This is a genomic window from Crossiella sp. NPDC003009, assembly GCF_053591555.1.
In genome coordinates, this window is sequence record NZ_JBSFUA010000001.1 from 333,347 (window position 1) to 427,029 (window position 93,683).

The following is a 93,683-nucleotide window of genomic DNA, read 5'->3' on the forward strand; positions in this document are numbered from 1 at the left end:
CACCACCCAGCGGGACCTGCTCAGAGACGATCACCTGGTGTGGTGCCTGGCGCGGAAGCCGTTCCGCAAGCTGACACACCCGAAGCGATACATCCCAGCGCTGCTGGCAGTGGTGCTGATACCGAAAGAGCCGACCGACTGGCTACCGCTCTCGGAAGAGGGAATGGTCAGCCCCTGCCGCGTGTACTGGGAGCATGCTGCGAACCTGGGCACGATCGAGGACGATATGGCCAGCAGGACAGTGCGCCTGCCCAGAAGTAACCTGCTCACTGTGGACGCCCTCAAGGGCATCATGAAGGCGATCGGCGAAGGGGGTCAGTGGTGAACAGCGCGTCGCTCGACAGCTACCGCGACCTCGCGTCGAGCCTGTCCCCTCCGGCGGTCTCGCAGTACCTGGCCACGCACGACTGGCAGTTGGAGACCCGGGACGGCGAGGTCAGGGAGATCTGGCGGTTGCCAGGTGAGCACGGTCTGCTCGGGCGGATCATGCTGCCGCTGGCCACGGACTACGCCGACTTCCCCGAGCGCTTCCGCGACACCCTGCGAGCTCTTGCCACGATCTACGACTGGGACCCGGCCCACCTGGGCGAGCGGATCGCGGCTGCCCGTGCCGACTTGTTCTTCGTCCGGCTCGACCAGGAGATGGCCGACGGGACCATTCCGTTCCGGCAGGCCGAAGCCACGCTGGACGCGCTGCTCAGGATGATGAAGGCCGCCGCGACGACCGCGGATGACCCCACGCACTCGCACCGGGGACGGCGTTCGGCCAGGGTCACTGAGTTCCTGGAAGAGGACATTCGCCTTGGCCACACCCAGCGTGGCAGCTTTGTCTTCACCGTCGTCTCCCGGCTCGGCGATCCTTCTCCCGCCGGGGGGGCGGCGGTTTCCTTCCCGCGCAAGGCGATGACCACGCTGGCCACCGGCCTGCACTCGGCGCGGCAGCTCGCCGTGCGCTGGGACGAGAGGGTGTTGAGCGATCCCGGACGACGTGGGCTCAGTGCCAGCATGGTGGAGTCGCTGCTGGAGCTGACCCAGCCGGAGGGCTTGCGCGCGCTGGACCTGTCCTTCGGGTGGGCGGCCGCCGAGCCGCCACCGGTGGTGGACAGCTCGCACATCATCCTCGACCGCAACGTGATGGCCGGGCTGCCCCGGGTGCGCGAAGCGCTGGTGCGCAACGAGGAGCCGCCGCGCCGGGAGACGCTCGTCGGCGTCGTGCGCACGCTCAACCGGGACGACTCCGCAGACGACGACCAGGATGCCACCAGCATCGTGCTGGCGGCCCATGTCGGCGGGCGGCTGCGGAAGGTGCACGTCCCGCTGACCGGTGCGGACTACGAGTCGGCGATCCTCGCGCACCGGAACAAGCGGCCGATGGTGGTCACCGGAGATCTCCGGTTCGAGCGCGGCGCGTGGCGGCTCACCGGGCAGATCATCGTGCACGCGAGTTTCGCTCGTTAGCCGACCGGCGATGGCCCGTCTGAACGCGTCAGACGGGCCATCGCGAGCGGCTCAGCTCAACGTCTCCCGGACCCGCCGGGCCGCCGCCACCATCCGCCGCAGCGCCGGATCCACCTCCGCATACCCCCGCGTCTTCAACCCGCAGTCCGGATTGATCCACAACCGCTTCGCCGGCACCGCATCCGCCGCCGCGGCAACCAGGTCAGCGACCTCCTCCTCACTGGGCACCCGCGGCGAGTGGATGTCGTACACCCCCGGCCCAACGCCTCGGCTGAAGCCGGTGGCGCGCAGGTCGGTCAGCACCTCCATCTTCGAGCGGGCCGCTTCGATGGTGGTGACGTCGGCGCCCAGGCCGTCGATGGCGTCGATGACCTCGCTGAACTCGGAGTAGCAGAGGTGGGTGTGGATCTGGGTTCCTGGGGCGGCTCCCGCGACCGCGAGCTGGAAGGAACCGACCGACCAGTCCAGGTACTCGGGCTGGTCGGCCGCGCGCAGGGGGAGGAGCTCGCGGAGGGCGGGTTCGTCGACCTGGATGATCCGGATTCCGGCGGCTTCCAGGTCGGCGATCTCCGCGCGCAGGGCCAGTGCGACCTGGTCGGCGGTGTGTGCCAGTGGCTGGTCGTCGCGGACGAAGGACCAGGCCAGGATGGTGACCGGGCCGGTGAGCATGCCCTTGACCGGCTTGTCGGTCAGCGACTGGGCGTAGGCGGCCCACTCGACCGTGATCGGCGCGGGGCGGGTGACGTCGCCGTGGATGATCGGCGGGCGCACGCACCGGGAACCGTAGGACTGCACCCAGCCCAGGTCGGTGACCGCGCAGCCGTCCAGGTGTTCGGCGAAGTACTGCACCATGTCGTTGCGCTCCGGCTCGCCGTGCACCAGCACGTCCAGGCCGATCTCCTCCTGGAGCTTGATCACCCTGGCGATCTCGGCGCGCATCCGCTCGGTGTACTGCGCCTCGGTCAGCTCACCGGAGCGCAGTCCGGCCCGCGCGGCGCGGATCTCACCGGTCTGCGGGAACGAGCCGATCGTGGTGGTGGCCAGCGGCGGCAGGCCCAGCAGCGCGTCCTGGGCGGCGGCGCGTTCGGCGTAGGGCGCGCGGGTGCGGTCGGCCGGGGTCAGCGCGGCGATCTTGGCGCGGACCGCCTCGTCGTGACGGGGTTCGGCGGCGGGCTGGCCGGCCTGGTCGGCCCAGTCGCCGTCCACGCCCTCGCGCAGCGCCTTGCCGACCAGGACGACCTCGCGCAGCTTCTGCCGGGCGAAGGCCAGCCGGGAGCGGACCTCCGGTGCCAGCGCGGTTTCGGCGTCCAGGTCGTAGGGCACGTGCAGCAGCGTGCAAGAGGTGGAGACCGCGACCTCGCGGGCGGCGCCCAGCAGCGAGGCCGAGGTGGCCACCGCCTGCCGCAGGTCGGCCCGCCACACGTTGCGGCCGTCGATCACCCCGGCGACCAGGGTCTTCTCCCGCAGTGCCGGGATGCCGGCGATGCCCTCGGCGCCACCGGCGACCAGGTCCACCGCGATGGCCTCTACCGCGGTGCCTGCCAGCACCGGCAGGGCTGGGCCGAGTGCGCCGTAGTAGCCGGTGACCAGCAGCTTCGGCCGGTTGGGCACCGCGGTGAGCCGATCGTAGGCGCGGGCCAGCGCGGCGAGCTCGGCCTCGGTGCGGTCGGCGGCGAAGGCGGGCTCATCGAACTGGACCCAGGTGACGCCCTCGGCGGCGAGCAGGCCGAGTAGTTCGGTGTAGACCGCCAGCAGGTCGTCCAGCCGGGCCAGTGGGTCCGCGCCCTTGGCCAGCAGGAGGAAGGTCACCGGGCCGAGCAGCACCGGGCGGGTCTCCACTTCCAGGGCCTTGGCCTCGCGGTACTCCGCGATCGGTTTGCCGCCCGCCAGCCAGAACTGGGTGTCCTGGTCGATCTCCGGGACCAGGTAGTGGTAGTTGGTGTCGAACCACTTGGTCATCTCCAGCGGCGGCACCTCGTCGGTGCCCCGCGCGGCGGCGAAGTAGGTGTCCAGGTCGTGGTCCTGCTGGTACCGGGCCGGGACCGCGCCGACCAGGACGGCGGTGTCGAGCACCTGGTCGTAGAAGGAAAACGTGTTGGAGGGGACCGAGTCCAGGCCCGCCTCGCGCAGCTCCAGCCAGGTGGCCGCGCGCAGCCGCGCGGCGGTGCCGAGCAGGGTGTCGCGGTCGATGCGGCCCGCCCAGTACTGCTCCACCGCGCGTTTGAGCTCCCGGCGTGGACCGATCCGCGGATAACCCAGGACGGTGGCGCCGATACCGCTGGTCACAAGCTCTCTCCTCGCGAGCGTGCTGAGGTCCGGACGACCTGCGGGCACACCGGCGGGAGACGGCACGAAGCCGCGTCCGCGCAAGCCCGCCCGAGAGGCTTCCGGACTCCGCGCACCCGGCGGGCGCGCGGGCCGGTGGCAGGTCTTCGGACTCACGGGCGCAGAGCTCGCTCCTACCGGCCGTCGCTTCCCACGCTCAGCGCGCAGTGCTTGATGACGGCTTTCGTTCCCGTTCACCGCTGCGGGGCAGTCCCGGATTCCCACCGGGTTCCCTCTTGCCTCGATCAGCCGTCACCGGCCGGGCGAACCACCAGCGAGGCGAGCGTATCGCAACGCGCGCAACTGTTTCATGATGCGGGAATCACACCGGATCCGAGGTTTTGCGGCGCAGCAGGTAGCTATCCATGATCCAGCCCTTGGCCGCGCGGGCTCGTTCCCTGGTGGCCACGATGTGCTCGGCGACCTCGGCCAGCGGCCCGGAGACCAGGATCTCGTCCGCGGTGCCCACGTAGGCGCCCCAGTGGATGGTCACCCCTGGCTCGTCCCGGTAGCGCAGGAAGGTGTTGCCGGAGTCCAGCATCACCAGCACGTCGTCGACCTGCTCCGGCCAGCCCGTGGCCAGCCTGCGGCCGGTGGTGATCTGCACCGAACCGGCGATCTGGTTGAAGGTGACCCGGTGCCGGGCGGCCAGCGCGGACAGGCTGCTGATGCCCGGCCGCACCCGCACCTCGAAGTCTGCCTCGCCGCGGGCCAGCACCTCCTCGACCACCGCGATGATGCTGTCGTAGAGGGCGGGATCGCCCCACACCAGGAACGCGCCGGTCTCGTCCTCGCCCAGGTGCTCGGTGATCAGCCGCTGGCACACCTCGGCCCGGCGGGAACGCCAGTCCGCCACGGCGCCGGTGTAGGCATCGGCCTCCCGGTGCCGTGGCGGGTCCTCGGCCCTGGCCACCCGGTACCCGCCCTCGGGCAGGTGGGTGTCCAGGATCAGCTGGCGCAGGTCGGACAGCTCGCGGGCCTGACCGGGCTTGTCCAGGAAGAACACCACGTCGGCCTGCCGCAGCGCGGCCACCGCCTCCACCGTGACCTGCCCGGGATCGCCCGCCCCGATGCCGACCACCTCGACCACCCGTGCCACCTGAACCCCGTTCCGTCGTCCGCTGCGGGGACGATTGTGCGGCATCGGGTGCGGCGGGCCTCAGCCCAGGCTGGCCCGGACGGTGTAGCCGTCGCCGGACTTGGCCACCACCTGGATGCGCACCCCGTTGGCGGAGTCGGTGAAGGTGGCCACCTCACCGGGTCCGAGGTCGTAGGGGGCGTTGTTCAGGCCGAGGCCGCCGCAGCTGGTGTTCGGCTGGGCATCCATCACCCGGACCGGGCCGCTGCCGCTGGCGGTGCGGGAGTCGATCCGGTAGATCAGCACGCCGGTGTCGCAGGCCCTGGTGTCCAGTCCGATCCGTTGCCGCACCTCGGCGATGTACGCGGTGCTCGCGCCGTGCCGCACCACCACCGCCTTGGTGCCGGGCTCGGTCTCCACCGGGGTGACCAACTGCTCGATGGTGCCGCCGCGGGTGGCCAGGCAGGCGATCTGGGTGTCGGCCAGCCAGCCCAGCTTCCACTTGTGCCAGGCGAAGTGGTCGGGGGCCGGGCCCCACATGTGCCCCATCACGTCCCAGCCGCCGGTCCAGCCGAACCCGCCGGGCCCGCCGTAGGTGTCGGGCAGGCTGAGCAGGTGCCCGCCCTCGTGGTTGAGCAGGATGTGCCCGTCCCGGTAGCGGGAGGTGGCCAGGTTGGTCTCGGCCAGGATGGTGTTGCCGTCGGCCTGGATGCGCTCGAAGGTGGCGTAGCCGCGGGTGTAGCCGGAGCGGCGGGAGGGCACCAGCAGCAGCGCGTCGGTCTCGGCGAAGTCGAAGTGCGGGTCGGCCAGCGCGACCGCGTTGCGGAAGATGCTGGCCAGCGCCGGATCGTCGGTGACCACGTCCGGCCGGTTGTCCTCGCCGCGCATCAGCGGGTGCTGGCGAGCCTGGTCGTTGAGCGTGGAGGGCAGTCGCAGCCAGCGCTTGTACGGCAGGATGTCCAGGTCGAACTTGCCGTAGGAGCTGGCCGCGTACCAGTTCTCGCTGACCGGGGAGAACAGGTTCAGCTCCGACTCCACCGAGGTGTCGGCGGGCGCGTTGGCGAAGTCGACGAACAGCATCGCCATCTTCACCTTGCCTGCCGGCCGCGGGAAGTTGCGCCAGTCGGTGGGGCCCTCGGAGAGGAAGCCGCCGGGGGAGACCTGGCAGGAGCGGGCCGGGTCGGGCGCGGCGGCCGCCGGGGTGCTGAAGGACAGGGGCAGGGCGAGCAGGGCCGCCAGCGCGAGTGGCAGGCGGCGGGGGTGGAACCGCATGGTGACCTCCGTCAGGGATGAAGGGCGTCTGCCAGCGTGTCGAGCGGGCCGCGCGGCGTCTTCGGTCAGCTGTCGCGGACCCTGGCCGCGGCTGCGACACCTGTCGCGGGATAGCGCCCGGCCAGCCGCCCGAGCTTGAGCGCGGTGTGCAGGCACAGCCGGTCGCCGCCGTCGCGCAGGTCGGCCCCGGTCAGCTCCTCGATCCGGCGCAGCCGGTAGTACAGCGTGGCCCGGTGCAGGTGCAGCCGGGCCGCCGCGACCGGCACGTTGCCGCCGAGGTCGAGGTAGGTCTCCAGGGTGTGCAGCAGGTGCGGGCCCGCCTCGTCGGTGAACAGCCGCTCCAGTCCCGGATGCACCGAGGCCCGGCTCAGCGCGGTCGCCGACAGCTGGCTCAGCAGCCGGTAGATGCCCAGCTCCGGCCAGCGCAGTACCCGGCCCAGCTCGGGCAGGCGGGCTGCGACCCCGGCCGCGTCCAGGGCCTCCCGGACGGTGTCCGCCGCCTCCGCCAGGCACGGGCGGGGCGCGCCGACGCCGACCGGTGCGCGGAGGCTGTCGGCGAACAGCTCGGCACAGCGGGCCGCGGATGCGGGCAGCAACAGCACCTCGTGGTCCTCGAGCCGCAGGCGCAGGCCCGGCCAGCTGCGGATCGGCCCCGAACGCCGCGGACCGGCCACGGCCAGCACGCCGGTGGCCGGGAAGCGGCCCTGCGCCACCAGCAGGCGGGCGGCCTCGGCCCGGACCGAGTGGTCGGTGGCGAGCAGGTCCCGCACCGGGTCCGCCGGCGCGGTGGGCAGGAGCGCGGCGAGGCGGTCCGCGACCAGTTCGGCCAGCGTGACCTCGGCCTCGGACATCGACTCGGTGGCGTCGAGCAACCACAGGAAGCCGAGCAGCGCGTCCCCGGCCCGCACCGGCACGCAGACCCTGGGCAGCATGTTCAACTCGGGGCAGGCCGGCAGGCGCACCGCGCGGCCGGAGTCGAACACACCCCGGCGGCGCAGCCAGTCGGCCACCTCCGGCGCGGCCCAGCCCCGGCTGAGCGAGGCCCGGCGCACCTCGTCACCGGCCTTGTCGTGCGGGCTGGCGGCGAGCAGTTCCAGGTCGGGGTTCTCGATCACGGCCGGTCGGCCCAGCGCCACGGTGAGGCTGTCCACCGCGCGCTGGACGCATGCACGATCACGCATGGCCGAGCACGTTAGTGCTGGTGGGGCAAGGGAATCCGGTTCGGCGGCCAACTGTCTAGAGCTGTCAAAGCGGGGCCGAGCCGCTCGCGCAGCCCGGCCAGCTCCCGGCTGATCACGGTCATCCCTGCGCGCCGGGCGGCCGGGAGCACCGGCGCGGCGGTGGCCAGTGCGGCCTCCGGCTGCCCGGCGCAGGCCCGGCTGTCGGCCAGCCGCAGGGTCAGCAGCACCAGCGAGGGGTACATCCGCGGCGGCACGCTGGCCAGGGAGTGCCGGGCGAACTCGACCGCCCGGTCGGCGCAGCCCCGCTCGCCGGTGCGCGCGGCCAGGTCGCGCAGCCCACCGGCCAGGAAGGAGCTGACGAAGGTCTGGCCCTCGGCCCCGCACAGCCAGGGCGCTTCCAGCTGGTCCCGCTCGTCCAGTCGTTCGGCCAGGGCCAGCGCCTGCGCGGCCAGCCGGTCGAACTCGGCGCGGTCGCCGAGCAGCGCGTAGCCCCTGGCCGCGTGCAGCTGGGCGTGCAGCCGGACCCAGCCGCGCCGGGGATCGGTGTCCCGCGCGGCCCTGGCGAAGGCGATGGCCGAGCCGCCGTCGCCCTCCAGCCGGGCCACCGAGCTCATCCGGGTGTACAGCCCGCACATCGCGGGCACGTTTCCCGCGGCCTGCCCCCAGTCCACGCCGCGCTGGAACCAGGCCATGCCCAGCCCGTGCTGACCGCGCTCCACCCGCAGCCACCCGGCCAGGTCGGCGAAGTGCGCGGCCAGCCCGGCCAGCGCGGTGACCACCGGTTCCTCGGCGGCGCGCATCGCCTCCGCCATCGCGTGCAGACAGCCCTCCACCGCGACGGTGATACCGGTGGTCACGCACTCCAGGTTGATCTGGCTGTAGCCGGCCAGCAGTGCGGCGAACCCGTGCACCACCGCCGCGCCCGGCCCGTCCGGTGGCGCGTCCGCGACGCAGCCGCGGTAGCCGTGCAGCGGGCAGCCGATGCCGTACACCGGGAGCCGGGCCCGCCAGCTGCGCAGTGTGCCGTCGGCGGAACCCGTTGCCAGGCCCGGCAATGGCGGTGGGATCGCCGGTTCCTTCTCGGCCGGGGGCCTGCTGAGCATGGTCAGCTCGCCGCCGGTGCCGAGCAGCTCGTCGGCCCGGCAGGCGAACTCGGCAGTCGGCCGCCGACTGCCGAGCTCGAGCTTGGAGAGGTAGGAGTGGTGGTAGCCGAGCCGGGTGGCGAGCTGGGCCTGGGTGAACCCGGCCCGCTCGCGCCAGTGCCGCAACCGCGCCCCGAACATCAGCACCCGGCCATGGTGCCGGACTCAGGTCACCAGCGGCAGGGTCAGTGTGCTGTCGGTTGTGGCCAGGCGCAGCCGGGTGCCGCCGAGTGGGCGCAGGGTGAAGTCGTGGTCGGTGGCGATGACCACCAGCCCGATCCGCCTGCCCGCGGCGAACACGTGGTCCTTGGGCTCCAGGTCGAACCGCAACAGGTACTCCTGTCCCCGGACCACCCGCTCACCGGCTGACTGCGAGTTCCGGTTCTGCGGGTCGATCCAGCCGCGGGTGACGATCACCGGTGTGCTGCCGGGCGGGCCGTAGTCGACCACAAGCGCGGTGAGGTTGGCGTCGTCCCGGTTCTCCACCGCGACCCGCAGACCGACCTTGGCGATGCCGGACATCCGCGTGGGCGCGTTCAACGCCGCCGACCGGTAGACCAGGCGGTTGCCGTTGGCGCTGTCCGGGTTGGCGATGAGCGTGTTCGCGGTGATGGTGCGTCCTTGGTCCACAAAGGACTGTGCGGGGCCGCCGACGGGTGTGGTGGTCAGTTGTCCCGGTGCGGTGGGGGAGTCCGCGCCCAGGTGGTAGGTGACCGGGCGGGCGGCCGGATCGGGCCAGTCGGCGAGCTTGCGCCAGCCACCGGCGGCCTCCTGCACCTCGGCCATCGGCTCGCGCATGATGCCGGTGTCCTTGCCCTTGAGCCAGTGCTCGAACCAGCGCAGCAGGGTGGCCTGGTAGTCGGTCCGGGACGGCGGTCCGTGGCCGCCGCGGTGCAGCCAGATCTTGCGCGGCACCCCGTGTGCGCGCAACGCCTCCCACCACTGGGAGTACTGCCTGCCGCGCACGTTCCAGTCGGACTGGCCGTGCATGACGAACACGCTGGCCTTGACGTTGCCGGCCAGCCGGGTGTAGTCGCGCTCGGCCCAGAAGGCGTTGAAGTCACCGGAGATCCGGTCCTGCCGCCGGGTCAGCTCGGCGATCTCGTCGGCGCAGCCCGACCTGGTGAGCACCGCCTTGGCCAGCGCGTCGGCGTCCTCGCCCTGCCAGCCGCCCGGCGCGACCACCAGGCCGTTGGCCCGGTAGTACTCGTACCAGTTGGCCTGCGCGGCGATCGGCACGATGGTGCGCAGGCCGGGCACGCCGGTGGTGGCCACCATGTTCGGCAGCGTGCCGTTGTAGGACACCCCGGTCATGCCGACCGCGCCGGTGCTCCAGCTCGCGCTGACCGCCCGGCCACCGGCGTCGAAGCCGCGAGCCCGGCCGTTGAGCCAGTCGATGACCGCGCGGGTGCTCAGCGCCTCCTGCTGGTCGCCGCTGGTGGGGCAGCCCTCGGAGGCGCCGGTACCGATGCTGTGGCCCAGCACCACGGCGTAGCCGCGCGGCACGAAGTAGTCGTCGAACCAGCCGGGCAGGTCCGGCACGGCCTTGCGCACCAACGGATCCGCGTCCGCCCGCGTGGCCGGGAACAGGCCCTCCTGGGGTAGCCGGTCCACGTTGACCGGGTGGAACGGCACCTTGCCGAGCCCGGACCGGTAGGGGCTGTGCTCGAAGATCACCGGCACCTTCGCTGAACCGGATGGCCGGGCGATGTCGATCGCGATCCGGTCCGGCCGACCGTTCCGGTCACTGTCTACTGTGGTCTCAACGTAGACCCGCTGTTCGATGACGGCTGGCTGGTTCGCGCTCGCCGGGGCCGTGCCGAGCAGCGTGGCCCCCATCGCGAGCACGAGCAGGGACGATCTGGTTCGCATGCGGACCAGGCAAGCACGCGAAACTGGGTCTGGGCTTTGGACAGCTGTCGCGTCTACTATTCGGCAACTGTGAACCGATAGGTGCTCCCTATGGAATTTCGTCAGTTGCGGTCCTTCGTGGTGCTGGCCGAGGAGCTGCACTTCGGCCGGGCGGCGGCCCGGCTCGGCATCGCCCAGCCCTCGCTGAGCCAGCAGCTACAGCAGCTGGAGACCGAGCTGGCCACCACGCTGGTGCACCGGACCAGCAGGCACGTCACCCTCACCGAGGCGGGCGAGCTGCTGCTGCGCGGCGCGCACCGCACGCTGGCCGAGGCCGAGCGCGCGGTGGACGCGGTGCACGACCTGAAGGCGGGACGGCTGGGTCGTCTGGTCATCGGATCACTGGGCGCGGGGCTCAACGGCCCGCTGCCCGGCGTCATCCGGCGGCTGCGGCAGGCCAACGACAAGGTGACCGTGGAGCTGCGCCAGTTCAGCGACAGCGCCTCGCAGGAACGCGGCCTGCTGGACGGCACCCTGGACATCGCGGTGCTGCGTCAGGTCGCCGGGGACCGCGCGATCGTCACCCGGCAGCTGCTGACCGAGCCGTTCCTGGTCTACCTGCCGTCCGACCACCGCTTCGCCGGACGCGCGGAGCTGCGGCTGGCCGAGCTGGCCGAGGAGACCTTCGTCAGCTGGCCCCGCCACCTCGGCCCGTCATTCCACGACCTGGTCACCGACGCCTGCCACCAGCACGGGTTCACCCCTGCGATCGAGGGCCTCGGAGACAGCCTGGTGGCCCAGCTCGCGCTGGTCGCCGCCGGGGTGGGCGTGTGCGTGCAGGCGCTGTCCAATGCCACCCTGCGGCGCGAGGGCACCACGGTGGTTCCGTTGCGCCCCAGCGACATCACCGCCCAGCTGCACCTGGCCTACCGGCACTGGCACCACGACACCCCGGTGGTGGACGCCTTCCTGGCCTGCCTGCCCCGGCTCAGCTGACCCGGTCGCCCGCGCAGCGGAAACCGAGGTGGCCGGAGCTGCTGTCCGGGGTGTTGCGGGTGCGCGCGGCCACCCGATAGCGGTTGCAGTAGCTGCGGTGGCACAGGTGCGAGCCGCCGCGCAGGACCCGGCCGTCCTGCCAGCGGTCCGCGCACCACTCCCAGACGTTGCCGACCGTGTCGTAGAGCCCAAAACCGTTGGGCAGGAAGGCGTGCACGGGCGAGGTGCCGCGGTAGCCGTCCTCGGCGGTGTTGTGCAGCGGGAACTGGCCCTGCCAGATGTTGCAGCGGTGCACGTCGTCCGGGGTCAGCTCGTCGCCCCACGGGTAGCGGCGGCGGTCAAGTCCGCCGCGGGCCGCGTACTCCCATTCGGCCTCGGTGGGCAGGCGTTTGCCGGCCCAGCGGGCATAGGCGTCGGCATCCCGCCAGGACACGTGCACCACGGGGTGGTCGCCGCGCCCGGCCAGTCCGCTGCCCGGTCCTTCGGGTGCGCGCCAGTGCGCCTGCTCGACGGCGTGCCACCACGGGGCGTCCGCGACCCGCGGGGTCTCGGTGTGCGGCAGGAACCCGGCGAAGACGTAGGACCAGCCGAAGCGCTCGGCCTCGGTGACGTGGCCGGTGGCGGCGGCGAACTCGGCGAACTGGTCGTTGGTGACCGGATGCGCGTCGATGGCGAAGGGGGACAGGCGTACCTGGCGGACCGGGTTGCTGTCCTCCTCCTCGGCACCCATCCAGAACAGGCCACCGGGCAGCTGAACCATGGTCATCTCGACCGCTGGCTCCAGTCGATCCGGCCGGTCACCGCGGCCAGGTCCACCGTGACGTGTGCGTGCTCGAAGGTGCGGGTAAAGGTGTAGCCGTCGCGCACCGCAGGCCCCTGTGGCGGGCCAAGCGGTCGCTCCAGCTCCGGGAACGGCTCCAGCGGGCCGTCCCCGGCCTGCCAGCCGCTGCCGTAGCGGAAGTAGCTGTGCGCACCGGCGGCGACCAGGAAACAGGCCAGCGGGAAGGTGATCCCCGCCCGCAACGACAGCGGGTCAGGCCGGCCGGAGTCCGGCCAGCCGCAGAAGGCGATGAACTTCCCGTACTCAGAGTCCACTGTGGACATCAGGTCGAGCTGGGCGGCCAGCTCCGCGGCCGTGTTGAGCTTGGGGCCGGTGATCCCGAAGTGCTCCAGCATGGTGGCGTCGGCGTGCGCGAGGAAGCTCTTCCCGCTGTCCGCCCATGCCTTCGGCTGGTGCTCGACCCCGTTACACAGCAGCACTTTCCCGGCGGGCAGTGCCGCGCGCAGGGCCGGGACCAGCTTGCCGATGCCCGCGGTGACCGCCTGCTGCTTCTCCGCGCCGACGATCTTCGCCAGCCGGGCGGTGCCCATGGCGAACCGCTTGACCCCGTCGACGAAGATCCCGTCATAGCCCCGCTTGAGCTGAGTCACCGCCTGCTCGATCCACCAGTCCCGAACGTCCTGTTTGGACAGGTCGTAGGCGCGCGCGTCGGCATTGCCCTCGATCGGCTGCCAGGGCTGACCGTCGGTCTGCTTGAGGGTCCAGGACGGGGGCAGGTCGGCCAGTGCCGCATAGTGTTCCGGGTAGGCCACCGCGCTGTTCCAGTAGTAGTAGACGTCAGGGGCCGGGTCGCGCTGCTTGAGCTGGTTCAGCGCGCGGGCGCTGGCCCGTTCCGCGGCCTGGCGCTCGCTCGCACCCTGGGTCTTCTCGATGGTGATCACCGAGTACCGCCGCGCCAGGAAGTCGATCTCGCTGGCGGTGAAGTCGGTGCGCTTGCCCAGGTGGCCGTACACCGGCACGGTCTGCCAGTGCGCCGAGGAGGCCGGTGCCAGGCCGGGGAAGGCCACGGCGAACGCGCCGGCCTTGAGCAGGGTGCGACGGCTCAACATGCGGCCGAGACTAACTTTTCCCGGCCGCGCCCAGTCCTATCGTTGGATCGCCGCCGCCTATCGCCGACCGTCCATAGGCGACACCTATCGAACCAGAGCACACGGCCGGTAGCCACCGCCCGGCGTTGTTCCTAGCCTTCCGCCATGCCCGCAGCGCAGCGCCCCAACATCGTCCTGGTCCTGGCCGACGACCTCGGCTACGGCGACCTCGGCCGCTGCAACGGCCACGCCTCCCGCACCACCGCGCTGGACCAGCTGTGCGCCGAGGGCATCGCGCTCACCCAGCACTACTCGGCCGCCCCGGTGTGCGCACCCGCCAGAGCCGCGCTGCTGACCGGCCGGTACCCGCACCGCACCGGCGCGATCGACACCCTCGAACTGCGCGGCCTGGACCGGCTGGCCCTGCGCGAGCGCACCCTGGCCGACTCGCTGGCCGCGGCGGGCTACCGCACCGGCCTGGTCGGCAAGTGGCACAACGGCGCGCTGGACGAGCGCTACCACCCGAACCGGCGCGGTTTCGCCGAGTTCACCGGCTTCCGCGGCGGCTGGCAGGACTACTGGCGGTGGCGACTGGAACGCAACGGCGTGCCCTTCACCGCCGACGGCAGGCACCTCACCGACGTGATCACCGCCGAGGCGGTCAGCTTCCTGCGCCGCCACCGCGGCGAACCGTTCTTCCTGCACGTGGCCTACAACGCCCCGCACTTCCCGTTCCAGGCCCCGCAATACCTCGTCGAGCAGTTCAGCCGGCCCGGCCGCAGCCGCGCGGTGGCCACCATCTACGCGATGATCCACCAGCTCGACCACGGCATCGCCACCCTGCGCGAGGAGCTGAGCACGCTCGGCATCGCGGACAACACGATCTTCCTGTTCTCCAGCGACAACGGCCCGCAGCTCGACGGCGCCGGCGAGGAGTCCACCCGGCGGCACAACTGCGGCCTGGCCGGGGCCAAGGAGTCGGTGCACGAGGGCGGTATCCGGGTGCCCCTGCTGCTCAGCTGGCCGGACGGCCTGCCCGGCGGTGTGCGGTCGGATGTGTTCGCGCACTTCACCGACTGGTTCCCGACCCTGGTCGCGCTGGCCGGGGCACAGCTGCCCGAGGGCGTGCGGCTGGACGGGGTGGACCTCGCCGGCGCGCTGCGCGGGCAGGCCGCGGCCGACCAGCCCGCCCGGTTCTGGCAGTGGAACCGGCTGCGGCCGCTGGGGCACTGCAACGCGGCCATGCGGGACGGGCGCTGGAAACTCGTGCGGCCCGCGCTGGCTGCCGCGATGGGCCTACCCGCCAGCGAGCTCGACCTCGACGCCGACCTCAAACGACATCCGGAGCGGTATCCCCATGCGCTGGAGGCTGCCCTGCCCGAACCGCCCGACTGCGGCGAACCCCCGCGCCCGCAGCTGTTCGACCTGCTCGCCGACCCCGGCGAGGAGCACGACCTGGCCGCCCGGCACCCCGCACTGGTCGCCCGGATGGAAGCCGAGCTCGGCGCCTGGTTCGAGGACGTGGAACAAGACCGGAGGTCCATTCGTGACTGCTGACCCGCCGCCCCGCAACTACACCATCCTGGTGGCCCTGCTCGGCGCGTTCCTGGACGGCTACGACCTGATGATCATCTCGGGTGCGCTGCTGTTCATCAAGGTCGAGCTCCAGCTCTCCGCCGCCCAGATCGGCTGGATCGGCGCGATCGCCTTCGCCGGCATGGTGGCCGGCTCGCTGGTCTTCGGCAGGCTCACCGACCGGATCGGCCGGGCGGGCGCGTTCACCTTCGTGCTGGTGCTGTTCGTGATCGGCTCGCTGGTCTCCGCGCTGGCGGTCACCCCGCTGATGCTCATCGCCGGTCGCGCGATCGTCGGCCTGGGCATCGGCGCCGACCTGCCGGTCAGCACCACGCTGATCGCCGAGTCCGCGCCCGCGCACCGGCGGGGCGCGCTGACCGGGCTGATGCAGGTGTTCTGGTTCGCCGGGGCCGCGGCCTCCGGGCTCGCCGGGATCGGCCTGTACGCCTTGTTCGGCGCGGACTCCTGGCGGTGGATGCTGGGCAGCGCGATCGTGCTCGCGGTGGTGGTGCTGATCATGCGGCGGCGCATCCCGGAGAGCACCTCCTGGGTCGCCGCCCAGCGGCCCGCCGCGGCGACCCGGCCGCTGCGCACCCTGCTTTCGCCCGGCATCCGGGCCGCGCTGGTGTTCTCCTGCCTGTTCTGGTTCCTGGTCACCGTCCGCGGCGCGGGCTACAACCTCTACACACCAACGTTCCTCAACGAGATCGGCCTGTCCGGGGTGACCGTCTCGCTGTGGCTGAGCACCGCGGTGAACGTGGTCAACACGCTGGCCGCGCTGGCCGGGGTGCGCTACCTGGACCGGATCGGCCGGCGCCCGATCATCCTGTGGTGCTGGGCGATCCCCACCGCGCTGACCTTCGCGCTGGCCGCGATCAGCGACGGCCAGGCCACCACCATGTTCGTCATGATCATGGTGTCCGCGCTGCCGCTGCAAGTGCTGGCGATGGCGCTGTTCGCGCTGTCGGTGGAGCCGTTCCCCACCCTGGTGCGCGGCACCGCGCAGAGCCTGTCCTCGGCCAGCGGCAAGGCGGGCGGCTTCCTCGCGGTGCTGGCCTTCCCGCCGCTGCTGGCCGCGCTCGGCTGGCGGGACATGACCCTGCTGCTGGCCGCCGTGATGACCGCGGGCCTGATCCTCGGCCTGCTGCTCAAGATCCCGGAAACCCGCAACCGCAGCCTTGAGTCCATCGAGGCCGAACTGACCAGGAGACAACCATGAGCAGGAGCCCGCACCGGTGGCCGGCGGCCGCGCTCGCCCTCGCCGCCGCCCTCGCCGTGCTCAGCGCCCCCGCGCAGGCCCGCCCGGCCGCACAACCGGGGCCAGGCACCAACTTCGTGGTCGACGACCCGTTCACCTCGCCGCGCGCCCGGTGGTGGCGGACCGACCGCTTCGGCCTGTTCCTGCACCTGGGCGCCTACACCCAGTTCGAGGGCGTGCACACCTTCCCCGACGGCAGCACCTGCGAACCCGACCACGCCGAGCACATCTGGAACAAGTGCGGCCTGTCCACCGAGGTCTACGAGGAACACGCCCGCAAGTTCAACCCGGCCGGTTTTGACGCGGACGCGATCGTGCGGCTGGCCAAGGCGGCGGGGCAGCGCTACGTGGTCTTCACCGCCAAGCACCACGACGGCTACGCGATGTGGCCCACCAAGGTGAACACCTTCAACCTGCGCGACATGTCCGCCTTCGACCGCAACCGCGACCTGATCGCCGAGCTCAAGCAGGCCACCGAGAGGCACGGCCTGGACCTCGCCCTGTACTACGGAGCCTGGGACCTGCACGATCCCGACTACGCCGACCTGGCCACCAGGCCGAAGTACATCGAGCGGATGAAGGCCCAGCTCAAGGAGCTCATCACCGGCTACCGCCCCAAGATGCTCTGGCTGGACGGTTCGGGCCGCAGCAACTCCGGCTGGACCGAACAGGACGGTCTGGTCATCGAACCGTACCTGCGCGAGCTCGACCCTAAGCTGCTCATCAACAACCGCGCCCGCGGCACACAGTCCTATTTGGACGGTGACTTCACCACCCCGGAGAACACCCTGCCGGACCAGCCGGTCACCGGCGTCCCCGCCGAGACCTGCATGTCCATCAACGGAACCTGGGGCTACTCGAAGAACGACACCGACTTCAAGTCAGCGGCCGAGCTGACCCGGCACCTGCTCACCGCGACCAGCCAGGGCGGCAACTACCTGCTCAACGTCGGCCCCGACGCCAACGGCCGCATCCCGGCGGCCGCGGCCGCCCGGCTCACCGAGGTGGGCCAGTGGATCCAGGGCAAGGGCCACAGCAGGGCCATCTACGGCGCGGGCGGCACCGGCCTGGTCGCCAAGCCCGCCTGGGGCACGGTCACCCGTGCGGACAACCTGCTCTACGCCGCCGTCCGGGACTGGCCCACCGAGGGCAGCGCACTCGAACTGACCAAGGTCGCGCCGTTCTCGGTCACCAGCGCCAGGGTCCTCGGCAGCGCCCAGCCGGTCACCGTGGCCGACACCGGCGACCGCGTGCGGATCGCGCCGACCGGCAAGCAGACCAACCCGATCGCCACGGTCGTCGAGCTCACCATCGAACAGCCCCCGACCAGCCAGCCCGGCGACGGCACCGGCCTCACCGCCGAGTTCTGGACCAACCCCAACCTCGAAGGCGTCCCCGCGGTCACCCGGACCGACCCGGCGGTCAACTACGACTGGCGACTGCTCGGCTCACCCGCGCCGGAGATCCCGGCAGGCGCCCACTCCGCCCGCTGGAGCGGCACCATCAGCGTGCCTGCCACCGCGACCTACGAGTTCATCGCCGTCTCCCCGGACGCGGTCCGCCTGACCGTCAACGGCACCGAGCTCATCGGCGCGAACACCAAGTACGAGAAGAGCTACAAGCAGACCGTGCCCAACTCCTACGTCCGCCTGGGCCGCGTCCACCTGGCCGCTGGAGCCGCGCACCAGATCACCTTGGAACACAAGCAGAACAGCGGCATCGCGGCGATGAAACTGTTGTGGGCCAGCCCCTATCTCGGCCAGCAGGTCATCCCGGCGGCCTGGCTCAAGCCGAGGGGATGAGCGGCCACCGTCGCCGGGCGGCACCGCCCGCCCGGCGACGGCCGGACTACAGCCGGATCGACTTCTTGTTCATGAACTCCTCGATCCCGGCCGGGCCCAGCTCGCGGCCCATGCCGGACCGCTTGATGCCGCCGAAGGGCAGATCCGCCTGCGACCCACCGGCGCTGTTGAGGTAGACCATGCCAGCCTCGATCCGCGCGGCCACCCGGCGCAGCCGCTCCGGATCGGTGCCCCACACGCTCGCGCCGAGGCCGAACGGCGAGTCGTTGGCGATCGCGATCGCCTCCTCCTCGGTCTGGGCCTTGAACACCAGCACCACCGGGCCGAAGATCTCCTCCCGGTAGGCGTCCATCTCCGGCGTGACATCGGTCAGCACGGTCGCCTCCAGGTAGGCGCCCGGCCCGTTCACCCGGCGGCCGCCGGTGCGCAGCGTGGCGCCCTGCCGGACCGCCCGCTCGACCTGCTCGGCCACCTCGTCCGCCGCGGCCACCGAGGCCAGCGGCGGCAGCTTCGTGGCCGGGTCCGCCGGATCGCCCGGCAGGTAGAACTCGGCCACCCGCTTGGTCATCCGGTCCACGAAGTCGTCGTAGAGGTCGGCCATGACGATCATGCGCTTGGGCGCGTTGCAGGACTGGCCGCAGTTGCGCATCCGGGCCGTGGCGGTGGCCTGCACGGTCGCGTCCAGGTCGTCGGTGTCCAGCACGATCAGCGGGTCGGAGCCACCCAGCTCCAGCACCGCCTTCTTCAGGTTCCGGCCGGCCTCCGCGGCCACCGAGATGCCCGCCGCCTCGCTGCCGGTCAGGGACACGCCCTGGATGCGCGGGTCGGCCAGGATCGAGGGCACCTGCCTGCTGGCGGCCAGGGTGTTGACGTACACGTCGTCCGGGACGCCCGCGTCCCGCAGGACCTGCTCGATGGCCCGTGCCGAGCGGGGGCAGATGGAGGCGTGCTTGAGCAGGATGGTGTTGCCCAGCACCAGGTTCGGCGCGACGAACCGGGCCACCTGGTAGCAGGGGAAGTTCCACGGCATGACACCCAGCAGCGCGCCCAGCGGCTCCTTGGTGATGACCGCCTGGCCGCCCCGGATGGTCAGCGGCTCATCGGCGACGAGCGCCGGACCCTGCTCGCCGTAGTAGGTGAAGATGTCGGCGACCACGCCGATCTCGCCGCGGCCCTCGCTGATCCGCTTGCCCATCTCCAGCGTCATGATCTCGGCCAGTTCGCCTGCCCGCTCGGCGAACAGCTCCGCCGCCCGCAGCACGATCGCGGCTCGCTCCTGCACCGGCCGGAGCCGCCAGTGCGCGAAGCCGCGGTGAACCCGCTCGATGTCGGCGCGCACCTCCTCGTCCGTCGCGTTCGGGACCTGCTCGAGCACTTCGCCCGTAGCCGGGTTGGTGACCGTGTACATGCGACGCCAGCCTCCGTTCGCCACGCGATAGGGAGACCTAACGTATACCGTATGCAGACGGCTGTATACCACTGCTGCCGGTTGTGTCCGCCACACCGGCCGGGTGGCAGGATCACCCGGTGACCACCGTCCCGCAGCCCTCAGCCCGGTTCGAGCAGGTGCGCACCGCCGCCGGGCTCAGGCCGGCCGAGCCGCCCCGGCGCATCCGCAGCCACTCCAACGACACCTGGGCGGTCCAGGACGAACGGCTCGGCGCGGTGGTGCTGCGGGTGTCCTGGCGCGGCGACACCGCCCGGATCGGCCGCGAGGTCGCCGTGGCCGCTCAGCTGCCTGCCGAGGTCAGATACCCGGAGGTCCTCGGCCACGGCGTGACCGGCGAGCTGGCCTACTCCCTGACCCGCCTGACGCCCGGACGGCCACTTGACGAGTGCTGGCCCTACCTGCCGGTCGGTCAGCGCCGCGCCGCGGTGTCCCAGCTGGCCACCATGCTGCGAGCGCTGCACCAGTGGACCACACCGCCCGAGCTCACCGGCCTGCTGCTGGCCCGGCCCTACCAGCCACCGGACCGGGTCACCGCCCTGCTCGGCGCGGACCTCACCCCACTGCCGGCCGACCGGGCGGTAGAACTGGCCCAGCACGCCGCTGACCAGCCCGGACAAGACCCCGGCCTGCTGCGCGCCGCCGCTGAACTGCTGATCCAGCTGGCCCCTGCCGACCGGTCGGCAGACGACCCGGCCGCCCACGGCCTGATCCACGGCGACCTCCAGCTGGGCAACCTGCTCTGGTCCGAACAGGGCGAACTGACCGTGCTGGACTTCGAGTGGACCCGCTTCGGCCCACCCCTGCTGGACCTCCAGCGACTCTGCGACCACGCCGACACCGACGCGCTGACCGGCGTCGACACCCACCCGACCGTGCTGCGCTGGCTGGAGCCGGACTACCCGGCGGCCTTCACCGGCCCGCACCCCGCGACCCGGCTGCGGCTCTACGGCCTGGCCTACACCGTCCGCGACCTGCTGGTGAACCCACCGGACCACGCCCGGCAGTCCCGGCTCCGGCGCTTGGTCGAGGACGCCTGGCCCGCGCCGGGTGCGCTGCCCGACTCGCTGACCCGCTGACGCACCGGCCGGTCATGAATCGAGGAGCAGCAAGCGAATCCGGCAGTTCCACCGCCGGCGCAGCAGGAACCTGCCATCTGGCTGAGCTACCTGCCGCTGTTCCCGTTGGCGCTGCTGCTGTTCAGCGGGCTGTACCTGTTCGCATTGCCCTGCACCGCCAAGTCCCGCGCCGCTGGTCGTACCGCGCAGGCCGAATGACACGTCGCGGATGGTGACTAAGCTGTCCCTGTGCGTATCGGGGACATCATCGCCGGCCGGTACCAGCTCGAGGAAGCGGTCGGAGCGGGTGGCATGGGCCAAGTGTGGCGAGCCACCGACCTGGAACTACGCCGGGTGGTGGCGGTCAAGCTGACCAGCACCGGCGACAGCGAGGAGACGCGCCGGGAGGCCAGGATCGGCGCGGGTGTGCACCACCCCAACGTGATCTCGGTCTTCGACGTGGTCACCGAGGACGAGCGGCGCTGGCTGGTGATGGAGTACCTGCCCTCGCGCAGCCTGGCCGAGCTCTGCCAGGAAGAGGGTCCGCTGGCGCCGGACCGGGTGGCCCGGATCGGCGCGCAGATCGCCACCGCCCTCTCCGCCATGCACGCCAAGGGCATGGTGCATCGGGACATCAAACCGGCCAACATCCTGGTGGCCGAGGACGGCACCGCGAAGCTGACCGACCTCGGCATCGCCAGCTGGCACCACGTCACGCTGACCGGGACCGCGCGCAGCGCCGGAACCCCCGGCTACCTGGCCCCCGAGGTGCTCGCGGGCCTGCGCGCCACCCCGGCCTCCGACGTCTACGCCCTCGGCGTGGCGCTGTCCGCGGCGGTCGAGGGCCACCCGCAGGCGGACAGCCGGCTGACCGGCGTGCTGGCCGCGCTGACCGAGGAGGACCCGGCCCGCAGGCCCGCCGCGGACAAGGCCGCGCAACAACTCCGGACCTACGACGCGCGGCGGATCTCCCGGCGCGCGCTGGCGGCCACCGCGCTCGGCGTGGTCGCGGTGCTGGGCGCGGCCTTCGCGCTCACCTCGGCCGGACCGGAGCCCGGGAACCCGACCCCGGCGCCGGGCACCGCCGCGCAGCCGCCCGCGGACAGTTCGGGCTCGCTGCTGTTCGGCATCGGCGACCAGCTCAACTCGGTGCTGGCCACCGAGCTGGTCCGGGAGACCCCGGTCCGGATGCTCACCACGAACTACCACAAGCCCGGCGACCTGAACCGGCTGGCGACCTGGCGCGAGACCCTGGTGGCCGACGCCTACGCCCAGGGCTACGCGCTGCACCTGAAGGTTTCCGTCTGGGAGACCGACGATCCCGAGCTGCCGGTGCAGACCAAGTACGGCCCCGCCTGCGGCCGGATGCACCCGCTCTCCGCCGACTTCCCCCGGCACATGCGCGCACTGGCCCGCGCCTTCGCCGGCGCGGCCAACGGGCCGCCGCTGTACGTCACGATGTTCCAGGAGGTCAACAAGTTCGCCTGCGTGGACGGCGCCTACGCCGCCGATCCGGGAACCACGGCGTACTACCGGGCGCTGATGGACCGGTACCTGGAGGTCAAGGAGATCTTCAAGCAGGAAGCGCCCAACGCGAAGGTCGCGATGGGCTGGGACGCCTGGCAGGGCGGGCGGGACGAGCCGAAGACCGGTGGCGGCCGGTCCATGTTCGGCCACTTCGCCGACGTGCTGCGGGTCTCGGACTTCCAGTCGGTGCTGGCCACCGAGCCCGACGGCAACGTGGACGACATCCGGCAGTCGGTGCGCGTGCTCAGCGCCTACGGCCCGGTCATGGTGGCCGCCTACGGCAACAAGCGGACGCCGAGCGAGATCGTCGACCGGGACATGCGGGAACTGCTGTCCCCGCAGTCGATCGCCGATCTCGCCCGGCACCGCGTGTTCGCCTGGAACTTCAACAACGAGCGGGTCCTGCTGGAAGCGGGCAGGCCCACCCTGGACTACGTCAAGGAAGTGGTGCGCCGTGCGGGCCGTGAGCCCAAGTAGGCGTCACTGGTACACCCGCACCCAGTCCACCTCGAACACCGCGGGACGCAGGCCACCGGCGCCGGTGAAGTTGTCCAGCTGGATGTTCAGGTGCCCGGAGGGCATCGCCTGGATGTCGCCCCGGTCGGCGCCCGCGCCGCCGGAGTAGCGGAACCACTCGACCCCGTCCACGTAGCCGACCAGCGCCTGCGAGGTCCACTCGAAGGCGAAGTTGTGCCACTGGGTCATGTCCAGCGGGCACAGGTCCTTGCGTTCCTTCTTGTCGGTCGGGCTCTTCGGGTAGTGCAGGAACGCGGTCAGGCACTGGGCGTCCGGGTTGGAGTACTCGACCCAGTCGTACTCGCCGTTCTCCAGCCGGTTGCCCGCGGTAGGCCAGATCAGGTGCAGCGGGTGGTAGAGCCCGCCGCTGGGGCCGATGTTGCGCGAGCGGGAGCGGATCTCCCACTTGCCGTACTGCTCGTCCCGCTTCTGCCGCAGCCAGCCGGTGTCGCCGTTGGCCTCACCGCGCATGGTCAGCATGCCGTCGGCCACCGTGCTGTTCTTGGCGCAGCGGCGGCCGTTCTTGGCGTGGCCTTCCCAGCAGCCCGCGGTGCCGCCGACGTTGCCGGAGGGCACCGCCCACTTCGCCGGGTCCACCGGGCCGGTGTAGTCGAACTCGTCGGAGATGGGCAGCGGGGTGCCCCAGCCGTTGCGCACCGCGGCCTGGGTCTGGTCGGCGGGCTGGTCCTGGCCGTGGGTGACGCGCAGGCCGTAGATCTTCACCTCGCCGTAGTTGCCGCTGTCGCAGGAGGAGGCGTTGGTGCAGTTGGCCTGGGTGTAGGCGCCTGCCTTGAAGTAGCCGCCGGTGAACTTCTTCGCCAGCGTGGCCTTCAGCTGGCCGTTGTAGTAGGCCTTGATCTTGCCGTCGCTGACCACGAACCTGGCCTGGAACCTGGTGCCCAACTGGTAGCTGTCGGTGATCAGCGTGTGCTTGTTGTCGCCGTCGGTGAGGTAGAGCTTGCTGCCCTCCAGCCGGAAGACCGAGACGTCGTCGGAGCCGTCGTGGATCTGCCCGGCGACCACGTTCGGCCTGCCCTTGGGCGCCGCGGTGATGGCCTGGTCGATCACCATCTCGTGCGTGCCCGAGGTCGAGGACCAGCTGGCCTTGTTCCGGCCGTTCATCTCGCGCAGCTCGGAGCGCGGGTAGTTCGAGCCGCTGGTGGTGACCCCGTTGACCGCGGCCCGGAACTGCACCGCGGTGCAGTCCTCGGTGGCGCGGAACCACGGGTCGATCGAGTAGGTGGCCAGCGCGGGCTGTTCGACGTTCTTCGGCTTCTCGGGTTCGCCGATCGGCAGGCCGATGTACCAGTTGCTCAGGTCCAGCACGTCGGCCGGGTAGCGGCACTCGCCCCCGCTGCCGCCGTCGGCCCCGTTGACCACGGTCTCGGTGATGCTGGTCCAGTTGTTGACCGTGTTGCCGTGCCCGACCACGCGCAGGTACCGGGCCGAGGCGTCGGCGAAGTCGTAGTTCTGTGGCGCGAGAGTGCTGCCACTGCTGGTCTTCCGGGTCAGCACGGTGGTCCAGGACGAGGCGTCCTGGGACAGCTGCACGTCGAAGGTGTCCTGCCGGGTGTCGCCCTTGTGCCAGGCGATCGACACCGATCCCACGGTCTGGGGTGAGCCGAGGTCGTACTCGATCCACACGCCGTCACCCTCGCCGGACCAGCGGGTGGCCGGATCGCGGTCGAGGGTGTTGGCGGCGACGTTGCCGTCGTCGGAGAGGGCCCTGACCCCGCTGACGGGCAACGGAGAACCCGTCGCCGCGGCGGCGGGCAGGTGCACCCCGCAGACCCCGACCGCCAGCGCCCCCACCAGTAATGCGCGGGAAGCACGATGAGTCAACCGCATCGCAACCTCTATTCATGTGAGCGGACTACCGGCGGGCAGAGTGCCAGCACCGCGCCGGGATCGGTCCCAGGCGACATCTTCAGGATTGCGACAGCCACCGCACAGCTCGCCGACAGTCCTGGTCAGCATCGTGGAAGCATGCCGAAGGACAACCGCACCTACCAGGGCCGCCCACTGCCCCGGCCGCAGGACGAGCTGGTCGACCAGGGCCTGGGCTTCGACCTGGGCACCCTGTTCAGCCGCCGCCGCGTGCTGGGTCTGCTCGGCCTTGGCGCCGGCGTGGCGCTGACCGCCTGCACCCCGGCGGCCACCTCCGCCCCGGCCACCACCGGCGCTACGGCGGAGATCCCCGAGGAGACCGCCGGTCCCTACCCCGGTGACGGCTCCAACGGCCCGGATGTCCTCGCGCAGAGCGGGATCGTGCGCGAGGACATCCGCGCCAGCTTCGGCGCCGCCACCGGCACCGCGACCGGCGTGCCGATGACCATGGAGCTGACCGTGCTGGACCTGGCCAACGGCAAGCCGTTCCAGGGCGTGGCGGTCTACGTCTGGCAGTGCGATGCCCAGGGCCGCTACTCGATGTACTCCGCGGGCGCGGAGAACGCCAACTACCTGCGCGGGGTGCAGATCGCCGACGCCGAGGGCCGGGTGCGCTTCCGCAGCGTCTTCCCCGCCTGCTACCCCGGCCGCTGGCCACACGTGCACTTCGAGGTCTATCCCGATGGCGGCAGCATCACCGAGGTGGCGAAGGTGATCGCCACCTCCCAGCTCGCGCTGCCGAAGGAGGTGTCCGAGGCGGTCTACGCCCAGCCCGGCTACGAGTCCTCGGGCCCGAACTTCCAGCGAGTGAGCCTGGCCCGCGACTCGGTGTTCCGCGACGACACAGGTGGAAAGCAGCTGGCCACGGTGACCGGCGACGTGCGCACCGGGTACACGGCGCGGCTCACCATCGGCGTGGACACCAGGACCGCGCCGCGCTGACCGGTAACAATGGGGAGTGCGCGAAGGCAGCGGGACTCGGGTGGCGGTGCTGGGACCGGTCCGCGCCCGGGCTGGTGAGTCGCCGATCGCGATTCCGGGCGCGCGGGTGCGGCTGCTGCTGGCCCGGCTGGCGCTGGCCCGTGGCCGCCCGGTGCCCGCCGAGGTGCTGATCGACGACCTGTGGGGCGCGGACTCGCTGGCCGACGCCACCAACACCTTGCAGGCCTTGGTTTCCCGGCTGCGCAAGGCGGTGGGCGCGGCAGCGGTGGAGTCGGCCAGTGGCGGCTACCGGCTGGTGGCCGAGGTGGACGCGCCGAGGTTCGAGGAGCTGGCCGCGCGCGGCCGCCGGGAGCTCGCCGCGCACGATCCCGCCGCCGCGATCGCCAGCCTGGACGCGGCGCTGGGGCTGTGGACCGGGGCGGCGCTGAGCGACCTGCCCGATGCCGAGTTCGTCCGGGCGGCGGCCGGTCGGCTGGCCGAGGCCCGGCTGGCGGCGGTGGAGGACCGGGCCGAAGCGGCGCTGCGACTGGGCAGGCACGAGGAGGTGCTGGCCGAGTCGGTGGAAGCGCATCCGTTGCGGGAGCGACTGGCCGCACTGCGGATCAGGGCGCTGTATGAGGCGGGGCGGCAGGCGGAGGCGCTGGCGGTCTACGAGCAGGTGCGCCGGGCGCTGGCCGAGCAGCTGGGGGTTGATCCAGGGGCCGAGCTGCGGCAGGTACACCTGGCCGTGTTGCGCGGTGAGCTTGAACCGCTGGCGGCACGGTCACAACCGGCGGCGGGGCGGCTGCCCGCACAGCTGACCAGCTTCACCGGGCGCGAGACGGAACTGGAGTTGCTCACCGGCCAGCTGGCCGCCGCCCGGCTGGTCACCATCGTCGGACCGGGCGGGGTGGGCAAGACCCGGCTGGCCATCGAGGCGGCGGCCCGGAATCCGGTGCCCGCACGGGTGTGGTTCGTGCCGCTGGCCGGGGCGGAGGAGGTCGCCGGGGCGGTGCTGGGGGTGCTCAGCGCCGCCAGGGTGCGGTTGGGCGGGGCGCGGCAGCCGGTGCTGGACCAGCTCGCGGAGCTGATCGGGCCCGAGGACGCGGTGCTGGTGCTGGACAACTGCGAACACCTGGTGGACGCCGCCGCCAAGTTCGCCGAGGAGCTGCTGACCCGCCTGCCCCGACTGCGGATCCTGGCCACCAGCAGGGAACCCCTGGCCATCACCGGCGAGGCGTTGTGCCGCCTGGGGCCGCTGGCCCAGCCCGACGCGGTGCGGTTGTTCCTCGATCGGGCGCGGGCGGTGCGGCCCGGCTTCGCGGTGGACGAGACGGTCGCGGACATCTGCCGACGCCTGGACGGCCTGCCGCTGGCCCTGGAACTGGCCGCGGCCCGGCTGCGCTCGATGACCGCCGAGCAGATCGTGCACCGCCTGGACGACCGGTTCCGGCTGCTCACCTCCGGCAGCCGGACCGCGCTGCCCCGGCACCGCACGCTGCACGCGGTGGTCGAGTGGAGCTGGGACCTGCTCACCGAACCGGAACGGCTGCTGACCGCCCGGCTGTCGATCTTCCCCGGCGGGGCGGGAACGGTTGCGGTGGAAGCGGTCTGCGCCGATGAGACGCTGCCGCCCGAGGACATCGTGTACCTGCTCGGCGCGCTGGTGGAGAAGTCCCTGGTGCAGTGGGACGGGCAGCGGTACCGGATGCTGGCCACGATCCGCGCCTACGCCGCCGAACGGCTGGCCGAGCGGAAACCCCTCGCTGACCGGTTCGTGCGCCATTTCCTGGCCCTGGCCGAGGAACAGGAACCACGGCTGCGCAACCGGGACCAGCTCGCCGCGCTGCGCCTGCTCGACACCGAGCACGACAACCTGGTGCACGCCCTGCGCACCGCCATCGCCGACAACCAGGCCGACCCGGCCGCGCGGCTGGTCGCCGCGCTGACCTGGTACTGGAAGATGTTCCGCCTGGACGCCAGGGCCGAGGGTTTTGTGGCCGAGGTGCTCCGCTTCGGCGACACCCTGCCCAGCCACAGCCGGGCCGGACTGACCGCGCTGCGCGAGCTCACCGCCGAGGTCGCCTTCCCCGGCCCCGCCCGGGTGCGCGCGCTCGTCGAGGACTGCCTGGCCACCGGGGCGCTGACCCGCCACCCGACCCTGCTGGTCGCGACCGCCCCCGCGGCCTACCTCGCCGGGCACCACGACCTGGCCGAGCAGCTGCTGCGCGAGGCCGGAGACCTGTGGGCGGCCGCGGGCGGGAACCTGCTGCGGGCGTTCTTCCGCGAGGACCAGGGCGACTGGCCGGGCGCGGCGGCGCTGCGACGGCAGGCGCTGCGCGGGTTCGAGGAGTCCGGCGACCGGCTCGTGCTGGCGCACACGCTGGCCGCGGTGGCCCAGGACCACGCCATCGCGGGGAAGCAGCAGCAAGCCCTGGACGCGCTGGCGCGGAGCGTGGCGCTCGCGGCCGGGCTCGGCTGGGCGGAGGAGACCGCCTACCGTGCCAAGCTGGGCGTCCAGCGGACCCGCGCGGGCGATCCGGCCGGGGCGCGGCGGGAGCTGGACACCGCACTGCGCCAGGCGGTCGAGCGCGGCGAGCCACACCTGCGGATCGAACCCCTGGTGGCCCTGGCCGACCTGCACCGCCGCACCGGCGACCCGGACCGCGCCCATGAGCTGCTGGACGGCCTGGAAGCCTTGGTGCACGGCCTTCCTGGCGCTGAGCAGGCCGCCGCGATGCTCATCGCCCCGGTCCGGATGGCCACCCGCATCGACACCGGCTCCCCGAACGCGCGGGAACTTCTGCCCCTGGTCGCCGCGGTGGCTCCGGCACGGGCCGCGGAACTGCTGGCCCGGCTGCTGGCACCGGCTGAGGCGGCCTTCGCACTCGGCCTCAGCCAGGCCATTCGCGGCGCTGTCGACCGCGGCGACCCGGAACTGCGCGCGCTGACCAACGAGCTCACCGCCCAACTCGGCCCGGCCTTCGCACAGGCATTCGACCGGGGCGCGGGACTCGCAAGAGACCAAGCGCGGCAACGGCTGCACACCCTCTGACCGAGGTCGTCAGCCCCGTGTCAGATCGCTGTCAGCGCCTCCGGCCAGCGTGCTCACCATGACCAACACGCACCAGAGGGTGCAGGACGCGCTGGACCGGGTGGTGGCCGAACAGAGCGCCCCGGGCGCGGTCGCGGAGATCCGGGACGAGCACGGCACCTGGTTCGGCTCGGCCGGACTGGCCGACGTGACCACCGGCCGCCGCCGCGAACCGGGGGAGCAGTTCCACACCGGCAGCGTCGGCAAGGCCTGCACCGCCACCGCGCTGCTGACCCTGGAAGCCGAGGGACGGCTGAGCCTGGACGACACCGTGGACACCTGGCTGCCCGGCGTGGTCCGCGGCAACGGCAACGACGGCCGCGAGATCACCATCAGGCAGCTGCTCACCCACACCGGCGGCCTGGGCATCACCGGCCTGAGCCCGGAGATCGTGCGCAAGTACCACACCCGGGCCGGCTTCGCCGCACACCGCTACGACGTGTCCACTGTGGACGAACTGATCCGGCTCCAGCTGGCCGTCCCGCCGCGGCACAAGCCGGGGGAGGGTTTCGCCTACGCCAACGGCGGCTACCACCTCGCGGGCGCGATCATCGAGAAGGCAACCGGCCGGAGCTACGAGGAGGAGGTCGCCCGCACGGTGATCGAGCCGCTCGGCCTGACCGGCACCTACGTGCGCGGCCTCGCCGAACAGCGGTTCCGCGGCCCGCACGCCAAGGCCTACAGCAGGATGTTCGTCCGGGACGGCGTCGACCCGGCCAGTCTCACCGTGGACAACTACACCTCGCTGCTGGCAGGCCCGGAAACCGACCCGGCTGACGTCACCGACCGCACCTACTCCGGCTGGGCGGCCGGTGGCCTGGTCTCCACCACCGGCGACCTGCTCCGGCTGCTGTCCGCGCTGATCACCGGCTCCCTGCTGCCGCAGGCACAGCACAACACCATGTGGCACACCGTCCCCACCGCCGACTGGCTGCCCAACGCCCGCTACGGCACCGGCGTCAGCCAGTGGACGCTGGCCGACGGCCAGGTGGTGCACGTGCTCTCCGGCGTGGAAGGCGGCAGCGTCACCCTGGCCATGGGCACCCCCGACGGCGGGCTGCTGGTCGCGATGCACCTCAACGGCGACTGGAACTGGTACCTGGCCTGCCACCAGATCATCGAGGCGGTCTTCGGCTCATGAGCATCCACAACGCGCTGGCCGACCTGATCGCCGAACACCGGGTGCCCGGCGCGGTCCTGGGCGTGTACGCCAACGGCGAGCACCGGGAGCACGCCGCCGGTGTGCTCAACACCCGCACCGGCGTCCCGGCCACCACGGACTCGCTGTTCCAGATCGGCTCGGTCAGCAAGGTCTGGACCGCCACCCTGGCCATGCAGCTGGCGCACAAGGGAAAGCTCGACCTCGACCGCCCGGTCCGCGCCTACCTGCCGGACTTCCGGCTAGCGGACGAGTCAGCCGCCGCGGTGATCACCACCCGCCAACTCCTCTGCCACACCGCGGGTTTCGACGGTGACGAGTACAACCTCAGCGAGGCGCTCCAGCTGTTCGAGCCGGGCGAACTGTTCTCCTACAACAACGCCGGCTACTGCGTGCTCGGCCAGCTCATCGAAGCCCTGCACGGCAAGCCGTTCATCCAGTGCCTCACCGACCACCTCATCCAACCGCTGAACCTCACCCACACCGCCACCGACGCGGACCAGGCCATCCTGCACCGCGCCGCGGTCGGCCACCTTCACCCCAGCCCCGACGACCCACCCCAGCCCACCACGGTCTGGGCCCTGCCCCGCTCGCTCGCGGCGGCGGGCTCGGTGCTCACCATGAGCGCCCGCGACCTGCTTTCCTTCGCCCGCAGCCACTTCACCGGCGAAGTCAGCCAGGCCATGCGGGCCGAACAGGTGCGCATCGCCCCCATCACCGCCCACGGCAACGCCTGGGCACTGGGCTGGGAAGTCTTCCACCTCGGCGAGCACACCATGTACGGCCACAACGGAAACACCATCGGCCAAGCCGCGTTCCTGCGCCTGATCCCGGAACTGGGCCTGGCCATCACCCTGCTCACCAACGGCGGCGAAGCCGAAGCCCTGCACCAGGAACTCCTCACCCACCTGCTCCGCGACCTGGCCGGAATCGACCTACCCGCGCCCCCCATCCCAACCCCAGGCCCGATCGACGCGACCCGCTACCTCGGCACCTACGGCAACTCCCTCTCCACCACCACGATCACCCAGGACCACACCGGCGCGGTCCGGGCCGACGGCGTCCGGCTCCTGCCGCATGGTGAGGACGCCCTGATCACCGCCCACCCGGAGCAGGGCCTGCACCGCATCCACCACTTCCTCGGCGACAACGGCCATGGCCAAGCCCGCTTCCTGCACAACGGCCGCGCGATGCCCCGCCGCTCCGCCTGACGGACTGCGCTGCGGGGCCGCTCAGCCCCGCAGCGCGGTCTCCGGACTGCACCCCGGCCCGCCCTCACCGGCCCTGTTCTCCCGCCAGGACAACCCGAACGTGCGCACGTTCCCGTCCTTGCGCGCCGCCATCACGCAGTTCGTGGACTCCCCGCGCCCGGCCCACACCGCCACCCCGACATCAGCCCCGGCCACCACCACCCGGGCCCCTTCCCACGGCGACTTGTCGACCGGATCCGCCTGCGGCACCCCGACTTCGTTGCGCACCGCGGCCAGCACCTCCTCCTGCACCGGCGCGGAAGGCAAGCCGCGCAACAACGCCACGAGCCGCTCACCCGCGTCGGGCGGGACCTTCCAGTGCACCGGCAGCGGCGGTGGCGTGTAGGGCACGGCATCCTTCGGACAGGCCGTCCGCTGCGGTTTGCCCATGATCCCGTGGTAGTTGAAGTTCATCTCGTAACAGACATCCCGCGCTGGCCTCGACCTGCCAAAAACCCCACTGGGTTCCAAGGCCGGTTGATGAATCCGGATCACCAGCTGGGCCGTCCGCTCCGAAGCGTCGACCCCGTGCGGCACGTCCCGCGCCACCAGCACCGCGAAGCTCTCCGACTTGCCCAGCGTGGTGGCCAGCGCCGCCCGCGCGAACCCCGCCGCGTCCGGCTGCCGCGGATAGCTGATCGCGGTGGCCAGCGTGTCGGCCTGGCGGTCGGTTTCCGAGTCGCCGGGTTGGGCACACGCGGCCAGCGCGAGTACCGCGCAGACCACCGGAACCAGACGAGAAGTACGCACGTCAGCAGCCAACCCGGTCACCGCCGCCTTGTCCTGAGTGTTTCTACCTGTCCGTCGCCGGAAGTCGCATCCGGTAGCACTCGGTCACGTACGGCATCTCCGTCGGCCGCCGGTCCGCCAGCAGCGCGCGCACCCGCCCCAGCAGCTCCGCCCTGGTCGCGGCCGGCAGGGTGATCACGTAGCTGCGGGAGGCGACCATGTCCAGCGCCTCCGCCGTGGTGATCGGCTGCGGCCAGCGGAAGTCCTGCCGCTCGACCGGGCCGAACGGCTCGCCGACCTGGTTCGCCTGCCGCTCCTCGTTGGTGGCCGGGCCGTAGTCGCGCAGGATCCGTTCCAGCTCGGCGACCCAGGGCACCGAGACGTCGCGGACGTTCCACACCAGGCCCAGCCACCCGCCGGGGCGGAGCACCCTGGCGGCCTCCGGGACCGCGAGGGCTGGGTCCACCCAGTGCCAGGCCTGCGCGCAGACCAGGACGTCGACGCTGTTGTCCGGCAACGGGATGGACTCGCCGCTGCCCGCCAGCACCCGGACCTCCGGAAGCACCTGGGCGAACTGCTCGCGCATGCCGTCCGAGGGCTCCACCGCGATGACCTCGCGGTCCGGGGCACGCAGCGCGCGGGTGAGCTTGCCGGTGCCCGCGCCGAGGTCGACCACGGTGCGCGCGTCCCCGGGCACCAGCCAGGCCACGGCTTCCGGTGGGTAGCCGGGGCGGCCGCGTTCGTAGGTGTCCGCGGCCGCGCCGAACGAGCGGGCCTGCCGGTCTCTGTCCTGCTCCATGGTGGTCATCCTGCCTTTCCGCGCAGGGCCAGCCGGGGCCAATGCGCGAGCTCGCTCAGCAGGCCGCGGTCGTGGGTGGCCACGACCACGGCGGCGCTGGTGCCCGCGATCGCCTCGGTCAGCTCGTCGACCAGGGCGGGGGAGAGGTGGTTGGTGGGCTCGTCGAAGATCACCAGATCTGGGCGGGTGGCCAGCTTCATGGCCAGGTCCAGCCGACGCTGCTGGCCAAGGGACAGGCGGGCCACCGGGGTGCGCGCGGCCTCCCGGTCCAGCAGGCCGGAGGCGGTCGGCGAGCCGGGCAGGGCCGTCCGCTCGAACAGCTGGCGCGCGGTCAGCTCGCCCGGCCAGTCCGGCACCTCCTGGGCGATCAACGCGATCCGCGCGCCGGCGAGCCGCCGCACCTCGCCGCTGGTCGGAGTCAGGTCCCCGACCAGCACCGCGAGCAGGGTCGACTTGCCGGTCCCGTTCCCGCCGGTGATCAGCAACCGGTCGCCGCCGTCCACCGTGAGCGTCACCTCCTCCTCAAGACGACCGGTCACCTTCAGGTTGTGGGCGCGCAACAGCCCAGCTCCGGCCCGCGTGCTCGGCTCCGGCCAGCGCAGGGTCAGCGGCGGCGCGGGCACGGTGACCCGGTGCGCCTCCAGTGCCTCCTGCGCCCGGTTGAGCGCCTGCACCACACCCGGCGCGCGGGACTGCCGCTGGTGCTTGCCGCTGCCCTTGTCCGGCCGCCAGCCCGTGCTCAGCCGGGACCTGGCCTGGTCGAGGGCGACGGACAGGCCACGCTGTTCGGCCTGCTGCTCCTCGTACTCCTGCACCCACCGCGCCCGGTCCCGCCGACGGCCTTCCAGCCAGGCCGCGTAACCCCCGACGTACCACCGTGGCCTGCCGTCCTGGCTGGGATCGAGGTCGAGGAACTCGCGGGTCACCTCGCGCAGCAGCGTGCGGTCGTGGCTGACCAGCGCCAGCCCGCCCCGGTGCGCCCGCAGCCGCTCGGTGAGGAAGGTCAGCCCACCGGCGTCGAGGTGGTTGCTGGGCTCGTCCAGCAACAGGATGTCGTGCCCGGCGCTGAGCAGGCAGGCCAGCCGCACCCGGTACCGCTGCCCGACCGACAGCGTGCGCAGCTCCCGCTCCCGGTCGGTGCAGGCGTCCAGTCCGGCCAGGGCGACGTCGAGCCGCCGTTCGGCGTCCCAGGCGTCCAGGCGGGTGGCCGCGTCCAAGGCGCGGGCGTAGCGCTCGTCCGCGCCGTCCTCGCCGCTGGTCAGGCCGTCGGTGGCGGCGTCGAGGGCGCGCAGCGCGGCACGGGCGTTGTGCAGGGCCTCGTCGGTCAGCGAACCGACGGTGGCCCCGGGCTGGGCGGGCAGGACCTGCTGGGACAGGCCGAAGGTGCCCGCGCGGTGCACCGAACCCCGGTCGGGGACGCGCAGCCCGGCGAGCACGTGCAGCAGGGTGGTCTTGCCCCGGCCGTTCTCGCCGACGATGGCCAGCCGGGACCGGGCGGACACGGTGACGGAGACGTCGGTGAGCAGCACGCGCCCGCCCAGGGTGACCGAGACATCGGTGGCGCGCAGATGAGGGGTGATGGACAAGGGAATGCTCCGCAGCTCTGGTGGGAGCCGGGCAGCACGAACACGCCGCCCGGCGATGGCCGGAACGGCGGGCAGGGAGAAAGGTCTCGGTGCGCCGCCGTCAGGCGGCGGAGCTGGGCGGCATGACCGCGCTCATCGCGGCGAAGCCGGCGCTGTAGTGCATGGCGGCCAGGCTAGTCAGGCGACTGGAGGGGGCCAACCGAATTTTCGGCTGTCGGACCCGGTGCTCCGGCCGGGGCCGGGCCGACTGATGCCGGCCCGGCCCCGCCGCGCTGGTGTGCTCAGGCTGGGGTACAGGCCAGTGTCGGTGGCGCTGCCCTCCCGGTGGCCTGGAACCCGAAGGTGGTGCTGCCGCCCGCACCGATCGAGCCGTTCCACCCGGCGTCCGTGGCGACCACGCGGGCGGCGTCCTGCGTCAGGGTGCTGTTCCAGGACTTGGTGACCTGCTGGTTGCCGGGCCACGTCCAGCTGACCCGCCACCCGGTCATCGCCGTGCGGCGGTCGTTGGTGACGGTCACCGTCGCGGCGTGCCCGGTGCCCCAGTCGCCGTTGACGTGCAGGCTCGCCGAGCACCCGGCCGCGGGCAGGACCAGCAGCGTGATGGAGTTCGCCGGGTAAGTCGCGTTGACCTGGCCGTTGCTCACCTGGAGATCGTCGCCGCGCACGATGGCGCCCAGGTTGGCCTCGCCGTAGGTGAACCGCTGCGCCGCACCGGCGCTGTCGAACCCGGCCACCGACAGCGGCGAGGTCAGCTCGCCCCCGGTCTTGTTGACGACCATCACGGTCACCGCCTTGTCCGCGGAGCGCTGCGCCGCGTAGACCGCCAGCCGGCCCTGGTCGGCGGCGGTGGCCGACACGCTGACGTCACCGAACCGGCTGCCGGCGCCGTCGTAGTTGCGGTACATCCGGAACGCGTACGCACCCGGATCGGTCGGCTTGGGCTCGCCCCACATCGTGGCCAGGTCGAGGCCCTCACGTCCGAAGATGCCCAGGATGTCGGCTTGCGCCAGCGCACCGTTGATGTGGTCCAGCGCGCCCCAGTTGTACTCGGTGATGGCGGTCTTGGTGCCGGGGTTGTACTGGGCGATCCACGACTTCATCATGCGGATGAACTGCAGCGGCGGCGCGTTGACCCCGCCGGGACCGATCCAGTTCTCCTCGACGTAGGTCGGGTCCCACAGCGACCGGGTGGACCGCAGCCGCAACGCGTTGGCCGCGGGGTCCTGGTCACCGCTGATCTGCGGGTAGAAGTGCTGGTCGAAGTAGTCCAGGAAGCGTTGCCCGCCATGGGCGTCGCTGTAGTCCTTCATGTTCTTCAGGTACCACTGGGAGAGGTTGAGCCCGCCGTGCGCGGCCGAGTCGGCACCCGGTCCGCAGCCGTCCACCCCGGAGGCGACCCACTCGCAGTACCCCCAGCCGGACGGGCCGAGGACCTTGGCGCTGGGGTCGGCGGCCTTGATCGCCGCGGCGGTCGCGGTGCCCTTGCCGCCAAGTTCGTCGTAGGAGACCGGCTCGGGGTGCACGTCGCGATGCGTCTGGGCCCACAGCACCGGCTCGTTGTCGAGCTGGTAGATCGGCACGCCACCCCGCGCCGCCGGGCCGAACCTGTTCGCCAGGTGCGCCGCCATCTCGCCGGCGAAGGCCGCGTCCGCCTTGATCGAGGTGTCGGTGGGCACGCCGGTGAGGTTCTTCTGGTCCAGCTGGCCGTTGCCGCAGTTGGGATCCCACTCGTCGAACTTGTCCTGCTGCGGGAACCGGGTCGCCGGGAAGCCACAGTTGAACGGGTGCGCGGACGGCGAGTCCTTGGCCACCCAGCCGATCAGGGGCACGGTGACGACCGGCTTGATGCCGCGGTCGAGGTTGGACTTGACCATGCCCTCGACGGAGCGTTCCTGGTCGTTGACGATGTTCTCGAAGAACCAGTCACTGCCGGTGTTGTGGGTGCGGTTCTTGAAGTTGTAGCGGCTGGTCGTGTTGCCGCCCCAGCGCGCCACCGACTGGCCGATCTCGGCGTTGAACGCCGGATCGCCGCCGTTGAGGCCGTAGATGTCGGGGCTGATCGCGTGCCGGGCGGCGGCGACGTCCACTGACAGCGCGGGCCCCGTGTCCGCCGCGGCGGCGCTGGTGGCCGCGTGGCCGGTGAGCATCGCGGTAAGTGTCAGCACCGCGACGGCTGATCCGCCTCGCACCAGACTTCTTGGTCGCATGAAGGTCCTCGCAGCATCGTTGCCGGGACTGGACTGGGAGCGCTCCCAGATAAGGGGACTGTAATTAGCCGGGACGGCGCGAGGAAGAGCCGATCGGCCCACGCTCACGCGTCGCTTGCCCGGCGTTGGAGTGAAATTCCGCGGCGGTGCTCTTTGCGCGGCGTATCCGGCGCACTACAGTCCCACTCTGGGAGCGCTCCCAGTCCAGCCTCTGCACCCCCTGCCCTTGGAGGCTCACATGCACTGGCGCATGTCGAGAGCGGTAATAGCAACCGTCGCCGCGCTGTTCGCCGGCCTGATCAATCCGTTGCCGGCGGTGGCCTCGGCCGCCCCGGCGTTCAACTACGGCGAAGCCCTGCAGAAGTCCGTCTGGTTCTACGACGCGCAGCGTTCCGGGAAACTACCGGCGGGCAACCGCGTGAGCTGGCGCGGTGACTCGGCGCTGCGCGACGGAAGCGACGTGGGCCTGGACCTCTCCGGCGGCTTCTACGACGCGGGCGACCACGTCAAGTTCGGCCTGCCGTTCGCCTTCAGCATGTCGATGCTCGCCTGGGGCGCGGTGGAGAACCGGGGCGCGTACGCGAGCTCCGGGCAGCTCGAACATCTCATGGCGAACCTGCGCTGGGGCACCGACTGGATCATCAAGGCGCATCCGTCCCCGAACGTGGTCTACGGCCAGGTCGGCGCGGGCAACCCCGACCACGCCTGGTGGGGCTCGGCCGAGGTCATGCCGATGGCGCGGCCGTCGTACAAGGTGGACCCGTCCTGCCCCGGCTCGGACCTCGCGGGCGAGTACGCGGCGGCGATGGCCTCCGCGGCGATGGTGTTCCGGCAGACCGATCCGGCCTACGCCGCCACCCTGGTCACCCATGCCAAGCAGCTCTACGCCTTCGCCGACACCTACCGGGGCAAGTACAGCTCCTGCATCACCGACGCGGCCAGCTTCTACAACTCCTGGAGCGGCTACCAGGACGAGCTGGTGTGGGGTGCGATCTGGCTCTACCGCGCCACCGGGGAGGACAACTACCTGGCCAAGGCCAAGGCGGAGTACTCGAAGCTGGGCACCGAGCCGCAGAGCAGCGAGCGCTCGTACCGGTGGACGATCGCCTGGGATGACAAGTCCTACGGCGCCTACGTGCTCATGGCGAAGCTGACCGGTGAACCGGCCTACATCACCGACGCCAACCGGTGGCTGGACTTCTGGACCACCGGCCACAACGGCAACCGGGTGCGCTACTCGCCCGGCGGCCAGGCGGTGCTGGACAGATGGGGCTCGCTGCGTTACGCCGCCAACACGGCGTTCACCGCGCTGGTCTACTCCGACTGGCTGTCCACACGGGACAGTGCGCGGGCCAGGACCTACCACGACTTCGGCGTGCGGCAGATCAACTACGCCCTCGGCGCCAACCCCCGCAACGCCAGCTACGTCGTCGGCTTCGGCGCCAACCCGCCGCGCAACCCGCACCACCGCACCGCGCACGGCTCGTGGGCCGACAACATCCAGGAACCCGCCACGAGCCGGCACGTGCTGCACGGCGCGCTGGTCGGCGGCCCGAGCACGAACGACGACGCCTACACCGACAGCCGCAGCGACTACGTGATGAACGAGGTGGCACTGGACTACAACGCGGCCTTCACCGGCGCACTCGCGCGGCTGTACCGGGAGTACGGCGGGACCCCGCTGGCCGGCTTCCCCTCGGCCGAGACCCCGGACGGCCCCGAGCTGACCGTGCAGGCCTCGGTGAACCAGAGCGCCGCCCAGTTCACCGAGATCAAGGCGTTCGTGCTGAACAAGAGTGCCTGGCCCGCGCGGACCTTCAACGGCACGCTGCGCTACTACTTCACCCTCGACGGCGCGACCACACCCAGCCAGCTCAGCGTGACCATGAACTACAACCAGTGCGGCACGGCGAGCGCGCCGACGCGGCACAGCGGTTCGGTGTACTACGTGGAGATCCCGTGCACCGGCGTCACCCCGGCCGGGCAGTCGCCGCACCGCAAGGAAGTCCAGTTCCGCATCACCAGTTCGGGCACGTGGGATCCGGCCAACGACTGGTCCCGAGCCGGTCTGGGCACTGGCAACACCGTGGTGCAGACGGACCGGATCGTGCTTCGCCAGGATGGCAACGTGGTGTGGGGCAAGGAACCCAGCGCCCAGCCCCGGTGAAACGTCGGCGCGGGACGTCCGCCGTGCGCAGGCGTCCCGCGCCGATTCCACAGCCGCGAAACGGCCGAACCGTCTTTGTCGAACTGAACCGAGTCGATTCGACCACGTAGTTCCCGAACAACCGGATCTGCGCCACGATCGCCCCCCTCGTCGCCGTGCCGGGTCGGTCAGCTCGACCTGACCAAGGAAGCCTTCGCCCGCCTGGCCGACCCGATGGTGGGCGAGATCTCGGTGACCTGGAATCTGCTCAGCCCGGGCACGTCGAGCGGGATCTCCTTCCGGTACGACGGCGCCATCGCGATCACCGACATCTACGGGCAGCGACTGGTCAGCGGCTCGCTGCCAGTTCGCCCAGCACTGAACAGGCCTAACCCAGGTCAAACATAGGAGGACTACGAGGAACGTGCTGACGTCACGTCTAGATCAAGTTGTCGAATTCGATGTCGAATACGGAAAAACAGCTGCTGGGCCGTGATTTCTGCTCGATTGACGGTTCAACAAGATTTGCTGGCCCCTTTCAGGAGATGGGATGTATTGCTAACCTTTTGCTGTCACTGATCATGCGGCTCCTGCGGTGAGACCGGGCCGGGAGAGTGATGTCCCGATCGAAGGCCGCGGTGTGGCGGCGCGAACAGTGGGAGCGTTGATGACGACATCAGGAATGTCCCGCCGCGGCTTTCTGGCGGCAACGAGTGTGGCGGCGGCCGCGACGGTGATGCCGGGCCTCGTGGGGCAGCCGCTCCGGGCTTCCGCGGCGGACGCCCGGACGAACCTGGCCAAGCTGGTCGACCTCCGCTTCGGCATGTTCAACCACTTCAACCTCGGCACCTTCACCGACGAGGAATGGGCGGCGGGTGGCCAGAGCCCTTCGCTGTTCGCACCGTCCTCAGTGGACTGTGCACAGTGGGCGGACGCGGCCGCCGCCGCGAAGATGAGCTACGGCGTGCTGACCACCAAGCACCACGACGGGTTCTCGCTGTGGCCCACGGCGTTCGGCAGGCAGAACGTGGCGTACTCGGGCTACCGGCGGGATGTGGTGCGCCAGTACGTGCACGCCTTCCGCGCCCGAGGGCTCAGGGTCGGGCTGTACTACTCGATCTGGGACCGCACCCACACGATCCAGGCGCTCGGCGGTCACGTCAGCGACCCGGCCCAGTCCATCGAACCGGGTGACATGACCGTGGTGCTCGGCCAGATCCGCGAGCTGCTGACGAACTACGGCGCCATCGACATGCTGGTCACCGACGGCTGGTCCTGGCAGATGGGTCAGCAGCAGATCCCCTACCAGGAGGTCCACCACCTGGTGAAGTCGTTGCAGCCCGACTGCGTGATCATCGACATCGGCGGGCTGTCGCAGCCCTGGCTCAGCGACGCGATCTTCTTCGAGGCGCCGCTTGGCGTCCGGGCACCTGAGGGGAACACCTACGCGGGTGTCCAGGGCGAGACGATCAGCAACGGCTGGTTCTGGCATCCCAGCACACCCACCACGAACCCGCGCGGCCGTGACGCGATCCTGGCCGATCTCAGGGACCTGGAGCCGAAGTACGCCTCGTACCTGCTCAACTGCCCGCCCAACCGCGACGGCAGGCTCGACACCAACATCGTCACCCGGCTCGCGGAGGTCGGCGCCGCCTGGAGCCCGAACCACTCGCGCCCGCCGCTGCCCGCACAGCCCCTGCGCGTCGAGTGGCCGGTGAACGCGGTAGCGGCCTACGCGTCGTCCTTCAACAGCGGCGAGTTCGCCTACCACGCGATCGACAACCGCAGCGACGTCCGGTTCGAGAGCTGCTGGTCCACCTGGGGTGACGGCCGCACCCTGCCGCAGACGATCACGATCGACCTTGGCGGCGTGTGGAGCAACGTGTCCACGCTGGAGTACCTGCCCAAGCAGTGGCACCGGGACAGCACGAACACCAACGGCGACATCACCGCTGCCACGATCTCGACCAGCACCAACGGGGCCGACTTCACCGAGGTGGCCGTCGTCAGCTGGGCGGCGGGCCAGCAGTTCAAGATCGCCGAGTGGGCCGGCCGCAACGTGGGCTTCGTGCGCATCCACGTCACGGCCGCCACCGGTGGCTACGTCAACATCAACGGGGTCCACATCGGCGGGCGGTTCGCGCGCCCCCGGCTAATCTCCCGCTTCCCGCTCGCGCACACCGTCTACCGCGTCCAGGCCCGGCACAGCGGCAAGGTGCTCCACGTGCAGAACCTCGCCACCGCCGACGGCACCCCGGTGCAGCAGTGGAGCCGGCAGCACAACGCGGGGCAGAAGTGGACCTTCATCTCCACCGGCGACGGCTACTTCAAGATCCGGGACCAGAACAGCGGCAAGCTGCTGGAGGTCGGTGGCCTGGCGCGGGGCAACGGCGGAAAGATGAACATCCGAAGTGAGGCGAACCTCCACCAGCAGCACTGGGCGGTCACCCCGGTCGGCGACGGCTACTTCATCCTCACCAACCGGCTCAGCCAGCGCGTGCTCAACGTCCCGGACGCCTCGACCGCGGACGGCACGGTCCTCGACCAGTGGGACTACCACCAGGCGCCTCAGCAGCAGTGGCAGCTCATCCCGTCCTAGTCAGGTCAGCCGGTCCATCGGAAGGAGGCGGTATGAGCAGGCTCCGGCCGGGTATTCGCCTGTTGGCCGTGGCCACCGCTGTGGTGGCGGTCGCCTCGACGGGCATGGCGTTGCGGCACCCCGGTGTCCCGGACGCATCGGCGCAGGCCGTTGCGGACGGCAACACCCTCTGGTACGACGAGCCCGCCACCGACTGGGAGAGCCGCGCGCTGCCCATCGGCAACGGCGCGCTGGGCGCGATGGTGTTCGGCAGTGTGCCCTCGGAACGGTTGCAGTTCAACGAGAAGTCGCTGTGGACCGGCGGTCCCGGCTCGCCGGGGTACAACTTCGGCAACTGGACCTCGCCGCGTCCAGGGGCGCTGCGCGAGGTCGTCGACGCCATCGACCGGGACGGCAAGGCCGCCCCGAGCTGGGTGGCAGGCAAGCTCGGCCAGCGCAAGTCCGGGTTCGGCGCCTATCAGACCTTCGGTGACCTGCGCCTGGACCTGACCGGTCAGTCCAGCGCCGTCACCGGGTACCGCCGCGAGCTGAACATCGGCAACGCCATCGCCAAGGTGGGCTACTCCGAGGGCGGCGTCGTCCACGACCGCGAGTACTTCGCCAGCCACCGCGGCAAGGTGATCGTCGGGCGACTGGGCGCGAACCAGCCGGGCAAGGTGTCGTTCAGCCTGCGGTACACCTCACCGCGTGCCGACTTCACCGCCTCCGCCGCGAACGGCAGGCTGACCATCCGCGGCCAGCTGGCCGACAACGGGATGATCTTCGAATCGCAGATCCGCGTGCTTGCCAACGGCGGAACGGTGACCAGTAGCGGCAGCACGGTGACGGTCTCGGGCGCCAACAGCGCGACTTTCCTGGTCGGCGCCGGAACGAACTACGCCGACTCCTACCCGGACTACCGCGGAGCCGACCCGAAGAACGCGGTCACGGCCGCGGTGGACGCCGCGGCGGCGAAGTCGTACGCGAGGCTGCGGTCGGAGCACATCGCCGACCACAAGGCGTTGTTCGACCGGGTGAAGCTGAACATCGGCCAGGTGATGCCGAACAAGCCCACCGACGACCTGCGCGCCGCCTACACCGGTGGCGCTTCGGCGGCCGACCGCGCGCTGGAGGCCCTGTACTACCAGTACGGCCGGTACCTGCTCATCGCGTCCTCCCGCCCAGGGTCGCTGCCGGCCAACCTGCAAGGGGTGTGGAACCAGTCGACCTCGCCACCGTGGGCGTCGGACTACCACACCAACATCAACGTCCAGATGAACTACTGGCACGCCGCGCAGGCCGGCCTCGGCGAGACAGCGGAACCGTACGTCCGGTTCGTGGCGCAACTCAAGGCCCCCGGTGAGCGGAGCGCGGCCACCATCTTCGGCACCCGAGGGTGGGTGGTGCAGAACGAGACCAACCCGTTCGGCTTCACCGGTGTGCACGACTGGGCGACGGCGTTCTGGTTCCCCGAGGCCAACGGCTGGCTGGCCTGCCAGCTCTACGACCTCTACCGGTTCAGCCTGGATCCCGCGCTGTTGCACAGGGTCTACCCGCTGCTCAAGGGCGCGAGCGAGTTCTGGCTGGCGAACCTGCGCACCGACCCTCGTGACGGCAGGCTCGTCGCCACGCCGTCGTACTCGCCCGAGCACGGCGACTTCACCGCGGGCGACTCGATGGCCCAGCAGATCGTGTGGGGTCTGTTCAAGGACACCATCGCCGCCGCCGGCACACTCGGCGTGGACGCCACGTTCCGCGCACAGGTGCAGGGTGCGCTGGACCGGCTCGACCCCGGCCTGCGGATCGGCTCGTGGGGGCAGTTGCAGGAGTGGAAAGCCGATCTGGACAGCCAGACCAACGACCACCGGCACGTCTCGCACCTGTACGCCCTGCACCCCGGCAGGCAGATCGCGGCAGGCTCCGCTTTCGGCGAGGCGGCCAAGGTGTCGCTGAACGCGCGCGGCGACGGGGGAACCGGGTGGAGCAAGGCATGGAAGATCAACTTCTGGGCCCGGCTGCTCGACGGCGACCACTCCCACAAGATGCTCTCCGAGCTGCTCAAGAACTCCACCCTGGCCAACCTGTTCGACACCCACCCGCCGTTCCAGATCGACGGCAACTTCGGCGCGACCGCGGGAATGACCGAAATGCTGCTGCAGAGCCAGAACGGCGACGTCCACGTCCTGCCAGCCAAGCCCAGCGGATGGACCTCGGGCTCGGTGACCGGCCTGAAGGCTCGCGGCAACGTCACCGTGAGCGCGGCCTGGACCACCGCGGGCGGCCTGGACTTCACCGCGAAACCGGCGGCCCCGGGCAGCCTGACCCTGCGCAGCAAGATCTTCACCGGGCGGTACACGCTCATCGACACCTCGACGGGGCAGTCCGTCGGCGGCACCCGCAACGGCGACCGGGTCACCTTCACCGCCGTGGCGGGCCGCACCTACCGGGCAACCGGCATGGTCACGTAGCCGGCTGCCGGCCCGGTTCGCGGGTGCGCCACCGGGTCACGCGGACTCCCGGCGGACCAGGCTCACCGGGAGCACCTGCCTGCCTGGCGCCGGGCCCGCTCCCTCGATGAGCTGGAACAGGGTGTCGACCATCTGCCGGACCTGTCCGCGCGGATCCTGGTGAATGGTGGTCAGCGGCGGCTGGGTGGCCTCGGCCAGTCCGCGGTGGTCGTCGAAGCCCACCACGGCAACCTCTTCCGGCACCCGCCGTCCCGCGGCCCGCAGCGCGCGCAACGCGCCCGCGGCCATCGGGTCGTTGGCCACGAACACCGCGTCCAGCCTGGGCACCCGTTTCAGCAACCGCGCCATCGCCCGCTCGCCGCTGTCGGCGCTGAAGTCGCCTTCTTCGGACAGGCGGGCGGCGGCGCGGTCGTCCAGGCCGAGGGTGGTGCGCCAGCCTGCGCAGCGGTCGATTGCCGCGCGCTGGTCCTGCGGGCCGGCCACGGTGCCGATCCGCTTGCGCCCCAAGGAAAGCAGGTGCTCGACGGCGAGCTTCGCGCCGCCCTCGTTGTCGAAGTCGACCAGGTGCAGGCCGCGGGTGCCGCTGCCGGGCCGGCCACCGCCGAAGACCATCGGCAACCGGAGCAGGCGCAGCGCGGTGGGCAAGGGGTCGGCCTGGTGGGAGGCGAAGACCAGGGCGCCATCGACGTGTCCGCCCTCCAGGAAGCGCAACGTGCCGGGCACGTCCTCCCTGCTGTCCACCAGCATCATCAGCATCTGGCTGCCGCGTCCGGACAACTCGCGGAAGGCGCCGCGGACTATCTCGGCGAAGTAGGGATCCTCCAGGACTTTCGGCTCCGGCTCGGACAGGACCAGGGCGATGGCGTTGGTGCGGCGGGTGACCAGAGAACGGGCCGCCTGGTTGGGGGAGTAGCCGAGCGCCTGGGCCGCGACCAAGACCTTCGCCCTGGCATCGGGGCTGACGTAGACCTCGGCGTTGAGCGCCCTGGACGCGGTCGAGCGGGAAACACCGGCGTAGGCGGCGACATCCTCCAGCGTCGGCCGCATCTCACCTTGGACCGTCACATCCACCACCTCGTCCGCGTCAGCCCAGCAGTTCCAGGCTAGCGAAATCTGGGAGCGCTTCCAGGTCGCTGACGGTTCCCATCGGGTTTCCGACTGGTTACGGACCTGTGGTCAGCGTCCGGTAGTGGTCGATCTTGTTGTCCAGCGCGTCCAGGCAGTCGGCGAGGTCGGCGATCCGGCGGCGCACGCTGCCCCGGTGGTGGCTCAGCAGCTCCAGGCGGGCTGATGCGGTCACATCGCCGGCCCGGCGCAGTTCGGCGAACTCCTTCATGTCCCGGATGGGCATGCCGGTGACGCGCAGGCGGGTCAGGAAGCTGAGCCAGGCCAGGTCGGCGTCCCGGAAACGGCGGCGGCCGTCCGGGCCGCGGTCGACCGGATCGAGCAGGCCGATCCGTTCGTAGTACCGCAACGTGTGCGCGGTCAGCCCGGTGAGTTCTGCCGTCTCCGCGATGGACCGCGTGCTCGTGTCGTTCATGCCACGACCGTAGGCACCGGCGGCCATTCCGGGTCAGCCCTGCCGTTTCTCGAACACCTCCCTGGCCACGGTGATGGCGTTGAGCACCCGGGGGAAGCCGGCGTAGGACACGACGTGGATCAGGGCTTCGATCACCTGGGCGCGGCTCAGCCCGACGTTGAGTGCGGCGTTGAGATGCACCCGGAGCGGGGATGCGGTGTCACCGAAGGCGGTCAGCGCGCCGACGGTCACCAGCTGTCGCCGCTGCGGGCTCAGCCACGGCCGGTAGTAGATGTCGCCGAAGGCGAACTCGACGATGTAGCGGCCGAGGTCCGGCGCGATGTCCCGCAGCGACTCGATCACGTCCAGCCCGTGCTGTCCGTCGATCTCCACCAGCTTCTCCTCGCCGCGTTCGTAACGGTCGCGCTGGTCCGTCTGCACGGGCGGTCTGAAGGTGATCCCGCGCTTGGCGAAGACCTCCCTGGCGACGGTCACCGCGTTGAGCGCCCTGGGAAAACCCGTGAACGGAACGATCTGGTACAGCGCCTCCATGATCTCCACCGGGCTCACGCCGACCCGCAACGCCGCGTCGAGGTGGAAGTCGAGCTGCGGCTTGGTGTCGCCCTGCGCGGCCAGGGCGCCGATGGTCAGCAGCTGTCGCTGCTGGGCGTCCAGCCCCCGCCGGGGGTAGATGTCGCCGAAGGCGAACTCGACGATGTAGCGGCCGAGGTCCGGCGCGATGTCCCGCAGCGACTCGATGACCTCGGTGCCGCGCTCGCCGGAGATCCGGCGCAGGGCCGCCAGGCCGCGGGCGTAACGGTCGGTCTCCGCGGAGGCCGGCACCGCCGCGCCCACCGTGGCGCCGAGGGCGCCGGCGCCGAGCAGCGCGCCCTTGGCCAGGATGGTCCGGCGGTTGGCGGTCGGACTGTGATCTGAGTTCGTCATGCCGACGACAGTAGGAATTAGAGCGCGCTCGAACGCAAGCCCGAAACCCACGGCCCAGTGAGGATCACCGTCCGGGGATCGATCAGGCCAGCGCCGCGGCCAGCAGCGCGCTCGCCGCGGTCCGGGCCACCGCGCTCGCGCCCGGATCCCGGTCGGTGCGGGTGGCGTGCCCGGTGCCGTCGTAGACCAGGTGCAGCTGGTGCGCGAGTCCGGCGGGATCCTTGGCCCCTGCCTGTTCGGCGAGCTCGGCGAACAGCCCGCGCACCCAGGCCCGGTACTCCCTGGTGGCCTGCTCGACCCGGTCGCCGGGCCGGGACTCGGCGCTGGCGCGGTGGAAAGCGCAGCCCAGATAGCCGCTTTCGGCGTACAGCGCGGCCTGGGCCTCGAAGACCGCGAGCACCTTGGCCTCCGGTGTCGCCGCCGCGTCCACCGCGGCCCGGATGCGCGCGGCCATCAGGTCCTGCCTGCCCTTGAGGTAGGCGTGGATCAGCTCGTCCTTGCTGCCGAAGGTGTTGTACAGCGAGGCTTTGGCCACCCCGGCATGCTCGATCACCCGGTCGATGCCCACCGAGCGCACGCCCTCGCTGTAGAACAGCTCGTCGGCGGCGCTGAGCAAGCGCTCCCGTGCGGACATCCTGGCCGCGGTAGCCATCCTCGCCACACTCCTTCGAACCGGACGAACCCACAGGTTACAGCCGCACCGGCACCGGTTCGGGATCACTGGCCCGCACCGGGGCGAGCAGCCGGACCAAGGCCAGCAGCGCCAGCGCGATCAGCACGCCGCCGTAGATCAGCGTCGCGCCCACCAGGCCAGGACCGTGCACGACGAGCACCCCGGCGACCACCGCGGGCACCCCAAAACCGAGATAGGACACCACGAACAGCAGCGAGAGCACTCCGGCCCGCTCGTGCGGCGCGGCCAGCGGCACCGAGGTGCGGAGGCCGCCCTGGAAGCCCGCGCCGAAGCCGATCCCGGCGATCGCGGTGCCCAGGAAGAACACCGGCAGCGAACCGGCCTCCAGCCCGACCAGGGTGACCGCCACGCCGGTGATCAGCGCGAGCACCCCGGTGCGCATGGTCCGGCCGGGGGACTGCGCGCGCAGCACGACCGTGGTCAGCGCCGCGGTCCCGGCCATGGTGAACAGGCTCAGCCCGCCCAGCACCGGCGATCCGCCGCCGCCGAGCTTGGTCACCAGTGCCGGGCCGAGCGCGCCGTAGAGCCCGGCCAGCGCCCACACCGCGAACAGCACCGGCGCGGCGGTCAGCACCCTGGCCCGCACCGCCCTGGGCAGGGTGATCTCCGGCCGCAGGCTGGCCAGCGCGCCGGGGGCCCGGCTGACCGTCTCCCGCATCAGCGCGATTCCCAGTCCCTGCACCAGGAACACCACCAGCAGGACCAGGTAGACCAGCTCGGTGGGCGCGGGCAGGTAGCTCACCAGCAGGGCGGAGAACAGCGCGCCGACCGCGGTGCCGATGCCGGGCGTGACCGCGTTGGCCAGCTGCCCGCGCTGGGCGTCCAGGTCGAGCATGCCCGCCCCGAGCGCGCCGATCGCGGCCCCGGTGGCGACCCCCTGCACGACCCTGGCGACCAGCAGCGCGGTCACCCCGTCCGCGGTGGCGAAGACCAGCATCGCGGCCGCCTGCACGACCAGCGCGACCAGCAGCACCGGCTTGCGGCCCAGGTGGTCGGAGAGCTTGCCCAGCACCAGCAGGGCGGCCAGCACGGACACCGCGTACACGCCGAACACGATGGTGGTGGTGATCGGCGAGAAGCCCCATTGCTGCTGGTAGAGGGCGTACAGCGGAGTCGGCGCGCTGGAGGAGGCGAGCAGTGAGACGACCAGCGAGGCGAGCAGGTACAGCGCCGCCGAGTCCGGCAGCCGCGGGGTCCGGGCCATCCCGGGCACCTCCAGATTGAGTAGACAGGTCTGTTCAGTCCGGATCGACCATAGACAGGTCTGTCTACTTCGGCAAGTGGTTTCCCGCTGGGTCGCCCCGGACTACCGCCGGCACAGTTCACTCGCCGCCGACGGCCCGGAGGCGCTGCGCGCACTGGTCGCTGGCCTGCCCGCCGACTTCCGCTACGACGGCCAGGAGGTACTGGATCACGCCTCGTCGAGCAGCCGTAGTCCGTCCTGGGCCCAGGCGATCCTGGTTCTGGCCACGGCCGCCTGTCCGGCGAACACGTGCGCCTTCAGCTTGGCCATCCGGTCGTGTTCGCTTGCCGGCCGGTGGCTGATCCTTGCCTTGAGCAGCTCGGTGTCTTTGGCCAGCAGCCGGGCGCTGTGTGCCGCCGCGTGCTCGGCCACCGCCTCCTGCTCGGTCATGAACTCCGTCAGCACCCGCTTGGCCGCCGCAGGCTCCACCAGGTCGAAGTAGAGGGCCTGCACGTCCAGCGCGTCCCGGCTCGGCGGGCTGGCGTGCGGGGTGCCGATCCACTCCCGCAGTTCGCGCAGCCCGGCCTTGGTGAGCGAGTAGACCGTCCTGGTCCGGCCGCCGGTCTGGTGCTGGGCGCCCTCGATCAGGCCCGCGGCCTCCATGGTCTTCAGCGCCGGGTAGATCTGGCTCTGCGGCGCGGACCAGACCCAGCGGGTGGAGGCGCTGAACAGCTGGGTCAGCTGGTAGCCGCTCATCGGCCGGGCTTCGAGCACCCCCAGCACAACGTGCTGAATAGACATGTATCGAGCTTAATATCCTCCTCGGTTGATCCGCATGGTGACGGTCCTGGCCTCGGCGGCGCATGAAAGAGGTCCGTGGCGCTGCGACAGCAGGCGCCACGGACCACAGAAATACAGCACCGACACGGAGTTCGATCGCCGGTGCTCATTCCCGGCTACCGCCAGTGGGTGCAGCGGACCTCGGGGTAATTGCTGACCTTGCCACAAGCTCGCATGAGGTTGCCCTTGTTGTTGAACGCTTCGGTGTGCTGGCTGCCGCCCGTGTTGATCTTCTTGAGACCGAGGTGCGGCTGCCAGGTCTTGCCGCCGTCGAAGCTGCGGTCCACCCAGATCAGATCGCCAGGGGACCCACCCAGGATCCGGCCCCACGCACAGCGCTCGCTGTTGTACCGCAGTTGGATCGTGCGGGATCTGAGCGTCACGGTCCCGACTGTCCTGCCGTTCTGGGTGGTGCAGCCTTCGGCGGCCTGAGCCGCGCTCGGCGTTACCGCGGTGAGCATGGCTCCCGCGAGTCCTGCTGTGGCAAGGGCGCCGAGAAGAACGTTGCGAATACCCATTTCAGATAGCCTTCCGGTTGTCACGTTCATGTGCCTTGGTCCGCCAAAGGCTAGCCAGGCCAGTGTCAGCCGGAATCCAATGACCGGTTCCTGTCAAGACGTGGTCGAAACGCGCGAGTAAAACCGTGGCGTTTGATCGGAAGGTTGGAAAGACTTACATCATTCGGACGGAGCGCCCGCGGTGCACCAGGTGCGCGATGGCCACCACCACGCCGACCGCGATCACGATCCCGGTCACCACCGGGTTCATGAACTTGGTCAGGCTCGGCGCGTCGCTGGACCCCAGTAGCCAGAACGCCAGCGGCGTGGCGTAGGCGACCGCGCTCGCCGCGCTCCACCAGCGCAGGGCGCGCAGCCGGGGGTCGCGCAGGGTGCCGATCAGCAGGACGAGCACGGGGAAGCCGGAGAGCAGGCCGAAGCCGCCGAGCACGAAGACGGGGAAGGCCCAGGCCGCGATGGGCACGGCCAGTGCGGGGCGGTGGGTGCGGGTGCGCTGCGGGGTAGTGGTCATGACTGTGCTCCTCGGGGGTCGGGGCGGTGGGTGTCAGGCGGGGCAGACCGGGGCTTCGGCGGCCTTCTTGAGGTTGGCCAGCCAGATGTCCAGGCCGGGGGCGAGGTCAGCGAGTCCAGGGTGCGCTGGGTCGCGGCCTGGGCCGGTGCGGCCGCGGCGAGGATGCCGGCGGCGGCGAGCGGGACCGCGACCAGGGCGGCGCGCAGCCGGGCGGGTGGTCTGGGTGGCGTTGGTGCTGGTCATGGCGTTGCTCCCGACTGGGGCGTGAGTACTTCCTGCGTTAGTTAGAAGCTATAACTCAGCCAGTCGAGGTGTCAATAGCGAAAGCGAGAGGGTCTAACTAGGCTTCGACGGTGTCAGACCACGATGAGGGAGTGACCGGTGACGGATGCGGCGGAGCAGAGCCCGAGGGAGCGCTACCGGGCCCAGGTGCGCGAGCAGATCAAGGAGCGTGCGTGGGGGCAGATCGCCGCGGCCGGCGTGCCGGCGTTGTCGCTCAACGCGATCGCCAAACAGGTGGGACTGAGCGGCCCCGCCCTGTACCGGTACTTCGCCAGCCGTGACGAGCTGATCACCGCGCTCATCCGGGACGCCTACCGCAGCCTGGCCGACACCGTCCGCGCGGCCTTCGACTCCGGCGCCGACCTGGCCGGGCTGGCCGCCGTGATGCGGGAGTGGGCGCGCGCCGACCCGCAGCGGTACTTCCTCATCTACGGCACGCCGGTGCCCGGCTACCACGCGCCCGCGGACACCACCGCGATCTCCTCGGAGATCATGACGGTGCTGATGGAGGCCTGCGCCGCACTGCCCTCGGATCGGCCGCCAACCCCGTTCGACACCCACCTGGACGGCCACCGCGACTGGGCGGGCGGCCACCCGGCCCCGGCCGCCGCCCTGCACCGCGCGCTGTCCTTCTGGACCCGCCTGCACGGCGTGCTCTCGCTGGAGCTCGCCGGTCACTTCGCCGGGATGGGCTTCGATCCCGACCTGCTCTTCGCCGAGGAGCTGGCCGCGCTGCTGGCGGAATGAGCGTGGTCAGCCCGCCGCCTCGGCGTGCGCCAGCGCGCTGGGGGAGAGGCGGCCGACGATCGCCGGGGCCTCCTGGACCAGCGAGTCGTCGGTGAGCGCGGCCACCATGAACAGCGCGAAGTCCACCCGCCTGGTCCGGTTGCTGGCCAATGCCGGGTCGCCGACGTGGCGGCGCCACACCGGCAGGCCCTGGCTGTCGCCCTCCTCCAGGTCACTGCCCCTGACCAAGGTCCACCGCCGGTCGCTGGCGAAGATCCGCCTGCCCGCCTCCACCTGGTCGTCGATCTCCACCGCGCGGACCAGCCGGGCCAGCCAGGTGACCAACCGGACCGTCGCCCGGAACCGCCAGGTGTAGCGGTCCTGCTCGTCCCTGGCCACGTGCCAGCCGCAGGAGAAGACCAGGCGGGCGGCGGGATCGGCGTGGTCGAGCACCGCCTGCGCCGTGCCCGAGGAGTACTGCCGGACGCCCCAGGGCGCCAGCACGGTCAGCACGCCGTCGCAGCCCGCGACCGCCTGCCTGATCACCTCGGCGTCGTTCGTGGGGCCGGGAACGATGGTGATCCGGTCGGCGAACTCGGCGAGCTTGCCGACGCTGCGCTCCCGGCACACACCGACCACCTGGTAGCCGTGCTGCAGCGCGTGCCGGATGAGGTACTGCCCGAGCTTGCCCGAGGCCCCGACGATGCAGACCTTGCGCATCCGTTCTGAGCTCATCTTCCCGCTCCCACCACTCGTGTCCCGTCGAACTTACGTTGTAAGTCACGCTAGGCTTACTATGTAAGTCCGTCAACCGGCAGGAGGAGCCATGGGTGAACGCGGCGCGAAACCAAAGCGGGCGCCGCTGAGCCGCGAACGGGTGGTTGCCGCCGCCTTGGCACTGGCCGATGAGAAGGGCGCGGCCGGGGTGACCATGCGGGCGATCGCCGGTCAGCTGGGCGTGGAGGCGATGTCGCTGTACAACCACGTGGCCGGGCGTGAGGACATCCTCAACGGCATGGTCGACGCGGTCTTCGCCGAGATCGACCTACCAGCGGCGGACACCGACTGGAAACAGGCCATGCGCGCCCGCGCCACCACCGCCCGCGCGGTACTGCGCCGTCACCCCTGGGCCGTCGGCCTGCTGGACTCCCGCCGCCAGCCCGGCCCAGCCACCCTGCGCCACCACAACGCCGTGCTGGGCGCGCTGCGCGCGGGCGGGTTCTCCGTGGCGCTGGCCGCGCACGCCTTCTCGGTGATCGACAGCTACCTCTACGGGTTTGTGCTCCAGGAGTCGAGCCTGCCGTTCAGCAACCGAGCCGAACTGGACGAGGTCGCGGGCGAGATCCTGAGCGAGCTACCGGCCGACGCCTACCCGCACCTGGCCGAGCTCATCGCCGACCACGCGCTGCGACCGGACTACCAGCACGCCGACGAGTTCGACTTCGGGCTTGAGCTGATCCTGAACGCCCTGCGCCCGGACCTGGCTTAGCCGACCCGGATTCCCTGCTGCCACAAGCGGATCACCGCGGCTGCACCGCGGCGTAGGACTGCTTGGCCAGCTCGGCCGCACGCCCCCGGCACTGCTCGCCCCGCGGCGGATCGTTCTTGCCGGACACGAAGAACACGCTCAGCACCGCGTTCTCGTCGAGGACCTCCAGCCGGCAACCGATCTTGCTGCTGTCGGGATCCAGCCAGCGAGCCTCCGCCCCGACCCCAAGCCCGGTCGCCCGCTCATCCCGTGGCGTCGCACGCCGGGTGAAGTCCGCCCACCGTCACCACGGCCGCCAGGCCGAGAACCGGCCAGTGCCGGGTGCGGAGGGGATTGTTGCCCATGGCTCCTTCTCAACTGGTGCGAGGCCAGATGTCTACCAGGTGGGTCCGCGACGAGCTGACGCAGGAAGTTGGTGGCCATCTCGGCCAGCTTGGTCATGTCCTGGACGGGCTTTGTCGTCGGCGCGGCCGGATCGCTTCCGGCGCATGTGGCACAGTCGTCACCGTGCCGTTGGAAGATCTGCCGGACTGGTTGCCGGCCTGGTGTGGGGACCAGTTGGGGGACGAGCCGGTCGGCGTGCTGTTCGAGGTGCGGTCGATATCGGCGGTGTTCGGGCTGCGGTTGGCCGCTGGGCGGGAGGTCGTGGTGAAGGCGCGGGAGGACGACGGCCGGGCCGCGTCGTGTGTTGCCGCGCAGGCCCAGTTGGCGGAGCGGGGATTTCCCTGTGCCCGGCCGCTCACGCCGGCGGGCAGTGTTGATGGCGCTGCCGGTGCGCTGGCCGTGCACGCTGAGGAGTACCGGCCCGGTGGTGAGCTGCTGCTTGGCGATTCGCCGGAGGTGGCCGTGCGCTACGCGGCGGTGTTCGCCCAGTCGATGGGTGAACTGGTCGACGTGACGCTCGCGCCTCCGCTGCCGAATCCGCGCTGGGTGCGTTGGGACCACACGGATTCCGGCTTGTGGCCGGCGATCGGGTTCCTTGACGAACGGGACCAGAGTGCCGTGCCCGGGTACGTGGTCGACACGGCCAAGCGGGCCCGCGAGCGGATGCTGGCCGCCGACCTGCCGTGCGTGCTTGGCCACGCCGACTTCGAGGCGCAGAACCTCCGCTGGCAGGAGGGCCACGTGTGGGCTGTGCATGACTGGGACAGCCTGGCGTGGCAGCCAGAGGCGGCGCTGGTGGGAGCGGCGAGTGGAGTGTTTCCCAAGACCGGGCCGGCCACCCTGCCGCCGATCGAAAGTTCCGAGGCGTTCTTGTTGGCCTATCAGGATCTCCGGGGGCGCCGGTTCACCGCGGAGGAGCAGGAGGTCGCGTGGGCGGCCAGCCTGTGGCCGGCAGCGCACGACGTCCGTTGGGAAGCACTGCACGGCGATCCCCCGGGGTCCGGTGACGCCCTCCGCGCGCAGGCAGCCGACCGCCTCCGCCGGGCGAACGCCTAGCCACCAACGCCAATGCCGGCGCGGGTTCGAGGCAACTACGGTGCGGTTGCGGGCGAGCTTGTGTCGTAGGGCTGGCTGGCCGCCCGCACTGCACGCCATTCCTCGGCTGCCAGCACCAGGTTGTCGTGCACCCGCTCCAGGAACACGCTGACGTCCCGCAGCCGCTGGCCGGCCGGACTGTCCGTGCCGAACAGCTGTGCGCCTTCCTGCGCGGTGTCGCCCAGTTCCCGGTTGACCTGGGCGCTGGCCAGCATCGCGCGGTACCAGACGTCGTCGCCGATGAAGTAGCGGTCCCGGCGGGCGTTGCCGTCCCGGTCACGGGTGATCAGTTCCTGCTCCTCCAGGAACTTCACTGCTGCGGAGATCGAGGCCGGGCTCACCTGGAGGCGGCGTACCAGGTCCGCTGAGGTGAGGCTGCCGGAGTCGGTGGTGTGCAGGCAGGTCAGGACCCTGGCCATCATTCGCGGCACGCCGTTGCGCACCAGTTGGTCGGTGAAGCGCTCCTCGAACTCCCGCACCAGGTCATGGCCAGGCGCGGGTTTGGTCTCCGGTGGCGTGGTCAGGCGGTGGACGGGGCGGCGGCGGGCGCGGCGGGTGGTGGCCAACTGGGCCGCGTTGGGGCGGTAGCCCGCGGCGCCGCCGTTGCGGGCGACCTCGCGGGTGATGGTGGAGGCCGGACGGTCCAGCCGCTTGGCGATCTCGGCGAAGGTGAGGCCCTCGCGCAGACCCTCGGCGATCTCCTGGCGGTCCTGGTGGGTCAGCCGTGCTCCTGGCATGACACGAGTATGCAATGAGTTCTTCGAACCGCGCTGAAGATCAGCTGACTAGTGTCACGCCCAGCCGTGACAGGCGGCACTGGCGGGGTGACCATCTCGGCGGACATCCTGGCCACATGGTGTTGTCAGGTATGAGAAGAAGGACGCTGACCGCGCTCGGCGTCTGCGCCCTCGCAGTTGGCGCGATCACGCCCACCGCCACCGCCAACCCGTCCCGTCTCGATCCCGCACTGCGCGCGGTCGTCGCGGCGGGGGTGCCTGCCAGTTATGCCGAGGCGGTGACCGGCGGCCGGCCTGAGCGCGGCGTGGCCGGTACCGCGGAGCTGGGCCAGGCGCGGGCGCCGAATCCGAAGGGGCGGTTCCGGGTGGCCAGCGTGACCAAGACCTTCGTCGCCACCGTGGTCCTGCAACTGGTGGGCGAGGGCAAGCTGGGGCTGGACGACCCGGTGGCCCGGCACCTGCCTGGACTACTGCCGTACGCGGAGCCGATCACCGTGCGGCAGCTGCTCGGCCACACCAGCGGTCTGCCCCGCGACATCGCGCACTGGACCACGCCGGCCGAGGTGGACACCTTGCGCTTTCAGCGGTTCAGCCCCGAGCAGCTGGTGCGCGAGTCGACCACCGGCAAACCGCTGCTGTTCGCTCCCGGCACCTCCTTCTCCTACTCCAACACCGGCTACACGGTGCTGGGCCTGCTGGTCGAGAAGCTCACCGGTCACCCGTTCGCGGTCGAGCTGGCCCGCCGGATCACGGTGCCGCTCGGCCTGCGGGACACGGAGTTCCCCGCGCACCAGCCGTTCCTGCTCCGCCCGGCGGCCCGTGGCTACGAGCAGCTCTACCCGGACAAGCCGCCCACCGACGTGACGACCTACGTCATGTCCCGGGTCTGGGCCTCCGGCAACCTGATCAGCTCAGCCCGTGACCTCAACCGCTTCTTCGCCGCCCTGTTCGCCGGCGACCTGCTGCCGGCACCGCAACTGCGCGAGATGATGACCGCTCGTCCCGGCGCACTGGGCCCCTTCGGTTACGGCCTCGGCCTGATGACGGTGGCCGGCCCGTGCGGCGGACCGGACTGGTGGGGCCACGGCGGTGACTTCGCGGGCTTCAACACCTGGAGCATGCACACCAGGGCCGCCGACCGCCAGATCAGCGCGGGCATGAGCATGGACCTCACCGCACCGCCCGCCGCGCGTCTGGCCATGCTCAACCAGGTCCTGACCGCCGCCCTGTGCCCTGGCCCGGTACCCCGCACCGCCACGCCGCTCACCCCGCCCGACCTGCGCTAGCGGGGCTGGTCGTGGGTGGCGCAGTGGATGCCGCCTCCGCCGGTGGCGATCGCGTTGATCACCACCGGCACCATCTCGCGTCCGGGGAAGTGTTCGCGTAACACCTGCTGGGCCCGGTCGTCGGCTTGGCGGTCCCCGAAGCGGGGCAGGAACAGCGCCCCGTTGGCGACGTAGAAGTTGACGTAGGAGATGACGCTGGTGTCCCGGTACCCGGTCACCAGGTCGGGGTCCGGCTGGGGCAGTTCGACCACCTGGAACGGTTTGCCGTCGGCGTCGGTGGCCTCGCGCAGCACCTCCTTGGCCTGGGCGGCGGCCCGGGACCAGGGGTCCGGCGGGCTGCCCGGGGCGGCCTGGTCCAGCAGCACCGTGCCGGACGGGGTGCAGCGGACCATCGAGTCCACATGCGCGTCGGTGATGTCCTCACCGCGCACCCCGGCGAACCAGATCACCTTGCGCACCCCGAGCGCCTGCTTCAGCTCCGCCTCGACCTGGTCCCGGCTCATCCCGGGATTGCGGTTGTCGTTGACCATCGAGCTCTCGGTGACCAGCAGCGTGCCCTGCCCGTCGGTCTCGAACGAGCCGCCCTCGCCGACCAGGGGCGTGGCCACGCCGGGGATCCCGTACCTGGCCAGCACCGCGGCGGCGGCCTTGCCGTCCCGGTCGTGCGGCTGCTTGCCGCCCCACCCGTTGAAGTGGAAGTCCACCCCGGCCACCTTGCCGCCCTCCTCGACGAACACCGGCATGGTGTCCCGCGCCCACAGGTCGTCCACCGGGATCGGCACCACCTCCACCTCCTTGCCGCAGGCCCGCTGCGCCGCCTCGGCCTGCTCCGGCCGGGCCAGCAGCACCACCGGCTCGAAACCGGCGATCGCCTGCGCCAGCCGTGCGATGTCGGCGCGAACCCCGCTGAGGTCCGCGCCCCAGATCGCGGTGGCGGCCGGCCAGGACATGAAGGTCCGGGCGTGCGGTTCCCACTCGGCCCCGAACTGCCGGGTGGGAGCCGCCGCCTGCTCCGGCGACCTGGCGGGAGAGGTCGCCGAAGCAGGGGAGTCCCGGGCTGAGCACGCCGAGGTGAGGGCGAGCGCGCTCAGCCCGGTGAGGCCGTGCAGCACGGTTCGGCGGGACAGCGGGTTGGGCGGCACGCGTTCACTCCACGGTTGGCTGGGCGATGGCCATTTACTGAAATTTCAGTCAGCCTAGCGGAGCGGCGCCGGTTCACGCCACTTCGGTGAGCTTCCGCCAGATCGCCTCCGCCGGGTGCGGCGCCTGGCTGCGGTTGACCACCACGACGATGGTGACCCCGCGAGCCATATCGGTCCCGGCCATCGAGGTGAACCCGACGTAGCTGCCGCCGTGCCCCTGCCAGGTGCGGCCGCCGGACTTCGTGCGGGAGGTGCCCATGCCGTAGGAGCGGTTGCCGTCGGGGTCCACGGACGACTGCGCGGACGGGGTGGTCATGCGGCGCACGGTGTCCGGGCGGAGCAGGTGGCCGCGGGCGAAGACCGCGTCCAGGACCAGGCCCGCGCCCAGTGCGGTGCCGGCCAGCGCGCCGTCGGTGAACGGCAGGCCGTACAGGTCGGTCGGGATGCCCTTGGCGCCGTAGGCGGTGAAGAAGTCCTGCAGCGAGCCGTCTTCCTGGCGGCTGTAGCCGTGCGCGAAGCGGTGCAGGGCCTGCGGGGAGCGGTCCATGGTGACCAGGTGCTCGGTCATCGGCGTCTGCCGGGTGCCCGCGCGCTGGAGGAAGTGCTGGTAGGCGCGGCGGAGTCCGTGGTCGCCGCCGGTGGTCCTGGTCAGCACGTGGCCCAGCACGATGTAGCCGGTGTTGGAGTAGGCGAAGCGCGCCCCTGGCTCGACCGGTTCGCGGATACCGGCCTTGAGCTGCTCGAAGGTGTAGGGCCGGTTCGGGTCGTACCGCGCGCCGGGCGGGAACAGCGGCGCGGTGGCCGGATCCGAGTACAGGTCCGGGTAGCCGGAGGTGTGGGTGAGCAGCATCCGGAGTGTGACCACCCGGGAGCCGGCCACCTCGTCGCCGACGTAGGCCGAGATCGGCTTGTCCAGCTCCAGCACCCGGTTCTCGACCTGGTGCAGCACGAACGTGGTCAGCATCAGCTTGCTGAGGCTGGCGTAGGAGAACATGGTGCGGTCAGTGACCGGCTGCCGCGGCTCGTTGATCGCCGCGCCGCGGGTGCCCGACCACAGCACCCGGCCGTTGCGGAGCGCCACGGCCTGGACGCCGGCGTCACCGAAGGCGGCGGACGCCTGCGCCAGCGCCTCGTTCATCTTCTTGGTGAAGTCCTGGCCCGGCGCCGCGGCCGCGGGCGTGGGCAGGACGCTGGCCATGGCGAGGGCCAGGATGAGCACGCAGTGCCGGAACCAGCCGCTCATGGTGCCTCCTTGAGGTCGATCGCCCGCACCCCGGTGGTGACCGAGTCGAGCGCGTCGTGGTTGATGACGGCGCCGCTGCCCGGTCCCCCCGGGATCTCCAGGCAGCCGTCCACCAGCTCGAAGGACTGGGTGATGTCGTTGGTGTAGTAGCGGCTGGTGGCCGAGATGTCGGCGGGCAGGGTGAAGCCGGGCAGCGCGGCCAGGGCCAGGTTGGCCGCCCGGCCGACGCCGGTTTCCAGTACCCCGCCGCAGAACACGGGGATGTTGTGCGTGCGGCACAGGTCGTGGATGGCCCGTGCTTCGAGGTAGCCGCCGACCCTGGCCGGCTTGATGTTGATGACGTCGGCCGCGCCCAGCGCCAGGGCGGTGGTCGCGCTTTGCAGGCCGGTGATCGACTCGTCCAGGCAGATCGGGGTGACGATCCGCTCGGCCAGCCGGGCGTGCGCGACCAGCTCGTCGGCCGGGAACGGCTGTTCCAGCAGCAGCAGGCCGAACTCGTCCAGTGCGAGCAGCACCGGGGTGTCCGCGCTGCCGTAGGCCTGGTTGGCGTCGACCTGGAGCAGCAGCTCGTCGCCGAAGGCCCGGCGCACCGCGGCCACCGGCTCGACGTCCCAGCCGGGCTCGATCTTCAGCTTGATCCGGCGGTAACCCTCCGCGAGGTAGCCCTCGACCCAGGCCAGCAGCTCGGCGAGGTCAGCGGCGATGCCGACCGAGACGCCGACCTCGATCCGCTCGCGCACGCCGCCCAGGTAGTCCACCAGCGGCATGCCGCTGGCGCGCAGCTCGGCGTCCAGGATGGCGGTCTCCACGGCGGCCTTGGCCAGCACGTTGCCCGGCACCCGGCGCATCAGCTGCTGCGCGCGGGCGGCGGTGACCGGCTCACCGGTGGGCAGCAGCGGCAGCAGCACGTGCTCGATGACGTGCTGCGCGCCGTCGAGGTACTCGGCGAAGAAGACCGGTTCGGGGCCGGCGGCGCACTCGCTCCAGCCTTCCCCTTCCGGTCCGATCCAGCGCAGCAGCAACACTTCCCGCTCGGTCTCCACGCCCTTTGATGTCCTAAAAGGACGGACCAGGGGCATGTGCACGGTGCGCAGCTCGATCCGGGTGCCGGTCATGCCGCCTGCTCCTGGCGCAGCAGGTAGCAGCCGTCGGCGGTGATCCCGGCCGGGCGGTACCCGGCGGTCCAGCCGCGGGCCAGCACCGTGCGCGAGGCCAGCCGCCAGCGCCGCGCCTTGGCGGGATCCTCGCGGCGCATGGTCTCGATGTCCGGTGGCACCCAGGCCAGCAGGACCGGATCGGCCGGTGCGCCGGTGACCAGCGGCTCGCCCTGGGCGTCCTGGTCGAGCACGCGCGGTCCCGAATCGTCAGGTGCGGCAAGGGGTACGGGGTCATTGAGGTGCCAGGTCACGACGAGCCGGTCGGTGTGGTCGGCTCGGTTCACCAGGTCGTTCATGGGCGGGTAGAAGTCCTTCCGGTAGTCGGTGACGCGGGCGCCGAGCCGGTTGAGGTTGAAGTGCGCGTTGCGCCGCACCAGCGGGTCGAAGGTCCACACCATGGTGGCAGCGCCGCGGTCCAGCGCCCACAACCGTTGGGTCTGCTTGAGCGCCAGTCCGATGCCGCGACCGGCGTGCGTGGCGGCGACCGCGGCGACCATCGAGTACAGGCTGTCGGAGCCCGGCGCGCCGCCCACGCCCACGGTGAGCCCCACGACCGCCTCCCCGGCGAAGGCGCCGAGCACGCAGCCGCCGCTGTGCAGCAGGCTGGTCAGCAGGTCGGCCGGGATCGGCGGCGCGTGCGGGGGAGTGCCCCACACCTCGGCGAGCAGGGCCTCGGCCGCCACGCACTCCTCGGTGGTGCGCAGCTCCCGCACGGTCACCCCGGCCAAGCTGGGCTCGGTCTTGCTCGTCATGTCAGGCTCCCGTAGCTCAGCCCGGTCCCGTCGATCCGGACCGTGGCCCGCCGCTGGCCAGGTCCGGCCAGCGGATCGTGCTCGTCGACGGTCAGGGTGAACGCGCGCTCGGTCCCGTTGGCCAGCTTGCCGATTCCGGTCACGCTGAACCACCCGTCGGCGGTCTGCAGCCTGCCGAGCCGGGTCGAGCGCAGCACGCCGAACGGAGCGGCGACCAGCACCGCGCCCGAGGCGGATCGCTCCCCGGCGCGCTGGGCTATAGAGGCCGCCACCACGCTGACGCCACGGCCGTCCAGGGGCCGCAGCAGGCCCGCCGCGCTCGCGGTGAGGTCGCGGTCCGCGTTCTGCGGCCGGGTGGGCATGCTGGCGGCCCGGCGCAGCGCCTGTCCGGCCCCGGCGCGGGTCGGCTCGCCGCCGGTGAGCGCGAGCTTGCCGTTGACAAAAACCTGCCGCACGCCAACGGAATACTGCTTCGGCTGCTCGAAGGTCGCCCGGTCGCCGATGGTCTTGGGGTCGAAGACCGTCACGTCCGCGGCCATGCCCTCGGCCAGGTAGCCGCGGTCGACCATGCCGACCATGGTCGCGGGCAGGCCGGTCATCTTGCGGATCGCTTCCTCCCAGGACAGCAGGCCCCGTTCGCGGACGTAGCGGCCGAGCACGCGTGGGTAGCTGCCGTAGTGCCGGGGATGGGTGTGCGCGGAGTCGGTGACGCCGCCGTCGGAGGAGAAGGCGACGAACGGGTCGGTGATGAAGCCGGCCAGGTCCTGCTCGGAGCCGATGTGCATGACGGCGAGGATGGATCCGTTGTGCGCGGCCAGAATGCGCATGACCGCCTCGCCGATGCTCACCCCGCCATACTCCGCCATGAGGTCGGCGACCGACTTGTTGGCCAGCTCCGGCAGCACCACCTTGTCCGGCGTGCCGACGTCATCGCGCACGAACGCGCTGATCTCGGTGTCGACGCGCGGGCGCAGCGCGGAATCGGCGAAACGGGCCAGCATCGCCGCGGTGCCGCCGTCCTTGGCCCAGCCCGGCACGTAGAACTCCAGCGCGGTCGAGGCGGCGGTGTAGGGGTAGACGTCGCCACCGGCGTGCGTGCCCGCGGCCCGCGCCTCGCGGAGCAGCCGCAGCATGGTCGCCGACTTGCCCCAGTTGCGCGGACCGGCGACCTTCAGGTGGGTGATCTCCGGCATCAGCCCGGCGGCCTTGCCGATCGCGATGTCCTCCGCGGTGGACTCGACCACCAGGTTGGTCTCGTCGCGGATGTGGTCGGTGAACAGGGTCCGCCAGGAGCGCGCGCCGCGCACCACGTCGACGACCTCGTTGGTGCGCGCGTAGGAGGCAGGCGGGTAGCCGAGGCCGCCGGAGACACCCCAGCCGCCCTGGCGCATACCGCTCTCGATCCGGGCGCGCATCTGGGCCGACTGGGCGGCGCTCGGACGGGCGTCCTTCTCGCCCATCGTGGCCTCCCACACGGTGTTGAAGCCGACGTAGGGGGCGAGGTTGATGCCCTTCTCGACCGCGTCCAGCTGCTTGAGCTGCTGGGCGATCTCGTAGGCTCCGCCGCCGTCCGGGCCGAGCAGTTCGGTGGTCACGCCCTGGGTGAGCGAACTCTTCGCCGAGGCCAGCGGCGCGCCGGTGTCGGTGTGCGCGTGCACGTCGATGAAGCCCGGGGTGACGAACTGGCCGGTGGCGTCGTAGCGCGCGCGGGCCCGGACCCGGCTGAGGTCGCCGACGCGGTGCACGCGCCCGTCCCGGATGCCCACGTCGGCGATCCGGCCAGGCGCGCCGCTGCCGTCGAAGACCTTGCCGCCGTGGATGATCGCGTCCAGTTCCGGTGGCGCGGCCACCGCGGGGGCGGGCATGGCCAGCAGGAGCCCGGCGGCCAGCACGGCCGCCACACCCCGCCGTGGTGTGCGCGTCATGGAGTGCGTTCCCTTCCTTCGTCAGCGCCGAGCCGCGAGTGGTGGCGGCTGTAGAGCAGGTACACCGCGAGCGCCAGCAGCAGCCAGCCGCCGAAGAGCAGGTAGGTCCCGGCCGGCAGCTGGTAGACCAGGTAGCCGCAGCAGCCGATGGACAGCAGCGGCACCACCGGGTAGCCGGGCACCGAGAAGCCACGCTTGAGCTCCGGCTCCCGCCGCCGCAGGATGATCACGCTGAGGGAGACCACGCCGAAGGCAACCAGCGCGCCCATGCTGGTCAGGTTCGCCAGCTGGTCCAGCGGCACGACCGCGGCGATCAGCGCGACAAAACCGCCCACCAGCACGGTGCCCGCCACCGGGGTGCCGGTGCGCGGCGCGATCCGGCAGAACACCGGCGGGATGATGCCGTCGCGGCCCATCGAGTACAGGATGCGGGTCTGCCCGTACAGCACGATCAGGATCACGCTGACCACCGAGATCACCACCCCGGCGGAGAACACCGGTCCCGGCCAGCCGCCGCCGGTGACCCGCTCCAGGATCGCGGACAGCCCGGCCTGCTGGCCCTCGAACGCCGTCCACGGCTGCGCGCCGACGCCGACCAGCGCCACCAGCACGTACACCGCGGTGATCACCAGCAGCGCGAACAGGATCGCCAGCGGCAGCGTGCGGCGCGGGTCGCGCACCTCCTCACCGGCGGTGGACACCGCGTCCAAGCCGATGAAGGAGTAGAAGACGGTGGCCGCCGCCGCGCCGACCCCCGCGAAACCCATGGGGGCGAACGGATGCAGGTTCCCGGCGTCGAACCCGGCCGCGCCGACCACCACGAACAGCGCCAGGATGCCGAGCTTGAGCAGCACCATCACCGTGTTGACCACGGCCGACTCCCGCGCACCCCGGACCAGCAGCAGGCAGCACAGCCCCACCAGGACCACCGCGGGCAGGTTGACGTAGCCGCCCTGGCCGGGTGGCGCGGTGATCGCCGCGGGCAGCTGCGCGCCGAAGAGCCGCTCGGTCAGGTCGTTGAGGTACTGGCCCCAGGTGACCGCGATGACCCCGGCGGAGACCGCGTACTCCAGCAGCAGGCACCAGCCGACCGCGACCGCGGCCAGCTCGCCGAGGGTGGCGTAGGCGTAGGAGTAGGAGGACCCGGCGACCGGCACGGCGGAGGCCAGCTCGGCGTAGCACAGCGCGGTCAGCGCCGCGGTGACCGCGCCGAGCACGAAGGAGACGATCACCGCCGGACCCGCCTTGGGCACGGTGGAGCTGAGCGCGAAGAAGATGCCGGTGCCGATGGTGGCGCCGATGCCGATCATCGTCAGCTGGCAGGTCCCGATGGTGCGGCGCAGGCCACCGGTGGTGTCGGCCAGCAGCGCGTGCACCGGTTTTCGCCGCAGTAGCTGCTCCCGCAGCGACACACCGTTCGGCAAGGCGGCCTCATTCCGTTTCCGAGGGGTGCCGCCATTCTGGGTTCCGGCGCGCGCCTGAGTCGTTGGCGGAACTGCCTATACTTCCGCGGTGCGGATGTCGGAATCGCCGAACGTGGGTGGCACCAGCGAGGAGCTCTACGCCCTCGCCGACGCCATGGCCGCGGTCATCGGCGGTTCGGTGTCCATCGAGGACCTGGACAACCGCGTGCTCGCCTACTCCGCCCTGCCCGAGCAGCGCATCGACGAGCTGCGCCGCCGCGGCATCCTGGACCGCCGCGTGCCCGACCAGCCCGAGCAGGTTGGCCAGTACCGGCAGGTCCTGGCGGCCGAGGGAGTCGTTCGGCTGCCCGTGCTCGGCCCGGACGAACTGCCCAGGGTGGCGGTGGCGATCCGGTCCGGCGAGCGGCCGCTGGGCACCATCTGGGCGATCGAGGGGGAGTCGCCGCTGGGGGAGACGGGGGAGTCCGCGCTGCTGGACGGCGCCCGGCTGGCCGCGACCCACCTGCTGCGCCACCGCGGGGCTGCCGAGCTGGACCGGCAGGTCCGGGAGAACGCGCTGCGCAGCGCCTTGGTCGGCGACGACACGGCCGGTGAGGCGCGGGTGCGGCTCGGCCTGCCCGACCCGCCGCAGCTGACCCTGCTCGGCCTGGCACCGGCCCGCCGTGAGTCCCCGCTGGAGGTGCCGCTGAGCGCCGCCGCGGCCCGGCACTGGGCCGCCGTCTCCGCCGAAGCGGCCACCGCCACCATCAACCGCACCGTCTACGTCCTGCTGTTCACCGACCCGCCGGCCACCGCGCGCAGGCTCGCCGAACAGGCGGTCGCCGCCCTGGAATGCACCCTGGACGCGCCGGTGCGCTGCGCGCTGAGCCGCACCACCGGCGAGGCCGCCGAGCTGCCCGCCCTGCGCACCGAGGTCGACGACATCCTCCGGGTGACCACCGCCGACCCCGCGGGCCCGCCGGTCGCCGCGCTCGGCGAGGTGCACGCCAGCGTGCTGCTCACCCATCTCGCCGACGAGCTGGCCCGCCACCCCGGCCTGCGCCACCCCGGCATCGAGGCGATGGTCGAGCACGACCGCACCCGCCGCACCCAGTACGCGGACTCGGTCACCGCCTGGCTGGACGCCGCCGGCAACGTCGGTGAGGCGGCACGGCGGCTGTCCGTGCACCCCAACACGCTGAAGTACCGGCTGCGGCGGGTGCACGACCTGTTCGGCGTGGACCTGCTCGGCCACCCGGACGACCGGTTGTCCTGCTGGCTCCAGCTCCGGTGTGGTTCACGCGGAACCGGTTGACCCGTAGACCGGCCCGAAATGCGAGCAGTCCCGGGCCGATCGCGTTGCCGGGCCAGTCGGGTCCGATGCCCCGGCGCACCGGCAGAACTAGGCCAAAGGCGAGTAGCGCGTCAACTGAACGATTGCTCATAATTGGGCCATGACCAGCAGCGATGCCCGACCGCGGCGGCTCTCCTTCGCGGAGGTGCGGGCCAGGCTCGGGCAGCCGGAGCCGATGGCCAGGGTCAAGGTCAAGGACCGTATCGACCGGCACGTGCACCGCTTCATCGCCCATTCGCCGTTCCTGGCCATGGCCACCTCGGATGCCGCCGGCCTGCCCGACTGCTCACCGCGCGGCGACTACCCGGGCTTTGTCAAGGTGCTCGATGAGCGCACCCTCGCGATCCCGGACCGGCCGGGCAACAAGCTCGCCGACTCCTTCCACAACCTCGCCGAGAACGACGGGATCGGGCTGCTGTTCGTCATCCCGGGGCTGCGGGAGGTGTTGCGCGTCAACGGTCATGCCTATCCCACCGACGAACCGGACGTGCTGGCCCGGATGCGCACCGAGGGCAGGGACGCCGAGCTGGCGCTGATCGTGGAGGTGGCCGAGGTCTACTTCCACTGCGGCCGCGCGCTGATCCGGTCCCGGCTGTGGGATCCGGACAGCCAGGCCCTGGCCGCCGAGATCCCGTCCATGGGTGAGATCGCGGTCGAGCAGCTGGGCATCGACTTCGATCCGGCGGTGCTGACGGCCAGTGTCGAAGCAGGCTACCGGAAGCTGTACTGAGGAGATTCCCTATGCAGCAGACAGTTCTGGACCGCGTGGAGCCGGTCGCCGACGGCGTCGTCTCGCTCGTGCTGCGCGGTGCCGAGGTGCCGCTGGCGCCGTGGGAACCGGGCGCGCACGTCGATCTGACCTTGCCCAACTGGCTGATCCGGCAGTACTCCCTGTGCGGTGACCCGGCCGACCGCGAGACCTACCGCGTCGCCGTCCGGCACGACCGGCTCAGCCGCGGCGGCTCGGAGTACCTGCACCTGTTCCTCCGCGCGGGCCATCGGCTGCCGGTCTCGTTGCCGCGCAACAACTTCCCGCTGCTGCCCGCGCCGGAGTACCTGTTCCTGGCCGGTGGCATCGGCATCACCCCCATCGTGCCCATGCTGGCCGCGGCGGTCGAGTCCGGAGCCGGGGCCACGCTGACCTACGTCGGCAGGTCCTTGTCCACCATGCCCTTCGCCGCCGAGCTCCGCGCCGCGCACGGTGACCGGGTGCGCGTGCACGCCACCGAGGAGCACGGCAGGCCCGACTTCATCGCGCTGGCGGCTGCGCTGAGCCCCGAAGCGCTGGTGTACTGCTGCGGTCCCGCCTCGATGCTGGCCGCGGCCGAGGCGGCGTTTCCCGCTCAGCGGCTGCACATCGAGCGTTTCCGGCCGCAGGCCAAGCAGTTCGCGCCCAACACGCCGTTCGAGGTGCGCTGTGTCCAATCAGGACAGACGATCCAGGTGGGCGCGGATGAGTCGCTGCTGGACGCGTTGAACCACGCCGGAATCCAGGTGCCGTCCGGTTGCCGTGAAGGGGTGTGCGGCAGCTGCGAGATCCCGCTCGTCGAGGGGGAACCGGAGCACCGCGACGACATCGGCGCGCCGCCCGGCCGGATGTACTGCTGCGTCTCCCGCGCGCGGTCCGGCCACCTCGCCGTCGATCTCTGACCCGGGGTCAGCTGGCCGCCGCCCGGAAAGTCGCGCGGTAGGAACGGTTCGTGGCCATCAGCTCGTCCAGTGCGTCCCTGGTGCGGCTGAGCTCGGCGATGTGCTCGGAGAGCCGGTCGCGTTCCCGCTCCATGCGGGCCATCGCGGCGTCGGCGTTCTCCGCGCTTGGTGAGTCCACGCAGGGCAGCACCTCGGCGATGGTGCGGCTGGACAGCCCGGCGGCGAACATCCGCTGGATGAAGTGGACCCGCTCGACCTCCCGGTCCGTGTAGTGCCGCTGCCCGCTGGCGCTGCGGCGGCTGACCAGCAGGCCCTGTTCCCCGTAGTAGCGCAGGGACCGGACGCTGACCCCGGTTCGTGCCGACAACTCCCCGATGCGCACTTCACCCTCCCGGCTGTGACCCGTGGCACACGTCTTTGCCTCTGACATCCATGTGAGGTTCTAGCGTAGCCGCAACGCCCCAGACCGGGCGTCGCGGAACAGAGGAGCCCTGACGTGCCAACACTTTTCGACCGCTACCGCCTCGGCGACCTGGACTTGCCCAACCGGGTGGTGATGGCCCCGATGACCCGGGCCCGGGCCACACCAGGCGGCCTGGCCACGCCGTCGATGGCGAGCTACTACGCCCAGCGCGCGACGGCCGGTCTGATCGTGACCGAGGGCGTGCAGCCAAGCCTGATCGGACAGTCCAACCCGGGCACGCCGGGCCTGCACACCGATGAGCAGGTCGCCTCCTGGCGGCCGGTGACCGAGGCCGTGCACGCCAACGGCGGCCGCCTGTTCGCCCAGCTCATGCACGGCGGCCGGGTCTCGCACCCGGACACCAACGGCCTGCGACCGGTGGGCCCCTCCGCCGTGCCCGCCGTCGGCGAGGTGTTCACCCCGAGCGGACGCCAGCCCGCGCCGGTCCCACGCGCCCTGGACACCGCCGAAGTGCCCGAACACGCCCAGTCCTACGCCGAGGCCGCCCGCCGTGCCGTCGAGGCGGGCTTCGACGGCGTGGAACTGCACGGCGCCAACGGTTACCTGATCTCGCAGTTCCTCTCCGCCAACGCCAACCTGCGCACCGACCACTACGGCGGCTCGGTGACAAACCGGATCCGGTTCGCCGTGGAAGCCGTCGCGGCCACCGTGGACGCCGTCGGCGCGCGCAGGACCGGCATCCGCCTGTCCCCGGGCGCGACCTTCTGGGGCGTCGAGGAAACCGACGTCCCCGAGCTCTACACCGCGCTGCTGCGCGAACTGGCCCGCCTGGAGGTGGCCTACGTCCACCTGGAGGCCACCACCGACGAGGAGGTGCTGCTCGACCTGCGCCGCGCCTGGCCGGGCACCCTGATCATGAACCCGGTCCTGCCGCTGGGTCCCAAGCACACCGGCCGCGACAACGCCGACCACTGGCTGGGCCTTGGCGCGGAGCTCATCAGCTTCGGCCGCGCCTTCATCGCCAACCCCGACCTGGTCGAACGCCTGCGCAACGCGCTGCCGATCGCGCCCGTGGACGAGGCCACCTACTACCAGGGCGGCGACGCGGGCTACCTGACGTACCCGGCGTACCAGTACTCCGCCTGACACCGTAACGCCGAGGTGCGACCCACGTCACCGACCGATTCGGTCAGTTTACCTACCGAATCGGTCGGTGAGCCCGTACTGTCCACCGCATGGCACGAACGCAACGACAACAGGCGAGCGAGAGCATCCTCGAGCACGCCGCGGCTCTGTTCGCCCAGCACGGCTTCGCCCACACCTCGCTGAAGACCGTGGCTGACGCGGCCGGCCTGTCCAAAGCCGGTCTGCTGCACCACTTCCCGAGCAAGGAAGCGCTCTTCGCGGCGACCCGCGGACTCGTCCACGAGCTCGGTCTGCGCATCTTGGACCAGGTGTCGTCGCTGCCACCCGGTCCCGCGCGGGACCGGCGTGCCCTGGAGCTGCTGACCGACGTGGCGCTGGACCGCCCCGGCCTGGTCTCGCTGGCCTTCCGCGCGCTGGACAACCCCGATGCCGACACCGGCCCCGAGGACGTCGTGCACGACCAGTCGCACGTCTTCGGCATCTTCGCTGTGGACCTGACCAGCGGCGACGCCGAGCGGCTCGTCCGGGTCATCGGCGCGCTGAGCGCACTGGCCATGCTCTGCCTCGCCGCGAACCAGCAGGGCGACAAGACCGCCTGGCGACCCCACATCATCACCACCTGCCTTGACGCGATCGGTCACTCCCGAGCGTCCGCACCAGTGGAGGACTGAATCCCGTGGCACGTCTGCTGCACCGCCTAGGCCTGGCTGCCCACCGGCACCGGCTCCCCATCGTCCTGCTGTGGCTGCTCGTCCTGGCCGGCTCGATCCTCGGCGCCACCACCCTGGCCGGTACCACCGCCATCAACTTGTCCATGCCCGGCCAGGAGTCCACCACCGCCCTTGACCGGATCAAGGACGAGTTCGGCATGACCGGCGCGACCGCGCGTGTGGTCGTCAAGGCGCCCGACGGCCAGCAGCTGACCACGCCGGAGAACGCCAAGGCGGTCGGCGGACTGGTCGCGGACCTGGCGAAACTGCCCGGCGTGGCCTCGGCCGGCAACCCGCTCGACCCGGCCGCGCCGACGGTGAACCGCGACCAGGACCTCGCCTACAGCACCGTCACCTACCGCGCCAGGATGGGCGAGGTGAGCGCCGAGGAGCGGACCGCGTTGCTGGACGCGGTGGCAGGCTCCCGGGCGAGCGGGCTGACCGTCGAGGTCACCGGCGAGGCCATGCTGACGACGCCGGAGGTCGGCGGCGTGAGTGAGGCCATCGGCATCATCGTCGCGCTGCTGGTCCTCGCGCTCACCTACGGATCGCTGGTCACGGCGGGCATGAACCTGCTGACCGCGGCCGTCGGCGTCGGCATCGGCGCGCTGGGCATCACCATCGCCACCGGCTTCATGGAACTCCAGTCCACCACGCCGGTCCTGGCCACCATGCTCGGTCTCGCGGTCGGCATCGACTACGCGCTGTTCATCATCAACCGCTACCGGCAGGAACTGCGCGGTGGCGCGGAGGTCGGCACTGCCATCGGCATCGCCGTGGGCACCGCGGGCTCGGCGGTGGTGACCGCCGGTGTCACCGTGGTCATCGCCCTGGTGGGCTTGGCCGTCGCAGGCATCCCGCTGCTGACCCAGATGGGCATCGCCGCCGCGGCCACCATCGTGGTCTCCGTCCTGGTCGCCATCACGCTGGTGCCCGCGGTGCTGAGCTACCTCGGCCGCCGCGCGCTGCCGCGCAAGCAGCGCACCGCTCCGGCCGAGGTTCCCGAACGCGGCTTTTACCGAGGCTGGATCGGCATGGTCCTCCGCCGCCGGGTCTCCGCACTGCTGCTCGGGATCGTGGCGCTGGGCGTGATCGCGTTGCCGGTGCTGTCCATGCGGACCACGCTGGTGCAGATCCCCGCCGCGGACAGCACCCAGGCCAGGGCCGAGGCCCTGCTCGCCGACGGCTTCGGCAAGGGCTTCAACGGTCCGCTGCTGGTCCTGTTCGAGGGCGGCGACTCGGTCGCGAACGCCGGCCGCGCCGCCGAGACGATCAGCCGGCTCGACGACGTCGACTTCCTCGCCCCGCCCCGCCCGAACGCCGATGGCAGCGCCGCGCTGCTCACCGTCTTCCCGAAGTCCGGGCCGACCAGCGAGGCCACCGAGAAGCTGGTGGCCGACCTGCGCGCGCACCTCGGCGGAACGGCCGCGGTGACCGGCCAGACCGCGGTCGGCGTGGACGTCGGCGCCGCCCTCAACGCCGCCCTGCCGTTGTACCTGGCCGTCGTGGTGGGCCTGGCGCTGGTGCTGCTGGTGCTGGTGTTCCGCTCCCTGCTCGTGCCGCTGGTCGGCGTGCTCGGCTTCCTGCTGACCATCGGCGCCTCGCTCGGCGCGACCGTCGCGGTGTTCCAGTGGGGCTGGCTGGCCGGGGCGGTCAACCTGGACACCACCGGACCACTGATCAGCCTCACGCCCATCGTGGTGATCGGCATCCTGTTCGGCCTGGCCATGGACTACCAGGTCTTCCTGGTGTCCCGGATGCACGAGGCGCGCCACCGCGGCGGCTCGGCCAGGGACGCGATCGTCACCGGCTTCCGGCAGGCGGCCCCCGTGGTGGTGGCCGCGGCGCTGATCATGCTCTCGGTGTTCGCCGGCTTCGTCCCCGCGGGCGAGCCCACGGTGAAGTCCATCGCCTTCGCCCTGGCGATCGGCATCCTCTTCGACGCCTTCGTGGTCCGCATGGTCCTGGTCCCCGCGGCCCTGGCCCTGCTCGGCAACGCGGCGTGGTGGCTGCCGAAGTGGCTGCGCTGGCTGCCCGAGCTGGACGTGGAGGGCGCGGCGCTCACCACGGGCAACCGGATCGGGTAGTTCCACCCCGGCCAAGTGTCGGCGATGGCAGGGATGGACAAGGATGCCGATCTGACGACGAGGAGCAAGAATGTCGGCTACACAGCCCGCCGCGATCATCACCGGCGGGACCGGCGGCATGGGACTGGCAACGGCAAGGCTCATGGGCCACGACCATCGAATCGTGCTGGCAGACCTCGACCAGACGCGTCTTGATGACGCGGTGCGCGAGCTGACCACGGCCGGAGTCGACGCGAGCGGCGTGGTGTGCGACATCACCGACAAGGCATCCGTCGAGCAACTGTTCCAGCGCGCGGAGGCCGCGGGAAGTCATGTTCGCGCGGTGGTCCACGCCGCTGGCATCAGTCCGCACATGGGCACGGCCGAACGCATTGCCCGTATCAACGCCACCGGCATCGTCCACATCGCGCGGGCATTCCTCGCGCGGGCCGCGGAGGGTGACGCGCTGGTCAATGTGGCCTCCACCGCCGGGCACAGCATTCCCCAGCTCCTCGCCCCGCTCCGGGCTTTCCGTCTTGCCGAGCAACGACCCGAGGAGTTCGAGCAGGCGATCGTCAGTCGCGCCAGGTTCGTCGGCCGGAAGCTGAAGCCCGGACTGGCCTACGCGATCAGCAAGAAGTTCGTCCACTGGTACAGCCGTGCCCTCGCGGCTGAGTTCGGCCAGCGGGGAGCGCGGGTCGTTTCGGTCTCGCCGGGGAGCTTCGACACCGCGATGGGGCGGCTGGAGGAGAACCACGGCGCCGGCGAGCTGGTGAAGTCGGCGGCGATCAAGCGGTTCGGCAAGCCCGAGGAGGTCGCGGCCGTGCTCGCGTTCTGCGCGAGCGAAGCACCCGGCTATCTGACCGGGGTCGACATCCTGGTCGATGGGGGCACCAAGGCTGGGCGAGAGTTCGGGAAGGCGCGGAAGAGAGTTCGCTGAGCTGGTCAGTTCTCGCCCACCTGGAGTCGCCACAGGGCGGCGTAGAGACCGTTGCGGGACAGCAGCTCGTCGTGGGTGCCCTGCTCGGCCACTACGCCGCCCCGGTCCAGCACCAGGATGTGGTCGGCGTGCCGGATCGTGGACAGCCGGTGCGCGATGACCAGCAGGGTGCGGTCGCGGGCGAACTCGCGCAGGGCGCGCTGGATGGCGGCCTCGGTCTCGTTGTCCACGGCGGAGGTGGCCTCGTCGAGGATGAGGATCGGGGCGTCCTTGAGCATCGCGCGGGCCAGGGACAGACGTTGGCGCTGGCCGGTGGACAGGGTGGCGCCGCGTTCGCCGATCGGGGTGGCGTACTGCTCGGGCAGGGCGTGGATGAACGGGGCGGCCTCGGCCTGTTCGGCGGCGCGGCGGACGGCGGCGGGCGGGGCGGTGAAGGTGCCGTAGGCGATGTTGTCGGTGATGGTGCCGTCGAAGAGGAAGGCGTCCTGGGCGACGAAGCCGATGGCCTGGCGGAGGTCGCGCAGGCGGAGGGTGCTGATGTCCTTGCCGTCCAACAGGATCGTGCCCGCCTCGGGCTGCTGGAAGCGGAGCAGGAGCTTGGCGATGGTGGTCTTGCCCGAGCCGGTGGTGCCCACGATCGCGGTGACCCGGTGCGGGGCCACCCGCAGCGACAGGTTCTCCAGCACCGGGGGACGGCCGGGATAGGCGAAGGTGATGTCCCGCAACAGGATCTCGCCCCGGACCTCGGCGACCGGCAGGGCACGGCCGCTGCCGTTGGGTTCGGTGGGCAGGGCGCGCAGGCGCAGGATGTTGTCCAGCGCGACCACCGAGCGCTGGTAGCGGTCCACCGAGTCGCCCAGCGTGCGCAGCTTCCACAGCACCTGCAGCGGCAGGCTGATCAGGGTGCTGAAGACCTCGAAGCGCAACGGCCCGGCCAGCACCGCCCGGCCGCCCAGCAGCAGGATCCCGGCCAGGGACACGGTGGCGCAGCCGCGCACGGTCTCGGCGTAGGCGCCGACCTCCCGGTCCGAGTGTTCCTCGCCCCGGCGGCACTCCTCGCTGAGCGCGGCGATCCGGCGAATCTCGTAGTCCTCGGCGCAGAAGCTCTTCACCGTCGCGTCGGCCTCGATCGCGTTGACCACCTGGCTGTTCAGCCGGGCCGAGCGTTCCCGCGCGGTGACGAAGTGCGGGGCCACGTCCTCCTGGTAGTGCAGGGAGAGCCCGGCGATGACCGGCACCGGCAGGAAGGCGATCCAGGCGACGCTGGGGGCGAAGACCAGGAAGGCGGGCAGGGTGATCAGGAAGCTGGTCACCAGCTGGGTCATCTCGTGCGCGGAGGTGGCCAGGAAGCGGCCCAGCGCCTCGATGTCCTCGGTGAGCACCTTCGCGATCCGGCTGCCGCGCTCCTTGGTGACGTGCTGGGCGGAGAGGCGTTGCACGTGCGGGTGCAGCTCGGTGCGCCAGTCGTGGCGGACCCGGTGGGCCAGGTTGCGCCACAACAGGCCCGAGCTGAAGGAGAGCACCGCCACCGCGACGCACACCAGCGCGGCCAGCCCGGCCAGCAGCCACAGCTGCGCGGTGGCGGTGACCAGTCCGATGCGCACCAGCAGCGTGCTCTGGCCGCGGATGAGCACCACCGCGACCCAGCCGATGAACACCGCCAGCGTCAGGTCCATCACCTGGCCCAGCGCGGAGACCACCGTGGCCAGGTAGAACCGGCCCCGGTGCCGGCCGACGATGCGCAGCAGCGGGCGGCGCACCCCGGCGGAGGCCCCGCGGATCCGCCTGGCCCGCACCCACGCGCGCCGGATGATCACCGCGGTAGCCAGCAGCACCACGCCGAGGCCCACCACCGGCGAGGGCCGCAGCACCAGGCCGAGCACGGCCGCGCCGCAGGCGATGGCCAGCGCGCGGGCCAGCCGTCCGCGCCTGCGGGTGCGCACCGGCGCCGGGGTGGCAGTCCGTCCGGGGGCGCGCAGCAGTTGCACCGCGCGGGCGACCACCACGCGCACCCGCTGGCCGACCGTCTCGGCGGGGACTCCGGGATCGTGGCGGAGCAGGATCCGGCCGGTCAGCGGACTGGCCCGAATCACCTGAATTCCGGGAGACGTGTCCAGGCTTCTCGCCACGTACTCAGTGAGCCGTGGCCGGCCCCGCAACACGTCGATCTCCCAGCGCTGACGCCCGGGAACGACTGACAGTGGTTGTGCCGCCGTGGTTTCCATGAACAACAGCCACCGGTTTTCCCTAGTGCGTCAAGCCTATGACCGGATCCCCACCCAATGGTGTCAATTGGGCGATGTGATCGTGCTTGGCGACTGTTTCCTGGGCTTCGGCTTGACCGGTTCGGGCTCGGTCAGGTCGGCGGTGGCCTCGGCGGTGAGGTCGGAGATCCCCTCGGCCGCTTTCGTCGCGGCTTTCCGCACCTCCAAGGCCAATCCCACCGAAGCGCGGATCACGCCGCGAACCAGGGGTTTCGCCACCTTGGCCGCCAGTGGAGCGGTGACCAGCCCGATCAGGTACGGGGCGAAGGCAGGCAATGGCATGGCCAGGTCCATCCGTTCTTCTGAGTTTCCGAAATGCGCTGAATTCCAATTCCGACGCTAGCCCCCAGCTGTTGACCGAGTCAATCCCGCCGCTCCACGGTGTGGATCATGACGTCTCTGAGTAAGTGCATTCGCGGAGCTTCGAAATTCGCCGGTTCGGACTAGTCAGGTCCGGGTCGTCCGGGGCTCGGCTGCGCACAGTGGTCTTTTTCTGTCGCTTCCCGTGAAGACACCCCTCAGCCGATTGTCACGAACTGGTGGACTTGCTCTACTTGATTACCCTGCGGGTGTCTCACGAATACGGAGGACGGCAGTGTCCATCCCATCGGTCAACCGGCAGAGCAATGCCGGCGCGCTGGAGAAGATCAGGACCGTCATCGCGGGCGGGGTCAGCAGCGGTATGCGGATCGATGCCATCCCCCAGCCCCTGGTGGTGCGCCGGGCCAAGGACTGCCGGGTCTGGGACGTGGAGGACAACGAGATCATCGACCTCAACATGGGCTACGGCTCGCACCTGTTCGGCTACGCCGACACCGAGGTGCTGGCCGAGGTCGGCGAGCAGTTCGCCCTCGGCCACCTCACCGGCCTGCCGCACGAGCTGGACGCCGAGGCCGGTGCGCTGATCGCCGAGCTGGTGCCGGGCATCGAGCAGGTGCGCTTCGCCAACTCCGGCACCGAGGCCGTCACCTCCGCGCTGCGCCTGGCCAGGGTGAGCACCGGCCGCTCCCTGGTGGTGACCTTCGAGGGCCACTACCACGGCTGGAGCGAGACCGTGCTGCGCGCGGGCAAGGCCGTGGGGCACCTGCGGGAGGGCTCGCCGGAACAGGTGCGGCCGGGCGCCCCCGGCATGATCCCGGAGGCCCTGGCGCACACCGCGCAGCTGCCCTGGAACGACCACCGGGCCGCGCGCGAGCTCTTCGCCCGCGCCGGCCAGGACATCGCCGCGGTGGTGCTGGAACCGGTGCTGGTCAACGCCAACGTCATCCCGCCCGCGCCGGGTTTCCTGGCGCTGCTGCGGGAACTGACCACAACCTCCGGCGCGCTGCTGGTCTTCGACGAGGTGATCACCGGCTTCCGGGTGGCCAGGGGTGGCGCGCAGGAGCGCTACGGCGTCGAACCCGACCTGACCGTGCTGTCCAAGGTGCTCGGCGGCGGGTTCCCGGTCTCGGCCTTCGGCGGCAGGCAGGCGGCGATGCGGCTGCTGGCGGCCAACCAGGCGCACCACGCCGGGGTGTTCGCGGGCAACCACGCCGCGGTCCGCGCGATCGTCGCGCAGCTGGGCAAGATCCGCCGCACGCCAGGGGTCTACGCCGAGCTGGAACAGCTGGGTGCGCACGCCGAGGAGGGTGTCCGCGCGCTGGCCGCCGCCGAGGGCCGCCTGGTCCGCATCGGCCGGGTCGGCTCGCTGGTGTCGGTGGCGCTGCTGCGGGAACCGGTGGCGGCGGAGGCGGGGCTGCGGGAGCTGGCCGCCGCGATCGACTTCGACGGCCACCGGCGCTGGCAGATCGCCGCGCAGAAGGAGGGCGTCTACTTCCACCCCAACCCGATGGAGCCCTGGTTCCTCAGCACCGCGCACACCAAGGACGTGCTGGACAAGGTCCTCGCCGCCCTCGGCCGGGCGCTGGCCGGGGCCAGGTGAGCGCCCGCGCCGAGCTCCTGGACACCCTCCGGGCCCAGGCCGCCCGGCTGGGGGAGCGGCCGCTGGTGGTGACCGGGGAGCACAGTGTCAGCGGCACGGCGTTCCTGGCCCTGCTGGCGGAGAAGGTGCGCCGCTACCAGGGCGCGGGCATCGGCGGCGGCGCGGTGGTGGGCATCCAGGCCTGGCCACCGGCGGAGTTCCTCAGCGACCTGTTCGCCGCGATCGGCACCGGCGCGGTCGCCGTGCCGCTGCCGCGTCGTCTCACCGCCTGGGGGCTGGAACGCGCCGAGGCGCTGCTGCCGTTGACGCACCTGGTGGTGGCGCCCGGCACCGGCTTCGGGCTCGGACCGGTGATCGCGCAGGCCGGCGCCAGGGTGCTGAGCCTGAACACCGCCCGCTCCGGGGAGGGGCCACGGCAGGCGGCCACCGCGCAGATCACCTCCGGCACCACCGGCCGCCCACGGGCCGCGCTGCGCTCGGCCGCGGCCCTGCTCGCCGAGGCCGCCGCCTACCGGGACACCCTGGAACTGGGCGAAGGGCAGGTGCTGGGCTGCTCGGTGCCCCTGCACCACGCCTACGGTTTTGGCCTGTGCGCGCTGGCCGCGCCGCTGGCCGGGGTGTGCGTGCACCACCTGTCCGCCGAGCGGCCCCGGGTGCTGCTGCGGGAGCTGGCCGCACGCGGCATCACCCTGTTCCCGGGGGTGCCGCCGATGCTGCGGGTGCTCGCGAGCGCGGCGACCACCGCGGCGGGCACCGACTTCCTCACCGCGGGCATGCCACTGGACGCGCGCACCGCGGACCTGGTGACCGGCAGGCTCGGCGCGCGGCTGGGCCAGGTGTACGGCACCACCGAGACCGGCCCGATCTGCGTGCGCCCGCCCGGCGCCCGCGCGGCCGACGGCGCGGTCGGCCCGCCACTGCCCGGGGTGGCGGTGCTGCTGGCCAAGCCGCCGGTGGACGCGCTGACCGCGGGCGGGCTCACCGGCGCCGGGCTGGTCACGGTGCGCTCGCCCAGCCTGATGTCCGGCTACGCCCACGAGACCACGCCGCTGACCGGGCACTTCGCCACCGGCGACCTGGCCCGGTGGTCCGGCGGCGAGCTGGTGCTGGCCGGCCGGGTGTCCACCTGCCTCAACGTGGCCGGGATCAAGGTCAGCCCCGAGGAGATCGAGGCGGTGCTGCTGGCCTTCCCCGCCGTGTCGGCCTGCCTGGTGTCCGGAATGGACGATCCACTACTGGGCCAGCGGATCACCGCGCTGGTCACCCCGGCCACCGTCGACCTGGCCGCGCTGGCCGCGTTCTGCCGGGAGCGACTGGAACCGGCCCTGCTGCCACACCGCATCACCGCGGTGGCCGCGCTGGTCACCACCGAGACCGGCAAGGTCCTGCGGGACCAGCCGGTGTAGGCCGTGCACCCCGTGCTGATGGTGCACGCCCTCGGTGACAACAGCGCGAGCTGGCGTCAGCTGAGCACCAGGCTGGCCGCGCCGGGCCGCCAGGTGCTCACCCCGGACCTGCGCGGACACGGCGGCACCGCGGCCGGGTACACCGCCGCACTCGTGTGCCAGGACCTGGTCGCGCTGCTGGACCGGCACAAGCTGGCCCAGGTGGACGTGGTGGGCCATTCCCTCGGCGGGCACGTGGCCACGCTGCTCGCCCAGCGGCAGCCGCACCGCGTGCGGCGCCTGGTGCTGGAAGATCCGCCGCCGCCACCGAGGGATGAGCGGGACGCCGCCGCGATCCGCGCCCGGGCCCAGCCGCTGACCGCGTTCCTCCGGGACCGGCGTGGCCGGGTGGATCCCAGGGCGGTGCGCGCCTTCATCGAGGAGCTCCGCGAGCTGGACCCGGGCTGGTGGCGGCGGCTGGGCACGATCACCGCGCGCACCCTGGTGGTCAGCGGCGGCCTGGACAGCCCGGTGCCGCCCGCCCTGCTGGCCAGGGTGGCCGCCGCGATCCCGGATGCCCGCCTGCTGTCCGCCTCGGCCGGGCACCACGTGCACCAGCGCCGACCGGTGTACTTCGGCACGGTGGTCTCGGCGTTCCTGGCCTGATCACACACCGGCGAGCCGGTAGGCGGTGGTCACGATCTCCTGGAGTGCCAACGCTTCTCCGGCGGTGACCACCGCGCCGGGGCTGGATCCGGTGACCGTGTCGAAGAAAGCCGTCAGCGCGGCCAGCTCGGGCCGTTGCCCGCTCACCCGGACCGCGCCGCCGACCTGCCGCAGCTCACCCCGCCGGAAGTCCAGCACGTGCGCGCCGACCGGGGTGTGCGCGGTCAGCGTCATCGCCACCGTGCGCGCCGCCCGGTCCAGCCGCAGCACCGCGGGCACCCCGGCGAAGGTCATCCGCAGCTCGGCCTGGTCCTCCACCGCCCCACCGGTCAGCGAGCACTCCTCGACCTTCGGCGGTCCGAACACGGTGACCAGCACGTCCAGGGCGTGCGTGCCCAGGTCCAGCAGCACACCACCCCCAGCCAGCCGCCGATCCCGGTGCCATGGCGTGCAGGCGCGCCACAGGCGGTCGCCCGGCGTGCTCATGGTGAACTCGATCCCGGTGACCACGGTGTCCCGCACGGTCGTGGTGAAGGCGGGCAGCAGCTCGTGGAAGCGGTAGGGCAGGTTGACGCCGAACAGCGGGTCCCCGTTGACCCGCGCGGCCAGCAGTCGGGCCTGGTCGATCCTGGCGGCCAGGGGTTTCTCGCACAGCACCGCCACCCCGGCGGCCAGCGCGGCCAGTGCGGGCGGCACGTGGTCCTCGTTGGGCGTGCACACGGTGAGCACGTCCGGCCGGGTGTGTGCCAGCAGTTCCCGCACCGAGTCGCCGACCCACACCCCGGACTCCGCCGCGAAAAGCCCCGCGGTGCGTTCGGGGTCCCGGTCGCAGGCGCCGACCAGCTCCAGGTCCGGCCGGGAGGCCAGGAACGGCAGGTGGTAGCGCTGGCAGACCCGGCCGCAGCCGATGACCGCGACCCGGATCATCGGCTGTTGGCCGGGGCGGGGGACTGGCAGGCCCGCTCGATCTGCACGGCGAAGTCGGGGAAGGCCGCGCCGAGGTGGCAGCGGTCGTACTCCTCGACCAGCCCGCGCAGCGCGGTCTCCAGCCGCTCGGCCAGGTCGGGGCCGCCCAGGTCGGCCAGCAGCAGCCCGGTGTTGAGGAAGGCCACCAGCAACCGGTCCAGGCTCTGGTCCCAGCGGCGCAACCGGCTCAGCAGCGGCCGCACGTCCGCGCCCGCGCCGCCGCGCCGGGCCCGGACCGTGTCGGCGATGCGCTGCGCCAGGAAGGGGACCTCGTTCTCCTTGCGGTCGTTGATGTCCGAGCTGACCGCGCTCCACGCCGACCACAGGTCCTCTACCCGTTCGTCGGCCACCCGGTACTCCCGGCGCGCCTGCCGCAGCACCTCCCAGGCCACCCCGTCCACCCCGGGGATGTCGGGTTCGCCGTAGGTGGTGACCTTGTCGTAGATCTCGGTGCCCCGCAACGCGATCGCCCGGTTGATCAGGAAGAACGGGTTCTCGCACTCGTGCACCCTGGCCGCGACGATGAACTCCAGGTTCTGCCACAGCTCGTCCACCGTGGTGCCCGGTTCGATCATGATCCAGCCGGGTTCGAGCTCGATCCGCTCCTGTTTGAACATCCTCGCGGCGTCGAAGTTGTAGTCCACGGTGGTGCCCTTGCGGAAGCGTTTCATCATGCCCGGCGAGCCGGTCTCCATGCCCAGCAGCGCCAGCTCCATGCCCGCCCGGCGCAGCGTGCGCAGGGCCTCGCGGTCGATCAGCCCGGTGTCGACGCGGAACTCGCAGTGGAAGTTCACCTTCAGGTTGCGCCGCAACACTTCCTCGGCGAACCCCACCGCGTGCTGGTAGCCCTCGGCGAACGCGCCGCCGAAGTTGTCGTCGTTGAACCAGACGAACCGGGTGCCGAACTCCCGTTGCAGGAACTCGATCTCATCCACCGCGTCCACGATCGGCCGCACCCGCCACGGACCGCCCTCCACCCCGGGTTGCCTTGGCGCGTAACAGAAGGTGCACTTGGCGTGACAGCCCCGGCTGGTGTAGGTGGAGGCGCGCGGGGTGGGGATGCCGGTGGCCCGGTGGTGCAGCAGCAGGTCCCGCGCCGGCCAGGGCTCCGCCGCCAGGTCGGGCAGCTTCGGCGGGCCGCTGGTGCTGACCCGGCCGTCGCGCCAGAAGTACAGGCCGGACACCTGCCGCCAGTCCCGGCCGGCGGCCAGGCAGTCCATCAGCCCTTCCGCGGTCAGCTCGCCCTCGCCGTAGGCCACGCAGTCGGCCTCCGGCACCCGTTCGGCGATGAGCTTGGCGTTGTAGGTGCAGAAGGCGCCGCCGATCGCGACGAACACCGAGGGGTCGGCCGCGCGCACGCAGCGCAGCAGGCGGACCGCGTCGATGATGTGCAGGTCGTACATGATGCTGATGCCCACGAACACCGGGCGTTCCTGGCGCACCAGCGCGGTGATCGCCTCGTCGCTGGGGTTGCGGCCGTGCAGGTTCAGCGCGGTCACCGAGTAGCCGCGGTGGCGCAGGTGCCCGGCGATGCAGGCCACGCCCAGGTTTTCCCGCACCCTCTTGTAGAACAGGCGCATGGCCGGGTCCAGGCGCAGGTACTCCTCGTCGTTGATCAGCACGTTCTGGTTGTTCAGGCTGGCCGCGCCGGTGGAGATCTCCCGTGGGGTCAGCAGGACCACGTCGGACATGCTCGCTCCTTGGATGTCAGGGCCGGGTCAGCCGGTCAGCGCGCGCGTGCCGCAACGGCGTTCGGTGTCGGCGGCGAACTCGGGGAAGGGCAGGCCGAGGTGGCGCCGGTCGTAGACGGCCACCAGTTCGCGCAGTTGCGCGTCGGCCCGCTTGGCCAGTTCGTCCTGGCCGTCCTCGGCCAGCAGCAGCCCGGTGTTGAGGAAGGCCAGCATCAGCTGCGGCAGCTCCGCCACCCACTGACGCAGCAGCCCGAGCAGCGGGCGCAGCCCCTCCTCGCCCTGGGCGCGGCGCTGCCTGGTCGCGTCCACGATGCGCTGGGCCAGGAACGGCAGGCGTTCCTTGCGGTCGCTGACCTCGGCGCTGACCTCGCTCCACACCGTCCACAGCTCCTCAAGGCGCGGGTCGGCCAGCCGGTACTCCCGGCGCGCCTGGCGCAGCACCTCCCTGGCCACCCCGTCGACGCCGGTCAGCTCCGGCGGCAGCGGGTCGGCCACCTTGTCGTACATCTCGGTGCCGCGCAACGCGATCGCCCTGCTGAAGAAGGAGAACGGGTTCTCGCTGACCGCGATGTCGGCGGCGATGATGAACTCCAGGTTCTGCCACAGCTCGTCCACCGTGGTGCCGGGTTCGATCATGATCCAGCCTGGTTCGAGCTCGATCCGCTCCTGTTTGAACATGCGGGCGGCGTCGAAGTTGTAGTCCACGGTGGTGCCCTTGCGGAAGCGCTTCATCATGCCGGGCGCGCCGGTTTCCAAGCCCAGCAAGGCCGAGGCCATGCCGGCCCGGCGCAGGGTGCGCAGCGCCTCGCGGTCGATGAGGCCGGTGTCCACCCGGAACTCGCAGTGGAAGGAGATGCGGATGTCGCGGCGCAGCAGCTCCTCGGCGAAGCCGATGGCGTGGTGGTAGCCCTCGGTGAAGGCGCCGCCGAAGTTGTCGTCGTTGAACCACAGGAACCGGGTGCCGAACTCCCGTTGCAGGAACTCGATCTCATCCACCACGTCCTCCGGCGGCCGCACCCGCCAGGCGTTGCCGGAGACCCCGGGAGCCCTTGGCACGTAACAGAAGGTGCACTTGGCGTGGCAGCCCCGGCTGGTGTAGGTGGAGGCGACCGGGGTGCGGATGCCTGCCGCGCGGTGGCGGCGCAGCATGTCCCTGGCCGGCCAGGGCTCCTCGGTGAGCACGGGCAGTTTTGGCGGCCCGCTGGCCCGCACCCGGCCGTCGCGCCAGAAGTACAGGCCGGGCACCTGCTGCCAGTCCCGCCCGGCGGCCAGGCAGTCCATCAGTCCCGCCGCGGTCAGCTCGCCTTCGCCGAAGGCCACGCAGTCCGCCTCCGGGATTAGCTCGGCGATCAGCTGGGCGTTGTAGGTGCAGAAGGCGCCGCCGATGGCCACGAACACCGAGGGGTCGGCCGCGCGCACGCAGCGCAGCAGCCGCACGGCGTCCACGATGTGCAGGTCGTACATGATGCTGATGCCCACGAACACCGGTCGTTCCCGGCGGATGAGGTCGGTGATCATCTCATCGCTGGGGTTGCGGCCGTGCAGGTTCAGCGCGGTCACCGAGTAGCCGCGGTGGCGCAGGTGCCCGGCGATGCAGGCCACGCCCAGGTTCTCCCTGACCTTCTCGTAGAACAGCCGCATGGCCGGGTCCAGGCGCAGGTACTCCTCGTCGTTGATCAGCACGTTCTGGTTGTTGACACTGGAGAACCCGGTCAGGATCTCCCGTGGTGTCAGCAGGACCGCGTCCGCCATGCTCGCTCCCTTCCCGGTTCAGGCCACGCCATGGCTGTCCTCTGTGGACTCCGGTGGCGCGGTGAGGACCATCGCCGCGCTGCTGCCGCCGTAGCCGAAGTTGCTGACCAGCACCGAGTGCACCGGCCGCCGCTCGGACCGCTGGAGCACCCGCACCCGCTCGGCGGCCAGCGCGCGGTCCAGTCCGGGGGTGCCGGGCACGGTGCCTTCGCCGATGGCGCGCACCGCGGCGGCCAGCGCGGGGAACGCCGAGGCGTGCAGCAGGTGCCCGGCCGCGCCCTTGTGCGAGCTGAGCGGAACCCCTTGCCAGCCAAGCTGTTCCCCGACGGTCTCCAGTGCGAGCAGCTCCGCCGCGTCGCCCTGCTTGGTGCCGGGCGCGTGCCCGTGCACGTAGTCCACTGTGGCCAGTCCGGCCATGGCGAGCGCGGATCGGACGCACTGGGCGCCGACCTCGGCGTGCAGCCGCCGCCGCCCCGCGCCGCCGACCCGGCAGGCGATGCCGGCCAGCACCGCCACCGGGGTGTGCCCGCGGGCCGCGGCGTGCTCGGCGGTCTCCAGCACCGCGACCCCCGCGCCCTCGCCGATGGTGAGCCCGGCGCGGTCCAGGTCGTAGGGCCGGGCGGGCCTGCTGCTGGAGGTGCGCACGGCCTCCATGGCGGCGCAGTCGTAGCGGTTGAGCGAGGACACCCCGGTGACCACGGCGACGTCGGCGAGCCCGCAGCGCAGCCACTCCCTGGCCATGGCCAGGCTGAAGGTGCCCGAGGCGCAGGCGTGCGCGAGCACCGCCGCCGTCCCGTCCGGCCCGACCACCCCGTCCCCGCGCCACCCGGGTTCCAGCGCGATCTCCCGCACGTGCTCGGGCGCGCCGGCCCCGGCCAGGTCCGGCACCACGCCCACGGTGGTCAGCAGCGCCCGCTCCGGCACCCGGGACAGCCCGGCTCCGGCCAGGGCCTCGCGCAGCGCCAGGTCGAGCAGCACCCGCCGCCGGGGCACGCCGGGCGGGGCGGTCACGGTGGTCTGTCCGACCACCTTGCTGCGCAACCGAACCGGGTCGAACCGGGTCAGCGGCACCAGCGCGCGTTCCCCGGTGACCAGCCCGCGCCAGAACCGCGCCACGCCCGTGCCGTACCCGGTGACGAGCCCCAGCCCGGAGACCACGACGGCGGATCCGGTGGCGCGCGCGGTGTCTGCGGTGACCGGTCCCCTGAGCAGGCGGAGCAGCACGCTGCCGGGTGCGGCGTCCTCGGCAGGCGGCTCGGGCACCGGGCTGCCGCCGGGACTGATGAGGGTGGCCACCACGAGGTAGGCCCCGTGCCGGGCGTCGTGGGTGATCTCGCAGACCGCCATCGCCCGGTGCCAGCCGGTGGCCACCGCGGCTCGGGCCCAGCGCAGTGCCTGGCAGGTGGCGGTGCGCTGGTTGATCAGCACGTAGGTCGGCCCGTCCCAGGCACTGCGCTCGGCGAACTCCTGCACCAGGTGCGCGGGTTCCGGCGAGATCGCCTCGAGCGGGCGGAGCTTGCGGCCCTCGTGCTCGGCCTCCTCGCACCGGTTGACGAACGCCGCGGTGGCCCGCGCGCCGTAGTCCGGGGCCGCCAGCACCACCGGCAGCCCGGCCAGCAGCGCAGGGGGCAGGGGAGCCAGCAGCGCGCCGAGGACGGCCGACACCACACCCGGCACGGTGTCGGCGGTGGCCCCGCCCGAGGTGCCCAGCAGCGCCGGGGTGGTGGAGCCCTGGACGAGGGGGCCGAACCCCGCCGCGCTCACCGGACCGGGGGCGCGGCGGAGGGCTCACCGGTCTTCTGGGCGAGGATGTACTCGGCCAGGCCGTCGATGTTGAACAGGGTCTCCTCGGTGAGCTCCTCGTCCTCGAAGACCACGTCGAAGCGTTCCTCCAGCACCAGCAGGTACTCCAGGGCGTCCAGCGAGCTGAACCCGTAGCGCTCCACCAGGCTCACCTCGGCCAGCTCCTGATCGGTCACCGCGGGCAGCGGGGTGCGCGTCATCTGCGCGGCCAGCTCGTGCAGCTCCCTGATGAGTTCGGCCTGATCCATTCGTCCTCCTCGATGCGGTGCCGGGTCACCCCGTGGCCGCGTGGAACCGTTGCGCCAGCTGCCGTTCGGTCAACCCCCGGTAGGCGTCCATGCGGTAGAAGTGCTGTGGGTCGGCGCCGAAGCCGGTGGGGTAGTAGAAGTCGGTGGTGCACGGCTCGGGCTCGCCGCGCTCACCCCGGCGCAGCGCGGCCACCAGCGCGGGCACGTCCCAGCCGAAGGCCTGCCCGGCCCGCAGGAACCAGTCCTGCCCGTAACGGCGTACCACCGGCAGGTCCTCGGCCGGGTCGCCGCCGGGCCCGCAGCGGATCGGCTGGCACAGCAGGTCGAACCGGAACACTTCCTCCACTGTGGACAGTGCGTGGGCCGGCAGCAGTGGCCGCACCGCCGCCCGCCACCAGGCGCGCAGCACCTCCTGGGTGAGCAGCGGCCACACCGCCGCGTCGACCAGGTCGCCGCGCGTGCCCGCCGCGGCTTCCCGCAGCCGGACCACCTCCTGGTCCTCGGCGGTCTCCACCCAGTCGGCGAAGCCCAGCACCACCCGGGACTGCGGGATGGCGGCCAGCTCGCGCAGCGCGGTCCACACCCCGTGCAGCAGCCTGCCCCTGGCCAGCACCCGGTTCCAGCACAGGAACCGGCTCATCCGCTCGTTGTCGGCCATGGTCATGGTGTCGTGGGCCAGCACGTACTCGAAGTCGTCCTGCTCGCCGCGCACCGTCACCAGCCCGTACTGCTCCCGCTTGTCGTGGTAGCCGGTGTTGGGCAGCACCATCAGCTGGTGCACCGCGACGAACGGGGTGTGCCGCGCGGCCCGGTCATACCCCTCCAGGAAGGTCTCCACGGTCTCGCCGGGGGCACCCCAGATGAGCTCCAGGTAGACGTTCATCTCCCGTTCGGTGAGCCAGCCGACCAGGTCCTCCCACTCGTTGAGCCGCATGTTGCGCCGCCGCATCCGGGACAGGGTGGCCTCGTCCATGGTCTGCAGCGCGAGGATGAACGAGTTGTGCATCCCGGCCTCGCGCAGCTTCGCCATGATCCGGAAGAACCCGGCCGACTTGTTCTTGGCCCAGGAGGTCTCCAGGCTGCGCGGGTAGCCGTAGCGGGCGCGCACCGCCAGCAGGTCGTCCAGGAAGTCCTCGTCGGCGGGCAGCATGCCGAAGTTGGAGTCGCACAGCACGAGCGCGGGCGCGCGGTGCCTGCCCAGCAGCTCCAGCTCGGCCCGTAGCCGTTCCCGGGAGAAGGAGCGCATCTTCTGCCCGGTCGCGCCGCCCCAGTAGCAGAAGGAGCACTTGTACGGACAGCCGCGGTTGGTCTCCAGCAGCGCGTAGCCGTAGGGGAACTCGCCGCGGGCGTCGGTCAGCGGGATGGCGCCGGAGAGGATCGGCGAGGGCAGTGAGTCCAGGTCCTCGATGCGGGGCCGCTCCGCGGTGGTGACCAGCGCGCCACCGTCCTCGCGGAAGGAGATACCGCGCACCCCGTGCAGCTCGCGGGGAGTGCCGCCGTCGAGATAGGCGTGCAGCAGCTCGGGGAACACCGGCTCGCCCTCGCCGTTGACCACCACGTCGACCTGGGGGAAGAGCCGGAACACCCGCTCGGCCTGGTGTGCGACGTGGTTTCCGCCGAAGATGACCCAGCCGGCCGGGTTGAGCTGTTTGAACGTCTCGGCCAGGGCGCCGAACGCGCGGTGGTTCCAGCCGAGCACGGAAAAGCACAGGATGTCCGGGAAACCGTCCCGGAAAAGTTCTCTGGCCATCCGGTTCGAGCCCACGTCACCGGCATAGTTGTGAATGGTGACGTCCATTCGCGCGTGAATGCGCCTATCCGCGTCCGCGCAGGCCTTGAGGTATCCCATTGCCAGCGGCATCGAGGCATGTGAATTTGTCCAGACACCTTGCTGGACAAGTGTCACCCGGGTCTTCACGCACGCTCCTCGCCCGCATTTGGCACGGCTCGGCATTCTCGCCAATGTAGCGCACTACCGGTGGATCCACTACCGTCGCGAAATGTCGCTGGGTAAATCAGGGCGCCTTGGGCCAATCGCATTACATTTGCTTTGCCGGTCGTCGTGCCCGGTCGCGGCGGCTACGCTGAGCGAATGACCGAATTACCGGATGTGTGGCGGCCCATCGCGCTGCCCCATACGGAGGTCACCGCCACCGGAATGCTTTTCCTGGGCCGTCCGGTCGAACCGCCGGTAGCCGGTCCGGACCTGCTGGCCCGCTGCGACGGCAGCCGGGCGCTCCGGGAGTTCTCCCCGGCGGAACAGGACCTGCTGCGGCACGGCCACCGCGCCGGGCTGCTCGTGCTGGCCCCGCCACCGCGGCCCCGCGCGGGCGAGGCGCCGGTGGTGGTCTCCCCGCACCCGGACGACGCCGTGCTCGCCCTCGGCGGCCTGCTGGCCGCTCGCGGCGGCCGGGTGCTCGACGTGTTCAGCGTGGAGACCTGGACCAGCCGCCCCTACTACGCGGCCCGCCCCGAGCTGACCACCCGGCTGCTGGTGGCCGAGGAGCTGGTGGCCTGCCAGGTGCTGGACGCCGATGCCGAGCTGCTGGGCTTCCTGGACGCCGCCGACCGCCCTGAGCGCGCGGCGGGCTTCCTGGCACCGGACCCGGTGGCCGGGCACACCGGGGAACCGGAGCTGTTCGCGGCGCTGACCGCCAGGCTGGCCAAGGAGCTCACCGGGTGCGCCGAGGTGTACCTGCCGCTCGCGGTGGGCGGACATGTCGACCACGTGGCCTGCCGCGAGGCCGTGCTGGCCCTGGCCGCCAGGGGCGCGCTGCGTAACAGCCGCCTCGTGTTCTACGAAGACCAGCCGTACTCGCTGTTCGTCTCAGCGGGGGAGCTGAGCGTGGCACTGGCCCCACGGTTGCGCGCGGCCGGACTGGACGGGCTCCGGCCGCGGCCGCTGCTGATGGACGCCACCGCCGGGCAAGCCAAACAGGAGGCGCTGAAGGCCTACCGCATCCAGGTGCGCGCGGGCATCCGGCGGCGGGTGGCCCGGTACGGCCGGGCGCTGGGCGGACCGGGTGGGGCCGCGGAACGGGTGTGGAGCTGAGCAGGGAGGAACCGGATGTACGTGCTGGCCGGAACACTGGCCGCGGCGGACCTCGCCGTGGTCACCGACGCGTGTGCCGAGCTGGGCCTCGCGGTGCACCACGCCGATGCCGAGGTGACCGACGACGTCATGCTGTGCGCCCTGCACCGCACCGCCGGCGAGGCGGTCGAGCCCTCCCCGGCCGAGGTGCGGCGGCGTGGTGGCTACCCGATCGCGGTGCTGGAGTCCGTCTCGGCCACCGGCGTGCTCGGCGCGCTCACCGAGGGCTACGCGTTCGCGCTGGCCACGCCGTTGCGGCGGCCCCGGGTGGTGGCGGCACTGGGCTACCTCAAGTCGGTGGCCCCACCGGAGCCCGCGCAGCGGCTGACCCTGGCGCCAGGACTGCTGCGCTCCCCGTCCCGGCAGACGCCGGTGAGCGCGGCCGAGGCCGGGCTGCTGCGGGCGCTGGCCGGCAAACCAGGGCAGATCGTCTCCCGCGCGGAGCTGGGCGAGGCCGCCGGCGGCGAGGACGTGAACGCGGTGGTCTCGGTGCTGCGGCGGAAACTGGCCGACATCGACTCCGGCGCGAAGATCCTCAAGGTGCCACACCTGGGGTTCCGGCTGGTCGGCACGGTCGAGGACACCCGGTAGCCGGATGCGCGTGCTCGTGATCACCGGCGCCCCCGGTGCGGGCAAGACCCAGGTGGCCCAGCTGCTGGCCGCCTGCTTCCTGGTGCCGGTCGCGGTGCTGGACTGCGATCCGTTCGTGCACCCGTGGGAGTCCGGCGAGCCCCTACACCGGCTGATGGCGGCCGAGCTGGCCGCCCGCATCCCCGCCTACCAGGAGTGGGGGGCGAGGGTGGTAGTGGTGCACGGGGTGATCCTGGCCGGTGGGCGCACCTACGAGCCGGTGATGGCCGCGCTGTGGTCGATGGGCACCACACCCGTGGTGTACGGGCTGCGCGCCGGACCGGAGGTGCTCGCCGACCGCATCCGGCAGGACCAGGCCGCCCCGCACCTGGTCACCGGTCGGCTCGCGCTGACCCACCTGGACGAGGACGTGCCCGAGGTGCCCGGGGTCCGCCTCATCGAGACCGCGCGCCGGGACGCGCAGGCCGTGGTCGCCGAGATCGCCCGCCAGGAGGCAGCCGACCTGGGGCCTGGCTGGCTCGTGGGTTAGAAGTCAGCTGTACCGGCCCACGGTCAGCCCGCCGCCGCCGGGCCGCAGCGAGAGCACACACGGGTGGTAGTGGGTGGCCCCGATGCTCTCCACGAACGCCCGGTACTCGCCGCCGAGCTCCCCGGCCAGGTTGCCCTGCTCGTCGCGTTCGGCGAAGGCGGGCCAGCGCGGTGGCGTCGGCGGCTTGAGCAGCATCCGCGCGGACAGGCCGAGCCCGGGCAGCTCCTCGGCCAACTGGGCGGCGCAGAACGGGCCATGCTCGTCGCCGAAGGAGGCGAACTGCACCAGCGCCTCACCCCGCTCGGTCAGCAGCTCCGGCAGCTGGCGCACGATCGCCCAGACGAAGTCCAGCCCGTCCGGGCCGCCCTCCCCTGCCAGCCAGCCCAGCGCGCCCCGGCGCATCGGCAGGAACGGCGGGTTGGAGACCACCAGGTCGAACCGCTCGCCCAGGTCCAGCGCCGCCATGTCGGCCTGCCGCACGGCCACCCGGTCGGCCAGGCCGTTGAGGGCGGCGTTGAAGGTGGTCGCGGCCAGGCACTCCGGGTTGATGTCCACCGCGAGCGCCCGCGCGCCGTTGCGGGCCGCGGTCATGGCCAGCGCGCCCGTGCCGCAGCCCAGGTCCAGCGCGGTCCTGGCGGTGCGCCGGGCGGCCACCAGGCGGCAGAGCGTGCTGGTGTCGGTGCCCACCCACGGCGCGTACGAGCCGGTCTCCCGGCCGGCCGCGCGCCAGGCCGCCAGCACCGTCAGGCCCTCCAGGCGCACCAGCGGGTAGTCGGCCGAGAGCAGGCCCGACCCGACGGAGACGATCTTGGCGTGGCTCAGCAGCGCCAGCAGCGGCGCGGGCAGCGAGCCCTCCGGCACCTGCCGTCCCAGCACGAACAGGTTGGCCAGCGCCTGCTCCTCGGGCAGTGCGGCGACCGCGCGCAGGTACTCGGGGTTGCGCCAGGGCGCGAGGTCGCCGAAGCGGGCCCCGGCCATGACCAGCAGGTCGTGCTGGGGCAACCGGGTCAGCCTGGCCGCGTCCGCCCGCTCGTAGTCAGCGGGGCCCAGTCCGTCCACCGAGATCATCACGCGCTCCCGAACACTGGTGCGAACGTCGACTTCAGCTCCCGCAGCCGGGCGAGGGCCCTGGGACCCGCGTACGGCGCGCAGCGGGTGATCTCCTCGTCGGAGATGTGGTCCAGCAGGTACAGGTTGACCACGTCGATCGGCCCGGTGCAGCTGCGGCAGTACGGGAACCGCGGCCGCGGCTGCATGAACATCTCGTAGTGCTGGTGCCTGCCGAACTGCTCGTGGATCAGCTGCGGCTCGGACGTCACGTTGCCCATGGGCTTGAGCCAGGCGTAGGGGCAGCAGGACACATCGCCCTGCCCGAACAGCTGGACCATGGTCGCGGTGGCGTAGCAGCGCAGGGTGCGCACGCCGGTGCGCAGCTGGTTGCCGATGTGCTCGACGAAGGCCCGCGGCGGCAGCACCGGCGCCAGCTCGTCGTAGCGGGCCAGCAGCTCGGCGAAGTGGTCGCCCAGCGGCGGGGCCAGGTTGTCCTTGGCCTCCCCGCGCACCGGGAAGAAGTACAGCATCGCGCCGGAGCCGTAACGCTGGAGCAGGAACTCGGCGAAGGCGGCCTGCCCGGTCACGTTGACGTTGCTGAGCACCGACTGCACCTCGACCGGGATGCCGCGTTCGACCGCGCCGTCCAGGCCACGCATGATCACCTCGAACAGCCGGTGCTGCTTCGGCGGCAGGCGGTGGGAGTTCATCGCCAGGGTGTGCCCGTCCAGGGAGAGGCAGAGCTGGCAGTTGCCCAGCGCGGCCAGCGCGTCCAGCCGGGCGTCGGTGAGGAAGACGCCGTTGGTGATTACCTGGACAACCTCGTACTTCTTACTGCATTCGGCGACAAATTCGGTGGAACCTTTCAGCCAGAAGAACTCACCGCCGGAGAGCCGCATGATCGGGCTGTCCACCTGCTCGTGATAGGCGTCCAGGATCCGGTGCCAGTCCGCCCGCCGGTCGGTGGTGAGCCGGAACTTGGCGTCCGGCACGTTCATCAGCAGGTTGAAGTCCTCGGTCAGGCAGTAGGAGCACCGCATCTGGCACAGCTGCTCCTCGATGACCATGTCGTTCATGAGCAGCCGCAGCCGATTGTGCTCGTCCCGGTTCGCGAACATCGCCGCGCGGTAGTCGTCCTTGAGAGACACGCCGTACCCCATGATTCGCCGAGGCATTCCGGCCCATTCGGTTGCCGAGCCTAGGAGGGCCGTCGACGGAAGGTCAATACGCCATACGATACCGGCGGAAAGCACACTGTAGAACTCGGCGAGCAATTCCTGGACCGGGCCGGAACCGGTCGGTAAACTCGCGAATCTCGACCGTCCCCATTTTCCGGGTAAGGACACGCGTATGCTCGCGCTCGGTCTTGGTGGTTCCAATCACGACTTCTCCGCCGCTCTGGTGCACGAGGGCGAGATCAGCGTCGCCATCGAGGAGGAGCGGCTGGCCCGCCGCAAGTACGCGGTCGGCGTCAACTCGCTGGCCAACCGGGGCTGGCGGTACTGCCTGGACACTCACGGCGCGCGCCTGGCCGAGGTCGATGTCATCGTCGCCGACGACACCCTGCTGCCCACCTGCTACTTCCAGTTCCGCGGCCGCACCCAGCTGATCCGCCACCACCTCGCGCACGCCGCCAGCGCCTTCTACCCCTCCCCGTTCCCGGAGGCGGCGATCCTGGTGGCCGACGGCGCGGGCAGCATGATCGACGGGCACGGGGTGGAGACGCTGACCCTCGGGGTGGGGCGCGGGACCGGCATCCACGAGCTGTCCAAGGTCTACGGCACCGAGTGGACCACCGACGGCAGGCACGCCGACCGCGTGTACCAGGCCGGGGACAGCAACCACTCGCTCGGCTTCCTGTACAAGGCGGTCAGCCGCGCCATCGGCTTCACCCTGTACGAGCAAGGCCCCTGGTACCTCACCGAGGACGGCAAGACCATGGGCCTGGCCCCCTACGGCGGCGACCGCTACCTGGCGCGGTTCCGGCGGCACCTGGAACTGCTGCCGGAGGGCCGCTTCGCCTTGCATCTCAAGGGTCCCGACGGCCTGTTGGAGTTCCTGGAACACGCGCTGGACGGCCTGGAGGGAGAGGAGCGCTTCGCCAGGGCCGCGGACCTGGCGTGGGCGGCGCAGGAGACCCTGGAGACCGCGCTGCTGCACGCGGCGCGCTGGCTGCACCGGGAGACCGGGCTGACCCGGCTGGCACTGGCCGGCGGGGTGGCGCTGAACTCGGTGGCCAACGGGAAACTGTTGCGGCACACGCCCTTCACCGAGGTCTTCGCCCAGCCGGCCGCCGGGGACAACGGCTGCGCGATCGGCTGCGCCTACTACGGCTACCACCAGCTCGGCGACCGCCCCCGGCCACGCGGCCCCCGGCCGCAGACCCACACCTACCTCGGCCGCACCCACACCGACGAGGAGCTGCGGGCCGCGCTGGCGGCGGCGGAACTGCCCTACCGCCGGGTCGAGCACCCGGCCCGGCTGGCCGCGGCGCTGCTGCCCCGCGGTGCGCTGCTCGGCTGGTTCACCGGGGGCTCGGAGTTCGGCCCGCGCGCACTGGGGCACCGCAGCATCCTGGCCGATCCCCGGCGGCCCGAGATGAAGGACGTCCTCAACAGCAAGGTCAAGCACCGGGAGTCCTTCCGCCCCTTCGCCCCCGCCGTGCTCGCCGAGCGCTGCGCGGAGTACTTCGAGCTGGCCATCGAGTCACCGTTCATGCTGATCGTGGCGCCGGTCCGCGAGGAACGCCGGGCGGAGGTGCCCGCGATCACCCACGTCGACGGCACCGCCCGCGTGCAGACGGTGACCCGTGAGGCCAACGGGTCCTTCTACGAGCTGGTGGCCCGCTTCGGTGAGCTGACCGGGGTGCCGGTGGTGCTCAACACCTCCTTCAACGACCGGGGCGAGCCGATCGTGGAAACCCCGGCGCAGGCACTGGCCTTCTTCGGGCCGAGCAAGCTGGACTACCTGTTCCTGGAGGACTACCTGGTGGCGCACAGCGAGCCGGAGCTGGACGCCGCGCTGGCCGGGACCGCCGGGTGACGCGGTACGAGCCGTGGCGCGGGCTGGCGCTGTGGGGCCAGGAGGAGGAAACCGCCGCGCTGGAGGTGCTGCGCTCGCGTTCGCTGTTCCGCTACTACGGGCCGGACCTGTTGCACCGCACCGACTCCTTCGAACGCGAGCTGGCCGCGCTGCTGGAGGTGCCGCACACCGTCGCGGTCTCCTCGGGCACCGCCGCACTGGCCTGCGCGCTGATCGGCCTGGGCATCCCGGAGGGCGCGGAGGTGATCATGCCCGCGGTCACCTTCATCGCCTGCGCCAACGCGGTGGTCTGGGCCAGGGGTGTGCCGGTCTTCGCCGAGGTCGACGACACCCTCACCCTGGACCCGGCGGCGCTGGCGGAGAAGGTCAGCGACCGCACCTGGGGCGTGCTGCCGGTGCACCTCAACAACGCCGCCGCGGACCTGGACCCCATCCTCGCGGTGGCCCGGCGGCACGACCTGGTCGTGCTGGAGGACGCCGCACAGGCCGCCGGGGTCCGCTACCGGGGACGCAGAACTGGGGCCATCGGTGACGCGGGCGCGTTCAGCTTCCAGCTGGAGAAGAACATCACCGCGGGCGAGGGCGGCGCGGTCAGCGTACGGGATCCGTTGGCGCACCAGCGAATCGTGCGCTACCAGGATCAGGGCGGCCAGTTCACCACCGCCAGGGGCGAGTCCCGCGCGCAGGCGGCAGAGCCCTTCCTGGGCGTGAACCTGCGCATGACGGAGCTGACCGCGGCCCTGCTCCGCGTGCAGCTGGGCCGCCTGGACCCGATGCTGGCGCGCCTGCGCGCGGTGGCTGCCGAGGTCCGCGCCGCACTGCCCGAGCTGCACTGGCGGCGACTGCCGGACGAGCAGGGCTCCGGCGGCGACCTGACCTTCTTCCTCGGCTCCCGACTCGAGGCCCGCGACCGGGTGGCCGCCCTGACCGCGGACGGCATTCCCGCGCACACCCTCTACCAGGGGCAGCCGGTGTACAGCAGTCCCGCGATCCGGGCCGGCCGCACCCCGTGGGGCACCCGGTGGGGCACCCCCGCCCGCTGCCGCGACAGCGAGAGCCTGCTGGGCCGCTCGGTGACGATCAGCCTGGGCGCCACCATGACCGGCGATGACGTGCGCGCGGTGATCACCGCCCTGCGCGGCTGAACCGGCCCGGCACCCCGGAGACCGGGGCGCCGGACACCGGTCCTAGGGGGCGTTTTCAAAGCGGCTGGTGTGATCTGCTTTGATCACGTTCGTGGTGCGTCGTCATGAGCTGACCGATGAGCAGTGGGCTGCCCTGCAACCGTGGCTGCCCCAGCCCGGCACCGGTCGTCCGCGTGTGGACGACCGGCGGGTGATCAACGCGATGGTGTTCAAAGCCCGCACCGGGATTGCCTGGCGAG

The 93,683-nt window shown here is 71.5% G+C and carries 78 protein-coding genes and 1 riboswitch (1 of these 79 cut by a window edge); of the genes, 36 read left to right on the plus strand and 42 right to left on the minus strand.

Annotation, left to right across the window (positions count from 1 at the left end; translation table 11 throughout):
• Both ACWDY5_RS01555 and ACWDY5_RS01560 read left to right on the plus strand, forming a co-directional pair.
• Nucleotides 1-325 carry the 3' portion of a DUF4365 domain-containing protein gene (locus ACWDY5_RS01555; protein ID WP_449720419.1) on the plus strand. The gene continues 245 nt to the left of window position 1, outside the view, so only the last 325 of its 570 coding nucleotides appear in the window; its start codon lies off the left edge, out of view; its stop codon occupies nucleotides 323-325.
• Nucleotides 322-1,458, plus strand: coding sequence for a hypothetical protein (locus tag ACWDY5_RS01560; RefSeq protein ID WP_449720420.1), 1,137 nt, complete (start codon nucleotides 322-324; stop codon nucleotides 1,456-1,458). The genes ACWDY5_RS01555 and ACWDY5_RS01560 overlap by 4 nt, the downstream gene beginning before the upstream one ends.
• A 51-nt stretch (nucleotides 1,459-1,509) precedes the next feature.
• On the opposite strand, the gene metE is transcribed toward ACWDY5_RS01560, so the two are convergent.
• The 6 genes from metE to ACWDY5_RS01590 all read right to left on the minus strand — a co-directional run bounded on the left by metE (nucleotide 1,510) and on the right by ACWDY5_RS01590 (nucleotide 10,328).
• A complete protein-coding gene (gene metE / locus ACWDY5_RS01565; protein ID WP_449720421.1) occupies nucleotides 1,510-3,744 on the minus strand; it encodes a 5-methyltetrahydropteroyltriglutamate--homocysteine S-methyltransferase in 2,235 nt (744 codons plus the stop codon).
• Between the two features lie 120 nt (nucleotides 3,745-3,864).
• Nucleotides 3,865-4,071: riboswitch (cobalamin riboswitch) on the minus strand.
• A 34-nt stretch (nucleotides 4,072-4,105) separates the two neighbouring features.
• Nucleotides 4,106-4,927 carry a precorrin-6A synthase (deacetylating) gene (gene cobF / locus ACWDY5_RS01570; protein WP_449720422.1) on the minus strand — a complete coding sequence of 274 codons (822 nt, stop codon included), beginning with the start codon at nucleotides 4,925-4,927 and terminating at the stop codon, nucleotides 4,106-4,108.
• A gap of 15 nt (nucleotides 4,928-4,942) precedes the next feature.
• Nucleotides 4,943-6,133, minus strand: a complete 1,191-nt coding sequence (locus ACWDY5_RS01575; protein WP_449720423.1) for a hypothetical protein — start codon at nucleotides 6,131-6,133, stop codon at nucleotides 4,943-4,945.
• Nucleotides 6,134-6,198: 65 nt separating this feature from the next.
• On the minus strand, nucleotides 6,199-7,314 hold the full coding sequence (locus ACWDY5_RS01580; protein ID WP_449720424.1) for a PucR family transcriptional regulator: 1,116 nt from the start codon (nucleotides 7,312-7,314) through the stop codon (nucleotides 6,199-6,201).
• Nucleotides 7,315-7,325: 11 nt separating this feature from the next.
• The gene (locus ACWDY5_RS01585) at nucleotides 7,326-8,597 is read right to left on the minus strand and encodes a helix-turn-helix domain-containing protein (RefSeq protein WP_449720497.1); all 1,272 of its coding nucleotides are present in this window, start codon (nucleotides 8,595-8,597) and stop codon (nucleotides 7,326-7,328) included.
• A gap of 24 nt (nucleotides 8,598-8,621) precedes the next feature.
• Nucleotides 8,622-10,328, minus strand: a complete 1,707-nt coding sequence (locus tag ACWDY5_RS01590; protein WP_449720425.1) for a Xaa-Pro dipeptidyl-peptidase — start codon at nucleotides 10,326-10,328, stop codon at nucleotides 8,622-8,624.
• 90 nt (nucleotides 10,329-10,418) lie between these two features.
• Between ACWDY5_RS01590 and ACWDY5_RS01595 the strand changes: the two genes are divergently transcribed.
• Nucleotides 10,419-11,303 carry a LysR family transcriptional regulator gene (locus ACWDY5_RS01595; RefSeq protein ID WP_449720426.1) on the plus strand — a complete coding sequence of 295 codons (885 nt, stop codon included), beginning with the start codon at nucleotides 10,419-10,421 and terminating at the stop codon, nucleotides 11,301-11,303.
• Here the strand turns inward: ACWDY5_RS01595 and ACWDY5_RS01600 are convergent.
• Both ACWDY5_RS01600 and ACWDY5_RS01605 read right to left on the minus strand, forming a co-directional pair.
• Entirely contained in the window at nucleotides 11,296-12,063 is a 768-nt protein-coding gene (locus tag ACWDY5_RS01600) for a formylglycine-generating enzyme family protein (RefSeq protein WP_449720498.1), read from the minus strand. The two genes, ACWDY5_RS01595 and ACWDY5_RS01600, sit on opposite strands and share 8 nt — an antisense overlap.
• A 2-nt stretch (nucleotides 12,064-12,065) precedes the next feature.
• Complete coding sequence (locus ACWDY5_RS01605; protein ID WP_449720427.1) at nucleotides 12,066-13,193, minus strand: putative glycoside hydrolase; 1,128 nt, start codon at nucleotides 13,191-13,193, stop codon at nucleotides 12,066-12,068.
• A gap of 144 nt (nucleotides 13,194-13,337) precedes the next feature.
• Between ACWDY5_RS01605 and ACWDY5_RS01610 the strand changes: the two genes are divergently transcribed.
• The 3 genes from ACWDY5_RS01610 to ACWDY5_RS01620 are packed head-to-tail and all read left to right on the plus strand — an operon-like array spanning nucleotide 13,338 to nucleotide 17,807.
• Complete coding sequence (locus ACWDY5_RS01610; RefSeq protein ID WP_449720428.1) at nucleotides 13,338-14,729, plus strand: sulfatase-like hydrolase/transferase; 1,392 nt, start codon at nucleotides 13,338-13,340, stop codon at nucleotides 14,727-14,729.
• Nucleotides 14,719-15,966, plus strand: coding sequence for an MFS transporter (locus ACWDY5_RS01615; protein ID WP_449720429.1), 1,248 nt, complete (start codon nucleotides 14,719-14,721; stop codon nucleotides 15,964-15,966). Before ACWDY5_RS01610 ends, ACWDY5_RS01615 begins: the two co-directional genes overlap by 11 nt.
• Nucleotides 15,963-17,807 (plus strand): alpha-L-fucosidase, encoded by a 1,845-nt coding sequence (locus tag ACWDY5_RS01620; protein WP_449720430.1) that lies wholly within the window; start codon nucleotides 15,963-15,965, stop codon nucleotides 17,805-17,807. Before ACWDY5_RS01615 ends, ACWDY5_RS01620 begins: the two co-directional genes overlap by 4 nt.
• A 46-nt stretch (nucleotides 17,808-17,853) precedes the next feature.
• Here ACWDY5_RS01620 and ACWDY5_RS01625 read toward each other — a convergent pair whose 3' ends face one another.
• Nucleotides 17,854-19,215, minus strand: coding sequence for an NAD-dependent succinate-semialdehyde dehydrogenase (locus ACWDY5_RS01625; protein WP_449720431.1), 1,362 nt, complete (start codon nucleotides 19,213-19,215; stop codon nucleotides 17,854-17,856).
• Between the two features lie 119 nt (nucleotides 19,216-19,334).
• Here ACWDY5_RS01625 and ACWDY5_RS01630 point away from each other — a divergent pair, with 119 nt between their 5' ends.
• Nucleotides 19,335-20,333, plus strand: a complete 999-nt coding sequence (locus ACWDY5_RS01630) for an aminoglycoside phosphotransferase family protein (protein ID WP_449720432.1) — start codon at nucleotides 19,335-19,337, stop codon at nucleotides 20,331-20,333.
• 228 nt (nucleotides 20,334-20,561) lie between these two features.
• On the plus strand, nucleotides 20,562-22,316 hold the full coding sequence (locus ACWDY5_RS01635) for a serine/threonine-protein kinase (RefSeq protein ID WP_449720433.1): 1,755 nt from the start codon (nucleotides 20,562-20,564) through the stop codon (nucleotides 22,314-22,316).
• A gap of 3 nt (nucleotides 22,317-22,319) precedes the next feature.
• Here ACWDY5_RS01635 and ACWDY5_RS01640 read toward each other — a convergent pair whose 3' ends face one another.
• Nucleotides 22,320-24,167 (minus strand): polysaccharide lyase family 7 protein, encoded by a 1,848-nt coding sequence (locus ACWDY5_RS01640; RefSeq protein WP_449720434.1) that lies wholly within the window; start codon nucleotides 24,165-24,167, stop codon nucleotides 22,320-22,322.
• Nucleotides 24,168-24,341: 174 nt separating this feature from the next.
• Between ACWDY5_RS01640 and ACWDY5_RS01645 the strand changes: the two genes are divergently transcribed.
• From ACWDY5_RS01645 to ACWDY5_RS01660, 4 genes are read left to right on the plus strand one after another with little or no spacing between them, the layout of a single operon-like run.
• A complete protein-coding gene (locus tag ACWDY5_RS01645; RefSeq protein WP_449720435.1) occupies nucleotides 24,342-25,184 on the plus strand; it encodes an intradiol ring-cleavage dioxygenase in 843 nt (280 codons plus the stop codon).
• Nucleotides 25,185-25,200: 16 nt separating this feature from the next.
• The gene (locus ACWDY5_RS01650) at nucleotides 25,201-28,218 is read left to right on the plus strand and encodes a BTAD domain-containing putative transcriptional regulator (RefSeq protein ID WP_449720436.1); all 3,018 of its coding nucleotides are present in this window, start codon (nucleotides 25,201-25,203) and stop codon (nucleotides 28,216-28,218) included.
• Between the two features lie 58 nt (nucleotides 28,219-28,276).
• Entirely contained in the window at nucleotides 28,277-29,398 is a 1,122-nt protein-coding gene (locus tag ACWDY5_RS01655) for a serine hydrolase domain-containing protein (protein ID WP_449720437.1), read from the plus strand.
• Nucleotides 29,395-30,627 (plus strand): serine hydrolase domain-containing protein, encoded by a 1,233-nt coding sequence (locus ACWDY5_RS01660; RefSeq protein ID WP_449720438.1) that lies wholly within the window; start codon nucleotides 29,395-29,397, stop codon nucleotides 30,625-30,627. The genes ACWDY5_RS01655 and ACWDY5_RS01660 overlap by 4 nt, the downstream gene beginning before the upstream one ends.
• A gap of 21 nt (nucleotides 30,628-30,648) precedes the next feature.
• Here the strand turns inward: ACWDY5_RS01660 and ACWDY5_RS01665 are convergent, their stop codons facing one another.
• Genes ACWDY5_RS01665 through ACWDY5_RS01675 form a run of 3 tightly spaced genes read right to left on the minus strand, consistent with a single transcriptional unit; the run spans nucleotide 30,649 to nucleotide 33,786 of the window.
• Entirely contained in the window at nucleotides 30,649-31,416 is a 768-nt protein-coding gene (locus tag ACWDY5_RS01665; RefSeq protein WP_449720439.1) for a hypothetical protein, read from the minus strand.
• Between the two features lie 43 nt (nucleotides 31,417-31,459).
• The gene (locus tag ACWDY5_RS01670) at nucleotides 31,460-32,194 is read right to left on the minus strand and encodes a class I SAM-dependent methyltransferase (RefSeq protein ID WP_449720440.1); all 735 of its coding nucleotides are present in this window, start codon (nucleotides 32,192-32,194) and stop codon (nucleotides 31,460-31,462) included.
• 5 nt (nucleotides 32,195-32,199) lie between these two features.
• Nucleotides 32,200-33,786 (minus strand): ATP-binding cassette domain-containing protein, encoded by a 1,587-nt coding sequence (locus ACWDY5_RS01675; RefSeq protein ID WP_449720499.1) that lies wholly within the window; start codon nucleotides 33,784-33,786, stop codon nucleotides 32,200-32,202.
• A 14-nt stretch (nucleotides 33,787-33,800) separates the two neighbouring features.
• On the opposite strand from ACWDY5_RS01675, the gene ACWDY5_RS01680 reads away from it, so the two are divergent.
• Nucleotides 33,801-33,938, plus strand: a complete 138-nt coding sequence (locus ACWDY5_RS01680; protein WP_449720441.1) for a hypothetical protein — start codon at nucleotides 33,801-33,803, stop codon at nucleotides 33,936-33,938.
• A gap of 123 nt (nucleotides 33,939-34,061) precedes the next feature.
• On the opposite strand, the gene ACWDY5_RS01685 is transcribed toward ACWDY5_RS01680, so the two are convergent.
• Entirely contained in the window at nucleotides 34,062-35,927 is a 1,866-nt protein-coding gene (locus ACWDY5_RS01685; protein WP_449720442.1) for a glycoside hydrolase family 44 protein, read from the minus strand.
• Between the two features lie 310 nt (nucleotides 35,928-36,237).
• On the opposite strand from ACWDY5_RS01685, the gene ACWDY5_RS01690 reads away from it, so the two are divergent.
• From ACWDY5_RS01690 to ACWDY5_RS01700, 3 genes are all read left to right on the plus strand, one after another.
• Nucleotides 36,238-38,154: a glycoside hydrolase family 9 protein gene (locus ACWDY5_RS01690; RefSeq protein ID WP_449720443.1), complete on the plus strand. Its 1,917-nt coding sequence runs from the start codon at nucleotides 36,238-36,240 to the stop codon at nucleotides 38,152-38,154.
• Nucleotides 38,155-38,800: 646 nt separating this feature from the next.
• Nucleotides 38,801-40,732 carry an alpha-L-fucosidase gene (locus ACWDY5_RS01695; RefSeq protein WP_449720444.1) on the plus strand — a complete coding sequence of 644 codons (1,932 nt, stop codon included), beginning with the start codon at nucleotides 38,801-38,803 and terminating at the stop codon, nucleotides 40,730-40,732.
• Nucleotides 40,733-40,764: 32 nt separating this feature from the next.
• A complete protein-coding gene (locus tag ACWDY5_RS01700; protein WP_449720445.1) occupies nucleotides 40,765-43,179 on the plus strand; it encodes a glycoside hydrolase family 95 protein in 2,415 nt (804 codons plus the stop codon).
• Between the two features lie 36 nt (nucleotides 43,180-43,215).
• Here the strand turns inward: ACWDY5_RS01700 and ACWDY5_RS01705 are convergent, their stop codons facing one another.
• From ACWDY5_RS01705 to ACWDY5_RS01745, 9 genes are all read right to left on the minus strand, one after another.
• Complete coding sequence (locus tag ACWDY5_RS01705; protein WP_449720500.1) at nucleotides 43,216-44,226, minus strand: LacI family DNA-binding transcriptional regulator; 1,011 nt, start codon at nucleotides 44,224-44,226, stop codon at nucleotides 43,216-43,218.
• Between the two features lie 115 nt (nucleotides 44,227-44,341).
• Nucleotides 44,342-44,719: a MerR family transcriptional regulator gene (locus tag ACWDY5_RS01710; RefSeq protein ID WP_449720446.1), complete on the minus strand. Its 378-nt coding sequence runs from the start codon at nucleotides 44,717-44,719 to the stop codon at nucleotides 44,342-44,344.
• Nucleotides 44,720-44,752: 33 nt separating this feature from the next.
• Nucleotides 44,753-45,643, minus strand: coding sequence for a carboxymuconolactone decarboxylase family protein (locus ACWDY5_RS01715; RefSeq protein WP_449720447.1), 891 nt, complete (start codon nucleotides 45,641-45,643; stop codon nucleotides 44,753-44,755).
• 82 nt (nucleotides 45,644-45,725) lie between these two features.
• On the minus strand, nucleotides 45,726-46,277 hold the full coding sequence (locus ACWDY5_RS01720) for a TetR/AcrR family transcriptional regulator (protein ID WP_449720448.1): 552 nt from the start codon (nucleotides 46,275-46,277) through the stop codon (nucleotides 45,726-45,728).
• Nucleotides 46,278-46,332: 55 nt separating this feature from the next.
• Nucleotides 46,333-47,541, minus strand: coding sequence for an MFS transporter (locus ACWDY5_RS01725; protein ID WP_449720449.1), 1,209 nt, complete (start codon nucleotides 47,539-47,541; stop codon nucleotides 46,333-46,335).
• Between the two features lie 207 nt (nucleotides 47,542-47,748).
• Nucleotides 47,749-48,321, minus strand: coding sequence for a PadR family transcriptional regulator (locus ACWDY5_RS01730; RefSeq protein ID WP_449720450.1), 573 nt, complete (start codon nucleotides 48,319-48,321; stop codon nucleotides 47,749-47,751).
• Nucleotides 48,322-48,476: 155 nt separating this feature from the next.
• On the minus strand, nucleotides 48,477-48,878 hold the full coding sequence (locus tag ACWDY5_RS01735; protein ID WP_449720451.1) for a hypothetical protein: 402 nt from the start codon (nucleotides 48,876-48,878) through the stop codon (nucleotides 48,477-48,479).
• Between the two features lie 154 nt (nucleotides 48,879-49,032).
• Nucleotides 49,033-49,389 carry a hypothetical protein gene (locus ACWDY5_RS01740; protein WP_449720452.1) on the minus strand — a complete coding sequence of 119 codons (357 nt, stop codon included), beginning with the start codon at nucleotides 49,387-49,389 and terminating at the stop codon, nucleotides 49,033-49,035.
• A 33-nt stretch (nucleotides 49,390-49,422) separates the two neighbouring features.
• Entirely contained in the window at nucleotides 49,423-49,632 is a 210-nt protein-coding gene (locus tag ACWDY5_RS01745) for a hypothetical protein (protein ID WP_449720453.1), read from the minus strand.
• Between the two features lie 138 nt (nucleotides 49,633-49,770).
• Here ACWDY5_RS01745 and ACWDY5_RS01750 point away from each other — a divergent pair, with 138 nt between their 5' ends.
• Entirely contained in the window at nucleotides 49,771-50,418 is a 648-nt protein-coding gene (locus tag ACWDY5_RS01750; protein ID WP_449720454.1) for a TetR/AcrR family transcriptional regulator, read from the plus strand.
• 6 nt (nucleotides 50,419-50,424) lie between these two features.
• Here ACWDY5_RS01750 and ACWDY5_RS01755 read toward each other — a convergent pair whose 3' ends face one another.
• Entirely contained in the window at nucleotides 50,425-51,132 is a 708-nt protein-coding gene (locus ACWDY5_RS01755) for an NAD(P)-dependent oxidoreductase (RefSeq protein WP_449720455.1), read from the minus strand.
• A gap of 91 nt (nucleotides 51,133-51,223) precedes the next feature.
• Between ACWDY5_RS01755 and ACWDY5_RS01760 the strand changes: the two genes are divergently transcribed.
• Both ACWDY5_RS01760 and ACWDY5_RS01765 read left to right on the plus strand, forming a co-directional pair.
• Nucleotides 51,224-51,886, plus strand: coding sequence for a TetR/AcrR family transcriptional regulator C-terminal domain-containing protein (locus ACWDY5_RS01760; protein ID WP_449720456.1), 663 nt, complete (start codon nucleotides 51,224-51,226; stop codon nucleotides 51,884-51,886).
• 507 nt (nucleotides 51,887-52,393) lie between these two features.
• A complete protein-coding gene (locus tag ACWDY5_RS01765) occupies nucleotides 52,394-53,326 on the plus strand; it encodes a phosphotransferase (protein ID WP_449720457.1) in 933 nt (310 codons plus the stop codon).
• A 35-nt stretch (nucleotides 53,327-53,361) separates the two neighbouring features.
• Here the strand turns inward: ACWDY5_RS01765 and ACWDY5_RS01770 are convergent, their stop codons facing one another.
• Complete coding sequence (locus ACWDY5_RS01770; protein ID WP_449720458.1) at nucleotides 53,362-54,102, minus strand: helix-turn-helix domain-containing protein; 741 nt, start codon at nucleotides 54,100-54,102, stop codon at nucleotides 53,362-53,364.
• Between the two features lie 131 nt (nucleotides 54,103-54,233).
• Between ACWDY5_RS01770 and ACWDY5_RS01775 the strand changes: the two genes are divergently transcribed.
• Entirely contained in the window at nucleotides 54,234-55,388 is a 1,155-nt protein-coding gene (locus ACWDY5_RS01775) for a serine hydrolase domain-containing protein (protein ID WP_449720459.1), read from the plus strand.
• Here the strand turns inward: ACWDY5_RS01775 and ACWDY5_RS01780 are convergent.
• The 6 genes from ACWDY5_RS01780 to ACWDY5_RS01805 all read right to left on the minus strand — a co-directional run bounded on the left by ACWDY5_RS01780 (nucleotide 55,385) and on the right by ACWDY5_RS01805 (nucleotide 63,031).
• Complete coding sequence (locus ACWDY5_RS01780; protein WP_449720460.1) at nucleotides 55,385-56,530, minus strand: agmatine deiminase family protein; 1,146 nt, start codon at nucleotides 56,528-56,530, stop codon at nucleotides 55,385-55,387. The two genes, ACWDY5_RS01775 and ACWDY5_RS01780, sit on opposite strands and share 4 nt — an antisense overlap.
• Before the next feature lie 73 nt (nucleotides 56,531-56,603).
• Nucleotides 56,604-57,773 (minus strand): serine hydrolase domain-containing protein, encoded by a 1,170-nt coding sequence (locus ACWDY5_RS01785; RefSeq protein ID WP_449720461.1) that lies wholly within the window; start codon nucleotides 57,771-57,773, stop codon nucleotides 56,604-56,606.
• Nucleotides 57,770-58,888, minus strand: coding sequence for an o-succinylbenzoate synthase (gene menC / locus ACWDY5_RS01790; RefSeq protein WP_449720462.1), 1,119 nt, complete (start codon nucleotides 58,886-58,888; stop codon nucleotides 57,770-57,772). The genes ACWDY5_RS01785 and menC overlap by 4 nt, the downstream gene beginning before the upstream one ends.
• Nucleotides 58,885-59,682 carry a GNAT family N-acetyltransferase gene (locus tag ACWDY5_RS01795; protein ID WP_449720463.1) on the minus strand — a complete coding sequence of 266 codons (798 nt, stop codon included), beginning with the start codon at nucleotides 59,680-59,682 and terminating at the stop codon, nucleotides 58,885-58,887. The genes menC and ACWDY5_RS01795 overlap by 4 nt, the downstream gene beginning before the upstream one ends.
• Nucleotides 59,679-61,607 carry an N-acyl-D-amino-acid deacylase family protein gene (locus ACWDY5_RS01800; RefSeq protein ID WP_449720464.1) on the minus strand — a complete coding sequence of 643 codons (1,929 nt, stop codon included), beginning with the start codon at nucleotides 61,605-61,607 and terminating at the stop codon, nucleotides 59,679-59,681. The genes ACWDY5_RS01795 and ACWDY5_RS01800 overlap by 4 nt, the downstream gene beginning before the upstream one ends.
• Nucleotides 61,604-63,031 carry an APC family permease gene (locus ACWDY5_RS01805; RefSeq protein ID WP_449720465.1) on the minus strand — a complete coding sequence of 476 codons (1,428 nt, stop codon included), beginning with the start codon at nucleotides 63,029-63,031 and terminating at the stop codon, nucleotides 61,604-61,606. Before ACWDY5_RS01805 ends, ACWDY5_RS01800 begins: the two co-directional genes overlap by 4 nt.
• 94 nt (nucleotides 63,032-63,125) lie before the next feature.
• Here ACWDY5_RS01805 and ACWDY5_RS01810 point away from each other — a divergent pair, with 94 nt between their 5' ends.
• The 3 genes from ACWDY5_RS01810 (at nucleotide 63,126) to ACWDY5_RS01820 (ending at nucleotide 66,014) form a co-directional block, all read left to right on the plus strand.
• Entirely contained in the window at nucleotides 63,126-64,325 is a 1,200-nt protein-coding gene (locus ACWDY5_RS01810; RefSeq protein ID WP_449720501.1) for a PucR family transcriptional regulator, read from the plus strand.
• 139 nt (nucleotides 64,326-64,464) lie between these two features.
• On the plus strand, nucleotides 64,465-65,094 hold the full coding sequence (locus ACWDY5_RS01815) for an MSMEG_1061 family FMN-dependent PPOX-type flavoprotein (protein ID WP_449720466.1): 630 nt from the start codon (nucleotides 64,465-64,467) through the stop codon (nucleotides 65,092-65,094).
• Nucleotides 65,095-65,105: 11 nt separating this feature from the next.
• On the plus strand, nucleotides 65,106-66,014 hold the full coding sequence (locus tag ACWDY5_RS01820) for a PDR/VanB family oxidoreductase (RefSeq protein WP_449720467.1): 909 nt from the start codon (nucleotides 65,106-65,108) through the stop codon (nucleotides 66,012-66,014).
• A 7-nt stretch (nucleotides 66,015-66,021) separates the two neighbouring features.
• Here ACWDY5_RS01820 and ACWDY5_RS01825 read toward each other — a convergent pair whose 3' ends face one another.
• Nucleotides 66,022-66,396, minus strand: coding sequence for a MerR family transcriptional regulator (locus ACWDY5_RS01825; RefSeq protein ID WP_449720468.1), 375 nt, complete (start codon nucleotides 66,394-66,396; stop codon nucleotides 66,022-66,024).
• 114 nt (nucleotides 66,397-66,510) lie between these two features.
• On the opposite strand from ACWDY5_RS01825, the gene ACWDY5_RS01830 reads away from it, so the two are divergent.
• The 4 genes from ACWDY5_RS01830 to ACWDY5_RS01845 all read left to right on the plus strand — a co-directional run bounded on the left by ACWDY5_RS01830 (nucleotide 66,511) and on the right by ACWDY5_RS01845 (nucleotide 71,300).
• Nucleotides 66,511-67,584: an alkene reductase gene (locus ACWDY5_RS01830; RefSeq protein WP_449720469.1), complete on the plus strand. Its 1,074-nt coding sequence runs from the start codon at nucleotides 66,511-66,513 to the stop codon at nucleotides 67,582-67,584.
• An 89-nt stretch (nucleotides 67,585-67,673) separates the two neighbouring features.
• Nucleotides 67,674-68,255 carry a TetR/AcrR family transcriptional regulator gene (locus tag ACWDY5_RS01835; RefSeq protein WP_449720470.1) on the plus strand — a complete coding sequence of 194 codons (582 nt, stop codon included), beginning with the start codon at nucleotides 67,674-67,676 and terminating at the stop codon, nucleotides 68,253-68,255.
• A 5-nt stretch (nucleotides 68,256-68,260) separates the two neighbouring features.
• Nucleotides 68,261-70,381 carry an MMPL family transporter gene (locus ACWDY5_RS01840; protein WP_449720471.1) on the plus strand — a complete coding sequence of 707 codons (2,121 nt, stop codon included), beginning with the start codon at nucleotides 68,261-68,263 and terminating at the stop codon, nucleotides 70,379-70,381.
• Nucleotides 70,382-70,451: 70 nt separating this feature from the next.
• Nucleotides 70,452-71,300 carry an SDR family NAD(P)-dependent oxidoreductase gene (locus tag ACWDY5_RS01845; RefSeq protein WP_449720472.1) on the plus strand — a complete coding sequence of 283 codons (849 nt, stop codon included), beginning with the start codon at nucleotides 70,452-70,454 and terminating at the stop codon, nucleotides 71,298-71,300.
• Nucleotides 71,301-71,305: 5 nt separating this feature from the next.
• On the opposite strand, the gene ACWDY5_RS01850 is transcribed toward ACWDY5_RS01845, so the two are convergent.
• Nucleotides 71,306-73,393 carry an ABC transporter ATP-binding protein gene (locus tag ACWDY5_RS01850; RefSeq protein WP_449720473.1) on the minus strand — a complete coding sequence of 696 codons (2,088 nt, stop codon included), beginning with the start codon at nucleotides 73,391-73,393 and terminating at the stop codon, nucleotides 71,306-71,308.
• Nucleotides 73,394-73,588: 195 nt separating this feature from the next.
• On the minus strand, nucleotides 73,589-73,858 hold the full coding sequence (locus tag ACWDY5_RS01855; protein ID WP_449720474.1) for a DUF5132 domain-containing protein: 270 nt from the start codon (nucleotides 73,856-73,858) through the stop codon (nucleotides 73,589-73,591).
• Between the two features lie 301 nt (nucleotides 73,859-74,159).
• Here ACWDY5_RS01855 and ACWDY5_RS01860 point away from each other — a divergent pair, with 301 nt between their 5' ends.
• Genes ACWDY5_RS01860 through ACWDY5_RS01870 form a run of 3 tightly spaced genes read left to right on the plus strand, consistent with a single transcriptional unit; the run spans nucleotide 74,160 to nucleotide 77,536 of the window.
• Nucleotides 74,160-75,485 carry an aspartate aminotransferase family protein gene (locus ACWDY5_RS01860; protein WP_449720475.1) on the plus strand — a complete coding sequence of 442 codons (1,326 nt, stop codon included), beginning with the start codon at nucleotides 74,160-74,162 and terminating at the stop codon, nucleotides 75,483-75,485.
• The gene (locus ACWDY5_RS01865) at nucleotides 75,482-76,891 is read left to right on the plus strand and encodes a class I adenylate-forming enzyme family protein (RefSeq protein ID WP_449720476.1); all 1,410 of its coding nucleotides are present in this window, start codon (nucleotides 75,482-75,484) and stop codon (nucleotides 76,889-76,891) included. The genes ACWDY5_RS01860 and ACWDY5_RS01865 overlap by 4 nt, the downstream gene beginning before the upstream one ends.
• Before the next feature lie 3 nt (nucleotides 76,892-76,894).
• Complete coding sequence (locus ACWDY5_RS01870; RefSeq protein ID WP_449720477.1) at nucleotides 76,895-77,536, plus strand: alpha/beta fold hydrolase; 642 nt, start codon at nucleotides 76,895-76,897, stop codon at nucleotides 77,534-77,536.
• Here ACWDY5_RS01870 and ACWDY5_RS01875 read toward each other — a convergent pair whose 3' ends face one another.
• Genes ACWDY5_RS01875 through ACWDY5_RS01900 form a run of 6 tightly spaced genes read right to left on the minus strand, consistent with a single transcriptional unit; the run spans nucleotide 77,537 to nucleotide 85,950 of the window.
• Nucleotides 77,537-78,463, minus strand: coding sequence for a Gfo/Idh/MocA family protein (locus ACWDY5_RS01875; RefSeq protein ID WP_449720478.1), 927 nt, complete (start codon nucleotides 78,461-78,463; stop codon nucleotides 77,537-77,539).
• Nucleotides 78,460-80,193, minus strand: coding sequence for a B12-binding domain-containing radical SAM protein (locus ACWDY5_RS01880; protein ID WP_449720479.1), 1,734 nt, complete (start codon nucleotides 80,191-80,193; stop codon nucleotides 78,460-78,462). Before ACWDY5_RS01880 ends, ACWDY5_RS01875 begins: the two co-directional genes overlap by 4 nt.
• 27 nt (nucleotides 80,194-80,220) lie before the next feature.
• On the minus strand, nucleotides 80,221-81,945 hold the full coding sequence (locus ACWDY5_RS01885; RefSeq protein WP_449720480.1) for a B12-binding domain-containing radical SAM protein: 1,725 nt from the start codon (nucleotides 81,943-81,945) through the stop codon (nucleotides 80,221-80,223).
• Nucleotides 81,946-81,963: 18 nt separating this feature from the next.
• The gene (locus ACWDY5_RS01890; RefSeq protein ID WP_449720481.1) at nucleotides 81,964-83,709 is read right to left on the minus strand and encodes a beta-ketoacyl synthase N-terminal-like domain-containing protein; all 1,746 of its coding nucleotides are present in this window, start codon (nucleotides 83,707-83,709) and stop codon (nucleotides 81,964-81,966) included.
• The gene (locus ACWDY5_RS01895; protein WP_449720482.1) at nucleotides 83,706-83,996 is read right to left on the minus strand and encodes an acyl carrier protein; all 291 of its coding nucleotides are present in this window, start codon (nucleotides 83,994-83,996) and stop codon (nucleotides 83,706-83,708) included. Before ACWDY5_RS01895 ends, ACWDY5_RS01890 begins: the two co-directional genes overlap by 4 nt.
• Before the next feature lie 25 nt (nucleotides 83,997-84,021).
• On the minus strand, nucleotides 84,022-85,950 hold the full coding sequence (locus ACWDY5_RS01900; RefSeq protein ID WP_449720483.1) for a KedN5 family methylcobalamin-dependent radical SAM C-methyltransferase: 1,929 nt from the start codon (nucleotides 85,948-85,950) through the stop codon (nucleotides 84,022-84,024).
• 138 nt (nucleotides 85,951-86,088) lie between these two features.
• Between ACWDY5_RS01900 and ACWDY5_RS01905 the strand changes: the two genes are divergently transcribed.
• From ACWDY5_RS01905 to ACWDY5_RS01915, 3 genes are read left to right on the plus strand one after another with little or no spacing between them, the layout of a single operon-like run.
• Nucleotides 86,089-87,048, plus strand: coding sequence for a PIG-L deacetylase family protein (locus ACWDY5_RS01905; protein WP_449720484.1), 960 nt, complete (start codon nucleotides 86,089-86,091; stop codon nucleotides 87,046-87,048).
• Nucleotides 87,049-87,063: 15 nt separating this feature from the next.
• Nucleotides 87,064-87,678: a winged helix-turn-helix domain-containing protein gene (locus ACWDY5_RS01910; RefSeq protein WP_449720485.1), complete on the plus strand. Its 615-nt coding sequence runs from the start codon at nucleotides 87,064-87,066 to the stop codon at nucleotides 87,676-87,678.
• Between the two features lie 4 nt (nucleotides 87,679-87,682).
• Nucleotides 87,683-88,207 (plus strand): hypothetical protein, encoded by a 525-nt coding sequence (locus ACWDY5_RS01915; protein ID WP_449720486.1) that lies wholly within the window; start codon nucleotides 87,683-87,685, stop codon nucleotides 88,205-88,207.
• Between the two features lie 3 nt (nucleotides 88,208-88,210).
• Here the strand turns inward: ACWDY5_RS01915 and ACWDY5_RS01920 are convergent, their stop codons facing one another.
• Together ACWDY5_RS01920 and ACWDY5_RS01925 are read right to left on the minus strand one after the other, a co-directional pair.
• Nucleotides 88,211-89,275, minus strand: coding sequence for a methyltransferase (locus ACWDY5_RS01920; RefSeq protein ID WP_449720487.1), 1,065 nt, complete (start codon nucleotides 89,273-89,275; stop codon nucleotides 88,211-88,213).
• Nucleotides 89,275-90,405, minus strand: a complete 1,131-nt coding sequence (locus ACWDY5_RS01925; protein WP_449720488.1) for a radical SAM protein — start codon at nucleotides 90,403-90,405, stop codon at nucleotides 89,275-89,277. Before ACWDY5_RS01925 ends, ACWDY5_RS01920 begins: the two co-directional genes overlap by 1 nt.
• A 202-nt stretch (nucleotides 90,406-90,607) precedes the next feature.
• Here ACWDY5_RS01925 and ACWDY5_RS01930 point away from each other — a divergent pair, with 202 nt between their 5' ends.
• From ACWDY5_RS01930 to ACWDY5_RS01940, 3 genes are all read left to right on the plus strand, one after another.
• Entirely contained in the window at nucleotides 90,608-92,299 is a 1,692-nt protein-coding gene (locus ACWDY5_RS01930; RefSeq protein WP_449720489.1) for a carbamoyltransferase family protein, read from the plus strand.
• On the plus strand, nucleotides 92,296-93,444 hold the full coding sequence (locus ACWDY5_RS01935; RefSeq protein WP_449720490.1) for a DegT/DnrJ/EryC1/StrS family aminotransferase: 1,149 nt from the start codon (nucleotides 92,296-92,298) through the stop codon (nucleotides 93,442-93,444). Before ACWDY5_RS01930 ends, ACWDY5_RS01935 begins: the two co-directional genes overlap by 4 nt.
• Before the next feature lie 94 nt (nucleotides 93,445-93,538).
• A partial coding sequence (locus ACWDY5_RS01940) for a transposase (protein WP_449720502.1) occupies nucleotides 93,539-93,683 on the plus strand: 145 nt, incomplete at its 3' end.

Bases quoted from the DNA above. Each gene is read 5' to 3' on its own strand.
- cobF (WP_449720422.1), bottom strand. From the start codon at position 4,927: ATGCCGCACAATCGTCCCCGCAGCGGACGACGGAACGGGGTTCAGGTG.
- ACWDY5_RS01575 (WP_449720423.1), bottom strand. From the start codon at position 6,133: ATGCGGTTCCACCCCCGCCGCCTGCCACTCGCGCTGGCGGCCCTGCTC.
- ACWDY5_RS01580 (WP_449720424.1), bottom strand. From the start codon at position 7,314: ATGCGTGATCGTGCATGCGTCCAGCGCGCGGTGGACAGCCTCACCGTG.
- ACWDY5_RS01585 (WP_449720497.1), bottom strand. From the start codon at position 8,597: ATGTTCGGGGCGCGGTTGCGGCACTGGCGCGAGCGGGCCGGGTTCACC.
- ACWDY5_RS01590 (WP_449720425.1), bottom strand. From the start codon at position 10,328: ATGCGAACCAGATCGTCCCTGCTCGTGCTCGCGATGGGGGCCACGCTG.
- ACWDY5_RS01595 (WP_449720426.1), top strand. From the start codon at position 10,419: ATGGAATTTCGTCAGTTGCGGTCCTTCGTGGTGCTGGCCGAGGAGCTG.
- ACWDY5_RS01600 (WP_449720498.1), bottom strand. From the start codon at position 12,063: ATGGTTCAGCTGCCCGGTGGCCTGTTCTGGATGGGTGCCGAGGAGGAG.
- ACWDY5_RS01605 (WP_449720427.1), bottom strand. From the start codon at position 13,193: ATGTTGAGCCGTCGCACCCTGCTCAAGGCCGGCGCGTTCGCCGTGGCC.
- ACWDY5_RS01610 (WP_449720428.1), top strand. From the start codon at position 13,338: ATGCCCGCAGCGCAGCGCCCCAACATCGTCCTGGTCCTGGCCGACGAC.
- ACWDY5_RS01620 (WP_449720430.1), top strand. From the start codon at position 15,963: ATGAGCAGGAGCCCGCACCGGTGGCCGGCGGCCGCGCTCGCCCTCGCC.
- ACWDY5_RS01625 (WP_449720431.1), bottom strand. From the start codon at position 19,215: ATGTACACGGTCACCAACCCGGCTACGGGCGAAGTGCTCGAGCAGGTC.
- ACWDY5_RS01645 (WP_449720435.1), top strand. From the start codon at position 24,342: ATGCCGAAGGACAACCGCACCTACCAGGGCCGCCCACTGCCCCGGCCG.
- ACWDY5_RS01655 (WP_449720437.1), top strand. From the start codon at position 28,277: ATGACCAACACGCACCAGAGGGTGCAGGACGCGCTGGACCGGGTGGTG.
- ACWDY5_RS01660 (WP_449720438.1), top strand. From the start codon at position 29,395: ATGAGCATCCACAACGCGCTGGCCGACCTGATCGCCGAACACCGGGTG.
- ACWDY5_RS01670 (WP_449720440.1), bottom strand. From the start codon at position 32,194: ATGGAGCAGGACAGAGACCGGCAGGCCCGCTCGTTCGGCGCGGCCGCG.
- ACWDY5_RS01685 (WP_449720442.1), bottom strand. From the start codon at position 35,927: ATGCTCACCGGCCACGCGGCCACCAGCGCCGCCGCGGCGGACACGGGG.
- ACWDY5_RS01690 (WP_449720443.1), top strand. From the start codon at position 36,238: ATGTCGAGAGCGGTAATAGCAACCGTCGCCGCGCTGTTCGCCGGCCTG.
- ACWDY5_RS01695 (WP_449720444.1), top strand. From the start codon at position 38,801: ATGACGACATCAGGAATGTCCCGCCGCGGCTTTCTGGCGGCAACGAGT.
- ACWDY5_RS01700 (WP_449720445.1), top strand. From the start codon at position 40,765: ATGAGCAGGCTCCGGCCGGGTATTCGCCTGTTGGCCGTGGCCACCGCT.
- ACWDY5_RS01705 (WP_449720500.1), bottom strand. From the start codon at position 44,226: ATGCGGCCGACGCTGGAGGATGTCGCCGCCTACGCCGGTGTTTCCCGC.
- ACWDY5_RS01710 (WP_449720446.1), bottom strand. From the start codon at position 44,719: ATGAACGACACGAGCACGCGGTCCATCGCGGAGACGGCAGAACTCACC.
- ACWDY5_RS01715 (WP_449720447.1), bottom strand. From the start codon at position 45,643: ATGACGAACTCAGATCACAGTCCGACCGCCAACCGCCGGACCATCCTG.
- ACWDY5_RS01720 (WP_449720448.1), bottom strand. From the start codon at position 46,277: ATGTCCGCACGGGAGCGCTTGCTCAGCGCCGCCGACGAGCTGTTCTAC.
- ACWDY5_RS01725 (WP_449720449.1), bottom strand. From the start codon at position 47,541: ATGGCCCGGACCCCGCGGCTGCCGGACTCGGCGGCGCTGTACCTGCTC.
- ACWDY5_RS01730 (WP_449720450.1), bottom strand. From the start codon at position 48,321: ATGTCTATTCAGCACGTTGTGCTGGGGGTGCTCGAAGCCCGGCCGATG.
- ACWDY5_RS01735 (WP_449720451.1), bottom strand. From the start codon at position 48,878: ATGGGTATTCGCAACGTTCTTCTCGGCGCCCTTGCCACAGCAGGACTC.
- ACWDY5_RS01740 (WP_449720452.1), bottom strand. From the start codon at position 49,389: ATGACCACTACCCCGCAGCGCACCCGCACCCACCGCCCCGCACTGGCC.
- ACWDY5_RS01745 (WP_449720453.1), bottom strand. From the start codon at position 49,632: ATGACCAGCACCAACGCCACCCAGACCACCCGCCCGGCTGCGCGCCGC.
- ACWDY5_RS01755 (WP_449720455.1), bottom strand. From the start codon at position 51,132: ATGAGCTCAGAACGGATGCGCAAGGTCTGCATCGTCGGGGCCTCGGGC.
- ACWDY5_RS01760 (WP_449720456.1), top strand. From the start codon at position 51,224: ATGGGTGAACGCGGCGCGAAACCAAAGCGGGCGCCGCTGAGCCGCGAA.
- ACWDY5_RS01770 (WP_449720458.1), bottom strand. From the start codon at position 54,102: ATGCCAGGAGCACGGCTGACCCACCAGGACCGCCAGGAGATCGCCGAG.
- ACWDY5_RS01775 (WP_449720459.1), top strand. From the start codon at position 54,234: ATGAGAAGAAGGACGCTGACCGCGCTCGGCGTCTGCGCCCTCGCAGTT.
- ACWDY5_RS01785 (WP_449720461.1), bottom strand. From the start codon at position 57,773: ATGAGCGGCTGGTTCCGGCACTGCGTGCTCATCCTGGCCCTCGCCATG.
- menC (WP_449720462.1), bottom strand. From the start codon at position 58,888: ATGACCGGCACCCGGATCGAGCTGCGCACCGTGCACATGCCCCTGGTC.
- ACWDY5_RS01795 (WP_449720463.1), bottom strand. From the start codon at position 59,682: ATGACGAGCAAGACCGAGCCCAGCTTGGCCGGGGTGACCGTGCGGGAG.
- ACWDY5_RS01800 (WP_449720464.1), bottom strand. From the start codon at position 61,607: ATGACGCGCACACCACGGCGGGGTGTGGCGGCCGTGCTGGCCGCCGGG.
- ACWDY5_RS01810 (WP_449720501.1), top strand. From the start codon at position 63,126: ATGTCGGAATCGCCGAACGTGGGTGGCACCAGCGAGGAGCTCTACGCC.
- ACWDY5_RS01815 (WP_449720466.1), top strand. From the start codon at position 64,465: ATGACCAGCAGCGATGCCCGACCGCGGCGGCTCTCCTTCGCGGAGGTG.
- ACWDY5_RS01820 (WP_449720467.1), top strand. From the start codon at position 65,106: ATGCAGCAGACAGTTCTGGACCGCGTGGAGCCGGTCGCCGACGGCGTC.
- ACWDY5_RS01835 (WP_449720470.1), top strand. From the start codon at position 67,674: ATGGCACGAACGCAACGACAACAGGCGAGCGAGAGCATCCTCGAGCAC.
- ACWDY5_RS01845 (WP_449720472.1), top strand. From the start codon at position 70,452: ATGTCGGCTACACAGCCCGCCGCGATCATCACCGGCGGGACCGGCGGC.
- ACWDY5_RS01855 (WP_449720474.1), bottom strand. From the start codon at position 73,858: ATGGACCTGGCCATGCCATTGCCTGCCTTCGCCCCGTACCTGATCGGG.
- ACWDY5_RS01875 (WP_449720478.1), bottom strand. From the start codon at position 78,463: ATGATCCGGGTCGCGGTCATCGGCTGCGGCCGGGTCTGCCAGCGCTAC.
- ACWDY5_RS01880 (WP_449720479.1), bottom strand. From the start codon at position 80,193: ATGTCCGACGTGGTCCTGCTGACCCCACGGGAGATCTCCACCGGCGCG.
- ACWDY5_RS01885 (WP_449720480.1), bottom strand. From the start codon at position 81,945: ATGGCGGACGCGGTCCTGCTGACACCACGGGAGATCCTGACCGGGTTC.
- ACWDY5_RS01895 (WP_449720482.1), bottom strand. From the start codon at position 83,996: ATGGATCAGGCCGAACTCATCAGGGAGCTGCACGAGCTGGCCGCGCAG.
- ACWDY5_RS01900 (WP_449720483.1), bottom strand. From the start codon at position 85,950: ATGCCGAGCCGTGCCAAATGCGGGCGAGGAGCGTGCGTGAAGACCCGG.
- ACWDY5_RS01905 (WP_449720484.1), top strand. From the start codon at position 86,089: ATGACCGAATTACCGGATGTGTGGCGGCCCATCGCGCTGCCCCATACG.
- ACWDY5_RS01910 (WP_449720485.1), top strand. From the start codon at position 87,064: ATGTACGTGCTGGCCGGAACACTGGCCGCGGCGGACCTCGCCGTGGTC.
- ACWDY5_RS01915 (WP_449720486.1), top strand. From the start codon at position 87,683: ATGCGCGTGCTCGTGATCACCGGCGCCCCCGGTGCGGGCAAGACCCAG.
- ACWDY5_RS01920 (WP_449720487.1), bottom strand. From the start codon at position 89,275: ATGATCTCGGTGGACGGACTGGGCCCCGCTGACTACGAGCGGGCGGAC.
- ACWDY5_RS01930 (WP_449720489.1), top strand. From the start codon at position 90,608: ATGCTCGCGCTCGGTCTTGGTGGTTCCAATCACGACTTCTCCGCCGCT.